The organism is Streptosporangium sp. NPDC002524, assembly GCF_040295985.1.
GTDB lineage: Bacteria > Actinomycetota > Actinomycetes > Streptosporangiales > Streptosporangiaceae > Streptosporangium.
Genome location: NZ_JBEOWK010000004.1, coordinates 398,953 through 479,703, shown reverse-complemented (window position 1 = coordinate 479,703; position 80,751 = coordinate 398,953). Strand labels below are relative to the sequence as shown.

The following is an 80,751-nucleotide window of genomic DNA, read 5'->3' as shown; positions in this document are numbered from 1 at the left end:
GTTTTCCGGGCCGCCAACCCCCCCCCCGGGGCCCTGCCCCCGGCTATTGCACGCCCCCCCCCAACCCTGCCCCGGGTGGGGCACCGGCGTGGGGGGGCCCCCCCGCCCGCCGCCCACGCCGTTCTCGGTGCTCCACCGGGAGGAGGCGGAGAGCGCGGTCAACCTGGCGCTGGGCCGTGTCGAGACCCATCCCTACTTCCGCCGGGCACGTGCGGTACTCGGCGTCGAGGCCGAGGCGGTCGAGTTCGCCCGTGAGCAGATGGCGAGAGAGCTGGACACCGAACGGCATCGAATGGCGCAGCAGGCCGAGGTCACCCGGCTGACGGCCCTGCGGGACACGATGTTGCGGGACAGCTCCATCGCCCGGCTGTGGTGGCTCCAATCGGACCCCAAAAAGCTGATGGAACTGGTGAAACACGGGGATGAGTTCGAGAAGGCCGTCAACCTGATCTCCGGCGACCCCGGCACGCGGCCGAGCATGCCGGGGACGGGGAAGACGTCCGTGGCCGAGCTCGTCGAGCTCTTCCTGGCCGGGCTGGGACCGGAACACCGCCGGCTCCTGATTCACCAGCTGGACAAGGTCTTCCGGAGCTACGAGCGTGAAGAACTGGCGGATCGGCTGGTCGCGACGTCCGGTGACGGTGCCGCGGAGCCGTCGCCGGACAGTGATCACGGAAACGGAAGGTATCTCGGAGGCGTTTCGTAGTCTCGGGCACTGGAGGTTCCGCCAGCCGATGCGCTCGTCCAGGACCACCCGGATCTACGAGGGCAGGCGCATCCAGGGCACACGGGCACGAAAGGCAGCACGAAACGATGAGAACCGGTTAACGCCAAAAGCCGAGCTCGGAATGCCTTCTAGAAGATCACCTCAGGTCGGTCGCCGACCCGGATCAGATCTCGACGTACTGGAACACCACGTCCCATCGTCGGCGGACGAAAGAGACGCACGCGACGGCATTGGGTGATCGACGGCTGGCGGGAATCGAATTCCTATAGGGTATCTGGTCAACCGATCGTGATCTTCGTACCGTTTTCGTGCGTTGAAATGGGGATCGTACGTGCAGAACGCCGATGGCAGGCCAAGCTCGCTGGACGACCTGCTGAACGCGAGTACACCATTCGCCACCACATCCGCCGAGGAGATCGCCAGACGGATGACCGCCGCCGCCACCCGGAACGCCCGGCCGGGCGAGGCGACCGTGGACGAGCAAGGAGACGGGCGCGAGAAGAGCGCCACCGCCCAAGCAGATCTCGGGGCGGAGGCCGGAAGGCGATCCTCGCCCGGTACGGCGCCCGGGGAGCAGGCGCCCCCGTTCAACCCCTTCGAGCTGTTCGAGGGCATGCAGGAGCTCATGACCGAGCTGCAGGGGTTCACCACCACGCTTCAGGGCGCTCTCGACAGCGTGGCCCTCTTCACGGGCAGGGACGGATCGGGCACCGTCGAGGTCACGGTCGGCAACGGCGGACGGCTGGAGAACATGGCGTTCCTCCGGTCGTGGCGAAAGACCCTCACCCCGGAAACCCTGGAGGGCGCGGTCCTGGAGGCGATCTCCAACGCCACTCTCGCCCGGTTCACCTCGCTCGTCTCCGGCGCCGGCCACCCGGCCGCCGGGCCGGCCGCGGCGCCCCCGCCGATGCCGCCCGTCACACCTGTCCCGCCCGCCGATTTCGACGCCGACCAGGCGATCCGTGTCTCCGGCCAGCTCTTCGCCGAGTTCGCCGACAGCATGCGAGCCGTCAACGCCGAGGGGACGCCCGCGGAACCGGCCGGAACCGAGGTGAGGAGCGAGAAGGGCCGGGTGACCCTCACGGTCGCGAACGGGGCGGTCACGGCCGTCGGCATCCACCGGAACTGGCTCAAGGGCGCCGACCAGTCACGCGTCGGAGAGGAGATCCAGACCGCGTTCGAGGCCGCGAACCCGCTCATCGGAACCGGTTCGGTCGCCGCCGACGCCCTCGCCTCGTCACCCGGCATGCGGCGGCTGGCCGAGGTCACCCGGGAGTTCCAGGAACTCGCCAGGCACATCGGATTCTCCCGCTGACGAGACTCCCCCGCTGACGACCGCCGACGACCGCCGACGACCGCCGACGACCGCTGACGAGAGGCGAAGAGCATGAGTGAGCTGGAAGCCCGCCTGGCCGAGATGCGCAAGGACCTCGCGGCCTGGCAGGAGGCCGCCGAGGCCATGAACCAGGCGGCGCGGACCGTCGCCGGCCTCAAGGACCTGCGGACCGCCTTCGGCTATCTGGGCTACAAGGCGGACGCGGACACGACCTACGCGACGTTGAACGACACTCTCAGGAGCCTGGCCGAACAGGCCGACAAGATCTTTCAGGACGTCGAAGACAAGCTCCAGGCGGTCATCTCCGCCTACGAAGGCACCGAGAAGACCAACCAGGAGCTCGTCGACAACATCAAGAAAGGGTGGACCTTCTAACCATGGCCGTAGTCGAGTGGCCCCCGGGCGAGTTCTGGGACCAGCTCCGCGAACTGAACCGGCAGCTCGAACGCCTGAGGCAATGCGTCGACCAGGTCCTGGCCAAGATCCCCGGCTGGCTCTCCGAGGCGGCCAAACCGATCGTCGCCGCCTGGGACAAGATCGTCGAGTTGTCCAAGAAGATATGGAAGGAGCTCGAGGTCTTCTTCGCGGAACCGGGAGACCCCGGCCGCCTGAACGACGCGGGAAAGGTCTTCAACGAAAGCGTCCAGGGTACGGTCAGCGCCCAGGCCGGCAAGTTCACCGAGACCTACATGAAGGTGGACGACAAGTGGAAGGGTGACGCGGCCGAGGCGTACAAGAAGGTCCTCAAGCCCGACGCCCCGCAGACCCTGGCCCTGAAGCAGTACGCCGGCACCGTGCTGGAGGTCGGCAAGGCGCTCAACAACTGCCGCTGGGCGATCATCGGGTTCTGGATCGCGTGCGGTGCCGCGCTCGCCACGCTCATCGGGGCCATCGTCGCGGCCTGCATCGGTGTCGTCAGCATCGCCGGCACGATTCCGGCCCTGCTCTACGGCGCCGGATGCATCGGCGCCTTCCTCGTGGCGGTCGGCGTCGCCGCCGGGATAGCGATCGGCGTCATGTCCGACGCGGCCACCACCTTCCGCATCCAGAACAACGGCAACGACAACCTCCCCGCCGGCAAGTGGCCCCCCTCGGGCGTGGTCGCCTACTGATGCTCCAGCGCCACCCGCCCGACCGCCGGGTAGCCCGCCGCTACGTCGCCCTGTGCTTCGCGCGTTTCCTCGTCACCGGCGCGCTGGCCTCGGTCGTCGTCGTCCTGGGGGTCACCGGGCCGCCGGGCGACGTCGCCCCGCTGTTCGTGGCCGGCGCGGTGACGGCCCTCGGTTCCCTGCTCCTGGTCGTCGCCTCGGGAGCCGCCCTGCTCGACCGGGACTGGGCCGTGCCCGCCCTTCCCGTGCTCGCCTTCGCCGCCTGGACGGTCGGCGTGGCCGCCGCCCTCGGCACCGCCGCCCTCCAGGGCGGCGGAGCCTGGCCGATGTTCTTCCTGGGGCTCCTCCTCCTGCTCGCGGCACGTCCCCCGCTGATGCTCGGGAACTATCTCGCCGGGCTCTGAGCACCGCGAGGGGCGGGGGCCTCCGGACGGCGGACGTAGACCGCGGTCCCCGTCGGGGTCATGTCGTAGAGCGCCTTGGCGTTGTGGAGCGGGACCCGGATGCACCCGTGGGACGCGGGATGCCGCGGCACCCGCTCCGAGCCGTGGAAGCCGATGCCCTCGTTGAAGTAGATGGTGTAGAACTGGTCGCCCAGCGGCCCGCTCGTCCAGCCGGGCGTCCGGAACCAGGCGCGGAAGTCGCCGGTGGGCGTGACGGCGACCCCGCAGTTCCCCTTCTTGCAGTAGTGCTCGCCGTTGCCGGTCGAGATGTGGGAGACCAGCTCGGGCCTGCCGTCCTTCCACGCGGTGAGCAGCTGGCGGCGCAGGTCGATCTCCACCCTCGTGGGCTCCCCGTACGACACCAGCGGCTTGAGTCGCGCCGGGCGGGAGAGCGCCCGCCAGGTGCGCGGGTCGATCTGGTCGGCGGGGGGCAGCCCGTTCGCCTTCTGGAAGGCCCACACGGCCGCGCGCAGCGCGGGGTGGTACTCGTCGCGGGCCTCCCCCGGGCCGAATCCCAGCCGGTCGAGGCGCCGGTGGACCTCCTGGACCTGGGGCCCCCTGTCGCCGGGACGAAGGAGGGGGAACCGCGACAGCGGGGTGTGCTCGGCGCGGGGCGCGGGAGGGCGCCCGGGCGGAAGGGGAACGGGTGTCCCGGAATGCCGCGACGACACGACACCGGTGTTCGCGACACCGAATGGCAGGCACGCGGTGAGCGCGAGGGCCGAGCTCGCGATCAGGAGGCACGTAATGGTTCTCCGCATTTTCTGACGCCTATCCGCTCTCTGGAGAAATCCGCTAGAAGGAATACGAGTACGCGCGATCCTCTATCGCCGCGCGCACCAGGCCGACGGCCTCCTGGGCGCATCCCCAGGAAAAGCTGAAACCGGCTCCGCCGTGCGCGAAGTTGTAGACGACCTTTTCTTCGTCGTCCCACTCAAGACAGACGTTCTCGTTCCGGAACGGCCGCAGCCCCGCCCTTACCGGCTCGTCGGGATCCAGTCTGGCGTGTCTCAGCGCGGGCATGAAGGCCAGGCACCGCTCGTACATCTCCCGTACGGGCCCGTGGTTCTCCAGGTTGATTCCGGTGTCCCACTCGTCCTTTTCCGCCAGCCCGCCGAGAACGAGGAGTCCCGGATTGCGCGGCACGATGAAGACGATGTCCTGCTCGTCCTTGTTCCGCTCGTCGTGGGAGACGCAGTGGGCCTCGCGGATCCGGCGCCCGCGCAGCCCGTCGTTGCGGACCCGTACCAGCGCGCCGCGCAGCGGGTACATGCCGATGCCGCGCAGCCCGGCGGTGCCGAGACCCGCGCAGCAGACGATCACCTCGGCGCCGAAGCGGTCGAGGAGCTCGGCCCTGCGCTCGGCGAGCAGCCCCTCGACCCGGTAGCGCTCGACCCGCACCCCGAGGATCTTGACCTGCCGCATCAGCCACGCCATGTACCGGTCGGTGTCGATCATGGGCGCCATGTGCGAGTACGCGTCGACCACGCCGTAGCCTGGGCTGATGCCGTTGCGCTCGGCGAGCGATCGGTCGCGCACGAAGCCGCGCACCTTCCCGGCGAGCTCCCGCATCTTGTGGAGGTCGTGCGGGCTCTCCTCGACGGGGTGCTTGAAGTAGAAGTTGGACCTCCGCATGGCCACCCCGGGAACCTTCGCGCGGGCGAGCTTCTCGAACATCTCGTACGAGGTGACGCACCAGTCCTTGGAGCGGGCGAGGGAGATCTGGTCGTGGTGGTATCCGCACACCGCCGGGGGCCACTCCCACAGCGCGCCCGCGACGACCGAGACGATGTCGGGCGCGAACCGCTCCGCGACGACGGTGACGCGAAACCCTTCCCTGGCCAGGCACAGCGCGGTGGTCAACCCGCTCACCCCGGCCCCGACGACAAGTATCTTCTCTGAATTCGCGCGCACCTGGGAACGCCTTCTTTCCGGATCCATCCAGCTCGATCACTTTCCGGCGCGACCGGCCGCGGGAGGCCGTCACGACGAACACCGAAACCCTTCCACAGTAAATCGGGACACCGGTGAATCCCGGAATGGCGGCGAACACGACACGGGAGAGGACCGGCCGCGGGCCGATGGGAAACCATTACCCGCCGGGGAAACAATCTGGATCGAACGCGGAAAAGCCGCACTCGACCTGAATCATCCGATGACAAGCCTTTGGCCGCGTGCCCGATTTTCATCACCAATCCACCGATCGACCCGGGCGAATATTGACACCTCCTTAGTCGAGCCCGGGTCCTCGCGGCGGTCCGGCCGGGGTCATGGCGGGGTGAATTGCCTGCTTTGCTCTGCGGACTCGCCTATATGCCCTCGGTGGGATTGTTGAGGGCAGGTATACGGCCGAGTCTCAGTTGTTGTGGAACGTGGTGACTGAACACTGAGCAGTACTGACATATACCGACGCGTGCGTGCCCCCGGCGCTCCGGCGTCCGGGAGGAGGCACGCGCCTCCGTCCGGGCCCGGGCTCTCCCGTCGTCCGCGACGATCGCCACAGAGGGACGACCGCTGTGGAGAGACGACTGCCGTAGAGGGACGCTCCCGGAGGGACGACCGCCGTAGAGGGACGCCCCCCGGAGGGACGACCGCCGGGGAGAGGAGCCCGGCCGCCTCATCCTCATAACGGGAGGAAAAGGATATGACAGCGGTCCCGCGCGCCGACAGGATTGCGTCATGACCGACACCCGCGTTGACCCCGCCTTCATCGCCGACGAGAGCGCCATGCTGCACTCCTGGCTGGACTGGCACCGGGAGACCCTGGCCGTGAAGTGCGCAGGGCTCTCGGACGAGCAGCTTCGCCTGCGTTCCGCCGAGCCGTCCACGCTCTCCCTGCTGGGCCTGGTCCGCCACATGGCCGAGGTGGAGCGCAACTGGTTCCGCAACGTCCTCGGCGGCGAGGGCGCCGCCCCGTTCTACTATTCCGACGACGACCCCGACGGCGACTTCGACACCCTGGAGACGAGCACGGCGGAGCAGGCGTTCGCCCGCTGGCGGGGCGAGGTCGGGCACGCGCGCGAGCTGTCCGCCGGCCTGCCCATGGACACCGTGGGAAAGACGCAACGCCACGGCAGTGACGTCTCGCTGCGCTGGATCCTCGTCCACATGATCGAGGAGTACGCCCGGCACAACGGCCACGCCGACATCATCCGCCAGCGCATCGACGGAGTCACCGGCGAGTAGCGCCGACCGGCGGGACGTGCGTCCTCCCCGGCGCGCACAGACGACATACGCCTCGCACAGACGACATACGCCTCGCACAGACGACGTACGCCTCCAGCAGAGCCGGCACGCGCGGAGACCGGCGGGTCCCGTGGAGGACGGGCCGGCAGCCGGTCAGCCCGGGGCGGAGGTCTCCACGAGTGTCTCGGCGATCACCCTGTCGAGGTTGGCCAGGTTCGCCGGGCGGGCGATGGCGGCCTCGGCGAAACGGTCGAGCAGCCGGGCGAAGACCTCGCGGTCCGGCTCGTCCCAGTCGGCCATCAGGCCGTCCAGGTAGACGCGCCGGTGGCGGACCACCACCTCCAGCACGCGGCGGCCCCGCTCGCTCGGCACGAGCCGGGCCCGCCTGGCGTCCACGGCCGACTCCTCGCGCTCCACGAACCCGGCGCCGGCCGCGTCGTTGACCAGCCTGCTCGCCGTGGAGGGGTCGACGCCCAGCTGCTCGGCGACGGCGCCCACGGTCACCTCGGGCACGTCCAGGCTCAGCTTGTGCACGGCGTGCACGACCATCACGTTCGACATGTGGACCGGCCGCTGCGGCTCCCCGGCCCTGCGCGCGCGCAGTGGCCGCGACCAGATCCGGCGTAACCGGAACAGGGCGACGTCGATCACCGCTCCGGGTGTTCCCTCGTTCACGGCGTCACCTTAACCCCTGCGGGCGTGTGCGCCGCGTGCCCCGGCCCCCGCGACGGCCCGTGCGGGACACCCGGGCAGTAAACGGGAGACGGTCAGCCGGACAGGCGGACCGGGTTGACCAGGTCGGCGTACATCAGCAGGCCCGCCATGATGATCATCAGGAAGGCGATCGCGTAGGTGAGCGGGAGCGCCTTGGCGATGTCGACGTGTCCCGGCGCGGGGCGGCGGGCGACGCGGGCGAAGCCGCGCTTGAGCCCCTCCCACAGGCCGCCCGCGACGTGGCCGCCGTCCAGGGGAAGCAGCGGGATCAGGTTGAACAGGCCGATCGCCAGGTTGAAGCCCGCCAGCAGGTTGATGAAGACGACGATCTTGTTTTCCAGCGGGATCGCGGCGGCGGCGATCTCACCGCCGATGCGGCTGACGCCGATGACGCCGATCGGGCCGTTCCTGTCGCGCTCGTCCCCGGAGAAGGCGGCGTGCCAGACGCCCACCATCTTCTCGGGGAACCTGAGCAGCGAGGCCGCGGTGGCCGAGGTGAGATCCCCCATGTGCGCGGCCACGGCGCCGAAGCTCTGCTGCTCGATGACGATCTTCGGGCTCACCCCGAGGTATCCGACACCCTTTTCGATCTTGCCCGGCTCGTCCAGCGACTCGCGGTCCTGGGCGATGAGGCCGGCGTTGACGGTCATCTCCTGACCGGCCCGCCGGATGCCGATCGCGATCGGGCCCGCGCCGTGGTCGCGGATGGCCCGCGTCGCGGCGTCCCAGCTCGTGGCGGGCTTTCCCGCCACGGACACGATGACGTCTCCCGGCCTCAGCCCCGCCACGCTGGCCGGGCTGGGCTTGTCGGCCGCGGTGCACTCGGGGTTCTTGGCGTAGTCGGCGGCGGTCTTCACGCACTGCGGGATCGAGGCGATCTCGGTCTTCTGGGTGGGGACGCCGAATCCCATGAGCACGACGCCGAACAGGATGAACGCGAGCACGAAGTTCATCGCCGGGCCGCCGGACATGATGATGACCTTCTGCCACCAGGGCTTGCGGTAGAACACCCGGTCCTCGTCGCCCGGCCGGACGTCCTCCAGGGCCACGTCGCGCGCGTTCTCGATCAGGCCCTGCCAGGGGCCCGTGGAGACCGAGCGCACCTTGCCGGGGGCGTCGGTGGGCCGGGGCGGCAGCATGCCGATCATGCGGATGTAGCCGCCGAGCGGGAGCCACTTGATGCCGTACTCGGTGTCGCCCCTGCGGCGCGACCACATCGTCGGGCCGAAGCCGACCATGTACTGGGTGACCTTGACGCCGAACAACTTGGCCGGCACCAGGTGGCCGATCTCGTGCAACCCGATCGAAACCATCAGTCCCACGAGAAAGACGATGACCCCGACCACGGAGAGCCAGCTCACAGGTTCATACCCCCATCGCGGTATCACCGACAATGCCCCATAAGAGGTTAGCCCAAGTATCCGGCCCGCACGCCGCCGCGAGAAGTGACGTTCCCGGCCTCTCTCCCGATCCGGCCGCTTGAAGGTCCTTTGTCAATTGAAAGCACTCCGTTGACATTCAGCTATCGCACGAACACTCTTTGATCAGGGTGAGGACGAGAGAGAGGAGCGTTTTGATCGGGATCCTGGTTGCCGAGCATCTTCCCCTGGTCCGGCGCGGGCTGGTGGCGACGCTGGACAACGAGAGCGACATGAGGGTGGTGGCCGACGTGGCGGCCGGGCAGGATGTGCTTCCCGCCGTCCTGCGGTACGCGCCGAAGACCGCGGTCATCGCTCTCGAACTGCCGGACGTCTGCGGTTTCACCACCTCGATCCGGCTGCACGAGGAGGCCCCCGCCTGCCGGGTCCTCCTGCTGGCGCGCGACCCCAGCCCCGGCCAGGTCCGCCGGGCCTTCGCCGCCCACGCGCTCGGGTTCATGAGCCTGGAGGTCGGCCCCGAGCAGCTGGCCCACGGCGTACGCCAGGTGGCGGCCGGCCGGCGCGCGGTCGACTCCGAGCTCGCGGTGGCGGCCCTGAGGTCGGCGGAGAACCCCCTGACCCGCAGGGAGCTCGACGTGCTCCGGCTCGTCGCGCAGGGCGCGAAGTCCAACGAGATCGCCGACCAGCTGTTCCTCTCCGTGGGAACGGTCCGAAACCACCTGTCGCGGATCATGTGCAAGACCCAGGCGCGCAACCGTCTCGACGCCGTACGCATCGCCGGCGAATCCGGGTGGATCTGAGCCTGCCCGGTTCTCCCCTTCCCCGTCGTCCGTCGTCGTCCGTTCCCGGGAGCCGCAGCCCCGGGAACCGGTCTCAGGGGCGCCAGATGAGGATGAGGGCGCAGTCGTCGTTGTGGCCCGACGACATGGAGGCGACCAGGTTGCGGGCGCCGTCGCGGAACCCCGAGGGCATCAGGCGCTCGGCCTCCCCCAGCAGCCGGTCGAGGCCGGCGTCGATGTCGCGCCCCGGCTGCTCGATCAGGCCGTCGGTGTAGAGCATGAGCGCGTCGCCCTTGCGCAGCATCCCCTGGTCGGCCTCGCAGTGCAGGTCGGGCACGACGCCGAGGACGACCCCCTTGGCCGTGGAGACCCGCCACGTCCCGGTGCCCGACTCGAACTTGACCACCGGGGGGTGGCCGGCGGAGGTGATGACGTACTCGCCCGTCACGAGGTTGAGCCGGAGATGGACCGCCGTGACGAAGCCCTCGGCCTCGCGCTGGCGGTGCAGGTAGGTGTTGCAGGCGGGCAGGAAGTCGTCGACCGAGCCGAGCAGCCCGCCGAAGGTGCCCGACAGCAGCAGCGCCCGGGTGCCCGCGTCGACGCCCTTGCCCGACACGTCGACCAGGGCGAGCTCCAGCGTGTCGCCCTCGCGCATGGAGACCAGGAAGTCGCCGCCGAAGGAGGAGCCCCCGGCCTGCTTGAGGACCACCTTGGAGCCCCACTCCTTGGACAGCGGGGGCAGGTCGCTCTGGCTCTTGAGACGGTCGCGCAACTCCAGCAGCATCGCGTCGCCCCGCAGGCCCTGCACGCCGAGCTTGCCCCGGGTGCGGGCCATCAGCGCGGCCAGCACCGCGGTGAAGACGAAGGTGACCAGCAGGCCGGGACCGATGTGCCCCACCCCGCGCACCACGGCCACGTAGACCAGGGAGAGCGCGACCGCGCACAGCAGCTTGGCGAGACTGTTCAGCCTGAGCTGGAGCCCCGCCACGAGGGTGACCGGGATCATGAGCGCCGGGGAGAACCACTCCATGGACACCCTGGCGGCCAGGCCGCCGATCAGCAGCGTGAGCAGGATCAGGGTGATGAGCAGGTTCCGGTCGCGCGCCAGGGGGCCGCGCCGCAGGAAGCGCACGATGGGCACGAGAAGGGGGACGCGGACCAGGAACGCGCGGAGCGCCGGAGGGAGCAGCGGCACCGGACGGGAACTCATGATGCGCTCGACTGTATCTGGCCGTCCCCCCTTTGGGCAGCCCACTTGACCAACGCCTTGATCATTAAGCAGGGATATTAGATGGCCGGAGCCGTTTGTCCCCTACTACCGTTTGGAAGATGACTCTCAGCCTACGTCCGATCGGCGAAGCCGAATGGTCCGCTTGGAACACCGTGGACGAGGAGGCGTTCGGCTCCGCCACCCCGGAGCACCGGCAGGAGATCTTCAGGCGCAACCTCGAGTTCGACCGCTCGCTCGGCGTGTTCGACGGCGACCTGCTGGTGGGCACCGCCGCGACGTACAGCTTCAGCATGACCGTGCCCGGCGGGCCGATCCCGGTCGGCGGCGTCACCGCGGTCGGCGTGCTGCCCTCGCACCGCCGCCGGGGCATCCTCAACTCGCTGATGACCCGCCAGCTGTCCGACCTCCACGAGCGGGGCGAGGCCGTCGCCGCGCTCTACGCGGCCGAGGCCGCGATCTACGGCCGCTACGGCTACGGCAGGGCCGCCGACTGCCTGGCCTTCCGGATCCCCACGGCAGGCGCGGCCTTCACCCGGCACGCCCCGGCCGACCCCGCCCTGCGGCTGCGCGTCGTCAGGCCCGCGGAGGCCGGGTCCACCTTCGAGAAGATCTACGAGTCGGCGTTCGAGCGGCGCCCGGGGCTGTACGCCCGCACGCCCGCCCGCTGGGAGACGGTGCTGACCGACCGGGAGTCCGACCAGGGCGGCGCCGGTCCGCTGCGCGCCGTGGTCGCCGAGGACGACGGCGGCCCGCGCGGCTACGCCCTCTTCCGGATCAAGGCCTCCTTCGACGACCACGACCTGCCCGCCGGGGAGTTGCGGCTCGTCGAGCTGTTCGGCCTCGACCCCGCCGCCTACGCGCTGCTCTGGCGGCACGTCCTGGACCGCGACCTGGTCTCGCACGTCATCACCCAGGGACGGCCCGCGGACGACCCGCTCATCCACCTGCTCGCCGAGCCGCGCCGGCTCCGCGCGTTCTGGCAGGACGACCTGTGGGTCCGCGTCGTGGACGTCGACCGGGCCCTCACCGCCCGCGCCTACAGCGCGCCGGTGGACGTGGTGATCGAGGTCGAGGACACCGTGTGCCCGTGGAACGCGCGCCGCTGGCGGCTGACGGCCGACACCTCCGGCGCCCGCTGCGCGCCCTCCGGCGACCCCGCCGACCTCACCCTGCCCGTCTCCGTGCTGGGCGCCGCCTACCTGGGCGGGCGTCCGCTGGCGGCGCTGCTGGCTGCGGGGGTGGTACGCGAGTCGCGCGCGGGGGCCCTGCGGGAGCTGTCCACCGCCATGTCGTGGGACCCCGCCCCCTGGGCCGGCCTGGTCTTCTGACGGCTCTCATGGCGAAGGCGACGGCGACGACGGCCGCCGGGGGCTGCCGGGGCGGGCGGGGGCGGGTTATGGTGGCCGGCATGGCACTGCAGAGCTTGCAGATCACCGCGATCACCGCGATGCGGGCGCGAGACGTCTCACGCCCGTCGCGGGAGCAGCAGGAGGCCGCCGACCGCCGCCCCCTGCGCGACGAGGCGCCCCGCAAGGAGCCCGCGCGCAACGGGGCGCGCAAGGAGCCGCCGCGCGGGGAGGCCCCGCCCCGCGAGCGTCCCCGCTAGCGGGCCGCCGGGGGCTACGGCAGCGGCGGGAGCTGGCCGATGGTCTCGTACGAGGTGAGCTGCGCGATCCTGCGGTTGTGCCGCTCGGCCCCGGAGTAGGAGGTGCCGAGGAAGACCTCGACGAACCTGATCGCCTCCTCGGGCTCGTGCATCCGCGAGCCGAGGCTGACGACGTTGGCGTTGTTGTGCTCGCGGGCGAGCCTCGCGGTCTCCTCGCTCCAGGCCAGGGCGGCGCGGACGCCGCGCACCTTGTTGGCCGCGATCTGCTCGCCGTTGCCCGAGCCGCCGATGACGACGCCCAGACTGCCCGGGTCCTCCACGACGCCCTCGGCCGCGCGCAGCACGAACGGCGGGTAGTCGTCCTCCGCGTCGTAGACGAAGGGACCGCAGTCCTCGACCTCGTGGCCGTGCTCCTTCAGCCAGGAGACGACGTGGTTCTTGAGCTCATAGCCGGCATGGTCGGCACCGATGTAGACGCGCACCCGCACAGTTTCGCAGGTGTGCGCGGACGGCTCCACCCGGCCCCCGGCTAGAGTAACAGCCGCAATGCTCACGTAACCCTTACAGAGAGAGCCCCCGCATGCGTGACATCCGAGTGGTCGGTGACCCTGTCCTGCGCACCCCCGCCGAGCCGGTCGTCGACTTCGACCGCGACCTGCGGCGCATGATCGACGAGATGTTCACCGTGATGTACGCCGCGCGGGGCGTCGGCCTCGCCGGTCCGCAGATCGGCGTGTCGAAGCGGATCTTCGTCTACGACTGCAGCAACCGCAAGGGCCACGTGATCAACCCGGAGCTGACCGTGGACGACGACGCCGAGGTCCTCGACGAGGAGGGCTGCCTGTCCGTCCCCGACCGCGGGACCGGCACCCCGATCTACGCCAGGACGCCCCGGGCCGCGGGGGTCACCGTGAGCGGCCTGGACCGGCTGGGGCGGCCGATCCGGATCAGGGCGCGCGGCACGCTGGCGCGCTGCTTCCAGCACGAGACCGACCACCTCGACGGCAGGCTCTACGTGGACAGGCTGGCCAGGGAGGCCGCCAGGAAGGTCCTGCTCCAGGCCCCCTGACCCCCGTGGCCGCCGGACACCACCGGAGCGGCCCTCGGCGCGGGCCGGTAGCGGCGCCGATCCGCCGCGGGACATCACCGGAGCGGGCCTCGGCGCGGGACATCACCGGAGCGGCTGTCGACGCGTGCCGGTGACCGGTGTGGTCCTCAGAGCTGGACGGCCTTGATCTCCAGATACTCCTCGAGCCCGAACTCGCCCAGCTCGCGGCCGAGGCCCGACTGCTTGTAGCCGCCGAAGGGCGCCCGCGGGTTGAAGCGGCCGCCGTTGACCGCCACCTGGCCGGTGCGCAGCCGCCGGGCGACCTCCACCGCGCGCTGCTCGCTGCCCGCCCACACCGCGCCCGCCAGGCCGTACGGCGTGCCGTTGGCGATGGTGACCGCCTCGTCCTCGCCCCGGAGGTAGGGGATGATCGTGAGGACCGGGCCGAAGATCTCCTCCTGCTCGATCACCATCCCCGGCTCCACCCCGGCGAACACGGTGGGCTCGACGTAGAAGCCGCGCCCCAGGGGCCGGTCGGTGCCTCCGGCGACCAGCCGGGCGCCCTCCTCCTGGCCCCGGTTGATGTAGCGGACCACCCGGTCGCGCTGGGCCGCGGACACCAGCGGGCCGAGCCTGGTCCCCTCGTCGAAGGGGTCGCCGACGGTGTATCTCCCCGCGGCCTCGACCGCGAGACGGACGGCCTCGTCGTACCGGTCGCGATGGACGATCATGCGGGTCCATGCCGAACAGGTCTGGCCGGAGTTGACGAAGGCGTTGGCCACCGTCGCCTTGACGGCCGTCTGCAGGTCGGCGTCCGGCAGGATCACGCTGGCGGACTTTCCGCCGAGCTCCAGGGCCACCCGCTTGATCGTCTCGGCCGCGAGCGCGGCCACCCGGCGCCCGGCCCGGGTGGAGCCGGTGAAGGAGACCATGTCCACCTCGGGATGGGCGGCCAGGGCCTCGCCCACCGTCGGGCCGTACCCGCTGACCATGTTGAGGACCCCGGCGGGCAGCCCGACCTCGTCGAAGACGCCGGCGAGCGCGAAGGCCGCCAGCGGCGCCACCTCGCTGGGCTTCAGCACGACCGTGCAGCCCGCGGCGAGCGCGGCGCCCACCTTGCAGACGACCTGGTGGAGCGGGTAGTTCCAGGGCGTGATGGCGGCGACCACCCCGACCGGCTCCCGGAAGACGCGGGAGTTGCCGACCTGCCCGCCCTCGAAGTCGTAGGTCTCGGCCAGCTGGGCGTAGGAGGCCAGCACCCCGGCGGGCATCAGCGTCTGCACCCTCATCGCCAGGCCGTACGGGGCGCCCATGTCCGTGGCGATGATCCTGGCTATCTGGTCGGAGCGCTCCCGTATCAGGTCCGCGGCGGCGGCGAGGATCCTGCCCCGCTCGGCGGGGGCCGTCGCCGACCAGGCGGGGAAGGCGGCGCGCGCGGCGGCCACGGCGGCCTCGACGTCGGCGGGCGCTCCCGCGGGAACCCTGTCGATCAGCTCCTCGGTCGCGGGGTTGACCACGTCGACGCTCTCGCCCGACGCGGACGGCCGCCAGGCTCCGTCCAGATAAAGGTGACGCATGTCTCTCATCCTGGCGTGCGTGCCGTTGTTACGCGAGGGAGAGCCGTGCGCGGCTCCCGTACAACGGTGATCGTTGTACGGGAGCACAGCGGGGCCGGGTCCCCGGCCGCGGTCGCGCGCGGCGGGCGGGGACGACGGCGGGCGGGAACGGGTCAGTCGAAGATCGGCTGACGGGTCCTGGAGCGCTTGAGCTCGAAGAACCCGTCGGTGCCCGCCACCAGGCGAACGCCGTCCCAGAGCTTGCCCGCCTCCTCGCCCTTGGGGGCCGGCGAGATGACCGGGCCGAAGAAGGCGACGCCCTCGACGGAGATCACCGGGGTGCCGACCTCCTGGCCGACCCGGTCGATGCCGTCGTTGTGCGAGGCGCGCACCGCCTCGTCGAACTCCGTCGAGTCCATCGCGTCGGCGAACGCGCGGTCCAGCCCGGCGGCCTCCAGGGCCTCCTCGACGGTCTCGCGGAGCGTGTCGAGCTCCTTGCTCCTGCCCTGGTTGTGGAAACGGGTGCCAAGCTCGGTGTAAAGGCGCCCGACCGTCTCGGAGTCGTACTTCTCCTGCACGGCGGCGACCACCCGGACCGGGCCGATGGCCTTGGCGATCAGTTCGCGGTAGCTCTCCGGGACGTCCTTGTCCTCGTTCAGCACGTTGAGGCTCATGATGTGCCAGCGCGGCTCGATCGACCGCACCTTCTCGACCTCCAGCAACCAGCGGGAGGTCATCCACGCGAACGGGCAGAAGGGATCGAACCAGAGATCGACAGGGGTTCGCTCAGTCATCTTTTTCGGCTTCCTGGTCGTGAGGCTGCTTCGGTAGCGACAACCCGGGCGGTGGAGTTCCCTATTCCACAGGTGGATTAATACCTTGACATGCCTCTTTATTCTCGAATCTGGGTATCAGCCCGCAGGCTGATGCGAAGCGACGGTCCGTGGCCTTACATGGCAGGATTCAGTCACCCCTTTGCAATGGGGCGGGGGGAAGTTGTGAAGAGGGAGCGGTAGTGGCAGGCAATCTGACCCGTGACGAGGCGCGCGAGCGCGCACGGCTGCTCAGCGTGCAGTCCTATGCGGTGGAGCTCGACCTGACCGAGGGTGAGGAGCGCTTCGAGAGCGTCACCACGGTCCGCTTCACCAGCACCCGGCCGGGTGCGGAGACGTTCGTCGATCTGGCCGGCGCCAAGGTGCGCAAGGCCGTGCTCAACGGCGTCGAGCTGGACGTGAGCGGCTACGACGTGGAGACCGGGCGGCTGCCGCTGCCGGGCCTGGCCGAGACCAACGAGCTGCGGGTGGACGCCGACTGCTCCTACAGCCGCACCGGCGAGGGCCTGCACCGCTTCGTCGACCCGGTCGACAAGAGCGTCTACCTGCACAGCCAGTTCGAGACGGCCGACGCGCACCGGATGTACGCGTGCTTCGACCAGCCCGACCTCAAGGCCTCCTTCGAGCTGACCGTGCTCGCGCCGTCCCACTGGGAGGTCGTCTCCAACGCGGCGCCCGACGCGGCCGAGGAGCTGCCCGAGCACCGCGGCAGGCACGGGGCCCTCCAGGCGGCCAAGCGCTGGCACTTCCCGCCCTCCCCGGTGATGTCGACCTACATCACCGCGCTGTGCGCCGGGCCGTACCACAAGGTGACCTCCGAGCACGACGGCATCCCGCTGGGCCTGTACTGCCGGGCCTCGCTCGCCGAGCACCTCGACGCGGACAACCTCTTCGAGGTGACCAGGCAGGGCTTCGACTTCTTCCACAGGGTCTTCGGCGTCCGCTACCCGTTCGGGAAGTACGACCAGCTCTTCGTCCCCGAGTTCAACGCCGGGGCGATGGAGAACGCGGGCTGCGTGACCTTCCTGGAGGACTACGTCTTCCGCTCGCGCGTCACGGACGCGGTGATCGAGCGCCGCGCCGAGACGATCCTGCACGAGATGGCGCACATGTGGTTCGGTGACCTGGTCACCATGCGCTGGTGGGACGACCTGTGGCTGAACGAGTCGTTCGCCACCTACGCCTCGGTGCTCTGCCAGGCCGAGGCCACCCGCTGGGGCCAGGGCGCCTGGACGACCTTCGCCAACGTCGAGAAGGCCTGGGCCTACCGCCAGGACCAGCTGCCCTCCACCCACCCGATCGCCGCCGACATCGTCGACATGCAGGCGGTCGAGGTCAACTTCGACGGGATCACGTACGCCAAGGGCGCCTCGGTCCTCAAGCAGCTCGTCGCCTACGTGGGGCTGGACAACTTCCTGGCCGGGGTCCGCGACTACTTCAACGAGCACGCCTGGGGCAACACCACGCTCGCGGACCTGCTCGGCGCGCTGGAGCGCACCTCGGGCCGCGACCTGTCCTCCTGGTCGAAGGAGTGGCTGGAGACCTCCTGGGTCAACACGCTGCGCCCGTCGTTCACCGTCGACCCCGAGGGCCGTTTCCTGGAGTTCGACGTGCTCCAGGAGGCCCCGGCCGACTACCCGACGCTGCGCTCGCACCGCGTCGCCATCGGCCTGTACTCCCTGCGGGACGGCGAGCTGGTCCGCGTCAAGCGGGTCGAGCTGGACGTCGTGGGCGCGCGCACCGCGGTCTCCGAGCTGGTCGGCGAGGTCCAGCCGGACCTGGTCCTGATCAACGACGACGACCTGACGTACGCCAAGGTCAGGCTCGACGAGCGGTCGCTGCGGACCGTCACCGAGGGCGGCGTCGCGAGGTTCACCGAGTCGCTGCCCCGCGCGCTGTGCTGGTCGGCCGCCTGGGACATGACCCGCGACGCCGAGATGTCCACCCGCGACTACCTCACCCTGGTCGTGTCCAACATCGAGTCGGTCTCGGACATCACGGTCGCCCAGACCGTGCTCCGCCAGGCCCGGCTCGCCGTCCAGCAGTACGCCGACCCCGCCTGGCGCCCCCAGGGCCTGGCCCGCCTGGCCTCCGCGCTGCGCGGCCTGGTCTCCTCGGCCGAGCCCGGCTCCGACCACCAGCTCGCCTACCTGAACGCGCTGTCGGCCGTGGCCACCTCCACCGAGGACCTGGCGTTCCTGAAGGGGCTGCTGGACGGCGAGACGGCGCTCGAGGGCCTCACCGTCGACGCCGACCTGCGCTGGACGCTGACCGGCGCCCTCGTCTCCGGCGGCCTGCTCGGCGAGGAGGACATCGCCCAGGAGCTGCTGCGCGACGCCACCGCGACGGGCGAGCGCTCCGCCGCGCTCTGCCGCGCGGCGATCCCCACGGCCCAGGGCAAGGCGAACGCCTGGGCCGCGATCACCGAGGGCAGGCTGAGCGGCGCGCTGCTCCGCTCGACGCTCGCCGGTTTCATGGACCCGCGCCACCCGGACCTGCTGGAGCCGTACGGGGCGAAGTACTTCGAGGAGGTCAGCAGGATCTGGGCGGACTGGAGCTCCGACAGCGCCCAGAACTTCGCGAACGGCTGCTACCCGGCGCTGAACATCTCCCCCGAGACGGTCGCCGCGACCCAGGACCTCATCTCGTCCACCCAGCCGCCGCACGCCCTCAAGCGCCTGCTGCTCGAAGGGGCCGACAGTATCGGCCGCGCCCTGCGCGCCCAGGCCAAGGACGCCTCGGCGGCCTGAGCCCGGCTCACCTCCGGGAGGCCGGTCCCGGCCGCGAAGAAGCCGGGACCGGCCTCCCGGTCCCGGTACCGCCCTCGGGTGGCCCGGGACGGAACCTTGAGCGGTTTCCGGCAAAACACTGGTAGAAATAGTCATCAAGCGTGGGAAGCGTCCCGCGTCTCGCTTTGCCTAGACAACAGTCCTGCCGTCCGTGGGTCGTGAGAGGGTAATCACGTGGAATCGGCGCGTGACCTGCTCGTCTCGCTGGCCCGCAGATACGCCTTCGGCGATGTCGGAGCCCTCGCCTCGGGCGTCGTGCGGGACGCGGGCGACATCGAGGCGGCGTGCGAGTTCGGCCAGCGGCTGCTCTCGCTCGACGCCGAGGACTTCGCCGCCGAGGCGCGGGCCGTGCCGAGCGACATACGGCGGCGGGCGCGGGCCTGCACGATGCCGCAGACGCCCCGCGAGCAGCCGCGCGGCGCGCTGGAGTCGCTGCGGCCCGCGTACGGGCTGCTGCTGGAGGTCATCGCGGTCAGGTGGCACCGCCGCGAGCTGAGCCCCATGGTCGCCGCCCTCCACATCGCGAGCGAGTACCTCCCGCTGCTCGCCTTCGAACCGGTGCTCGGCAGCGCCGGGGACCCGGCGCGCTGGCCGGAGGGCCTCACCGCGCCGGGCAGCAGGTTCGGGGTGATCGGCGACCGCGACTGCGACCACACGAGGGCCGAGCAGTCGGCCGTGAACCGGACCCTGCGGGTGGCCGGGGAGCCGGCCGAGGGGTGGCGCGCCTACTTCGACCGCCAGCACAGCCAGGTGGCCGGGGCGCTCGCCACCTGCGTCGCCGACTGCCGCAATCCCTGCACCGCGATGGACTGGGTGGAGCCGGGCCTCCGCGACGACCTCGCGCTGCGCTCCCGGGTGGCCCTGGCCTTCGCCGAGACCCCGCTGGTGCGGTTGCGCCACGCGGCCCCGGTGGGCCACGGGTTCGGCGTGCCCTCCCCCGAGGAGGTCACCGAGGCGTGGGAGCGCAGCCGGGCCGTGCTGGCCAAGAACGGGGTGGGCGGCGAGGCCTCCGACGACGACGGTTTCCCGCTGCCGGGGCTGCCCGCCCTGTTCTCCGCGGTCGCGAGCGCCCCGGTGACGCCCTCGACGCTGCTGGCGGACATCAGCACATACCTGGTGAAGCTGCTCCAGCCCTGAGCCCTTTCGGGGCCGGCCCCGAAAGGCTCAGAGGGAACGGCCGACGAGCAGCGACAGCGCGCAGCAGACGACGGCGAACGTCATGAGCAGGACGCTCCGGCGGACGTAGCGCTGCTTGGCGTCCCCGACCGCGTTGAGCCTCCTGATCTCCAGGATGACCAGGTCGACCCTGGCCTCGGGGTCGCGGGCGCCCGTCCTGTACCCCAGGCGGGGGTCCGGCTCCGGGGGCGTGTCGCCGGCGAACCCCCCGGGGTAGAAGCGGCGCCGTTCCAGGGCCCTGCCCGCGAGCCTCGCGGTACGGCGGTGGAGGGCCGCGGCGAGGACGAGGAGCCCCATCAGCCAGAAGAACATGCTCGTCCACCAGAGCCACTCGACCTTGCTGGACAGCTCGCCGGGTCTCCAGTGGCCGTTCAGCAGCCCGACGGCGACGGCGACGGCGGCGGACCCCGTCGTGAACAGCAGGACGGCCGCCGTCTCGTTCTCCCTGCGGACCCTCCGGCGGGCGTCCGCGAGCGTCGCCTGGACGTAGTCGAGGATCATGCCGGGCTCCCGCTCCGCCGTGGACCTCCTGCGGGAATGATCCGGCAGCGTGTCCCGCATGATCCTCAGCACGTGCCGATTATCCGGGAAAATCATCTTCCTTCCGCCCGAACGGGCCGTCAGGAAGATCGTTCACTCAGGCGGGACCTCGGGATCATCTGCGCCGTGACGCCCGGTCCGCGAGCAGCAGGACCCCGGTGACCAGCCCGCCCACCAGGTCGCCCAGGCCGAGCACCGCGGCCATCGACGTCGCGGCCACCCGGCACTCGGCGTCGGGCAGCCACTCCCTGGCCAGCGGGCCCGTGACGATCTCCAGCGCCCTCTCCCGCTGGTCCACGAAGACGAGCACGGCCCTGTCGGCGTCGGTGCCCAGCGCGGCGTGCAGCCGCTCGGAGAAGTGCCGCCGCGGCCCGATCGCCGGTCCGAGGTAGGCGGCGAAACGCAGGCCGGTACTCCGCTCCGCGGTGCGCAGGGCCCCACGGACGTCGTCCCCCTCCGTCGGGGTCAGGGTGAGCATCTCCGCCACCTCGCCTTCACCAGTTGGGGGGCGATCCACCGGCCTACCGGTTCACCAGGCCGCCGACGCCCCGCCGATGTGCCTTCCGGGCTCGGAGGTCTCCGCGAGCGCGACCCAGTCGGCCTCCGGCGCCGGGGGCCCGCCGGGCCGCCGCCCGGTCAGCACGAGGGCGGAGCCGGTGACCCCCCGCTCGCTGCCGGACGGGCCGCCCAGCCAGACCGCGCCCGCCGAGGTGCTCCTCGCGGCCTTGTCGCGCATCCTGGCGGGCATCGTCACGAGCAGGACGATGATCAGGAACAGGCCGCCGGAGACTCCGACGAGAAAGCCGAAGACCTCGATCGCACTGTCCACACCTCAAAAGTAACCCGGCGCCGATCTCCCCGTCGAGGGCTACCGGACGGCGGGTCCGCGCCCGCCCCAGAAACCCCCTCGGGCGGCCTCGATCTGCGACGACACGGAGATCAGCGTGCCCTCGTCACCGAACCTCCCGGCCGGCATCACCCCGATCGGGAGCCCCTCGGCGCTCCAGTGCAGCGAGAGGTTGACCGCGGGCCGGCCGCTGACGTCGTAGACCCGTCACGTAGGCGCCGACCTGGGGGTCGAGGCGGGCGATCCGGTCGAGGTAGTGCTCGGTGATCTCGACGGGTGAGATCTCCCTGCGCAGCACGGCTGCCGCCCGCTCCAGGGCGTTAAGATCATGAATGTGGGCCACGCCCCGCACAGCAGGCGCGGAGCACGCGGTTGTCCAGAGCGAAAAGCTCCTAAGCTACCCGGTTCATAGCCGCGCCAAGCGGGTGACGGCGGTCACAAAAGTATGAGATACGCAATACTAGGCACCCCTGAGGACGTCAGCTACCGTGAGTTACGTGGATTCCGGTCAGGTACCAGAAGACGGTAACAATGCGTCACCGATTTGGGTCAGTGACCGACAGGCCGAGGACCGGCCGACGTCTCGACCCGCCGCGCCAGCGTCTACGTACGCACCTGTCGAGCGCGCCTCGCTGCGCAGCCTGCTCGACCACCCGAAGTACCGCCATCTGCGCCGACGCGTGCTCATCTCGGTCGGCGTGGGCGTGCTCGCGGGTGTCCTGCTGGCCAGCTGGCCGCTGGGCCTCACCGCCGCCGTGGTGGCAGCGATCGTCGACACGGTGCTTCGCGCCCGTTCCAACTCGTCGGTGCCCGCCTGGCGGCGCGCCTCGGTGGCGGAGCGGCGCACGGAGATGCAGCTGAAACGGCTGGAGCGCGGGGGGTACCGCACCCTGCACGCCCGCGCGATCCCCGGCAGCGAGGCCCAGATCGACCACCTGGTCGTGGGTCCCACCGGCGTCTACGCGGTCGACTCCGAGAAGTGGGACAAGCGCCTGCCGGTCCGCGTCCAGTCGCACCGCAAGCTGTTCCACGGCCCGTTCAACCAGAAGCCCCGCCTCGACGAGGCCCGCTGGGAGGCCTCCCAGGCCGGGGAGCTGATCGGCGCCGAGCTGGGCCGCGAGGTCACGATCGTGCCGTCCCTGGCGATCTACGGCCCGGCCATCCCGTGGAAGGTCCTCAACGTCCGCGAGGTCGACGTTTTCGACGGCAGTCGTGTCCGTAAATGGATCACCAAGCGCGAACGCTCACTCACCGACGCCGAGATCGAGAGGATCTTCGAGGCCGCCGAGCAGGTTCTGCCCGCGCGCTATCCGGAGAACTGATTCCGGCCGTCCGGTGAGCCCGTTTTCGCCCGACCGCACCCTCCCTCGCCCCTTCTCCCCCCTCGCCTCCCCCGTCGGGACCGACGGGAGTCCGCCCCGCCCGGCGCCCCGGCCCGGCGACTCCCGTCTCCCCTCCTCTCCGCCCGCGTTCCCTCTTCGGATGATCTTCGCGGGTGCCGCGTGCCCGGCCCTCCCGGGCGGGCGTCGCGACACGCGGCGAGTGAGCGGAGTTTTCCGGTGCGGACGTCACGACACGCGGCGGGTGAGCGGAGCCTTCAAGGGGGCGTCACGACGGGCGGGCCTGCCCGGGGCCTCTCGCGCGGGCGGGCGGCGGGTCGATCGAGGGCCTTCCCTCCCGGGCGGCGCTCGCCCCGGGTTCGCCGGGCGCGGCGACCTTCGGTAGTGTCGGGGAACACCCTGGGCCCGTATCGGGCCCGCCGGCCGCCGCCCCGGTGCCCACCCCGTGCCCCGTCGGCGTCCCGGAACCGCCCCGCGGCCGCCCCGCGACCGTCCTGGCACCGGCGCGACGCCTCGCCGCCCCCGGCTCCGCCCGCGCCCCGCCCGCTCCGTCCCGTACGCCGATCATGCCCGTGCGGCACCGGCGGAACATGTGGTCACGGGCCGGACGTCTCGTGTCGCGGACAGGCGTCTCACGCACCGGGCGGTAGCCGTACCATTTGTAGACACGGTTTCGATGATGGGAGAAGCCTCATGCCCGCCCTCAGGTCTCGTACGGTCACTCACGGCAGGAACATGGCCGGGGCCCGGGCCCTGCTCCGGGCGACGGGGGTGGCCGGTGAGGACTTCGGAAAACCGATCATCGCCGTGGCCAACAGCTTCACCCAGTTCGTCCCCGGGCACGTCCACCTCCGCGAGGTCGGCGACGTCGTCGCCGGCGCGATCCGCGAGGCGGGCGCGATCCCGCGCGAGTTCAACACGATCGCGGTCGACGACGGCATCGCGATGGGCCACGGCGGCATGCTCTACTCGCTGCCCAGCCGGGAGCTGATCGCGGACGCGGTCGAGTACATGGTCAACGCGCACTGCGCCGACGCGCTGATCTGCATCTCCAACTGCGACAAGATCACCCCGGGCATGCTGCTCGCCGCCTTCAGGCTCAACATCCCCACGGTCTTCGTCTCCGGCGGGCCGATGGAGGCGGGCAAGACCCCCAACGGCAAGCTCGACCTGATCGACCCCATGATCGCCGCCGCCGACGACTCCGTCTCCGACGCCCAGCTGCTGGAGATGGAGGAGAACGCCTGCCCGACCTGCGGTTCGTGCAGCGGGATGTTCACCGCCAACTCGATGAACTGCCTCGCCGAGGCCATCGGCCTCGCGCTGCCGGGCAACGGCACGATCCTGGCCACCCACAAGGCGCGCAGGAAGCTGTTCGAGGACGCCGGGCGCCAGCTGGTGGAGATCACCAAGCGCCACTACGAGCAGGACGACGAGACGGTCCTGCCGCGCGCCATCGCGACCAAGGACGCGTTCGAGAACGCCATGGCGCTGGACGTGGCGATGGGCGGCTCGACCAACACGATCCTGCACATCCTGGCCGCGGCCCGCGAGGCCCAGGTCGACTTCGGGCTGAAGGAGATCAACGAGATCTCGCTGCGGGTGCCCTGCCTGTGCAAGGTCGCCCCCGCCACGGCGAAGTACCACGTCGAGGACGTCCACCGGGCGGGCGGCATCCCGGCGATCCTCGGCGAGCTCGACCGGGCGGGCCTGCTCCACCGCGACGCGTACACCGTCAACGGCGGCACCCTGGGCGACTACCTCGACGACTGGGATCCCCAGTCGCCGCGGGTGCTGCCCGAGGCGCTGGAGCTGTGGCACGCGGCCCCCGGCAACGTCCGCACCGTCAAGCCCTTCTCCCAGGGCGCCCGCTGGGAGGAGCTGGACCTCGACCGCGCCGAAGGCTGCGTGCGCGACTCCGAGCACGCCTACACCCGCGACGGCGGCCTGGCCGTCCTGTACGGCAACATCGCCACCGAGGGCTGCATCGTCAAGACCGCCGGGGTCGACGAGTCGATCTGGAGATTCGAGGGCCCGGCCGTGGTCTTCGAGTCGCAGGACGACGCGGTCGAGGGCATCCTCAACAACAGGGTCAAGGCCGGCGACGTCGTGGTGATCCGCTACGAGGGGCCGAAGGGCGGGCCCGGCATGCAGGAGATGCTCTACCCGACCTCGTTCCTCAAGGGCAAGGGGCTGGGCAAGGACTGCGCGCTGGTCACCGACGGCCGCTTCTCCGGCGGCACGAGCGGGCTGTCCATCGGCCACGCCTCCCCCGAGGCGGCCGAGGGCGGCACCATCGCCCTCGTCGAGGACGGCGACCTCGTCGCGATCGACATCCCCGGCCGTTCGATCGAGCTGAAGGTGGCCGAGGACGAGCTGGCCGCCCGCCGCGAGAGGCTGCTGGCCGACCTGGGCGGCTACCGGCCGCGCGACCGCCAGCGCCAGGTGAGCGCCGCCCTCCAGGCGTACGCCGCGCTCACGACCTCCGCCTCGACCGGCGCCTCGCGCGACCTGTCGCAGCTGTCCCGCTGACCTGGGCTTCCTGTCGGGTAGAGATGCCTTACCCGACAGGAAGTTCGAAAAAATGTCGGTGCTGAGACGTATTATCAGGGTATGGCTGATGTCATGAAGCTCACCGCCCCGCTGACGACCGCCGAGATCGCCGCCCTCGCCCTGTCGATGGCGCATCTGGGGTCGGGTCCGCAGGCCAACGCCGCCCGCAGCGGCCTGCGCCACGCCTTCGAGCAGATGGAGCTCGACGACGACATCGTCGCCACCACCCTGGCGACCCTCACCGAGCCGATGTCCGCCCCGACCGCCGACCGAGCCCGGACGATCGCCAACGCCATCACCTCAGGCCTCGTCATCCGCCTTCACTATCAGGACGTCTCCGGGCGGGTCACCGTCCGCGACGTCGACCCGGTGACCTGCATGGTCCACCGCGAATACTGGTATCTCGTCGGGATGTGCCGCCTGCGCGGCGCGATCCGGGCGTTCAGGTTCGACCGGATCATCGCCACCGAGCCCACCTTCGTGCCGGCCCGCCCGCACCGCGCCGAGGGGTTCCTGCCCTTCCAGGGCAAGCGCGCCGCCGCCTGACGATCACCCCGCCGGCCTCGCGAGCCGGCGGGATCCGTCCGGCCTGTCACCCGGCGCCGTGAGCCGGGCCGGGTGGCAGACCTCGGTTGAGAGCCCCTGCTTCGACCGGTTCCGGGCCGGGGCTTGATGGCCGCGCCTAGCCGCAGCAGCCGCCTCCGCAGCACCCGCCGCCACCGCCGCCGGAGGGCTGGGGCGCGGCGGAGCCCGCGGAGCCGCCGGTCACGGCGACCGTGGAGAGCAGCTTGACGGTGTCGTCGTGGCCGTCGGGGCAGAGCGCGGGGTCGCCTGAGCGGGCCATCGGGCGGGAGATCTCGAAGGTGGACCCGCAGGCGCGGCAGCGGAAGTCGTATCGGGGCATGACCCCAAGGTTACCCAGGTTGCCCCGGTCACTCACCGCTCATCGCTCACCGCTCACGCGAAGGTGATGGAGGCGTAGTCGCCGACCGGCCGATAGCCGATCGCCTGATAGATCGCGTTGGCCGTGGGGTTGGACAGGTCGGTGAAGAGCAGCACCTCGGCGGCGCCCTCGGCCCTCACCCTGGCGCTCACCGCGTGCGAGACCGCGGTGCCGTAGCCCTTCCCGCGAGACTCCGGGGGCGTGTAGACCGGGCCGACCCGGGACATCCCGCCGAGGGGCACGGAGGTCCCGGCGAACGCGACGGGCCGCCCGCCCGCCTCCCACACGACCAGCTCCCGCCTGGCGATCCGGCTCGCCACCAACGCGGTCAGGTCGACGGGTGCGACGCCTTCGGCCTCGGCCTGGAACGCCTCGCTCCAGCGGACCAGGAGGTCGAGGTCGGCGGCCTCGGCGACGCGGGAGGCCCCGTCCGCCAGGGGGTCGGGGGAGGTGAGCGCGTCGAGGCGGTAGAGGCGCTCGGCGCGGCGCCCCGCCTCGGGCCGCCACCAGGAGGCGGCGAACGCCTCGGCCAGCGGGAGCGGGCCGCTCACACCGGAGATCGCCCTCTCGGCCTCGATCAGCTGGCTGGCGAGCTCCGGCACGACGCCGGCGGGGATCTCGGGGAGCAGGAGGGCGTGGGGAGGAGTCTGGACGACCGCCGCCACGACCTCGCCGTCGCGCTCCAGCCGCCCCAGCAGCGGGTCGTCGCCCCACAGGCCGTTGCGTACGGCGCGCAGGACCGTGAGGGGGACGGTGTTGCGAACCGGATCCCGCAGCAGCCACGGCTCCGTCACGCCCGTGTACGCCTCGACATCGGAGGTGAAGATCCATGTCATGAGGCGATTGTGCCGATCGTGGATCTTCCGCGCCAGCGGGCGGGGCCTGGCGCGCGGGCGGGGAGCGCGGGGACGAGCCGCTTGGGGCGGGTGGGACAGGGGGGCTTCCGGCCGGAGGTGCGCGAGCGGGGAGCGCGTCGACGATCGGCCTGGTGCGGGCAGGGCAGGGCGGCCGTGGCTGGAGGTGCGCGAGCGTGGGAGGACGAAAATGAGCGACCCGGCGTGGGGGGAGCGTCCGCGGGCCGGAGGTGCGCGGGGACGAGCCGCCTGGGGCGGGTGGGACATGGCAGGACGGCTGTGGCCGTCGCGGACGCCTTCGGGAAGGCGGCCGCGACGGCCCTGTCAGCGGATCCCGGCCCGCGGGCGCGGGTGTCCCGGCCCTAGGCCGCGCTCTCCGCGAGGTAGGGCGCCCACTGGGGGTCACCGACGATGTGCGCGCCGATCAACCGCCAGTGGACGCCGCGTGGCACCACCGGGGCGACGTTGAGCGTCCACCCCAGCTCCTCCAGCATGCGGTCGGCCTTGCGGTGGTTGCACGTCGTGCACGACGCGACGCAGTTCTCCCAGGTGTGGGGGCCGCCTCGCGAGCGCGGGATGACGTGGTCGATGGTCTCGGCCCGCTGTCCGCAGTAGGCGCACCGGTAGTCGTCCCGGCGCATCAGCGCGGTTCGGGTCAGCGGGATCCGCGACCGGTAAGGGATCCGGACATATCGTCGAAGCCTGATCACCGAGGGGACGTCGAGCGTGCGGCTCGCCGAGCGGAACACGGCGCCCCGCCCGTCACGGTGCACGACGTCCGCCTTCTCCCTGAGCACGAGCACGACGGCCCGGTGCAGGGAGAGGGTGGTCAGGGGTTCGTAGGTGGCGTTCAAGAGCAGGACCTGGCGCATCAGCGGGCCTCTCCCGCCGCACGACGCGTCAATCGGGGGGGCACGCCGATGCGTGCCCCGGCTGGCGGCCCCTCCTGGGGCCCGGGCGCTTCCGTCACGAGGACCTCCGCCGGACGGCCCAGCGGATGCTCACCACGGCACCGTCCTTCACCAAGTTTGGCTGCTGCAACGTGGTTCTCGCCACCCATAAATGACTGGAGAGACACCTGATACGTTTTATGCCCGCATTACCAGTTCTTAACTCCTCCCGTCGCAGATCAGATACGCCGCCCGCGCAATGGCCCCGTCCCGCGGCCCGGAGGTCGTAGGGTTCCTGCCATGACGCGACAGCCGTACCCTCCAGCCAGCCGTCTCGAGCTCGTCGAGGAGCTCCACGGTGTGCCTGTTCCCGACCCCTACCGATGGCTTGAGGACCCGGACGACCCGGCGACGAAGGACTGGCTGGTGGGACAGGAGAGGCTGCTGGAGACCGGTTTGGACGCCCTTCCGGGGCGTGAGGCCTTCAAGGCCCGGATCGCGGAGCTGCTCGGTTCGGGGTCGATCGGCGCGCCGACGTGGCGCGGGGAGCGGCGGTTCTTCATGCGGCGCACCCCCGGGCAGGAGCACGCCGTCCTCTACACCGTCGATCCCGGCGGCGCCGAGCGGGCGCTGCTCGACCCGATGACGCTCGACCCGACCGGGCTGACCACCCTCGACTCCTGGCAGCCCGACAAGGAGGGCCGCCTGCTCGCCTACCAGGTCTCGGTGGGCGGCGACGAGGAGTCGAGCCTCTACCTGATGGACGTCGCGTACGGCGACCGGATCGAGGGGCCGATCGACCGCTGCCGCTACTCCCCCGTGGCGTGGCTGCCCGGCGGCGAGGCCTTCTACTACGTGCGCAGGCTGCCCGCCACCGAGGTGCCCGAAGGCGAGGAGCAGTACCACCGCCGGGTCTACCTGCACAAGGTCGGCACCTCCACCGAGGAGGACGTCCTGATCTTCGGTGAGGGCCTGGAGAAGACCAACTACTACGGGGTGGCGGTCTCCCTCGACGGCCGCTGGCTGCAGATCTCCGCCTCCAGGGGTACGGCGCCGCGCAACGACCTGTGGGTGGCCGACCTCCAGGCGTCCTCCCACTCCTCGCCCGACCTGGTCGTCGTCCAGGAGGGCGTCGACGCCCAGAGCGCCCTGCACTTCGGCCGCGACGGCCGCCTGTACGTCTTCACCGACCGGGACGCCCCGCGGGCCCGCGTCTGCGTGACCGACCCGTCCGACCCGCGGTTCGAGAACTGGCGCGACCTGATCCCGCAGGACCCCGAGGCCGTGCTGACGGACTTCGCGATCCTCGACGGTCTCGACCGGCCGATCATGCTCGTCGGCTGGACCCGCCACGCGATCAGCGAGATCTCGGTCCACGACCTGGCCGGCGGCGAGCGCGTCGGCGAGGTGCCGACCCCGGGGCTAGGCACCATCGGCGGCATCAGCGAGCGTCCCGAGGGCGGTCACGAGGCCTGGTTCGGCTACACCGACAACACCAGGCCGCCGAGCATCCAGCGTTACGACGCCCTCACCGGCGAGACGACGCTCTGGGCGGCCTCCCCCGGGGCCATCGAGGTGCCGGCCGTCGACACCGAGCAGGTGACCTACCGCTCGGCCGACGGCAGCGAGGTCCACATGCTGGTGATCTCCCTCCCCGGCGCCGAGGGCCCGCGCCCCACCGTCCTGTACGGCTACGGCGGCTTCGGCATCTCGATGACCCCCGGCTACTCGGCGTCCGTCCTGAGCTGGGTCGAGGCGGGCGGCACGTACGCCATCGCCCAGCTGCGCGGCGGCGGCGAGCAGGGCGAGGAGTGGCACCGGGCCGGGATGCTCTCCCACAAGCAGAACGTCTTCGACGACCTGCACGCGGCGGCCGAGCACCTGATCGCCACCGGTGTGACCACGTCCTCGCAGCTGGCCATCTCCGGCGGCTCCAACGGCGGCCTGCTGGTCGGCGCGGCCCTGACCCAGCGCCCCGAGCTGTACGCCGCGGTGGTCTGCTCGGCGCCGCTGCTCGACATGGTCCGCTACGAGCTGTTCGGCCTGGGCGCGACGTGGAACGTCGAATACGGCTCCGCCGAGAAGCCCGACGAGTTCGCCTGGCTGCACGCCTACTCCCCTTACCACCACGTGCGGGAGGGCGTCTCCTACCCGGCGACGCTGTTCACCGTCTTCCAGTCCGACACCCGGGTGCACCCGCTGCACGCCTGGAAGATGTGCGCGGCCCTGCAGCACGCCCAGGCCTCGGAGCGGCCGATCCTGCTCCGCAACGAGGCGGAGGCCGGTCACGGGGCCCGCGCGGTGAGCAAGACCGTCGAGCTCGCCTCCGACCAGCTCACCTTCCTCGCCTACCACACGGGTCTCACCTCCTAGGGCGTACGGCTTTCCCGGTGGCGGGCCGGCGTTGTGAGACGGGGACGGCCATCGTGTGATCCTTCCGGGCCTGCGAGCGCGACGCGCAGGCTCGGAGAAGGGAGCGATGGCCGTACGGACGGGTGGACCTCGCGGCCGGTCGGTGAAGTGTCGGTGGCGGCGGCTAGGGTCGGGGCGTGGACGACGCGGCGGCCGAGGGCCTGACCTTCACGGAGAGCGAGGCGGGGGCCTTCCTGCGTCCGTACGTCACGCATCTGTCGGCCTACACCGAGCGTCGCGCCGCTCCCACGCCCCGGCGGCAGTCGCCGTTCGCCGGGGTCGTCATGATCTTCGGGTTCGGCGAGCCGCTCACGCTGAGCGGCCCCGCGGGGGTCCGGCGGCTGGCCTCGTTCGCCGGTGGCCTGCACGACACCTACGTCGACACCACCACGGCCGGGGTCGCCGAGGGGGTGCAGGTCAACCTCACGCCGCTCGGGGCGAGACGGCTGCTCGGGATGCCCCTGCGGGAGCTGACCAACCGGATGGTCTCGCTGGAGGAGGTGCTCGGGGGCTGGGCCACGACCACGGCCGAGCGGATGGCGGAGGCCCCCGGCAGGGCCGCCAGGATCGCCCTGCTGGACGAGGCGCTCAGCGGGCGCATCGGCGAGGCGCCGGGGGCGGACCGCCGCGTCGCCTGGGCGTGGAGCCGCCTGGTCTCCACCCACGGCACGGTGTCCGTGGCCTCGATCGCCGCCGAGCTGGGGTGGAGCCACCGGCACCTGGTCTCCCGCTTCCACGACCAGATCGGGCTGGCGCCGAAGGTCGCGGCCAGGGTGTTGCGCTTCGAGCACGCCACCGGCCGCCTGAGGTCCGGCATGTCCCTGGCCGACACCGCCGCCACCTGCGGTTACTACGACCAGGCCCACATGAACCGCGATTTCAGGGCCATGGCCGGGGCCACTCCCCGCGAGCTGGTGCCGCCTTCGCTCGCCCTCGGGTGACCGGGTCAGATTTGTCCAAGCCCGGCCGCTCCCGCCGGTGACACCGTGGTGGTCACCACACAGGAGGAGCGAACATGCGAACGGTGTATCCACTGGTCTTCTACCGCGACGCGGGCAAGGCCGTCGACTGGCTGGTCGAGGCGTTCGGCTTCGAGGTTCACGAACTCGTCACGGACCCGGGCGGGGGCGTCCGTCACGGAGAGCTGATCGTCGGCACCGGAATGATCATGACCGGCATGGGCGAGCCGGGCGGGCCGGGGATCTACGTCGTCGTGGACGATACCGACGCCCACCACGCCAGAGCCGTCGCGGCCGGGGCGGAGATCACCAGTGAGCCGGCCGACAAGGACTACGGCTCGCGGGAATACGCCTGCAAGGACCCGGAGGGCAACGACTGGTACTTCGGCACGTACCAGCCCTGACCCGGCGATCCTCGCGTGCCGGTTCCAACACAGCGGTCCCGGAGGGGTGGCTCCGGAGCGACGGTTCCGGCATGACGGGTCCTGGAGCGGCGGTTCCGGGACGGGGGTTCCGGGACGGTGGCTTTGTGTTGATCTGAGGGGATGTGCCGGTCTAAGGGGGACCGAGGGTGTCGCGGGCCGCGGCGACGGCGGCCTGGCCGAAGCTGATGCCGCCGTCGTTCGGGGGGACGGCCCGGTGGGTCAGGACCCGGAGGCCCCGGAGCCGGAGGGCGGCGACGAGGCCCTCCAGCAGCAGCCGGTTCTGGAAGACCCCGCCCGACAGGGCGACCGTGCCAAGGCCGGTGTCCTCGCGGAGCCGCGCGCACACCCGGGCGGTGGCGGCGGCGAGCCCGTTGTGGAAGCGGGCCGAGACGAGCGCCGGAACCGCCCCGGCGCGCGTGTCCTCGACGACCGCCCGGACGAGGTCGGCGGACCGGATCGTCACGAGTGGCCCCTCGTCGACGATCCCGGCCGGGTAGGCGCCCCGCTCCGCGGGGTCGGCGCACTGTTCCAGGGCGATCGCGGCCTGTCCCTCGTACGTGACGGTGTCGCGGAGGCCGAGGATCGCCGCTACCGCGTCGAACAGGCGCCCGGCGCTGGAGGTGAGGGGGGAGTTCGTCCCGGTCTCGGCCACCGCGACCACCTCGTCCCAGCGCGAGCCGTGGCGGGCCCTGACCGGCAGGTTCGGGGGGAGCGTGTCACCGTACGCCGCGCGCAGGTGCGCGGCCGCCATCCGCCAGGGCTGCCTGATCGCCGCGGTGCCACCGGGCATCGGCACCGGCGCGAGGCGCCCGGCGCGGGTGAATCCGACGAGGTCGGCCACCAGGAACTCGCCGCCCCAGATGGTGCCGTCGGTGCCGTAGCCGAGGCCGTCGAAGGCCACCCCGATGACCGGGCCGGTCTCGCGGTTGTCGGCCAGGCAGGAGGCGATGTGCGCGTGGTGGTGCTGGACCCCGGTCAGCTCCACCGATCCCGGCGCCTCCAGGTCGAGGGCGTACTTGGTGGACAGGTACTCGGGGTGGAGGTCATGGGCGACCAGCGCCGGGGTGATGCCGAGCAGGCGCCCGAGGTGCTCGATCCCCTCGGTGAAGGAGCGCAGCGTCTCGTAGTTCTCCAGGTCGCCGATGTGGTGGGAGACGAAGGCGTACCCCCTCCTCGCGAGGCAGAACGTGCTCTTCAGCTCGGCGCCGCAGGCGAGCACGGCCCGCCGGGCGGGCGGTGAGAGCGGCAGGGGCTCCGGGGCGTACCCCCGGGATCTGCGCAGCGGCACCGTCCTCCCCCGCGTGACGAGGAGCACGGAGTCGTCGGCGCGGACGTGGATCGGCCGGTCGTGGGTGAGGAAGGCGTCCGCGACCCCGGCGAGCCGGGAGAGCGCGTCGGCGTCGCGGTGGGCGATGGGCTCGTCGGAGAGGTTCCCGCTGGTGAGCACGTACGGGCGGGCGAGTTCGGCGGCGAGCAGGTGGTGGATCGGGGTGTACGGCAGCATGAGGCCGAGGCGGCGGTCGCCCGGCGCGACGGCTCCGGCCACCGCGGCTCCGGGGCGGCGGGGCAGCAGCACGATCGGGCGCTGGGGGCCGGTGAGCAGCCGCTCGCCCTCGGCGTCCAGCTCGCACAGCGCCCGCGCGGCGCTCAGGTCGGGGACCATCACCGCGAACGGCCTGTCCTCGCGGTGCTTGCGGGAGCGGAGGGTCCGGACGGCCTCCTCGTCGGTGGCGTCGACCGCCAGGTGATACCCGCCGAGCCCCTTGACGGCCAGGACCCCGCCCGCCCGCAACACCTCCACCGCGGCCGCGATCGGATCGCCGCCGCCGGCCGGACCGGCACCGGGACGGGCGGCGTACGAGCCGTCGCCGTCCCGGGCGCGAGGACCGGGGCCATGGAGATGCGAGCCGTCCCTGGTACGGAGGTCGGGGTGGTGGGCGTGCGAGCCGTCGCCGTCCCGGGTGCTAAGGGTGGGGCCGGCGCCGGGACGGGCGGCGGCCGGGCCGTGAGCGGGCGGGCCCTCGCCGCGAAGGCCGCCGTCCAGGAGGCGGAGGACCGGGCCGCAGGCCGGGCAGCAGATCGGCTGGGCGTGGAACCTGCGGTCCGACGGGTCGAGATACTCCCTCTCGCACTCCCCGCACATGGCGAACCCGGCCATCGTGGTGGCGGGCCGGTCGTAGGGGACGTCCCGGATGATGGTGAACCTCGGCCCGCAGCCGGTGCAGGTGACGAAGGGGTGGCGGTGGCGCCGGTCGGCGGGGTCGAACAGTTCGGCCAGGCAGTCATCACATGTCGCGACATCTGGTGAGACGAAGGTGAAGCGCCGGGCCCCTCCCCGGCTGGCCTCGATGCGGAACCCCCGGTCCCCGCACGCCGGTATCGCGGTGGCCGTCACCCGGTGGATCGCCGCCAGCGGCGGGGCCTGGTCCCGCAGGTCCTTCTGGAAGCGCGCGACGTCGCCGGGCTCCCCCTCGGCCTCGATGAACACGCCCCGGTCGTCGTTGCCCACCCACCCGGACAGCCCCAGGTCCCGCGCCAGGGAGTGGACGTGGGGGCGGAATCCCACTCCCTGCACGATTCCCTCGACCCTGATCCTGACCCGGACCCGTGCCCGTGCGCGTCCCGTGCCCATCCCGCCATCCTTCCCGCGACCGGCGGGAACGCCCCGGGGGCACGCATGATCTGGACGGGAAGGTTACGTCAATGATCAGAGCTTTGCCGTTGGTTGTCGAGCCGGGGGTGTCGGGCCTGAAACGGCCAATCGTAATGTGGCGGCTACCGTGAAAAATACGGAGCGTCGACATGCCTGGCACACCGAGTACGCGAACAACGCCTCTTCCGCCACCGGCCGTCATACCGGTCACGGAGGCGGCGGTCATCGCGGCCTTCGCACGGCGGGACCACGCCGGACGCGCCCTCGCGGGTGACGTGGAAGGCATCGCGCGTGCCGCCCGGGCCATGGCCACCGGGTTCCGCCTCGGCGGCAAGCTGATCGTGTTCGGCGGCGCGGGCACGGACGCCGCGCACATCGCGGTCGAGTTCATGCACCCGGTCATCGTGGGCAAGAGGGCACTCCCGGCGGTGGCGCTGAGCAACGGCGCCCCGACTGCGGGCCGGCCGGACGACGAGACGGGCGGCGGGAACGGGGACGACGAGACCTTCCGTGAAGGCGAGGGCTTCCAGGGAGGCAGGAGTTCCCCGGGAGGTGGGAACCTCCGGAAAGACCGCGGCTTCCAGGGAGACGGGGACCTCCTGAGAGGCGCGGCCTTCCAGGAAGGCGAGGGCTCCCGGGAAAACGGGCGCTCTCCGGAGGGCGAGGGTTCTCCGAAGGGCGGTGCCGAGGTCTTCGCCCACCAGGTGCGTCACTGGGCGGACGCCGCCGACACGGCCCTGGGGATCTCCCGTGACGGCCGGTGCCCGAGCGTCCTGCGAGGGCTGGAGGCCGCCGGAGAACTGGGCCTGCTGACCATCGCCCTGACCGGCCGTGCCTCGGTCGGCCATACCTTGACCGGCCACACCTCGGCCGACCGCACCTCGGCCAGCCACGCCTCGGTCGACCACACCTACGCCGGTCGCCTCCCCGCCGATCACGTCCTGGTCGCCGCGTCCGACGATCCCGCCGTGGTCAAGGAGGTCCACGTCACCGCCTACCACCTGCTGTGGGAGCTGGTCCACGTCTTCCTCGACCGGCTCGGCCCGGCCGGGAGAGGGGTGGACCGGTGAACGGCCCCGAGGACTGCACCGGCGGTGTCTGCGTCACCTGCTCCGACCAGGCGCTGCCGATGAGCGTGGTCAGGCTGCTGGAGGGCGAGCTGGCGATCGTCGACGCGGGCGGGGTCCTCGAAGAGGTGAGCGTGGCGCTGGTCGACCCGGCGGTGGGCGACACCGTCCTCGTCCACGCCAGGGAGGCCATCGCCGTGATCGCGCACCGGAGCGACAACGAAGACGACAGCGACGCCGACGCCGACAGCAACAGCGACAACGACAGCAGGAAGGACGGCGATGAGCAGGCTCGATAGAACACCCGCCGAGGCCGTGCGCGGCCTGTACCCCTTCCTGTACGACGACCACGACGAGTACACAGACCAGGGCACCGGCCAGACCACCGACCGGACCACCGACCGGACCACCGGCCGGACTACCGGCCGGGCCGCGCCCGGGACGGCGGAGGCGGAGGTGGAGGCCGAGGCCGTCCGATCGGCTAAGGAGAAGACCGGCGAGATCGTACGGCTGCGCGGGCGGATCGGCACCGAGTCCGCGGCGGAGGTGGCGGCCTGCGCCGAGGAGATGGCCGCGCGGTTCGCCGCGGGCGGGCGGCTGTTCAGCTTCGGCAACGGCGGGAGCAGCACCGACGCCCAGGAGATGGCCACCGCCTTCCTGCAACCATGCGACGGCCCTGCCCTGCCCGCCCTCTGCCTGACCGGCGACGTCGCCGTGGTCACCGCGCTCTCCAACGACGTCGGCTTCGAGGTGGTCTTCGCCAGGCAGCTCGCGGCGCTGGGCCGTCCGGGGGACATCGCCGTCGGCCTGTCCACGAGCGGCGGGTCGGCCAACGTCGTCCGGGCGTTCGAGGAGGCGGCCCGGCGGGGCATGCTCACCGTCGGGCTGGCCGGGGGCGGGGGCGGCAGGCTGGCCGAGCTGTCCGAGCGGGGCGTCCTGCACCACCTGTTCGTCGTCCCCTCCTCCTCGGTCCACCGGATCCAGGAGGCGCAGACCACCCTCTACCACGTCCTCCGGGAACTCACCCGGCACGCGCTCGGACCGGCGCCGACACCGCGGGCGCACAGCCCCGGGTGAGGGAGGGCATCCGCGCAGGTCCTCCCCCTTCACGTTCCGCAGACATCCACGAGGAGTGGGAGGCGTCATGACAGCGCCGACGGACGCAGCGAGCGGCGGATCCCGGGAGCGGGAGGAACCCGTCGTCCACATACTGTGGATCAACGCCGGGCTGAGCTGCGACGGCGACTCCGTCGCGCTCACCGCGGCGACCCAGCCGAGCATCGAGGACATCGTGCTCGGCGCGCTCCCCGGGCTTCCCAAGGTGGCCGTGCACTGGCCGCTGATCGACTTCGAGTCCGGGCCGATGCAGGGCGGGGACGTCTTCATCGAGTGGTTCTTCAAGGCCAAGCGCGGCGAGCTGGACCCGTTCGTGCTGGTCGTCGAGGGCTCGATCCCGAACGAGAGGATCAAGCAGGAGGGCTACTGGTCCGGGTTCGGCAACAACCCCGAGACCGGACAGCCCATGACGACCAGCGAGTGGCTGGACCTGCTCGCGCCCAAGGCGACCGCGATCGTGTGCGCGGGCACCTGCTCGGCGTACGGGGGCATCCACGCGATGGCGGGGAACCCGACCGGGGCCATGGGCGTCGCCGACTATCTGGGCCGGGACTGGAGGTCCAAGGCGGGGCTGCCGATCGTCAACGTGCCGGGCTGCCCGGTGCAGCCGGACAACCTCTCCGAGACGCTCCTCTACCTGCTCTACCAGGTCGCCGGGCAGGCGCCGATGATCCCGCTGGACGAGGAGCTGCGCCCGACGTGGCTGTTCACCCAGACCGTGCACGAGGGGTGCGACCGGGCGGGCTACTACGAGCAGGGCCAGTTCGCCACCGAGTACGGCTCCCCGAAGTGCCTGGTCAAGATCGGCTGCTGGGGGCCGGTCGTCCGGTGCAACGTCCCCAAGCGCGGCTGGATGAACGGCATCGGCGGCTGCCCGAACGTCGGCGGCATCTGCATCGCCTGCACGATGCCGGGCTTCCCCGACAAGTTCATGCCCTTCATGGACGAGCCGCCCGGCGCCCACGTCTCCTCGGCGGTGAGCGGCGCGTACGGGACCGTCGTCCGCGCGCTGCGCGGCATCACCCTGCGGACCGTCGACAAGGAACCGAAGTGGCGCCACAAGGGGCGCGAGCTGCTGACCGGCTACAAGGCGCCCTGGAGCTGACATGACGACCTCGGAGCACAACCCCGACCTCGTGGAGATGGCCTGGGACCCCATCACCAGGATCGTCGGGAGCCTCGGCCTCTACTGCAAGATCGACTTCAAGAACCGGCAGGTCGCCGAGTGCTACAGCACCTCGTCGATCTTCCGCGGCTACAGCGTCTTCATGAAGGGCAAGGACCCGCGCGACGCCCACTTCATCACCAGCCGCATCTGCGGGATCTGCGGCGACAACCACGCGACCTGCTCGGTCTACGCGCAGAACATGGCGTACGGGGTGCGGCCCCCGGCCCTGGGCGAGTGGATCCTCAACCTCGGCGAGGCCGCCGAGTACATGTTCGACCACAACCTCTACCAGGAGAACCTGGTGGGGGTCGACTACTGCGAGAAGATGGTCCGCGAGACCAACCCCGGGGTGCTGGCGATGGCCGAGCGCACCGAGGCGCCGCACGCGGGCGACCACGGCTACCGGACCATCGCCGACATCATGCGCTCGCTGAACCCGCTGGAGGGCGAGTTCTACCGCGAGGCGCTGGCGGTGAGCCGCCTCACCCGCGAGATGTTCTGCCTGATGGAGGGCAGGCACGTCCACCCCTCGACGCTCTACCCGGGCGGGGTGGGCACGGTCGCGACGGTGCAGCTGTTCACCGACTACCTGACCCGGCTGATGCGCTACGTCGAGTTCATGAAGCGGGTCGTGCCCATGCACGACGACCTGTTCGACTTCTTCTACCAGGCGCTGCCCGGCTACGAGGAGGTCGGCCGCAGGCGGGTGCTGCTCGGCTGCTGGGGGAGCTTCCAGGACCCCGAGCACTGCGACTTCACCTACCGGAACATGAGCGCCTGGGGCCGGGAGATGTTCGTCACGCCGGGCGTGATCGTCGACGGCGGGCTGGTCACCGACGACCTGGTCGACATCAACCTCGGCATCCGGATCCTGCTGGGCAGCTCCTACTACGACGACTGGCAGGACCAGGAGCCGTTCGTCACCCACGATCCGCTGGGCAACCCGGTCGACATCCGGCACCCGTGGAACCAGCACACCATCCCGCACCCGCAGAAACGCGACTTCGGCGGCAGGTACAGCTGGGTCATGTCGCCCCGCTGGTTCGACGGGGAGGACGCGCTCGCGCTCGACACCGGCGGCGGGCCCATCGCCAGGCTCTGGTCGACGGCGCTGTCCGGCAGGGTCGACATCGGCTACGTCGAGTCCACCGGCCACAGCGTGCGGATCAACCTGCCGAAGACGGCGCTGAGGCCGGAGAAGACGTTCGAGTGGAAGATTCCCGAGTTCAAGGGGCAGCCGCTGTCCAACGCCCTGGAGCGCAACCGGGCCCGCACCTACTTCCAGGCCTACGCGGCGGCGTGCGCGCTCTACTTCGTCGAGCGGGGCCTGGCCGAGGTCCGGGCGGGCCGCACCCAGACCTGGGAGCCGTTCACGGTCCCCGACGAGGCGATCGGCTGCGGCTTCACCGAGGCCGTGCGGGGCGTGCTCTCCCACCACATGGTGATCAGGAACGGGAAGATCGCCAACTACCACCCGTACCCGCCGACGCCCTGGAACGCCAGCGTCCGCGACGTGCACGGCACCCCGGGGCCGTACGAGGACGCGGTGCAGAACACGCCCATCTTCGAGGAGAACCCGCCCGCGGACTTCAAGGGCATCGACATCATGCGCGCCGTGCGGAGCTTCGACCCGTGCCTGCCGTGCGGGGTGCACATGTACCTCGGCGGTGGCGAGGAGCTGCGCAGGGTGCACACCCCCCACGCCTTCGGCACCACGTGAGCCGACCGTTTCCCGGCACCGGAAGGGGGACCCGGGCAGATGCCGCAAGCCCATGACGTCCGGGCGACGGGCGATCGCGTCGAGGCGCTGATCGCCGACCTCGGCGCGCTGAGCGACGCCGTGACGCGCGCCAAGGCCGAGGACCTCGTACGGGCCCTCCTCGATCTGTACGGCGCCGGTCTGGAGCGCGTCATCGAGATCGTCGTCGAGGCCGAGGCCGCCGAGGTGCTGGGCCGCATGGCCGGTGACCCGCTCGTGTCCGGGCTGCTGGTCCTGCACGACCTGCACCCGCTGACCACGGCCGAACGCGTCCGCGACGCGCTGGACGCCGTACGCCCCCACCTGGGGTCGCACGAGGGCGGCGTGGAGCTGCTCGGGGTGGGCGAGGACGGGATCGTGCGGCTCCGCCTGGAGGGGGCCTGCCACGGCTGCCCGTCCTCGGCGCTCACCGTGACCGACGCCATCGAACGGGCCATCGCCCAGGCGGCGCCCGAGGTGTCGGGCGTGGAGGTCGAGGGGGTCGAAGGGGTCGAGGGGGTGAGCGGCGGGCGGCCGGGGGTGCTGCAGATCCAGCGCCGCCCGCCCGGCCCGTGCCCGGTGCCCGGACAGACACCGGTTCCGGGCGCGGGATTGGCCTCGGGACCGGCCGCAGGATCGGCTGCGGGATCGGCCACGGCTCCGGTCTCGGTCTCGGGATCGAACCCGGCTCCGGCTCCGGCTCCGGTTTCGGGACCGGGATCGGGGCCCGCGCGGGAGCAGGAGCGGGTGTCGTGAGGGCCACCGGGTTGCGCAGGTTCCGCGAGCCGCCCCGGGCGGGCCGGTCCGGCGAGTCGCGGGTGACGCTCTGCGAGGTGTGCGCGGCCCCCGCGGGCGAGGACCACGGCCACGTCGTGAACGTCGAGAGACGGCGGCTGCTGTGCGCCTGCCGGGCCTGCCACCTGCTGTTCACCGGCGACACGTCAGACCGGGCACGCTACCGGGCCGTCCCGCGACGCTACCTGCACGACCCGCGTTTCCTGCTGGACGCGGCCGACTGGGACGAGATGCGGATCCCGGTCCGCACGGCCTTCTTCCTCCGCGACTCCGCGACGGATCGGACCGTGGCGTTCTACCCGAGCCCGGCCGGGGCCACCGAGTCGCCGCTGCCGCCGGAGACGTGGGAACGCGTTCTGGCGGCCAACCCGGCGATGGCCGGTGTCCGGCCCGACGTGGAGGCGCTCCTGGTGGACCGCCGCCCCGACGGCGGCTTCGCCTGCCACCTGGTCCCGATCGACGCCTGCTACGAGCTGGTCGGCCTGATCCGGCTGCACTGGAAGGGCTTCGACGGCGGCCGGGAGGCGCGGGAGGCCGTCGAGGGGTTCTTCGCCGGGCTGCGCGAGCGCAGCCGGACCGTAACGCCCGTCCGGGACGGCGAGGACCGTGGCAGCCAGCCGCCCGCCCCGGACGGCAAGAGCCGTGACAACCAGACCGCACCGCCCATCCGAGACGGCGAGGACCGTGACAACCAGACCGCACCGCCCGTCCGAGACGGCAAGAACCGTGACAGCCAGGCCGTAACGCCCGTCCCGGACGGCGAGGACCGTGACAGCCGCACCGTACCGCCCGGCCCGGGGGGTGACGACGGTGGATGAGCTCGCGTTCGGCTGTGTGGGCGTGCGGGCGGAGGCGTACGCGGCCTTCCCGACGCTGGTCTTCCGGCTGCGCGTCACCGACCCCTCCCCCGAGGGGGTGCACACCGTCGCGCTGCGCTGCCAGATCCGGGTGGAACCCCAGCTGCGGCGCTACGAGGACACCGAGGCGGAGCTGCTCGGCGACCTGTTCGGGGACCCGGCCCGATGGGGCGACACGCTGAGACCGCTGCGGTTCGCCGACGTCTCCGTCATGGTCCCGGCGTTCACCGGAAACACCGAGATCGACGTACCGGTGCCGTGCGGCTACGACCTGGAGGTCTCGGCGGGCCGGTACTTCGCCGCCCTGGACGACGGCGAGATCCCGATGCTCATGCTCTTCAGCGGCACGGTGTTCGCCAGGGCGCCGGGCGGCTTCTCGGTGAGCCAGGTGCCCTGGCACCGCGAGGCCCGCTGCCGGCTGCCGGTGGCGGTGTGGCGGGAGCTGATGGACCGATACTTCCCGGACTCGGGCTGGCTGCGGCTGCGCCGCGACACGCTGCGGGAACTCAGCGGGTTCAAGTCCGGGCACGCCCTGGCGACCTGGGACGAGACCCTGGAACTACTGCTCAAGGAGACCCGGCGATGAGCGTTCCGATGGACATCGCGCGACGGGTGGCGGACGCGGTGCTCTACGAGGGCTACCTCCTCTACCCCTACCGCGCCTCGTCGGCCAAGAACCAGGTGCGCTGGCAGTTCGGGGTGCTCGTACCGCCGGGGTTCACCGCGACCGCCGAGCATCCGGCCAGTGTGACCGAGTGCCTCCTGGAAGGGGCCACGTACGCCGTCGCGCACCTGAACCTGCGTTTCCTGCACGTCAGGACGCGCGGCGTCGAGCGCGCCGAGGACGACGGCTACTGGCCGGTCCAGCAGCTGCGGAACGGCCACCGGACCTACCTCACCTTCGACGAGGCGACCGAGCGGGAGGCGGAGGTGACCCTCCCCGTCGCCGGCCTGCTCGGCGCCCCCGAGCGGGTGATCGAGGTACGGATCCCCGGGGACCGCGTGGTCGAGCCGATCGTGGCGCCGTCCGGGGAGGTGATAGGGCGCCTCGTCTCCGAGCACCTGCCGCTGCGCGCCGCGCTCCGGGTCTCCGCCGAGCTGCTGCCCGGACCGTACGGCCTGGTCAAGCTGCGCGCCCGGGTGGAGAACACCGACGACTGGCAACCGCTGGGCGCGCCGCGCGAGCAGGCACTGCGGCACTCGCTGGTCTCGGCGCACCTGATCATCGCGGTGACCGCCGGGGCCTTCGTCTCCCTGCTCGACCCGCCGGAATGGGCGCGGCCCGCCGTGCAGACCTGCCGCAACGAGCACACCTGGCCGGTGCTCGTGGGCGAGCCCGGCCACCGGGACGTCGTGCTCTCCTCGCCGATCATCCTCTACGACCACCCGGACGTCGCGCCGGAGAGCCCCGGCCCCCTGTTCGACTCCACGGAGATCGACGAGATGCTCCACCTGCGCACGCTCACCCTCACCGACGAGGAGACCCTGGAGGCGAGGGAGACCGACCCCCGGGTGGCCGAGCTCATCGACATGGTCGGCAGCATGCCGCCCGAGCTGCTGGAACGGCTCCACGGCGCGATCCGCTCGGTGGAGGCGGCCGGTGACCGGTCTCCTCCCGTCCCCCCGGAGACCGGAGACCCGCCGAACCGGGAGGAGGCACCCGTGCCCTGGTGGGATCCGGCCGATGACACCGGGGTCTCCCCGGAGACCGACAGCGTGACGGTCGCCGGGGTGGCCGTATCCAGGGGCAGCAGGGTGCGGCTGGTGCCCGGCTGGCGGCGCGCCGACGCCCACGACATGTTCCTGACCGGCCGGACCGCTCGCGTCGAGGCCGTCCTCCTCGACCTCGACGGCGCCTGCCACCTGGCCGTCACCCTCGACGACGACCCGGGTGCCGACCTGCGCCGCTCGCACGGCCGCTTCCTCTACTTCGCCCCCGACGAGGTCGAGCCGCTCACGGACGGCTCGCCGGATCCCGCCCCCGACGGGCCGACCGGGCACGAACCGGCATCGGAATCGGCTCCGGGACCGGAATCGGCGGGGAAACCGGCTCCGGAGAGGTCGGCCTCCGAGGGATCGGCCGGAGGCCCGCGCCACGACCGCCCGCTCGGCGGCGACGGCGGCGGGGAGGTGGGCGCGTGAGGATCCTGGTGGCCGGGGTGGGGAACGTCTTCCTCGGCGACGACGGCTTCGGGGTCGCGGTGGTCAGGCACCTGGCCGGAGCCGACCTGCCCGGCGGGGTCGAGGTGCGCGACTTCGGCATCCGGGGCATCCACCTGGCGTACGAGCTGACCGGCGGGGGTTACGACACCGCGATCCTGGTCGACGCGGTCTCCCGCGACGGCCCGCCCGGCACCCTGTACGTCCTCGAACCGTCGGCGGGCGCCGCGCCGGGGTCCTTCGTCGACGCGCACGCGATGACGCCCGAGAGCGTGCTCTCGCTGGCGGGCACGCTCGGCGGCCAGACCGGCCGCGTCCTGCTCGTCGGCTGCCAGCCCGCCGACACCTCGCCGGGCATGGAGCTCAGCGCGCCGGTCGCGGACGCCGTCGGCGTCGCGGCGGACCTGGTCACCGAGCTCGCGGGACAACAGGTCGCGACGGCCGTCGCCGTCGCGGGTCACGAGGAGGAACGGACATGCTGAGACGCCTGCTGGCCGGGGCCGTGCTGGCGGGGGTGGCCGTACTGGTCTACCAGTCGCTCCCCGACATCAAGCGCTATCTGAGGATGCGGAACATGTAGCGGGCCCACCCCGGAGAGCCGGGGACGCGCGCCCCGGCGGACCAGGGACCACTCCCGGACGGATCACCTCCGATGACGGCCCGCCGGAACGACAAAAACCCCTCAACGCGCACCAATGCGAAGCGACGCGAACCAACACGAAGAGAGAGAACGATCATGCATGAATTCGGGATCGCCGAGGCGATCCTCATCGCGGTGGAGAGACGCGCGGACGGCAGACGGGTGCGGCGGGCGCGAGTCCACGCGGGCGCCCTGCTCCGCGTCACGGAACCGGGGATCAACCAGGCGTTCTCCTCGATCTCCGAAGGGTCCGTGGCCGAGGACGCCCACGTGGAGCTGGTCATCGTCCCCGTGCGGATGACCTGCCGCTCCTGCGGGAGCACGTCCACCTCCGTCGAGCCCTTCGCCGTCTGCGCGGGATGCGGCGACACCGATATCGACACCGAGGGCGGCGACGACCTCCTCCTCGAATCCATCCAGATGGCGGAGGCCTCTCATGTGCCTGGGCATTCCCGGCGAGATCGTGGAAATCCTGTCGGATCATCCTGACCTGGCCATGGTCGACGTCTGCGGCGTGAAGCGCGCGATCAACATCGGCCTGCTCGAAGGGCAACTCGTCGTGCCCGGGGACTGGATCCTCATCCACGTCGGGTTCGCGATGTCGAAGATCGACGAGGTGGAGGCCAGGGCCGCGCTCGACTTCCTCGAGAGCATCGGCCAGGCGTACGAGGACGAGATCGCGGCCCTCCGGGAATCCACGATCGGAGAGGGGTGAGGGCCGATGCGTTTCGTCGACGAGTACCGCGACGCCGAGAAGGCCCGGACGCTCGCCGCGCGGATCGCCGCGCTGTGCGAGCCCGGCCGCGACTACAAGTTCATGGAGGTGTGCGGCGGGCACACCCACACGATCTACAAGCACGGCCTGGAGGACTACCTGCCCGAGGCCGTCACCCTGGTGCACGGTCCCGGCTGCCCGGTCTGCGTCATCCCCATGGGACGGGTGGACGACGCCATCCACATCGCCGAGCAGCCGGACGTGATCATGACGTCGTTCGGCGACATGATGCGGGTGCCCGGCGGGAACGGCTCGTTCCTCGACGCCAAGGCGCGGGGAGCCGACATCCGGATGGTGTACTCCCCGCTGGACGCCCTGAAGATCGCCCGGAAGAACCCCGGCAGGCGGGTGGTCTTCATGGCCATCGGGTTCGAGACCACCGCGCCCTCGACGGCGATGACGGTCCTGCGCGCCGAGGCCGAGGGGATCGGGAACTTCTCGGTCTTCTGCAACCACGTGACGATCATCCCCGCCATCAAGGCGATCCTGGACTCCCCCGACCTGCGCCTGGACGGGTTCATCGGGCCGGGCCACGTCTCCACCGTGATCGGCTGCCGGCCGTACGGGTTCGTCGCGCGCGCCTACGGCAGGCCCCTGGTGGTGGCCGGTTTCGAGCCGCTGGACGTGCTGCACACGGTCTACCGCATCCTCGTACAGCTGTCCGAGGGCCGTTCCGAGGTGGAGAACCAGTACGCCCGGGTGGTCCCGTGGGACGGCAACCCCAAGGCCCTGCGCGTCATCGGCCAGGTGATGGAGCTGCGGCCGTACTTCGAGTGGCGGGGGCTGGGCTTCATCTCGCAGTCGGCGCTCAGGCTCACGGAGCGGTACGCCGCCTTCGACGCCGAACGGATCTTCCGGATTCCGGGCGGGCGGGTGGCCGACCCGAAGGCGTGCCAGTGCGGCGAGGTGCTCAAGGGAGTGCTCAAGCCCTGGGAGTGCAAGGTGTTCGGCACCGCGTGCACCCCGGAGACACCGATCGGCACGTGCATGGTGTCGTCCGAGGGCGCCTGCGCGGCCTACTACGACTTCGGCCGCTTCTCGCGCGAGCGCGTCAAGGAGGCGACCCGGAGGTGAGCGACGGGAGAGACGGCACCGGCCGGGGCGGGGACCACGGCGTACGCGAGATGGACCCTCCGAGATCACCCGGTGTCGAGCCGCAGGCAGCGGACCCGAAAGACCTGAGAAACATGAGGGAAAGGGAGCGCGACCGGGAGCGGCAGGTGCTGGACCGGATCGAGCGGGTGCGGCGGCGCGGGGCGCGCGTGCGGGAGGACCGCGTCACCCTGGCGCACGGCGCGGGCGGCAAGGCCACGCACACCCTGATCGAGGCGGTGTTCCTGGAGTCGTTCCGCAACCCGATGCTGGAGCTCCTGGAGGACGGCGCGGTCGCCGACGGGCTCGCCTTCACCACCGACGCGTTCGTGGTCACGCCGCTGTTCTTCCCGGGCGGCGACATCGGCGACCTCGCGGTCAACGGCACCGTCAACGACCTGGCCATGTGCGGGGCCCGCCCTCGTTACCTCTCGGCCGGATTCATCCTCGAAGAGGGCTTCCCCGTCGCCGACCTGCGGCGCGTCGCCGCCTCGATGGCCGAGGCCGCGCGGGCGGCGGGCGTGTGGATCGTCACCGGCGACACCAAGGTCGTGGAGCGGGGCAAGGCGGACGGCTGTTACGTCACCACCTCCGGCATCGGGACGCTCGACCGGCCCGTCCGCCTGAGCGCGGCCTCCGCGCGGCCGGGAGACGCGGTCATCGTGTCGGGGCCGATCGGCGAACACGGGATCACCGTCATGCTCGCCCGGGGGGAACTCGACATCGAGGCCGACCTCCGCTCCGACACCGCTCCGCTCAACACCCTCGTCGACGCGCTGCTGGACGCCTGCGGCGGCGGCACGGACGGCACCGGCACCGGCACCGGCAGTGGCGGCAACGGCGGCGGCGCGGTGCGCTGTCTGCGCGACGCGACCCGGGGCGGGGTGGCGACGGTCGTCAACGAGATAGCGGAGGCCTCGCGGGTCGCCGTCATCCTCGACGAGGACGCGGTGCCGGTCCGTCCCGCCGTACGGGGGGCGTGCGAGCTGCTGGGGATCGACCCGCTCTACGTCGCCTGCGAGGGGCGGATGGTCGCGGTGGTGGCCGGGGACTCCGCCGACGCGGCGCTGGCCGCCCTCCGCTCCCACCCGCTCGGCTCCGAGGCGGCGATCATCGGGCGGATCAACGACGACCCGCCGGGACTGGTCCTGCTCAGGACCTCCTTCGGCGGCACCCGCATCGTCGACCTGCTGGTCGGCGACCCGCTACCGAGAATCTGCTGAGTGACCGGCGAATCCAGGGGGACCGGACATGAACGACAAACGCGAACCCGGCCGCAAGGGCCGGAGCGGCAGGGGCGGCCGCGGCGAGACGGCGAGGCAGGGCCGCTCCCGCGACGCGGGCCACGCGAGCGAGGAGGTCGTACGGTCGGGCAACCTGGCCTTCGGCCCCCCTCCGGAAGGCAAGGGGCCGCCCCGCGTGATATCCGACGCGGAGCGCGGGGGCGTCTCCGCCACCGACACCGAGGCCCGGTCCCCGCTGGGCGTCGGCACCAGCGAGAACCGCGGCGCCGAGAAGACCGCCTCCCGGAAGAAGGAGCGGGGCCGCGAGAAGGTCGGCACCGACGAGAGGGGGCGCCCCTACGGCGTCTCCCGCCCCGAGGACGCCACCGGCGTCAGCCCGCGGAAACCCGCCCGGCGCCCAGGCTGACCGGCCGGGCTGGTCGGTTGGGCTGACCGCCCAGGCTCGGCCGGGCTGACCGCCCAGAGCTGAACGTTCAGGCTGATCGGCCGGGCTGACCACCCAGGCTGACCGTCCAGGCCGGTCGGCCGGGCTGACCGTCCAGGCTCGGCCGGGCTGATCAGCCGCGCTAGCGGGGGAAGACGATCGTCTTGTGGCCGTCGAGCAGGACGCGCTGCTGGGTGTGCCAGCGGACGGCCCGCGCCAGGGCCTGGCACTCGACGTCGCGGCCGATGGCGGCGAGGTCCTCCGCGGAGTGGGTGTGGTTGACCCGGGCGACCTCCTGCTCGATGATCGGGCCCTCGTCGAGGTCGGCGGTCACGTAGTGGGCGGTCGCGCCGATCAGCTTCACGCCGCGGGAGTGTGCCTGGTGGTAGGGCTTGGCGCCCTTGAACGACGGCAGGAACGAGTGGTGAATGTTGATCACGTTGCCCGCGAGCTTCACGCAGAGGTCCTCCGACAGCACCTGCATGTAGCGGGCGAGCACCACCAGATCGGCCCGGTAGTGGTCGACCAGCGTCAGGATCTCCTGCTCCTGCCTGGGCTTGGTCTCGGAGGTGACCGGCAGGTGGTGATAGTCGATGCCGTACGACTGGGTCAGCGGCCGCAGGTCCGGGTGGTTGGAGACGACCGCGACGATCTCGATGTCGAGCAGGCCCGAGCGCATCCGGTAGAGGAGATCGTTCAGGCAGTGGCCGAACTTACTGACCATCACCAGCACGCGCGGCTTGACCGAGACGTCCCGCAGCTTGAAGTCCATCCCGAACTCGGGGGCGAGCGCGGCGAAGGCCTCGCGCAGCTTCCCGTCGGGCAGCGTGGAGGCGAACTGCACCCGCATGAAGAACCGCTCGGACACGACGTCCCCGAACTGCTGGCTCTCGATGATGTTGCATCCCCGCCCGGCCAGGAGACCGGAGACCGCGGCCACCACGCCGGGACGGTCCGGGCAGGACAGCGTCAACACAAACTCGGCCCTGGAACTCATGCCTTCACCCTTGAGCTTGAGAGGTCGGATCGTACGGTGCTTCCACCTGACGTGGGCAGAGTACAGCGAATCCCCACGCCACACCCGGCGGTCCGGCACGTGGCGGGCCAGGAGACGCCATGGCCGCCGGAAGCCCGCGACCGGCGGGTGGTAGCGTCCCTGGCCTATGGACGACCCTCAGCCGAACGCCAGGCCCGCGGCCCGGGTGATCTGTGTGGACGGGTCCGGCCGGGTGCTGCTCATGCACTGGCGCGACCCCTCCGGCGGCCGGGGCCTGTGGGAGCCGCCGGGCGGCGGGATCGACCCGGGCGAGACCCCCCTCGACGCCGCGCGGCGCGAGCTCACCGAGGAGACGGGCCTGCCGGGCGAGGCGGTACTGGACCGGTGGGTGCCGGTGCGCCGGGACTTCCACTGGATCGGCGTCCACTACGTCAAGACCGAGCGGTTCTATCTCGCCAGGTTCGAAGGCACCCCCGAGGTGGGCGCGGGGGCGTTCACCGCCGAGGAGAACATCACCTACCTGGGGTACGGCTGGTTCTCACCGGCGGAGATGGCCGATCTCCCCGACTTCCTGGAGCCCCCGGACCTGCCGGAGGTCGTCTCCCGGATCGTCCGCCTGGGGTGACCCGGCCGGGACCGAGGACGCGGCCAAGAGCGGGGACACACTCAAGAGCGGGGACGCGGCCGGGACCGAGGACGCCATCGGGGCCGAGGACAAGACCGAGACCGAGGACGCGATCGGGGCCGAGGACGAGACCGGGGCCGAATGCGCAGGGGCGGCCGAATGCGCAGGGCGTGAAAAGCCCGCGCGGTCCCCGATCCGCGAGATCGAGGACCGCCTGCCGTCAGAGGCCGATTCTCCCGGCCGGAAAGAATCTCATCCCTTGTGGATGGCGCTGGCGACGCCACCGAGCCTGGACACGCCGGTTTTGTGGACAATGATCTTTTTCATCGCACTCACCAGATGAATAGCGGTAGGTACGAAGAACAATTTTTCGCACATTTCCGGAATAAGCAACACTTAGCAGTAAAGCTATCTAAATTTCAGATCATTTAGTTAAAGAGGACATAGCGGCTACCAGGTCTTTTTCTCCGTAAATCACCACACATCCCCCTCGCTCTTCCCGGCGAATCTCGCGCCACCCGAACTTGCGATAGAGCTCCATCGCCGCGAGCTGATTCAGGGTGGTGTCACCGCGAAGGCGTGCGTAACCGAGCTCCAGGGCCCGCGCCTCCAGGGCGAGGACCATCTGGGCGCCGAAACCGCGACGCTGGAACTCCGGGTGGACTCGCATGCGGCACATCTCGGCGGTCTGGTCGTCGACGCGGCGGAGACCGCCCATCGTGGCGACGCGCCCGTCGGGCATCTCCCCCACGAGGAACTCACCCCGGTCGGCGAGGTAGATCTCGTGGATCCTCGGGAAGTCGTCCTCGTAGTAGACGCCGTCTCCCGGCGCGAGACCGACCTGGGCGAGGCATATCTGGTGGAGCGCCCAGACGGCGTCGAGGTCGGACCAGCGATAACGCCGAAGCCTCGGCTTCAACTGCCACTCCTGTCGGCCACCGGATCCTCCGTCGACGCGCTGCGGCTGCGCAGCGATTCCATGTAGGTCTTGAGCTTGGGATGGCCGGGTGCCTTCCCCTCGACCTGTTTGCCCACCTCGTGGGCGCGCTGCATGAGGATGTCGGGCCGGCAGGCCTCGTCGAGACCCGAGACCGTACGCTGGGCGATCTCCAGCGCCTCGTCCACGTCACCCTCAAGGATCTTGCACTGGGCCCGGTCGAACCTGATGAAGGTCGGGTCGAGCCAGTCGGTCGGACCGTACTTGGTGAGCGCCTGTTCCAGGATGAGGTCGGCCTCCATCGCCTGCCCGAGCTTGACCAGCGCGTCTCCCTGGTGGAAGTAGAGCTGGCGCTCGGTGTAGCCGAAGGTCGAGTCGTCCTGGTCCGCGGCGGTCATCTGGGAGAAGGCCGCCCTCGCCCTCGACAGCGCCCGTTTCGCCTGGTCCACCACGTCCTTCTTGCCCGAGCCCGACATCATCGCGAGCGCGCGGGCCTCGACCACCGGGGCCATCGCCTGGGCCGCGCAGGGCGTCTGCCCGGCCAGGTCACGGCTCTTCCTGGCGAGGTTGAGCGCCTCGCGCGGATCGCCGTAGTAGAGCGGGACCAGGGACTCCCTGGCGATGACCCACGCCCTCAGCGCCCGGTCGCCGGTCTCGTCCGCCGCGGTCCTGCCGGTCCTGAAGAAGGACCGGGCGAGCCGGTGGTCACCGAGGTTGACCATGATCATGCCGGTCAGACCGGCGAGCTGCGCCGCCATGCGGCAGAGTCGTTCCTGCAGGTCGACCGGCTGGCGCCGCTCCATGGCCTTGCGCACCGCGGCGAACTCGAGCATCACGTCGCACAGCAGCCTGAGCGGGGCGGTGTTCGCGTACTGGCGGCCGAGGCCGACCGTGGATTCCTCCCATTGGTCGAGCATCGCGGGCGAGACGGTGGCCGAGACCAGCGTGTCGTCCATCCTCCTGCGCATGCTCTCCACCGATCCGAGCACCTGCCCGTCCAGCGCGATGGCACTGCCGCCCAGGAGTTGTAAAAGCGTCCTCCGTAGCACGTTCTCGTCCTCCTCACCCCCGTCCGCGGAATACTCGAGGCCGATCGGCTGGATCAGCAGCTCACGCGGACCAGGGGACGTGTCGGGTCTTCCATCCTGGAGATCACCCCGGACGACACCGGGCATCTTGTGGCCGTGGCCGCAGATGCACGGGCCGTCGTACCCGAGGGAGGCGGGTTCGACCCGGTAGGCGGAGCACAGGTAGTGCAGGTATTCGGGACCGGGCCGCTTCAGCCCGCTCTCGTACGCGGACAGGAGCGTCTCGCCGATGCCGGGGGCCGCCTTGCCGTCGCGCTCGAACAGCGCCCGTATCTGCTCGATGACGTCCGCGAGAGCGACGCCGTGCGCGAGGCGGTGACCTTTAATGCGAGTGGTCCCGAATTGCGAACTGCACTTTTCGTAGATTTCCTCGGCTATCTGCGCCGAGGACTTCCCGGCGGCCAGGCCACGGGCCCGGACCTGCCTCGCTAACTCTGTCTCCCTGTGCTGCCTGCCGGACATACCGGCCCCTCTCTCGTGGCCAGCCGGGCTGGCTGGCACACTGGTCCCGACCGGTCCTCTCTCCCTTGACTCAGTGTGATCTTTCCGTCGCACTGCGCCTACCGAGAATGATGGACCACGTTTGACTCATCCGGAACACGCTAATAAAGCCGCTGGCTAAGAATCGTCCCCCGAGGGACTGTTTCTTTCAACCTACTTGGCACATCGCCCACCCTGAACTGGGTTTTCCCCGAATTGACCCGTAGGGCCACCGTGAGTCATCTTTGGCGAGCAGCACCGTAAGCGTGATCGGACGAACACGATTCGGTGCCGGCAAGCCGAGACCACGAGGAGGGACGAGGTGGGTGAGGACGATTTCCGGCACCTTGAGCGGCTGGTGACGGAGCTTGACTGCCGCGGGCTGCACGCCCGCGTGGTGCGGACCCACTCGGGCCGCGCGTTCGTGCGCGTGATCAATCCGAAGGCGACCAGCCTGGCGGAGAACGTCACCTGCCGCGCGCAGGCCGCCGCCCCCAGCCATCGGGATTGGTACTACTGGTGGTCCTGGGGTGAACGAATGCACACGGCGGAGGACCCCGCCGGTGCCGCGACCAAGGTCGCACGCGTACTCGCCGCGGTAGGAGAGTGAGGTGAGCGGCACACCGGGCCTTCACCCGCCCGGTGTGCCGCGCCTGCCGCGGCTCGGCGGAGCCGGCGGGGTGACCGGTGCGGAGCGTCCTCGGACGCTGGGCACCCCGCCGGCTCCGAATCGACCGGCCGACACGCGCGAACTCCCACCTGCGGAAACGGCGGGAACGCCGGAAAGAGCGGCCGGAACGCGAAGGCTCTCGCGAGCCGGAACCCACGAACTGCTGTAAAGCACAGGCTGCCGTCCGGTCTCTCGTCCGGGCGGTGACCGGAGGGATCCCTTTCGGGAACGGTACGGGACACGCTTCCGGGTGCGTGTCCCGTCCGGGTCGTCCCGTCACCGGGGCATCCGGGTCCGCCCCCGCGGCCCTAGACCAGGATGTCCCCGTCTTCCCCGGCGTGATGTGACGGAGGCCGGTTCGATCGGCAATATGGATGGGTCGCACGACTCATCCGGTCCGCCGGTCGAACCGATCCGAGAGGGATCCACTCCGTGTTCCTGCTTTCCCCCACGCCCACCCCCACCCCCAGCGCCACCCCGACCTCAGGTCCGGGAGTCGTCGTCGACAACCTTCTCGACATGAGCGCTGGCTTAACACAGGGGTGCGGGAACGGCGGTGGGGTAATCTGCGACTTCGTGAAGATGCTCGTGCCCGCGGCCGTCGACTGGGTGGCCCCCGTGATCGCGGGGCTGATCGCCATCACGCTGGTCGTGGTCATCGCGCTGATCCTGCGCAACGTGGCGCACCGGCTGATCGGCCGGGTGGTGCGCCGGGCGTCCACCGAGCGCGCGTCCCTGGCGGGGCGGCTGCGCGGCAGGGAGACGGTCACCCCCGAGGGCCTCGACGCGATCGTGGCCGAGCGGCGCAGGCAGCGGGCCGAGACCATCGGCTCGGTGCTCAGGCACATCGCCTCGATCATCATCATGGGCACCGCCGTGCTGACCGTCCTCGAACGCCTCTCCGTCCCCATCGCCCCCCTGCTGACCAGCGTCGGCATCCTGGGCGTGGCGATCGGCTTCGGCGCCCAGGAGCTCGTCAAGGACTTCATCGCCGGCATGTTCATGCTCCTGGAGGACCAGTACGGCGTGGGCGACGTGATCGACGCGGGCGCGGCGATCGGCACCGTGGAGGCGGTCACCCTGCGCATCACCCGCCTGCGCGACGCCGACGGCCGGGTCTGGTACATCCGCAACGGCACGATCACCCGGGTCGGCAACGAGTCGCAGGGCTGGTCGCGCGCCACGGTCGACGTGCCGGTGGCGTACGCCTCCGAGATCCCGGTGGTCCGCGACCTGCTCAAGGAGGTCGCCGACGAGATGTGGAACGAGCCCGCCTTCCGCGACTCGATCATCGTCGAGGAGCCGCAGGTCTGGGGCATCGAGCAGATCTCCGACACGGCCATCATCTTCCGGGTCAGCGCCAAGACCATCCCCTCCCGGCAGGCGGAGGTCGCCCGGGAGCTGCGCCTTCGGATCAAGTCCGCCCTCGACCGGGCCGACATCACGATCGCCGCCTGACGTCAATTAGGCTGGAGCCGTGTCCGCTACCCCCGAGGAATCCGAGTCCTTCTACGACGCCGTCGGCGGCGAGGAAGCCTTCAGGCGTCTGGTGCACCACTTCTACCAGGGAGTGGCGGCCGACCCGATCCTCCTGCCGCTGTACCCCGAGGACGACCTCGAAGGCGCCGAGGAGCGGCTCCGCCTGTTCCTTATCCAATACTGGGGTGGTCCCAACACCTACAGCACGCAGCGGGGCCACCCCCGGCTGCGGATGCGGCACAACCCGTTCGTCATCCGCTCGGCCGAGCGCGACGCCTGGCTCCGGCGGATGCACGACGCGGTGGTCTCCCTGGAGCTCCCCGACGACCTGGAGAAGCGTCTCTGGGACTATCTCGTGTACGCGGCGCACAGCATGGTCAACGCCCCCGACGCGTGAGCCGGCCTTCGATCGGCACGTGAGTCCCGGCCCGGTCAGGGTCCCCGGCGCGCAGGTCACCGCGTGACCACGGTCCCCGGCACCACCGGGTGACCGGGGATCACGACGCGCGGACCGGCGCGTGTCGACGCCCCCGGCGCACGAACCCCGCACGGCCGGGGGCCGCGACGCATAAACACCACCGAGCGGGGGCAACCCATGCACATGGAAACCCCCTGGTGGCGTGACGCCGTCGTCTACGAGATCTACGTTCGCAGCTTCGCCGACGCCTCCGGAGACGGCGTCGGCGACCTGCCCGGCATCAGGCAGCGCCTGCCGTACCTCGCCGAACTCGGCGTGGACGCGATCTGGCTGACCCCCTTCTACCGCTCTCCCATGGCCGACGGCGGCTACGACGTCGCCGACTACCGCGACGTCGACCCGCTCTTCGGCACGCTCGCCGACTTCGACGAGCTCGTCTCCGAGGCGCACCGGCTCGGGCTTCGGGTGATCGTCGACATCGTCCCGAACCACAGCTCCTCCGCCCACGAGTGGTTCCAGGCCGCGCTGCGGGGCGAGGGACGCGACCGCTACGTCTTCCGCGACGGCGGGGACCTGCCGCCCAACAACTGGCAGTCGACCTTCAGCGGCCCGGCCTGGAGCAAGACGCCCGACGGGCAGTGGTATCTCCACCTCTTCGCCCCCGAGCAGCCCGACTTCAACTGGCGCAACCCCGAGGTGCACTCCGAATTCCTGGACGTGCTGCGCTTCTGGCTCGACCGGGGGGTGGACGGGTTCAGGATCGACGTGGCGATGGGCCTGTACAAGGCCGAGGGGCTGCCGGACACCCCGCCGGAGGGCCAGGCCTTCAAGGCCGAGTCGCCGATCTGGGGGCGGCCGGAGGTGCACGAGGTCTACCGCGAGTGGCGCAAGGTGCTCGACTCCTACGAGGGCGAGCGGATGGCGATCGGCGAGGTCTGGACCGACTCCGCCGAGGATCTCGCGCTGTACGTCCGCCCCGACGAGCTGCACCAGAGCTTCAACTTCGCCTGGCTGGAGGCGCCCTGGTCCGGGCCCGCGTTCAAGAAGATCATCGATGACACGCTGGCCGCCGTGACCGCTCCGACCTGGGTGCTTTCCAACCACGACGTGATCCGCCACGTGACCCGGTACGGCGGCGGCCTGCCCAACTCCACGACGGGCCTCTCCCGGGCCCGTGCGGCCCTGCTCGCGATGCTCGCCCTGCCGGGCTCGGCATATCTCTACCAGGGGGAGGAACTAGGCCTCCCCGAGGTGAAGGATCTTCCCCCGGAGGCCCGTCAGGACCCCATCTTCGCCCGTTCCAAGGGAGAGCTGCCCGGCCGCGACGGCTGCCGGGTCCCCCTCCCCTGGTCCGGCGTGGCCGAGCCCTACGGCTTCTCGCCCGAGGGGACACGCCCCTGGCTGCCCCAGCCGGTCGAGTGGGTCGTGCTCTCCGCCGAGCGCCAGGCGAACGACCCGGGCTCGACGCTGAGCTTCTACCAGGAGGCCCTGCGCGCCCGCCGCGAGCTGCGCGGCACGCTGCCCGACGAGATCACCTGGCTGGACGCCCCCGAGGACGCCCTCATCTTCAGCCGGGGTGCCCTGACCTGCGTCATCAACTGCGGTTCCGAGCCGGTGCAACTGCCGCCGCACGAGCGCGTCCTGATCGGCAGCGCCCCGGTGGACGGTCACCTGCTCCTGCCGGACACCGCGGCCTGGCTGTACACCCCCGACGCCTGAGGTTCCCGGTGCGGCCGCCCTTTTAAGGGCGGCCGCACCGGACAGGCGAACACGACCCGGCCACCGCTCCCCGGTCCCGGTCCCGGTCCCGTTGCCGGCCCCGGTCTCAGGCGTCGGCGAACCTGCTCAGATAGGCGAGCTCGTCCCGGTCGAACCGTCGCGGGGCGGCCCTCGCCACGTCGTAGGCCACGAGCACCGAGCGGGCCTTGACGAAGATCTCCTCATCGTCACGGATCTCGTACGCGAGGGTGAACCGCACCGGCCGGATCTCCGTCACCCACGACTCCACCCGGACCGGATCGGGACGGAAGGTGAGGGGACGCAGGTAGTCGACCTCGTGCCGGGCGATCACGAGCCCCTTGAACGGCTCGGTGCCCTCGCGGTGGGGGTCGACATGGAACAGCGCCAGCCGCGCGTCCTCCAGGTAGTCGAGAAACCGCACGTTGTTGACGTGTCCCAGCGAGTCGATGTCGGCGAACCTGACGGCCCTGGGGAACACATGCCGGTGACCACGGCCGACGCCGTCCGCGATTCTCTGTCCAAACACACCCAGAACCGTAGCGAGCCCCCGGCGCCCGCCGCACGGCGGGGCATCGGGGGCTCGTCAGGGAACGCGCCGGTCACTCCCGGCCGGGACCGCGCCCGTCGCGGGCGGGCCCGGACCGGAGACCTGTCCGTTCCCGGTCTCCGGGACCGGGATCAGTCGCGGGTGAGCTTGCGGTAGGTGACGCGGTGCGGCCGGGCCGCGTCGGCACCCAGGCGCTCGATTTTGTTCTTCTCGTAGTCGGCGTAGTTGCCCTCGAACCAGAACCAGTTGGAGCCCTCTTCCCAGGCGAGGATGTGGGTCGCGATGCGGTCGAGGAACCACCGGTCGTGCGAGGTGATGACCGCGCAGCCCGGGAACTCCAGCAGCGCGTTCTCCAGGCTGGAGAGCGTCTCGGTGTCGAGGTCGTTGGTGGGCTCGTCGAGCAGCAGCACGTTGCCACCCTGCTTGAGGGTGAGCGCCAGGTTGAGCCGGTTGCGCTCTCCGCCGGACAGGATGCCCGCCTTCTTCTGCTGGTCCGGGCCCTTGAACCCGAACGCGGCGATGTAGGCGCGGGACGGCATCTCGACCTGGCCGACCTTGATGTAGTCGAGCCCGTCGGAGACGACCTCCCAGACGTTCTTCTTCGGGTCGATCCCGCCCCGGCTCTGGTCGGCGTAGGAGAGCTTGACGGTGTCGCCGATGACGATCTCACCGCCGTCGGGCGTCTCGCTGCCGGTGATCATGCGGAACAGGGTCGTCTTTCCGACACCGTTCGGGCCGATGATGCCGACGATGCCGTTACGCGGGAGGTCGAAGGAGAGGCCCTCCATCAGGACCCGCTCCTCGAAGCCCTTGGTGAGCTTCTCGGACCGGATGACCGTGGTCCCCAGGCGCGGGCCCGGCGGGATCTGGATCTCCTCGAAGTCGAGCTTGCGGTGCTTGTCGGCCTCGGCGGCCATCTCCTCGTAGCGCTCCAGACGCGCCCGGCTCTTGGTCTGGCGGGCCCTGGCGTTGGAGCGGACCCACACCAGCTCCTCCTCCAGGCGCTTCTTGCGCTTGGCGTCCTTCTGGCCCTCGAGCTTGAGCCGCGCCGCCTTGGCCTCCAGGTAGGTGGAGTAATTGCCCTCGTAGGGGTGGCAGCGGCCCCGGTCGAGCTCCAGGATCCAGTTGGCCACATTGTCCAGGAAGTAGCGGTCGTGGGTGACGGCCAGGACGGTGCCCGGGTATTTCTCCAGGTGCGACTCGAGCCACTGGACACTCTCGGCGTCGAGGTGGTTGGTGGGCTCGTCGAGCAGCAGCAGGTCGGGCTGCTCCAGGAGCAGCTTGCAGAGGGCGACCCGGCGGCGCTCGCCACCGGAGAGCTGGGTGACCTCGGACTCCGGCGGGGGGCAGCGGAGGGCGTCCATCGCCTGCTCCAGCTGGCTGTCGAGATCCCAGCCGTTGCGGTGGTCGAGGGCGTCCTGGAGCTTGCCCATCTCGTTGAGGAGCTCGTCGCTGTAGTCGGTGGCCATCAGCTCGGCGATCTCGTTGAAGCGGTCGAGCATCGCCTTGGTCTCGGCGACACCCTCTTCGACGTTGCCGAGGACGGTCTTGGATTCGTTGAGGGGGGGCTCCTGCTGGAGCATGCCGACGGTGAAGCCGGGCATGAGCCGGGCGTCGCCGTTGGACGGCTGCTCCAGGCCCGCCATCATCTTCAGCAGCGTCGACTTTCCGGTGCCGTTGGGGCCCAGGACACCGATCTTGGCGCCCGGCAGGAACGACAGCGTCACGTCGTCGAGGACGACCTTGTCGCCGTGCGCCTTGCGCACGCGCTGCAGTGTGTAGATGTACTCCGGCATGCCTTTAGTTTAGGGCCTGGGGAGTTCAGCTATGGGCGACCCGGGACAGGGCTTGGGAGTTGGGCGGGAGTTCAGCCGGGAGCGGCCTCGGATCCCGGCCTGCGGGCCGGGGGCACGACGGTGGCGGGCAGGCAGATCTGGTCGCGGCCGAGCTCCTTCGCACGGTAAAGAGCGAGGTCGGCCGCGGCGAGCAGCTCGATCAGGTCGTCTCCGTGCACACTCATGATCGCGACACCGACCGAGATGGTCACGGTGATCATGTTCTCGTCGGCGGGGACCGCCATCCGCCCCACCCGGGAGCGCAGCCGCTCGGCGACCCTGCGGGCCTCGGTCACGTCGGCCCTGGGCAGCAGGACGACGAACTCCTCGCCGCCGAACCGGCCCACCACGTCGTAGTCGCGCAGCTGGCTGCGGATGGTGTCGGCCACCCCGACGAGCACCTGGTCGCCTATCAGGTGGCCGTAGGTGTCGTTGACCCTCTTGAAATGGTCGATGTCGACGATCAGCAGCGCGAGCGTCTCCCCCGTGCGGCGCGCCCTGACGATCTCGGTGTCGGCCTCTCTTTGCCAGGCCGCGGCGTTCAGCAGGCCTGTCTTGAGGTCGGTGCGGGCCGCCGCCTGGAGCTGGGCGTGCAGCAGGCTGCGCTGCAGCAGCACCACCGGGGGCAGCGCCAGGACGAGCAGGGCCAGGTTGAGCCCGCAGGTGATGGAGACGAGGACGCCGAGACAGAGCTCGACGACGTCGAGGAGCAGGTTCTCCCGGTTCCAAAGGACCTCCCGCCAGCGGCTGTCGGGGTCGGCGGTGTGCGCGGCGACGGCGATCAGCGCGGTGTTGATCACCGTGAACAGGACCGCGCAGCCGACGGCCACGAGGATCGGCCCTCCCTCGCCCCTGGTCAGCGCGTTCAGGTCGCCGACCACGGCGTGGAAGAGCAGGGAGGCCGCGCATCCGGCCAGGCCGATCGCCGCGGAGCTGACGACCCGCCGGTAGACCACCGTCGCGCGCACCCGCTTCTGCAGCAGGAACTGGAGCGGGATGGGCGCCAGGAGCGCGTAGAGGGGCGGGAGGAGCAGTGCGGCGGGCAGCCACCAGGCGGAGAGCAGATCACGGTAGACGCCCGCGGGCATGCCGAGTCTCCGGGTGGCCTCGATGCACACGGCTCCGCACGCCATCAGCGCGGTGAAGGTCAGCACATCGGACCAGTGGAAAACACCGGATATCGAGAAGAACACGATCGCGGCGAGATCCAGCGCTACTATCCCGCAGAGGTAGCCGACCAGCGGGCGACGCTGCCCCAGCAGGGGCCACCGATCGACCAAGGGTGTCATGCCGTCGCGCGGTTTGACCGACGTGTGACTGGGAGCCGCCATGTCGTCCCCCTCTCCGACTAACGATGTGTAACACAATAGTTGCGGAGTGTGCGACGCGCGATGGTAACCGCTACCTTTGACAGAGTGAGTCAGCCCACCGGCTGACCCACGTCTTGGAAACCGCTCGCTCGCGAGCGGGCCGTGTGGGAAAGGAGCAAGCCATGCTGCGGGGCGTGACCTGGACCTAACAGGTGTCTCGGCATCTGACACGGGCAAGACCATCGGCCGGTTTCTCGGCGTCACCGCGCTGTCGCGGCGAGACACCGACCGCGTCCGGCCGATGCCCCCTCACTCAGCCCGCACCAGGCCCCTCTCCACGAGGCCCCTGCTCCGTCAGACGCTCTCCCCCACCTCCCCCACGCGAAAACCCCCATCTCCCGCCTCCCCAACCCCTCGTTTCCCCTCTTCACCTCTCGTCTCCTCTTTTCACTCCTCGTTTCTCGCCTCTCTCCGCCCCCCTTCGCCCCCGCTCCCCTCTACACCCCTCGTTCCCCCTCCTCGCCCCTCCTTCGCCCCCGTTCCCCTCTTCGCCCTCGCTCCCCTCCTTCGTTCTCCCCCTGCCCCTGTCTTGCCTCTCTGCGACCCCTCCGCTTCATCTCGCCCCCTTCCAGCCCGCTTCGCCTCTCGCCTGCCTCTTGGGCCCTGCGGCTTCTTCCCTCGACCTGTCTCGCCTTTCTCCTGGGCCTTCGTGTCATCCTTCGGCCCGTGGTCACCTGCCCTCGCTCAGCTCCCTGCCTGTGACCGGCCCCCTCCGCCCGGATTGGCACTTCCTCCGCTCGAACCGGCATCACCTTCGCTCGAACCGGTACCGCCTCCGCCTGAACGGCAGCGCCCTAGCGCGAGCCGGCATCCTCTGTCTGACCCGGCATCACCCCCGCCCGAACCCTTTCCGTGCCGGCGGTCCGGCCCCGAACGCCGGTCCACTGGAAGGCCCGCGACCCGGACCTCCCAGTGGAGGGCGGCTCAGGCCGCCAGGCTCTCCCGCGTCGGCCAGGGCGTCTCATCGCTCGCATCCGGCTGGATCCTCATCGCGTCCGGCACGCTTCCGGCCGTCTCCGCCCCCGTGCCCGAGCTTCTCGCCCCCACCGCGTCGTGGCGCCTCGTCGTGCTCCTCCCCGCCCTTCCCCGCCTCGCCGTGGTCTCCCCCTCCACCGGCTCCTTCCCGGCAGGCCGGCGGTCCTGTCCGGCGGGCTCGCGATCCGGCCCGCGCAGCGGCACCTCGGCGGCCTCCCCGGGGGTGGGGGCTTCTCCGGAATCGGCCGCCTCTCGGGGATCGACGGTGTCCCGGAGGTCGACGGTGTCCCGGAGGTCGATGATGTCTCCGAGATGAGTGATGCCCCGGGGGTGGACGGTGTCCCCGAGCGTCACACCGTCTTCGGTGACCTCACCATTTGGCGTGATCTCTGTCTCGCGCGGCGCGGACGTCTCGTCGCCGGGGCTGGTCCTCAGGTCGTCAGGGCCGGTCCTCGGGTCGTCGAGGCCGGTCCTCAGCGGGGACAGGGCGCCGGTGGCCCCGGCGGCGACCGGGGCGCCACCGCTCATCGCCCAGTCGGAGGTCTCCCGGTCGAGCTCGCTCCGCTCCGCGCTGCCGAGAGCCGCGACCGGCCCGCCGCGCTGCGGCTTGGTAAAGCTCCCGAGCCCCCAGCGCAGGTCGTGACCGAGCGAGTTGGCCTCCACCTCGGGCATGAACCGGCGCTCTCCCTCGTGGGCGAACTCGCGGATCCGCAGCCGTCCCTGGACCACGACCGGCTGGCCCAGGTGGACCGACTGCGCGACGTTGTCGGCCAGCCCGCGAAAGCAGCGGACGCCGAAGTAGGTCGTCTCGCCGTTGCGCCACTGCTGGTTCTCGCGATCGAAGTAACGGCTCGTTGAAGCGATCTTGAGCGAGGTCACCCGGGAACCGTCGGGGAAGGTGTGTTGGCGCGGCGGGGCCGCGACGTTACCGGTCAGCGTGACGTGGATGTCGTTCATCGTGCCTCCCATGAGAGCCGGCCGAGTGCCGGCGGCATGGAAGACACGATGGCCCGGCCCGCCCCCAGCACGGATTACCGAATCGTGCTCTGTGGATAAGCCCGGGGCACACGCGAGAACTGTGGACAACCTGGCCTCGCTCACTCCGAGTGAGGAGGATCGGCTTCGCTACCCACTGAACGAGAAGGATCGGCCTCGCTCATCTCCGGACAGGGTCTTGCTCGTCCCCGGACAAGGCCTCGCTCACCCCCCCGGCAAGGAGGATGAGCCTCACCCATTTCGAACCCGTTCCGCCCCGTTCCGGACAAGGAGGACCGGTCTCCCCCTGAACGGAGAGAAGGAAGCAGATCAGCCCCGCAGGCCCCGCATGGCCGAGTAGAACTCGTTATAGCGGGTCAGCTCCCGCTCCACCGGCTCGATCACCATGCTCTCGGCGACCCCGGCGACCCTGCGGCGCATCTCGCGTTCCAGCGCGTCACGCTCGTTGCCCGCGCCGAGCACGACGAAGTTGCGGCTGGCCATCGCGGTGAGCAGGCCGAGCCCCAGCACGGAGAAGATCATCAATCCGACCCACGGCAGCGAGGCGGCGTCGCCGAACACCTCCAGCCCCTCCGGCGGGCTCCCCGCGCCGAACACGCCGTAGGTGAGGGCCATACCGACCCAGGCCAGGCCCGCGACGAAGAGCAGGACCAGGAAGTACTGCCAGACCAGGAGCAACCGCCACCAGCCCGGAACCCTGTCCAGCCGCGGCGCGACCTCCGACAGCTCCTCGGAGAGCACCTCCGGCAACTGCGAGGAGCGGGAACGCGCGGCGTCCCTGATCCCGTTCTGCCACGCCTCGTGCATGCCCGAGCTCAGGCCGTCGGTGAGCGCCTGGACGGCGGTGTCCACCTCGGCCGGCTGCGCGCTCACCGAGCCACCGGTCAGGCCGTGGATCTCGTCCCGCAGATCGCCCAGACGCAGGTTGCTCAGCGGGTCGGGGCGGAGTCTGGCGGCCCAGCGGGTGTAGGGCCAGCCGACCCACTCGCCGGACCTCACGGCGTACACGTTCTCCATCGCCTCGCCCACCGCGGGGACGCCGACCGCGTCGCAGAGGGCGTCGGTGAGGCCGATCCTGCGGGCGTCGTCGATGGAGGAGGGCGGGGCGGACGCGCCGTCGACGGGCATGATCTTCGCGAGGCGGAGCGTCAGCCGGCCGAGGTCAGCCTCCAGCCGCTGGGTCGCGGCCCTGCGCTTGGAAACGGTCTCGGCGAGGACGCCCTTGAGGTTGTCGACGCCCCTGCCCGTGATCGCCGAGGTGGTGACGATCACGGGGTGTTCGACCCCCTCGCGGCGGAGCAGGCCGTCCAGGTCCGCGACGCACTCGGCCAGTTCCTCCTGGTCGAGCCGGTCGGCCTGGTTGAGCACGAAGATCGTCACCGCCTCGTGCCCGGCCAGGTCGGTCACGTAGCGCCGGTGCGTGGAGGCGTCGGCGTACTTCTGCGGGTCGAGCACCCACACGACGAGGTCGGCGACCTGGATCAGCCGGTCGGCCTCGGTGTCGGTCAGCGCCCGGATGGAGTCGTGGTCGGGCAGGTCGAGCAGGATCAGCCCGTGGAGCTGGCTCTCGCCCCGGTCCAGGGCGCTGGCCCGCGCGAAACGGTGCCGCCACTGGATCTGCAGCCAGTCGAGCAGCGGACCCGCGCCGTCCAGGCCCCAGACGCAGGCGTGCGTACGGGCCGTGGTCGGGCGGCGTACCCCCGTCGGCGACAGTTCCAGGCCGGAGATCGAGTTGAACAGCGTCGACTTGCCGCTGCCCGTACCCCCGGCGAGCGCGACCACGGTGTGGTCGGAGGAGAGCTTGAGCCGGTCACCGGCGCGCAGCAGCAGCTGACCCGAGTCGGCGAGGAGCTTGGGCTCGACCTTGCCCGGCCCCAGCTCCACGATCCGGGCCAGCGCGGCGAGCCGGCTGCCGAGACCCTGGCCTGACTGGGCGGTGCCAACACTCATCGGGCGACCTCAAGGTTGTACGTTGCCTGGTAAAGGCGGGTGGCGGCGGATTCGTCAGGGATGCCCGCACTGTCGAGAGCCTGGGTGTAACGCGCCATCTCGTCGTCGAAGAGCATGCCGATCCGGGCTCGGAGATCGCTCCGAGCCTTCACGCCGATGTTGCGCAGCGACTCCGCGCCGAGCAGCGCGTGCACCAGCCGCTGCGGCAGCGCGCCGGTGCCGTTCTGCGCGTCCGAGGAGCCGTAACCGAGCAGCCCGATGGTGAGGATCAGCGACAGGGACTCGACGTCGAACGAGATCACCCTGGCCACCGACCGCTTGGTCACCCCCTCGGTGCGTATCAGCTCGATGATGTGCTCCTGCCAGGCCGCGATGGTCCGGCCGGTCCTGCGCAGGAGCTCGTCGGACGCGCGGCCGAGACCGGGTACCGACGCCAGGGCCTCCTGCGCGCCCGGACGGTTCAGCCAGCGCGAGGAGGTCTCCTCCGCCGCCCGGTGCGCCGCCGAGACGACCACCGACTCCAGTCCCGCCCGCAGCGCGGACCTCAGGCCGCTGAGCCGCTCGGGCGCCTGCTGGTTCGCCTTGCCGCCGAAGCGGCTCGGCCTGCGCAGGTGGAGGGTACGCATGAGGTCGCCGGACCCGGCGAAGTCCTGCCAGCGGGCGAGCACCTCGCCCCGGAGCAGCGAACCGTCGCCGGTGCTCTTGTCGATCTCGGCCAGCGCGCGGACATAGGCGCCGTCCACGTCACCCCGGAGGTCCCTCCGGAAGGCGACCTGGATCTCCAGTTGCTTGGCCAGCGCGGGGACACGGGTGCGGAAGCTGTTCAGCACCCCGTCCAGGGTCGCCCGTACGGCCTGCGCGCGGCGCCTGTCGTCGACCGACAGCTCGGTCAGCCAGAGACGCAGCTCGCTCACCTCGTGATCGGGGAGCATCCCGTCGGTGACCTTGCTCTCGTTGATGACGAACCGGTCGACCTCGCCGAGACCGTACTCGGTGAGCATCCTGACGAAGTGCTTGCTGATCACTTCCTGGGACCTGGGCGGGACCCGGGAGAGCACGATGGCCAGCCGGGCCCCGCGCTCCTTGGCCAGGCGGAGCAGCCGCCAGGCCGGAGCGTCGGCGTACCGGGCCGCGGTGGTGACGAAGATCCACAGATCGGCCGCGTCGAGCATGCGGTGGGCGATCTCGTGGTGCTCCTCGACGACCGAGTCGATGTCCGGGGTGTCGAGCAGGGCCACGCCGGGAGGGAGGCGCTCGGTGGAGACGAGCACGAGCCCTCCGGAGGCGCCCTCGGGATCGGGCTCGCTGAGCCGCCGGAGGCTGCCGAGCAGCTCACCCTCGGCGAACCACTCGTGGTCGTCGGGGTGGCAGGCCAGCACCGGCGTTCCGGTCGTCGGACGGCGTACGCCGGTCGCGCTGACCTTGGCGTTGGCCAGGGTGTTGAGGAGCGTGGACTTGCCCGCGCCGGTGGAGCCCGCGACCACGACGAGCGCGGGCGCGGTGCTGGTGTGGACGCGAGGGATCACGTAGTCGTCGAGCTGGGCCAGGATCTCGCTCTGGACCCTCCTGGCCTCGTCCGCGCCGGGGAGGTCCAGGCCGAAGCTGAGGTCGGTGACACCGGTGCGAACGGCGGTGAGCGCGCTGCTCAGCGCCTCGGAGACGGCCTCGGGAAGCGGGGTCTCCCGCGTCCGGCCGCCCTGCGCCTCCGCGCCGCTCTCGCTCCGGCCTTCCTCGCCCTCGTTCTCGTCCTTGTCCTCGTTCTCGGTCTCCGCGTCGCCGTCGGCGGTCCCGGTCTCGGTCCCGTCCTGGGCTACGGCACCGGCCTCGTCGTCGCTCTCGTCCGCGTCCTCGCTCCGGCCGCCCGTCGTCTCGGCGTCACTCGCGGGGGTGCCGACGGTGGTGTCGACATCCGCGGTATCGGCATCACGCCGGACCTCATCGCCGCTCCCGGTGGGGCCGGTGCCGGGCCGAGGTCCCTCGCCGGGCTCGGCAGCCTGCGGGGCCCTGTCACCGGTCTCGGTGCGATTGGTCTCGGTGCCATCGGGCTCGGTGCCATCGGGCTCGGTGCCATCGGGCTCGGCGACGGGGCGAGTTCTGTCATCGTCGTCGATCTCGGCGGGCTCGCCCTCGTCCTGGGACGCGAGATCGTCACGGCCGTCGCTCCGGACACCGTCGGTGCTCTCGGCGGCAGTCTGGGGAGCGTCATCGGCCCGCGAGGTGTCGGCGGTCTCGCCATCCGCGCGGGACTCATCGTCTGCCGGGGTCTGCTCATCCTCGACGTGGTCGGCGTCAGGCGTCCTGCCGTCACTCTCCACGCCACCCCTGGAGCCGTCGCGAGGCTCCTCCGGGGTCGTGCTGAGGATGACGACGACCTCGTCCCGTTCCGCGTCCTGCTCGGACCGCTCCCGCTCCTCAACGGTCCTGCTCGCCGCGCGAAGGGGCGGAGCGTCCTCGGCGCGGGACCGCTCGTCCTCGCCGCCGGGCGCGCCGCTCCCGGGCCGAGGGGGAGGAACATCGTCGGCCGTACGGGAGGCACCGGCGCCTTCCCCCGCGGGATCCGGGGCTTCCCAGGAAGCGGGACTCGGAACCTCCCGCCCGGCGCCGCCGGGCGGGGGTGTGACGGGGCCACCTGTACGGGGACTCGGGGGGACGGGAGCACCCGGGCGGAAAATCGCGCCGGGAGCGGTGTCGGCGACGTCCCCGGCTCGGGGAGCGCTCGGCGGGACAGGGGCGCCTGGGCGGAAAACGGCGCCGGGGGCGGCGGGAGCGGCGGGGGGCGTCGTGGCGGGGCCGGGAGCGCGAGGAACGCTCGGCGGGACGGGAGCACCCGGGCGGAAGAGCGCGCCGGGAGCGGTGTCCTCGCGAGAGGGACCCGAGGGACCAGGAGCGCCCTGCCCTCGGGGAACGCCGGGAGAGGTGGTGGGGCCGCCCCCACGGGGCGCGCCCGGTGAGGCCGGAGCGCCCGGCGAGGCCGGGACGCCTCGGGGGGTGGGAGCACCGGGACCGGGGACGGCGCCGGGCGAGCCGGGAATGGCCCCGCGAGAGGCATGCGGATGGCCGGGGACGCCCTGACCGGGAGCCGCACCGGGGCCGCCCCCGCGAGAACCGGGAGCGCCTCCCCGGGGAGCACCGGGAGCGCCGGAGGAAGGCGTGGCGGGGCCGGAGGCGCGAGGAACACTCGGCGGGACGGGGGCACCCGGACGGGAAGCGCTCGGAGAGGCGGGAGAACCGTGACCGGGAGCCGCGACGGGGCCGCCCCCGCGAGAAGCGGGAGCCCCCTGGCCGAAAGCCGCGCCCGGACTCCCCCCACGAGAGCCGGGGGCGCCCTGACCGGGAGCCGGACCCGGACTTCCCCCAGGGGAACCGGGAGCCCTCTGACCGGGAGCCGGATTCCCCCCACGGGAACCGGGAACGGCGCTCTGACCGGGAGCCTGGCTCCCCCCACGGGAGCCGGGAGTGCCCTGGGGGCCAGCGGACGGGGTCGCGGCGGGGCCACCCCGGGAGGGGCCCGCCGGACGGCCGCCCTGGACACGCGGGGCGGCGGGGTTGGCAGCCGCCTCACGGGAGGTGGTGATGGCTTCGATCTTGGCCTGGGCAGCGGCGGCTGCGGCGCGGAAGGCCGCCATCGCCTCCTCGGAGGCGGGCGGGGAGGCGGGATCGCTCGCCCCGGCCTGGGGCGCGGAACCAGCGGGACCGGCAGAACCAGCAGGACCGGCGGGACCGGCAGAACCGGTGGCAGCAGCGGGACCACCCGTCCGGCCCGGCCCTGCGGGGCCCGTCGTCCGGCCCGGGGGTGTGGCCGCCGTCCGGCCCGGGGGCGTGGCGGGACCGGGTACGCCACCCTGGGCCGCGGGACCCGCCACCCAGCCCCGAGGCGCGGCGGGACCGCCGGTCGCTCCGGGAGGGGCCGTCCCCGGCTGAGGCCCGGGGGACTGGCCGCGCGCGCGGATGGAGGCCGCGTCGTCGTCGGCGCGGATGGCGCCGAAGGTCACTGTTTGCTCGCCGGGGGATTCCTTGTCATCCGACGAGGTGTCGTCGGGTGGCTCCTGGGGGGTGCCGGCAAGGCGAGGGTCTCGGCCACCACCGGAATGAGGGGGCCTGTTGGACGCCGATTTCACGGTACTCGCTCCGCTCGAACCATCTCGACCTCCTGGCCGACCTTCACGACATCGCCGACGATCACGATCGCAGGTGGCCGAATCCCAGCCGCGCTCACGCGCTCCGCCACGGTGGATAGCGTGGCGTAAAGAGCGCGTTGGGTCGGAAGGGTACCGTCCTGTACCACCATTACGGGAGTTTCCGGCGAACGTCCGTCATGGATCAGCGTTTCGGCGATCGCTCCGATCCGTTCGACCGCCATCATAAGCACCAGCGTGCCGCCGGATCTGGCCAAATTGGGCCAGTCGACGGTGGATCTCTCGTCGCCCGGCGGAACATGTACGGAGATCACGTGGAATTCCTGGCTCACGCCGCGGTGGGTCACGGGCACGTTGGCCGCGGCGGGCACCGCGACCGGGCTGGTGATGCCGGGAACCACGATGACCGGGATGCCCTCGCGGGCGCAGGCGAGCATCTCCTCGCCGCCCCGGCCGAAGACGAACGGGTCGCCTCCCTTGAGCCGGACCACGAACTTCCCCTGCTTGGCGTGCTCGACCAGCAGCTCGTTGATCCTCTCCTGGGCCATGTAGCGGCCGTAGGGGATCTTCGCGGCGTCGATCAGCTCGACGTCCGGGGAGAGCTCGTCGAGCAGGGCCTGCGGGGCGAGGCGGTCGGCGACGACCACGTCGGCCTGGGCCAGCAGCTGCCGTCCGCGTACCGTGATCAGGCCGGGGTCGCCGGGCCCGCCGCCGACCAGGGCGACGCCCACCGGCTTGGTGCGGTTGCGCCGGGCGTCGACCGTGCCGTCCCTGAGGGCGCCGACGACGGCGTCCCTGATCCCGGCGGCGCGGCGGGGGTCGCCGCCCGCGGTGATCGCCACGCTGATCTCGTCCACCTTGCCGCTGGCCGGGGTCCAGGCCGCCGAGGCGTCCTTGTCGTCGGCGCGTACGCACCAGATCCGCTTGGCCTCGGCCTCCGCGGCCACCGCGGCGTTCACCGCGCGGTCGTTCGTGCAGGCCTGCACGAGCCAGGCCCCGTCGACGTCGCCGACCTGGTAGCGCCTGGCCTCCCAGGTCACCCGGCCGGTCGCGATGAGGTCGTCGAGGGCGTGGGTGACGCTCGTCGAGACGATGGTGACCAGGGCGCCCGCGTCGAGCAGCGCCGGTACCCGCCGCTGGGCGACGCGCCCTCCACCCACGACGAGCACTCGCCGCCCGGAGAGGCGCAAGCCAAGCAGGTAGGGCGACATGGCGACAGATCTCCCGTTCGCGAGGAATTGTGAAGCATGGCGTGCTAAGAGGTAAACCTACCGGCTAACGGCTCCCTCTTCGCTGCTCCCGTGTTAACAGCAGTCAAGGAAGGGCTGACCGCTGTCGACCTGCGGGCTTAAGACTTCCGTAGATCAGGCTTCCTTGTCTGTCACACCGGCGGAATCGAAGGTCGCGACCTCGTGCATCACCCTGACGGCCGCGCAGACGAGAGGGTGGGCGAGCAGGCCGCCGGTGCCCTCGCCGAGCCGGAGTTCCAGCTCGACCAGGGGGCGCAGCCCGAGGTGCTCCAGGGCGACCGCGTGGCCGGGCTCGGCCGAGCGGTGTCCCGCCACGCAGTGGTCGACGACATCGGGGGCGAGCGCCGCCGCCGCGAGCGCCGCGGCCCCCGCGATGACACCGTCCAGGATGACCGGTACGCGAAGAGCCGCACCGGCGAGGACGAACCCGGCGATCGCCGCGTGCTCCAGACCGCCGACCGCGGCCAGCGTCTCCAAAGCGGACACTCCGGACGCCGGGGCTGACACCCCGGACGCCGAGGCGGGAGCGGAAGAAGCCGGGGCGGGAACCGCGGAGGCCGGGTCGGGAACCGTGGAGGCGCCGTCCTGCTCGCGCTCCAGGCCGTTCACCCGGAGGGCCTCGCGGACCACCTCGACCTTGCGCGCCAGGGTCTCGTCGTCGACACCGGTGCCCCTGCCGGTCACGACGGCAGCGTCGTGACCGGTGAACGCGCAGATCAGCGCGGCCGAGGCGGTGGTGTTGGCGATGCCCATGTCCCCGGTGACCAGGCAGCGGGCGCCCCCCTCGACGAGGTCGCGGGCCACGGCCATCCCGGCCTCCAGCGCCGCGACCGCCTGCTCGGGGGTCATCGCCGATCCCCGGGACAGGTCGGCCGTGCCGTACGCGACCTTGCTGATCGTCAGGCCGGGCGCGGGGCCCAGGTCGGCGGCCACCCCGACGTCGACGACCGTCACCGAGGCGCCGACCTGGGCGGCGAAGGCGTTGGCCACCGCACCGCCCGCGAGGAAGTTGCCGACCATCTGCAGGGTGACCTCCCGCGGCCACGGGGTCACACCCCTGGCGTGGACCCCGTGGTCCGCGGCGAAGATCGCCAGAGCCGCGGGAACCGGGAGCGGGGGCGGGCTGACCCCCGCGGCCCCCGCGAGCCGTACCGCCACGTCCTCCAGGGCGCCCAGCGCGCCGCGGGGCTTGGTCAGGCGGTCCTGGTGGGCGCGGGCCTCGGCGACGGCCGCCGGATCGGCGGGCCGGATCGCTGCGATGGTCTCCTCAAGGATGGTCATGTGATCAGTCTCCCCCGGAAACGGCTTTTCGGGAAAAGAACTGGAAGGCCGCATATGGGACGTACGTGACTCTTGGCGGCACCGGAGGAGAACGTGGCCGGAAGGCCGCACATGCCCGTACGTGATCGTGGAAGGCGCCGGAGGGGCCGGGGGAACCGCGGGGGGATCACCAGGCGATGCCGCTGAGCGCCTCCTCGTAGCGCTCGATGACCACGTCGGCCAGGCCCTCGCAGTCACCGATGACGTCGGCGCAGCGGACGTCCAGGTTCGAGTGGCCGGCGGCGTAGGCCATGGCCTGCGCCCAGACGCGGTCGAGCAGGCCACCGGCGAACAACAGGTAGGGAACGACGATCACGCGCTTGGCGCCGAGGCGGCGGCAGCGCTCGATGCCACCGGGTACGCCCGGCGGGGTGAGGGAGACGAAGGCCGTCTCCACGGTCATGTACTCGTGGGCGTGGGTCTCCCAGAAGAGGCGGGAGACCCGGTGCACGTCGGCGTTCGTCTCGGGACTGGTGGAGCCGTCGCCGACCAGGACCACCGCGGTCTCGCCGATCTCGATGTGCTCGGGCTCGTCGTCGAACACCCCGGCGGCGGCAGGGACCAGCCGGAGGCTGGCGACCTCGGCGGCCGCGTCGGCCAGACGCTCGGCGAGCAGCGCGAGGATGCGGGGGTCGGATCCCAGGGGGCGGCCGTAGTCGCAGGTCAGCATGGGGTGCCTCTCCTGCTCACGGGCCATCGCGGCGGGGATGTCGGCACCGAGCCACACGTCGCCGGTGAGGCTCATCGGCTGGGCCACCATCCGGTGGTGCCCGCGCGCGACCAGCGAGGCGACGGAGTCGCTGAGACGCGGTCTGGCCCTGGCGATGTAGCCGCCGGAGACCTCCACGGCCGTCTGGTCCAGGCGGCAGCGAAGTCGATGGACGAACCTACCGAATTCAGCAGATCCATTGTCGTCGTGCGAGCCCTGCCCGATGAGCAGCAGCGGCGGTTTCATGGAAACAGGACTCCAATGACCTTGACCTGGGGTTACGCAGTGGCGACTCGCGACAATATCCGATAACGGCACTACATGGACAGGTAACGGATCGGTAAATTCTGTCTTTTCTCTCATGGGTATGACGGAAGACGGGAATCCGGCCGACGACGGCGGACGCGCCTCCTTCACCGGGCGCGTCGTCCGGGTCACACTCCGTGGCACGTGGCCGGGCTCGATCACACGCCCTGGCACGGTAGCCGGGCTCGCGGGAGACGTCCAGCACGGCCACGCCGGTGTCCTACGTCCTGCGCGCCTCGTCCTGCCCGCTCCCCCCTTCCGACCAGGGACGACTCACAGCGCGACGCCCGTGAGATGAAAATCCGGCGTGTATCAGGACAGGTCCTCCCTCAACAGCCCGAACACCACGATGTCTCGCGGGCCGTCCTCCCCCAGCTCGGCGGCGCGCAGCATGCCCTCCCTGACGAAACCGGCCTTCTCCGCGACCCGGAGGGAGGGCGTGTTGGCCAGGTCGGCGCGGAGCTCGATCCTGCGCATCTCGGTCGTCTCGAACACCCAGCGCGTCACGCCGAGCAGGGCCTCGGTGGCGTAGCCCCGGTCCCGGTGCAGCGGGTGCACGCCGTACCCGACCTCGGTGGTCCCGGCGCCCCAGAGGGTTTTGAATAGGCTGATCGCCCCCACGACCAGTCCCTCGGTCTCCATGGCCAGGTGTACGCCCTGACCGGAGCGGCGCAGCTCGTGCGCACCGTGGGAGAGCCACTGGGAGACGCCCGACGGGTGACCGGGCGCGCCGGGCGGCAGGAACCTGGCACGCGCCTTGATCACCGAGCGGACGCGGGCGGTGTCACCGGAGTGGAAGGGCCGGATCACGAGCCGGCCGGTCAGGATCGGCGGATCGGGTGCGAACGCGGTCACGCGCCCTCCTTGCGGGGGAAGCGGGAAGCCTGGAAGCGGGGAAGCCGGGGAAGCGGGAAGGCCAGAGAGTGGGAAAGCCGGGGAGGGGGAAAGCCGGGAAGGCCGGAAATGTGTGGCCTCAACCTCATCCCAGCGACCCCGCCCGCGCAAGCCCGGATCTCGCCTCATCCCGGGCGGGTACGGCTGGAGAACCGCGTCCGGCGGAGGCCCGTGGCCGGTCTTCCATGCTCGGCCGGTCTCCCCACACGGCTGGTTTCCCGCACCCGACCGCTCGTCCGCGCTCGGCCGCTTTCCACACTTGGCCGGTCTCCCGCGTCCGGCCGGTTTCCGCATCCGGCTCGTCTTCCACATCTGACCGGTTTTCCGCGTCCGGCTGATCTTTCACAACCGGCCGGTTTTTCCGCGTCCGGCCGGTCTTCCGCGTCGGGAGGAGCGGAACCGCGTCGCCGGGCTCAGCCTGAGCTCTGCGGACGACGATGACGGCTGAACTCAGGCCGGATCCGAGCCGAGCCCAAGCCGGACCTGGCTTGGGCTCGGCTCGGGCTCGGCTTGGGCTCGGCGGACGATGACGACGGCCGGGCTCAAGCCGTCCCAGGCCGAGCTCAACGTGGGCTCGACCTGGGATCAACCTGGGCTCAGCGGACGATGATGACTTCCAACGTGCGCGGGCCGTGCACGCCCTCCACCCTGTTCAGCTCGATGTCGCTGGTCGCGGAGGGGCCGCTGATCCAGGTCAGCGGCCTGGAGGGGTCGAGCCTGCCGACGGCCTCGGGGACGCCGGTCACGATCTGCCCGGCCCGTACGACGCAGAGGTGGTAGTCGGGGACCAGGGTCAGCGCCCGCCGTCCCTGCCCGGGTCCGGCGTCCAGCACGATGGTTCCGGTCTCCGCGATGGCGACCGCGCACCCGGTGACGACCCCGTCCACGCCGTCCAGCTCGGCCGCGCTCAGCGGGGGGTCGTCGGTGACCGGGCCGTCCGGCGCCCACTCCGGGGGCAGGCCGTCCGGGACGACCAGCCGGGTGGCGCCCCGGCGGGCCAGCGCCGCCGCGATCGTCGCGGCCACCTCGGCCTCCTCGACCACGTGCACGACGGCCCGGTAGTCGGCCACGCGCTCGGCGAGCAACTCCACCGTGCCCTCCGGATCGGCCGGCGGTGACGTGCGGTAGGCCCGGGTGATCTCGACCTCGGGTGCTCCGGCCACGGCGGAACGGATCCTCGACAGGATCCGCTCCTTGCTGCTCGCGCCGAAGACGCCGCCCCTGCTGGAGACGCCACCCGCACCTGATACACCGCCCGTACTGGAGACGTCACCCGTACTGGAGACGTCACCCGTACTGGAGACGCCGCCCGCACCGGTGGAGGCAGCCGCACCGGACGGGCGTCCGGGGCCGGGCGCGGGGGTGGACGCTCCGGCGGTCATCGGGCACCTCCGTCGGTACGGTTCCACCAGTCGCGGAAGGACTCGGCGGGGATGTCGGGAATGTCGCGGGTGTCGGTCCAGGCCGACAGCGGCCCCGGCAGGCGCCCGGGGACGAACCTGCGCAGGCGCCCGCCGAGCCGCTGGGCGCGTGCCAGCCGCGAGGGACGGTTGAACACCCACCCGGCGGCGCGCATGCCCATGCGCTCGACACGCGCGTGGCGCACCTTGCCGCGCAGGTGGACCAGGACCTCGGGAATGTCGATCGCGACCGGGCAGGCGTCGAAGCAGGCGCCGCAGAGGGTCGAGGCGTACGGCAGCGAGGCGTCCAGCTCCGAGGCGGTCCCGCGCAGCTGCGGGGTGAGGATCGCGCCGATCGGGCCCGGGTAGACCGAGCCGTACGCGTGGCCTCCGGCGCGCTCGTAGACCGGGCAGACGTTGAGGCAGGCGGAGCAGCGGATGCAGCGCAGCGCCTGGCGTCCGACCTCGTCGGCCAGCACGTTCGTGCGGCCGTTGTCGAGCAGCACCAGGTGGAACTCCTGGCCCTCGACCGCGCCCGTCCACGTGGACGTGTAGGGGTTCATCCGCTCGCCGGTGGAGCTCCTGGGCAGCAGCTGGAGGAATACCTCCAGGTCCCGCCAGCTCGGCAGCAGCTTCTCGATGCCGACCACGCTGATCAGCGTCTCGGGCAGGGTGAGGCACATACGCCCGTTGCCCTCGGACTCCAGCACCACCAGCGTGCCGGTCTCGGCGATCATGAAGTTGGCGCCGGAGATCGCGACCTTGGTCGACAGGAAGCGCTCGCGCAGGTGCAGCCTGGCGGCCTCGGCGAGGGCGCGGGGCTCGTCGGTCAGGTCCTCGGGCGCCGCGCGGCCCCAGTCGCCCATCTTGTCCTGGAAGATCTCGCGGATCTCCGAGCGGTTGCGGTGGATCGCCGGGACCAGGATGTGCGAGGGCCAGTCGTCCCCGAGCTGGACGATCAGCTCGGCCAGGTCGGTCTCGTACGCCGTGATGCCCTCCTCCAGGAGGGCCTCGTTGAGGCCGATCTCCTGGGTGGCCATCGACTTGACCTTGACCACGCTGGTCTCGCCGGTGGCCTTGACCAGGTCGGCGACGATCCTGTTGGCCTCCTCGGCGTCGGCCGCCCAGTGGACGTGGCCGCCCGCCGCGGTGACGGCCTCCTCCATCTGGAGGAGGTAGCGCTCCAGGTCGCGCAGGGTGTAGTTCTTGATCTCCTTGCCCGCCTGGCGGAGCTCGGCCCAGTCGGGCAGCTCGGCGACCACGGAGGCCCGCTTGCCGCGGATCGTGTGGGTGGCCTTGCGGAGGTTGTATCTGAGCTGTGAGTCCTGCACGGCCGCCGTGGCGTTCGCCGGGAAGGCGGGCATGCCCAGGAACGTGCCGCTCACCGGCGGGCCGTCCTCTCGCGAGTCCTCTCGGCACCGGCCCTGTCAGCACCGGCCCTGTCGGCACCGGCCCTCTCGTCGACGCCTCTCCCGTCGACGGCGCTCTCACCGATGGCCTCAAAGGTCCTCTCGGCGACGGCCGGGGCGCTCATCGGGTGGCCTCCGTCGTGGCGAGGATCTCGGCGAGATGCATGATCCGCACGCCGGTGCGCTGGCGCTTCAGGGTGCCGCCGATGTGCATCAGGCAGGAGTTGTCGGCGGCGCACAGCACCTCGGCGCCGGTGGTCGCGACGTTGTGCACCTTGTCGGCGCACATGGCCGCGGAGATCGCCGGGTTCTTCACCGCGAAGGTGCCGCCGAAGCCGCAGCACTCGTCGGCCCCGGGGAGCGGGACCAGCTCCAGCCCCCTGACCTGCTCCAGCAGCCGGGTGGGCCGGTCACCCACCCGGAGGATGCGCATCGAGTGGCAGGTCGGGTGGTAGGTCACCCGGTGCGGGAAGTAGGCGCCGACGTCGGTGACGCCGAGGACGTCGACGAGGAACTCGGAGAGGTCGTAGACCTTGGGCACCATCTCGGCCACCTCGGCGGCGAAGGAACCGGGCGCGTCCCCCGTCGCGGCGGCCTCGACGGTCCCCGCGGTCAGGCCCCCGGGGGTCCCGGGAGTCCCTGACCCGGCCATGACGGGGGCGGACGCGCGGGTGGCTGAGGTATGCGGGGTGGACGTGCGGGCGAGCCTCGGGTACTGCTCGCGGACCATCGCGGCGCACGATCCCGACGGCGCGACGACCGCGTCGTACCCGGCGAAGACGTCCACGAAGTGCCGCGCGAGCCGCCTGCCCTCCTCGGGGTATCCCGTGTTGACGTGCATCTGGCCGCAGCAGGTCTGCGCCCGGGGGAACTCGACGTCACATCCGAGGCGGCGCAGCAGCGTGACGACCGCCCGCCCGGTGCCGGGAAACAGTGTGTCGTTCACGCAGGTGATGAAGAGGGCGACGCGCACGGCACTCCTTCCTTTCAATGGTCAGACCACAGTATGGTCTGACCACATTCCCCCACAAGAGGAGGCCCTCTTGAGCGGTTGGCAGCCTGTCCGGCGCACCCGGGCGTTCGAGGACGTGATCGCCCAGATCGAGCGGCGCATCGCGGGTGACGGGCTCCGGGTCGGCGACCGCCTGCCCGGCGAACGGCAGCTCGCCGAGCAGCTGCGGGTGAGCCGGTCGTCGGTACGCGAGGCGATGCGGGTGCTGGAGACCCTGGGGGTGGTGTCGTCGCAGGTCGGACGGGGTCCGGACGCGGGGGCCTTCCTCATCTCCAGGCCCGCCGAGGCCCTGAGCGACCTGCTGAGGCTCCACCTCGGCCTGTCGAACCTGTCACTGGAGGAGGTCGTCGACGCCCGGCTGATGATCGAGAAGTGGTCGGCCGCGCACGCCGCCGCCCACGGGGCCGACCTGTCGGCCCTCACCGCCGCGCTGGAGCGCATGGAGGCCACGACGACGGCCGAGGAGTTCGTCGAGCACGACACGGCCTTCCACGTGGCCATCGCCGAGGCCTCGGGCAACAGGCTGACCACCGCCATGATGCTCTCCCTGCGCGACTCGCTCCGCCGCTACGCGGTCGAGGCGGTCGGGCGCCTCGGCGGCACGGCCGGGCTCATGGACGACCACCGCCGGATCCACCGGGCCATCGCCACCGGGGACGCGGCGGGTGCCTCGGCCGCCGTCGAGGACCACCTGCGGCGGGCCTACCCCGGCATCTCACGTGCCCCACGGGCTGAGGACGATGAGGGGCTTGAAGGGCAGCAGGGGCGGTCTGACCGAGTCGGCTGAGCGGCAGGTGGCGCCCGAGCAGGAGACCAGGGCGTCGAGCTGCCGGTTGAACTCGGCGATCACGGAAAGCGGGGTCTCCGCGGCGAGGTTGCGGAGCTGGTAGGGATCCCTGACGAGGTCGTAGATCTGGTACTCGCCGGTGGAGTAGCGGACGAAGGTGTGCTGGGCGGTCCGCATCCCCTGGTACGCCGGGACCGGGGTCTGGCGGGCCGAGCCCGGACTGGTCGGGCGGTAGAACTCCAGCAGCACGTTCTGGCGCCACGAGGGCGGCGTCTCGCCGCGCAGCAGCGGCAGCAGGGAGCGGCCCTCGGCGAAGGCGGGAAGCGCGGCCCCGGCGAGCTGGGCGAACGTCGGGGCGAGGTCGATGCTCGCGGCCATGTCCCCGACGACGCGGCCCGCCTGTACGCCGGGTCCCCTGACCAGCAGCGGCACCTTGATCGCCTCGTCGAAGGGCGTGGTCTTGCCCTGGGCGAGCCGGTGCTGGCCCAGGTGGAACCCGTTATCGGAAGCGAAAAAGATATACGTTTCATCCAGCTTGCCGGAGGCCCTGAGAGATTCGACGAGGGCGCCCACCATGTCGTCCACGCCGAGCATCGCCCGGAGCCGGTCCCGGTAGTGCCGGTCGATCCTGCGGACCTTCGAGGCGTCGAGGAGCGGGAGCGATCTGAGCCAGAGCGGCTCGGCGCTGACGTCGGCCTGGTTGAAGGACGGGGTGCGCGGGGCCACCACCCCGGCGAAGGCGGCGTGGTGCCGGGGGGCGTAGTTGGCCGGGTTGTGCGGGGCGACCGGGGCGAGGTAGAGGAAGAACGGGTCCTGGCTGGGCTGGGAGACGAACGCCCCCGCCTTGGCGCTGAGCACGTCGGTCAGATAGTCCTGCGGCGTGAAGCCGTAGTCGCGCAGCATGCCGTTCTCGTTGAGCGTGTAGCCGTACTCGTCGTACAGCCTGCGGACCGGCACGTCCCACTCGTCCCAGCCCTGAGGCACGTGGGTGGCGGAGGTGGTGCCGCCTGGGTAGTGGTTGAGGTATTTGCCCATCAGCCCGGTGCGATATCCGGCCGATTTCATCCATGTCGCGATATTGGAGCGTTCCAGGCCTGATGTGTAGTACTTGGTGAAACCTCCCTCGGGCGCGGTGTTGGTGTACACGCCGTGGCTGTGCACGTACTGGCACCGCATGATCGACGCGCGCGAGGGGCAGCACCAGGAGTTGGGCACGAAGAACCTGTCGAAACTGGTTCCCCCCCGGGCGAGCAGGTTCCAGATGTTGGGAAATTTCTGCAGATCGCCCGCGTCAAGATCGTCGACGAGGATCAGGACGACGTTGGGCCGCCCCGCCGCGTGTGCCACGGCCGGGATCGTTCCCATCGCGGCCAGGGCGAGGAGCGACATCAGGGAGAGGAGTTTGCGAGCGGCGTTGAGCACAAGTGCACGCTTCCCGGGAGACCGAATTTCGACACCTCACACTCGACCGACCAATGTAGAACGTGTTCTAATTGCGGGGCCTGTCCGGCGTCACGTCGCGAGGAGACCCCCGTGAGCACCGACCTGAAGCTCGGCCTGAACCTCGGCTACTGGCAGCGGAACGCCGACGACGCCACCGAACTCGTCCAGACCGCGGAACGGCTGGGCTACGAGTCCGTGTGGACCGCGGAAGCCTACGGTAGCGACGCCTTCACCCCTCTGGCCTGGTACGGCGCGCGGACGTCTCGCATCAAACTGGGCACGTCCGTGGTGCAGATCTCCGCGAGAACCCCGGCGGCGACCGCGATGACCGCGATGACGCTCGATCATCTCACCGGCGGGCGGCTGCTGCTCGGCATCGGCGCGTCGGGGCCCCAGGTCGTCGAGGGCTGGTACGGGACGCCGTTCCCCAAGCCGCTCGCCCGCACCCGCGAGTACGTCGAGATCATGCGCAAGGTGTGGCGCCGCGAGGAGCCGGTGACGAGCGACGGCGAGCACTATCCCCTCCCCTACCCGGGAGGCGCGAACCTCGGCAAGCCGCTGAAGCTGATCACCCGCCCGCTCCGCGCCGAGATCCCCCTCTACCTCGGCGCGGAGGGCCCGAAGAACGTCGCGCTCGCCGCCGAGATCGCCGACGGCTGGCTGCCGCTGTTCGTGTTCCCCGAGAAGATCGAGCGGATGTACGGCCCCTCGCTCGCCGGGGCCGATCCCGGCTTCGACATCGCCGCGATGGTGATGACCGTGATCACCGACGACGTCCGGGCGGCGCTGGACGGGGTGAAGATGATGCTGACCCTCTACATCGGCGGCATGGGGGCCAAGAGCCGCAACTTCCACGCCGACATCGTCGGCAGGATGGGCTACGCCGAGGCCGCCGAGGAGATCCAGGCCCTCTACCTGGCCGGACGCAGGGAAGAGGCGTTCAACGCGATCCCCGACGAGCTGGCCGACGGCATCTCCCTGGTCGGCCCGGCGGGCCGCATCCGCGAGCGCCTGCAGCTGTGGCGCGACAGCCCGGTGAGCAACCTCCTGGTCATGGGACCCCGCGACGAGGCCTCCCTGAAGACCGTCAGGGACCTGGTCCTGGGCTGACCCGCCCCGGGCGGCGCCGCTCCCGCCGGTGTCCTCGCGCGAGGACCGCCCGGCCCTCCCGCCGGTTTCCCGGCACGGCCGAGCGGGCGTTCACCCGCGGACGCCGACCTTCCCGACCCAGCCGGAGTCCTCGTACGCGACCCTGAGGCCCTCGCGGAGGGGGATGTGCACGGAACGGCCGCCGGTGCGGGGCCTCTCGTCCGGGCCCGTGTAGGCGAAGGCCAGCAGGCGCGACCCCGACTCGTCGACGACCAGGGTGCGGTGGCCGTCGGCCGTGGTGACGGCGGAGCCGGTGCGCCCGAGCGGGTCAAGGATGCCCTTCTCCAGGACGATCCCGGGCTGGGCCGCGAGGACGCGCAGCGTCGCGGCACGCGTGGCCGGGCTCGCGGGTGAGGCGAGCAGGTAGCGCGCGGCGTCGAAGACGAAGCCCGGGAATGGCCCGTCCCGGTGCGCCGAGCGGAGCCACCGTTCCAGCTCCCCCGCGTCGCCGGGCAGGTCCCGCACCTCGTCCAGGGTCAGCGTCTCGCTCCCGACCCGCCACCTCAGCGAGAGCCGGGAGAAGTCCCTGGTACGCGGCCCCGGCCACAGCGCCGGTGACCCCTTCGCCCTCCACGCCTCCCTGGCGGCCTCAGTGGCGAAGGTGATGTCCACCTTCTGGTCGGACGCGATCCGCCCGGCCCGGCCGTCGTACCAGGACTCGTCGGTGTGGGCGGCGGTCACCCCGGAATCGACGGGTTCGAAGGTCCTGGTGCGCTCGAACCAGTACCGGCCTTGCGGGAGGGGCTCGCGCGCCGCCGTCTCCGCGCCCGCCAGCAGGAACGACCGGGCGTCGAGCGTGACCACCGGCGTGCCGGGCGTCGCGGCCGGGAGGGAGCCGGAGGTCTCGGAGGGCTGCGCCCGGGTCTCGGAGGGCCGTACCGGAGAGGTACCCGGGTCTGGGTCCGGGGCGGGGTCCGGGGCCGCGCCCGGGGAGGTGCCCGGGGCGGGGTCGGGGGAGGTGCCGGAGGTGGCGGCCGAGGCCGGGTCCTGGGAGGCGATCGCCGCGGTGCGGCCCCCGCCCGGCCCCCGCAGCCCGACCGTCCCCGTCATGACGGCGGGCACCGTCACCGCGGCGGCCAGCCCGACGAGGGCGCCGGTCAGCGCGATCCCGGGGGTGAGACGGAGGCGGGGAAGGGGGCGGGACAGAGGATCGGGCAGGGGGTGGGGCAGGCGGCGGGAGGCGTCGCGGGGAAAACGGGAGAACACGGGATCGGCCCCTTGACCGGACGTGTGACCGGACCCGTGACCGGACGCGTGATCCGATACGTGATCGGGCACGCGGTCAGGCACGTCACTGGCCCCATGGCCGGACGCGTGGCCGGACGCGTGGCCGGACGCGTGATCCGATACGTGATCGGGCACGCGGTCAGGCACGTCACTGGCCCCATGGCCGGACGCGTGGCCGGACGCGTGGCCGGACGCGTG

At 71.3% G+C, this 80,751-nt stretch carries 74 protein-coding genes; 41 read left to right on the top strand and 33 right to left on the bottom strand.

The window, feature by feature from the left end; translation table 11 throughout:
* Positions 1-88: 88 nt before the first annotated feature.
* The 5 genes from ABT053_RS09260 to ABT053_RS09240 all read left to right on the top strand — a co-directional run bounded on the left by ABT053_RS09260 (position 89) and on the right by ABT053_RS09240 (position 3,576).
* Positions 89-706, top strand: a complete 618-nt coding sequence (locus ABT053_RS09260) for a hypothetical protein (RefSeq protein ID WP_350968399.1) — start codon at positions 89-91, stop codon at positions 704-706.
* A 352-nt stretch (positions 707-1,058) separates the two neighbouring features.
* Entirely contained in the window at positions 1,059-2,042 is a 984-nt protein-coding gene (locus tag ABT053_RS09255) for a hypothetical protein (RefSeq protein ID WP_350968398.1), read from the top strand.
* A 72-nt stretch (positions 2,043-2,114) separates the two neighbouring features.
* Positions 2,115-2,438 carry a hypothetical protein gene (locus ABT053_RS09250; protein WP_350968397.1) on the top strand — a complete coding sequence of 108 codons (324 nt, stop codon included), beginning with the start codon at positions 2,115-2,117 and terminating at the stop codon, positions 2,436-2,438.
* A 2-nt stretch (positions 2,439-2,440) separates the two neighbouring features.
* Entirely contained in the window at positions 2,441-3,175 is a 735-nt protein-coding gene (locus ABT053_RS09245) for a hypothetical protein (protein WP_350968396.1), read from the top strand.
* Entirely contained in the window at positions 3,175-3,576 is a 402-nt protein-coding gene (locus ABT053_RS09240) for a hypothetical protein (protein WP_350968395.1), read from the top strand. The genes ABT053_RS09245 and ABT053_RS09240 overlap by 1 nt, the downstream gene beginning before the upstream one ends.
* Here ABT053_RS09240 and ABT053_RS09235 read toward each other — a convergent pair.
* Entirely contained in the window at positions 3,558-4,376 is an 819-nt protein-coding gene (locus tag ABT053_RS09235) for a L,D-transpeptidase family protein (RefSeq protein ID WP_350968393.1), read from the bottom strand. The two genes, ABT053_RS09240 and ABT053_RS09235, sit on opposite strands and share 19 nt — an antisense overlap.
* Positions 4,377-4,410: 34 nt before the next feature.
* Positions 4,411-5,529 carry an FAD-dependent oxidoreductase gene (locus ABT053_RS09230; RefSeq protein WP_350968392.1) on the bottom strand — a complete coding sequence of 373 codons (1,119 nt, stop codon included), beginning with the start codon at positions 5,527-5,529 and terminating at the stop codon, positions 4,411-4,413.
* Positions 5,530-6,294: 765 nt separating this feature from the next.
* Here ABT053_RS09230 and ABT053_RS09225 point away from each other — a divergent pair.
* The gene (locus ABT053_RS09225; RefSeq protein ID WP_350968391.1) at positions 6,295-6,801 is read left to right on the top strand and encodes a DinB family protein; all 507 of its coding nucleotides are present in this window, start codon (positions 6,295-6,297) and stop codon (positions 6,799-6,801) included.
* Positions 6,802-6,954: 153 nt separating this feature from the next.
* On the opposite strand, the gene ABT053_RS09220 is transcribed toward ABT053_RS09225, so the two are convergent.
* Together ABT053_RS09220 and ABT053_RS09215 are read right to left on the bottom strand one after the other, a co-directional pair.
* Positions 6,955-7,476, bottom strand: a complete 522-nt coding sequence (locus tag ABT053_RS09220; RefSeq protein WP_350968390.1) for a MarR family winged helix-turn-helix transcriptional regulator — start codon at positions 7,474-7,476, stop codon at positions 6,955-6,957.
* A 92-nt stretch (positions 7,477-7,568) separates the two neighbouring features.
* Positions 7,569-8,828: a M50 family metallopeptidase gene (locus ABT053_RS09215; RefSeq protein ID WP_502991715.1), complete on the bottom strand. Its 1,260-nt coding sequence runs from the start codon at positions 8,826-8,828 to the stop codon at positions 7,569-7,571.
* A gap of 260 nt (positions 8,829-9,088) precedes the next feature.
* Between ABT053_RS09215 and ABT053_RS09210 the strand changes: the two genes are divergently transcribed.
* Positions 9,089-9,694: a LuxR C-terminal-related transcriptional regulator gene (locus ABT053_RS09210; RefSeq protein ID WP_350968388.1), complete on the top strand. Its 606-nt coding sequence runs from the start codon at positions 9,089-9,091 to the stop codon at positions 9,692-9,694.
* 73 nt (positions 9,695-9,767) lie between these two features.
* On the opposite strand, the gene ABT053_RS09205 is transcribed toward ABT053_RS09210, so the two are convergent.
* Positions 9,768-10,883 (bottom strand): PP2C family protein-serine/threonine phosphatase, encoded by a 1,116-nt coding sequence (locus ABT053_RS09205; RefSeq protein WP_350968387.1) that lies wholly within the window; start codon positions 10,881-10,883, stop codon positions 9,768-9,770.
* A gap of 119 nt (positions 10,884-11,002) precedes the next feature.
* Between ABT053_RS09205 and ABT053_RS09200 the strand changes: the two genes are divergently transcribed.
* Both ABT053_RS09200 and ABT053_RS09195 read left to right on the top strand, forming a co-directional pair.
* Positions 11,003-12,232 (top strand): GNAT family N-acetyltransferase, encoded by a 1,230-nt coding sequence (locus tag ABT053_RS09200; RefSeq protein WP_350968386.1) that lies wholly within the window; start codon positions 11,003-11,005, stop codon positions 12,230-12,232.
* A gap of 80 nt (positions 12,233-12,312) precedes the next feature.
* Entirely contained in the window at positions 12,313-12,510 is a 198-nt protein-coding gene (locus ABT053_RS09195; protein WP_350968385.1) for a hypothetical protein, read from the top strand.
* A gap of 14 nt (positions 12,511-12,524) precedes the next feature.
* On the opposite strand, the gene ABT053_RS09190 is transcribed toward ABT053_RS09195, so the two are convergent.
* Entirely contained in the window at positions 12,525-12,992 is a 468-nt protein-coding gene (locus ABT053_RS09190; RefSeq protein WP_350968384.1) for a ribose-5-phosphate isomerase, read from the bottom strand.
* Positions 12,993-13,090: 98 nt separating this feature from the next.
* On the opposite strand from ABT053_RS09190, the gene def reads away from it, so the two are divergent.
* Positions 13,091-13,579 carry a peptide deformylase gene (gene def / locus ABT053_RS09185; protein ID WP_350968383.1) on the top strand — a complete coding sequence of 163 codons (489 nt, stop codon included), beginning with the start codon at positions 13,091-13,093 and terminating at the stop codon, positions 13,577-13,579.
* 146 nt (positions 13,580-13,725) lie between these two features.
* Here def and ABT053_RS09180 read toward each other — a convergent pair whose 3' ends face one another.
* Together ABT053_RS09180 and ABT053_RS09175 are read right to left on the bottom strand one after the other, a co-directional pair.
* On the bottom strand, positions 13,726-15,135 hold the full coding sequence (locus ABT053_RS09180; RefSeq protein WP_350968382.1) for an aldehyde dehydrogenase family protein: 1,410 nt from the start codon (positions 15,133-15,135) through the stop codon (positions 13,726-13,728).
* Positions 15,136-15,287: 152 nt separating this feature from the next.
* The gene (locus ABT053_RS09175) at positions 15,288-15,908 is read right to left on the bottom strand and encodes a mycothiol-dependent nitroreductase Rv2466c family protein (RefSeq protein WP_350968381.1); all 621 of its coding nucleotides are present in this window, start codon (positions 15,906-15,908) and stop codon (positions 15,288-15,290) included.
* Positions 15,909-16,129: 221 nt separating this feature from the next.
* On the opposite strand from ABT053_RS09175, the gene pepN reads away from it, so the two are divergent.
* Positions 16,130-18,697 carry an aminopeptidase N gene (pepN, locus tag ABT053_RS09170; protein WP_350968380.1) on the top strand — a complete coding sequence of 856 codons (2,568 nt, stop codon included), beginning with the start codon at positions 16,130-16,132 and terminating at the stop codon, positions 18,695-18,697.
* 213 nt (positions 18,698-18,910) lie between these two features.
* Complete coding sequence (locus tag ABT053_RS09165) at positions 18,911-19,873, top strand: hypothetical protein (protein ID WP_350968378.1); 963 nt, start codon at positions 18,911-18,913, stop codon at positions 19,871-19,873.
* Positions 19,874-19,900: 27 nt separating this feature from the next.
* Here the strand turns inward: ABT053_RS09165 and ABT053_RS09160 are convergent, their stop codons facing one another.
* From ABT053_RS09160 to ABT053_RS09150, 3 genes are all read right to left on the bottom strand, one after another.
* Entirely contained in the window at positions 19,901-20,485 is a 585-nt protein-coding gene (locus tag ABT053_RS09160; protein ID WP_350968377.1) for a Pycsar system effector family protein, read from the bottom strand.
* Positions 20,486-20,567: 82 nt separating this feature from the next.
* Entirely contained in the window at positions 20,568-20,930 is a 363-nt protein-coding gene (locus ABT053_RS09155; RefSeq protein WP_350968376.1) for a TPM domain-containing protein, read from the bottom strand.
* Positions 20,931-20,981: 51 nt separating this feature from the next.
* Positions 20,982-21,281: a hypothetical protein gene (locus ABT053_RS09150; RefSeq protein ID WP_350968375.1), complete on the bottom strand. Its 300-nt coding sequence runs from the start codon at positions 21,279-21,281 to the stop codon at positions 20,982-20,984.
* Between the two features lie 698 nt (positions 21,282-21,979).
* Here ABT053_RS09150 and ABT053_RS09145 point away from each other — a divergent pair.
* The 3 genes from ABT053_RS09145 to ABT053_RS09135 all read left to right on the top strand — a co-directional run bounded on the left by ABT053_RS09145 (position 21,980) and on the right by ABT053_RS09135 (position 25,738).
* The gene (locus ABT053_RS09145) at positions 21,980-22,621 is read left to right on the top strand and encodes a nuclease-related domain-containing protein (RefSeq protein WP_350968374.1); all 642 of its coding nucleotides are present in this window, start codon (positions 21,980-21,982) and stop codon (positions 22,619-22,621) included.
* 711 nt (positions 22,622-23,332) lie between these two features.
* A complete protein-coding gene (ilvD, locus tag ABT053_RS09140; protein ID WP_350968373.1) occupies positions 23,333-25,171 on the top strand; it encodes a dihydroxy-acid dehydratase in 1,839 nt (612 codons plus the stop codon).
* Between the two features lie 81 nt (positions 25,172-25,252).
* Entirely contained in the window at positions 25,253-25,738 is a 486-nt protein-coding gene (locus ABT053_RS09135; RefSeq protein ID WP_350968372.1) for a helix-turn-helix transcriptional regulator, read from the top strand.
* A gap of 136 nt (positions 25,739-25,874) precedes the next feature.
* Here ABT053_RS09135 and ABT053_RS09130 read toward each other — a convergent pair whose 3' ends face one another.
* The 3 genes from ABT053_RS09130 to ABT053_RS09120 all read right to left on the bottom strand — a co-directional run bounded on the left by ABT053_RS09130 (position 25,875) and on the right by ABT053_RS09120 (position 27,861).
* Positions 25,875-26,096: an FmdB family zinc ribbon protein gene (locus ABT053_RS09130; RefSeq protein ID WP_350968371.1), complete on the bottom strand. Its 222-nt coding sequence runs from the start codon at positions 26,094-26,096 to the stop codon at positions 25,875-25,877.
* A 53-nt stretch (positions 26,097-26,149) separates the two neighbouring features.
* Complete coding sequence (locus ABT053_RS09125) at positions 26,150-26,971, bottom strand: GNAT family N-acetyltransferase (RefSeq protein ID WP_350968370.1); 822 nt, start codon at positions 26,969-26,971, stop codon at positions 26,150-26,152.
* A gap of 380 nt (positions 26,972-27,351) precedes the next feature.
* Positions 27,352-27,861, bottom strand: coding sequence for an HNH endonuclease (locus tag ABT053_RS09120; RefSeq protein ID WP_329084484.1), 510 nt, complete (start codon positions 27,859-27,861; stop codon positions 27,352-27,354).
* Between the two features lie 318 nt (positions 27,862-28,179).
* On the opposite strand from ABT053_RS09120, the gene ABT053_RS09115 reads away from it, so the two are divergent.
* The 3 genes from ABT053_RS09115 (at position 28,180) to ABT053_RS09105 (ending at position 31,654) form a co-directional block, all read left to right on the top strand.
* Positions 28,180-30,252 carry a prolyl oligopeptidase family serine peptidase gene (locus ABT053_RS09115; RefSeq protein WP_350968369.1) on the top strand — a complete coding sequence of 691 codons (2,073 nt, stop codon included), beginning with the start codon at positions 28,180-28,182 and terminating at the stop codon, positions 30,250-30,252.
* Positions 30,253-30,428: 176 nt separating this feature from the next.
* Complete coding sequence (locus ABT053_RS09110; RefSeq protein ID WP_350968368.1) at positions 30,429-31,232, top strand: helix-turn-helix domain-containing protein; 804 nt, start codon at positions 30,429-30,431, stop codon at positions 31,230-31,232.
* A gap of 74 nt (positions 31,233-31,306) precedes the next feature.
* Complete coding sequence (locus ABT053_RS09105; protein WP_350968367.1) at positions 31,307-31,654, top strand: VOC family protein; 348 nt, start codon at positions 31,307-31,309, stop codon at positions 31,652-31,654.
* A gap of 151 nt (positions 31,655-31,805) precedes the next feature.
* Here the strand turns inward: ABT053_RS09105 and hypF are convergent, their stop codons facing one another.
* Entirely contained in the window at positions 31,806-34,307 is a 2,502-nt protein-coding gene (gene hypF / locus ABT053_RS09100; RefSeq protein WP_350968366.1) for a carbamoyltransferase HypF, read from the bottom strand.
* 296 nt (positions 34,308-34,603) lie between these two features.
* Here hypF and ABT053_RS09095 point away from each other — a divergent pair, with 296 nt between their 5' ends.
* The 16 genes from ABT053_RS09095 (at position 34,604) to ABT053_RS09025 (ending at position 47,386) form a co-directional block, all read left to right on the top strand.
* A complete protein-coding gene (locus tag ABT053_RS09095) occupies positions 34,604-35,398 on the top strand; it encodes a hypothetical protein (RefSeq protein ID WP_350968365.1) in 795 nt (264 codons plus the stop codon).
* Positions 35,395-35,694, top strand: coding sequence for a HypC/HybG/HupF family hydrogenase formation chaperone (locus ABT053_RS09090; protein WP_350968363.1), 300 nt, complete (start codon positions 35,395-35,397; stop codon positions 35,692-35,694). The genes ABT053_RS09095 and ABT053_RS09090 overlap by 4 nt, the downstream gene beginning before the upstream one ends.
* Positions 35,678-36,472, top strand: a complete 795-nt coding sequence (locus tag ABT053_RS09085) for a D-sedoheptulose-7-phosphate isomerase (protein WP_350968362.1) — start codon at positions 35,678-35,680, stop codon at positions 36,470-36,472. Before ABT053_RS09090 ends, ABT053_RS09085 begins: the two co-directional genes overlap by 17 nt.
* Positions 36,473-36,539: 67 nt before the next feature.
* Positions 36,540-37,616 (top strand): NADH-quinone oxidoreductase subunit B family protein, encoded by a 1,077-nt coding sequence (locus ABT053_RS09080; RefSeq protein WP_350968361.1) that lies wholly within the window; start codon positions 36,540-36,542, stop codon positions 37,614-37,616.
* Position 37,617: 1 nt separating this feature from the next.
* Complete coding sequence (locus ABT053_RS09075) at positions 37,618-39,399, top strand: nickel-dependent hydrogenase large subunit (protein WP_350968360.1); 1,782 nt, start codon at positions 37,618-37,620, stop codon at positions 39,397-39,399.
* Positions 39,400-39,438: 39 nt separating this feature from the next.
* On the top strand, positions 39,439-40,173 hold the full coding sequence (locus ABT053_RS09070) for a NifU family protein (RefSeq protein WP_350968359.1): 735 nt from the start codon (positions 39,439-39,441) through the stop codon (positions 40,171-40,173).
* Positions 40,170-41,030 carry a DUF5947 family protein gene (locus tag ABT053_RS09065; RefSeq protein ID WP_350968358.1) on the top strand — a complete coding sequence of 287 codons (861 nt, stop codon included), beginning with the start codon at positions 40,170-40,172 and terminating at the stop codon, positions 41,028-41,030. The genes ABT053_RS09070 and ABT053_RS09065 overlap by 4 nt, the downstream gene beginning before the upstream one ends.
* Complete coding sequence (locus ABT053_RS09060) at positions 41,023-41,655, top strand: DUF6084 family protein (protein ID WP_350968357.1); 633 nt, start codon at positions 41,023-41,025, stop codon at positions 41,653-41,655. The genes ABT053_RS09065 and ABT053_RS09060 overlap by 8 nt, the downstream gene beginning before the upstream one ends.
* Positions 41,652-43,211, top strand: a complete 1,560-nt coding sequence (locus ABT053_RS09055; RefSeq protein WP_350968356.1) for a hypothetical protein — start codon at positions 41,652-41,654, stop codon at positions 43,209-43,211. Before ABT053_RS09060 ends, ABT053_RS09055 begins: the two co-directional genes overlap by 4 nt.
* Positions 43,208-43,711 (top strand): hydrogenase maturation protease, encoded by a 504-nt coding sequence (locus tag ABT053_RS09050; RefSeq protein WP_350968355.1) that lies wholly within the window; start codon positions 43,208-43,210, stop codon positions 43,709-43,711. Before ABT053_RS09055 ends, ABT053_RS09050 begins: the two co-directional genes overlap by 4 nt.
* Positions 43,705-43,809, top strand: coding sequence for a DUF6893 family small protein (locus tag ABT053_RS43440; protein ID WP_502991712.1), 105 nt, complete (start codon positions 43,705-43,707; stop codon positions 43,807-43,809). The genes ABT053_RS09050 and ABT053_RS43440 overlap by 7 nt, the downstream gene beginning before the upstream one ends.
* 156 nt (positions 43,810-43,965) lie before the next feature.
* On the top strand, positions 43,966-44,358 hold the full coding sequence (locus ABT053_RS09045; RefSeq protein ID WP_350968354.1) for a hydrogenase maturation nickel metallochaperone HypA/HybF: 393 nt from the start codon (positions 43,966-43,968) through the stop codon (positions 44,356-44,358).
* Positions 44,333-44,584: a HypC/HybG/HupF family hydrogenase formation chaperone gene (locus ABT053_RS09040; RefSeq protein WP_350968353.1), complete on the top strand. Its 252-nt coding sequence runs from the start codon at positions 44,333-44,335 to the stop codon at positions 44,582-44,584. Before ABT053_RS09045 ends, ABT053_RS09040 begins: the two co-directional genes overlap by 26 nt.
* A 6-nt stretch (positions 44,585-44,590) precedes the next feature.
* Positions 44,591-45,718, top strand: coding sequence for a hydrogenase formation protein HypD (hypD, locus tag ABT053_RS09035; RefSeq protein ID WP_350968352.1), 1,128 nt, complete (start codon positions 44,591-44,593; stop codon positions 45,716-45,718).
* Positions 45,715-46,959, top strand: a complete 1,245-nt coding sequence (hypE, locus tag ABT053_RS09030) for a hydrogenase expression/formation protein HypE (protein WP_350968351.1) — start codon at positions 45,715-45,717, stop codon at positions 46,957-46,959. The genes hypD and hypE overlap by 4 nt, the downstream gene beginning before the upstream one ends.
* A gap of 28 nt (positions 46,960-46,987) precedes the next feature.
* Positions 46,988-47,386 carry a hypothetical protein gene (locus tag ABT053_RS09025; protein ID WP_350968350.1) on the top strand — a complete coding sequence of 133 codons (399 nt, stop codon included), beginning with the start codon at positions 46,988-46,990 and terminating at the stop codon, positions 47,384-47,386.
* Between the two features lie 160 nt (positions 47,387-47,546).
* Here the strand turns inward: ABT053_RS09025 and purU are convergent, their stop codons facing one another.
* Complete coding sequence (purU, locus tag ABT053_RS09020; RefSeq protein WP_350968349.1) at positions 47,547-48,401, bottom strand: formyltetrahydrofolate deformylase; 855 nt, start codon at positions 48,399-48,401, stop codon at positions 47,547-47,549.
* A 166-nt stretch (positions 48,402-48,567) separates the two neighbouring features.
* Between purU and ABT053_RS09015 the strand changes: the two genes are divergently transcribed.
* Positions 48,568-49,026, top strand: coding sequence for an NUDIX hydrolase (locus ABT053_RS09015; RefSeq protein ID WP_350968348.1), 459 nt, complete (start codon positions 48,568-48,570; stop codon positions 49,024-49,026).
* Positions 49,027-49,450: 424 nt separating this feature from the next.
* Here ABT053_RS09015 and ABT053_RS09010 read toward each other — a convergent pair whose 3' ends face one another.
* Both ABT053_RS09010 and ABT053_RS09005 read right to left on the bottom strand, forming a co-directional pair.
* Entirely contained in the window at positions 49,451-49,945 is a 495-nt protein-coding gene (locus tag ABT053_RS09010; RefSeq protein WP_350968347.1) for a GNAT family N-acetyltransferase, read from the bottom strand.
* Positions 49,942-51,513 carry an NsdA family TPR-like regulatory protein gene (locus tag ABT053_RS09005; protein ID WP_350968346.1) on the bottom strand — a complete coding sequence of 524 codons (1,572 nt, stop codon included), beginning with the start codon at positions 51,511-51,513 and terminating at the stop codon, positions 49,942-49,944. The genes ABT053_RS09010 and ABT053_RS09005 overlap by 4 nt, the downstream gene beginning before the upstream one ends.
* A 340-nt stretch (positions 51,514-51,853) precedes the next feature.
* Between ABT053_RS09005 and ABT053_RS09000 the strand changes: the two genes are divergently transcribed.
* The 4 genes from ABT053_RS09000 (at position 51,854) to ABT053_RS08985 (ending at position 55,817) form a co-directional block, all read left to right on the top strand.
* Positions 51,854-52,141, top strand: coding sequence for a hypothetical protein (locus ABT053_RS09000; RefSeq protein WP_350968345.1), 288 nt, complete (start codon positions 51,854-51,856; stop codon positions 52,139-52,141).
* 642 nt (positions 52,142-52,783) lie between these two features.
* A complete protein-coding gene (locus ABT053_RS08995; protein ID WP_350968408.1) occupies positions 52,784-53,659 on the top strand; it encodes a mechanosensitive ion channel family protein in 876 nt (291 codons plus the stop codon).
* A 19-nt stretch (positions 53,660-53,678) separates the two neighbouring features.
* A complete protein-coding gene (locus tag ABT053_RS08990; protein ID WP_350968344.1) occupies positions 53,679-54,077 on the top strand; it encodes a globin in 399 nt (132 codons plus the stop codon).
* 204 nt (positions 54,078-54,281) lie between these two features.
* Positions 54,282-55,817, top strand: coding sequence for a glycoside hydrolase family 13 protein (locus ABT053_RS08985; RefSeq protein ID WP_350968343.1), 1,536 nt, complete (start codon positions 54,282-54,284; stop codon positions 55,815-55,817).
* Positions 55,818-55,923: 106 nt separating this feature from the next.
* Here the strand turns inward: ABT053_RS08985 and ABT053_RS08980 are convergent, their stop codons facing one another.
* The 13 genes from ABT053_RS08980 to ABT053_RS08920 form a co-directional block, all read right to left on the bottom strand.
* Positions 55,924-56,364 carry an acyl-CoA thioesterase gene (locus ABT053_RS08980; protein ID WP_350968342.1) on the bottom strand — a complete coding sequence of 147 codons (441 nt, stop codon included), beginning with the start codon at positions 56,362-56,364 and terminating at the stop codon, positions 55,924-55,926.
* A gap of 152 nt (positions 56,365-56,516) precedes the next feature.
* Entirely contained in the window at positions 56,517-58,181 is a 1,665-nt protein-coding gene (ettA, locus tag ABT053_RS08975; RefSeq protein ID WP_350968341.1) for an energy-dependent translational throttle protein EttA, read from the bottom strand.
* A 71-nt stretch (positions 58,182-58,252) separates the two neighbouring features.
* On the bottom strand, positions 58,253-59,509 hold the full coding sequence (locus ABT053_RS08970; RefSeq protein WP_350968340.1) for a GGDEF domain-containing protein: 1,257 nt from the start codon (positions 59,507-59,509) through the stop codon (positions 58,253-58,255).
* Positions 59,510-60,514: 1,005 nt separating this feature from the next.
* A complete protein-coding gene (locus ABT053_RS08965) occupies positions 60,515-61,522 on the bottom strand; it encodes a single-stranded DNA-binding protein (protein ID WP_350968339.1) in 1,008 nt (335 codons plus the stop codon).
* Between the two features lie 348 nt (positions 61,523-61,870).
* On the bottom strand, positions 61,871-63,511 hold the full coding sequence (locus ABT053_RS08960; protein WP_350968338.1) for a GTP-binding protein: 1,641 nt from the start codon (positions 63,509-63,511) through the stop codon (positions 61,871-61,873).
* Positions 63,508-65,826, bottom strand: a complete 2,319-nt coding sequence (locus ABT053_RS08955; protein WP_350968337.1) for a dynamin family protein — start codon at positions 65,824-65,826, stop codon at positions 63,508-63,510. Before ABT053_RS08955 ends, ABT053_RS08960 begins: the two co-directional genes overlap by 4 nt.
* 1,799 nt (positions 65,827-67,625) lie before the next feature.
* Complete coding sequence (gene cobA / locus ABT053_RS08950) at positions 67,626-68,858, bottom strand: uroporphyrinogen-III C-methyltransferase (RefSeq protein WP_350968336.1); 1,233 nt, start codon at positions 68,856-68,858, stop codon at positions 67,626-67,628.
* A gap of 153 nt (positions 68,859-69,011) precedes the next feature.
* A complete protein-coding gene (locus ABT053_RS08945; protein WP_350968335.1) occupies positions 69,012-70,178 on the bottom strand; it encodes a nicotinate-nucleotide--dimethylbenzimidazole phosphoribosyltransferase in 1,167 nt (388 codons plus the stop codon).
* Positions 70,179-70,344: 166 nt separating this feature from the next.
* Positions 70,345-71,172 carry a sirohydrochlorin chelatase gene (locus ABT053_RS08940; protein WP_350968334.1) on the bottom strand — a complete coding sequence of 276 codons (828 nt, stop codon included), beginning with the start codon at positions 71,170-71,172 and terminating at the stop codon, positions 70,345-70,347.
* A 372-nt stretch (positions 71,173-71,544) separates the two neighbouring features.
* Positions 71,545-72,087: a GNAT family N-acetyltransferase gene (locus ABT053_RS08935; protein ID WP_350968333.1), complete on the bottom strand. Its 543-nt coding sequence runs from the start codon at positions 72,085-72,087 to the stop codon at positions 71,545-71,547.
* Positions 72,088-72,722: 635 nt separating this feature from the next.
* Positions 72,723-73,508, bottom strand: coding sequence for a LutC/YkgG family protein (locus tag ABT053_RS08930; protein WP_502991711.1), 786 nt, complete (start codon positions 73,506-73,508; stop codon positions 72,723-72,725).
* On the bottom strand, positions 73,505-74,911 hold the full coding sequence (locus ABT053_RS08925) for a lactate utilization protein B (protein ID WP_350968332.1): 1,407 nt from the start codon (positions 74,909-74,911) through the stop codon (positions 73,505-73,507). Before ABT053_RS08925 ends, ABT053_RS08930 begins: the two co-directional genes overlap by 4 nt.
* A 145-nt stretch (positions 74,912-75,056) precedes the next feature.
* Positions 75,057-75,908 carry a (Fe-S)-binding protein gene (locus ABT053_RS08920; RefSeq protein WP_350968331.1) on the bottom strand — a complete coding sequence of 284 codons (852 nt, stop codon included), beginning with the start codon at positions 75,906-75,908 and terminating at the stop codon, positions 75,057-75,059.
* 70 nt (positions 75,909-75,978) lie between these two features.
* On the opposite strand from ABT053_RS08920, the gene ABT053_RS08915 reads away from it, so the two are divergent.
* A complete protein-coding gene (locus ABT053_RS08915) occupies positions 75,979-76,734 on the top strand; it encodes a FadR/GntR family transcriptional regulator (RefSeq protein WP_350968330.1) in 756 nt (251 codons plus the stop codon).
* On the opposite strand, the gene ABT053_RS08910 is transcribed toward ABT053_RS08915, so the two are convergent.
* Entirely contained in the window at positions 76,663-78,156 is a 1,494-nt protein-coding gene (locus ABT053_RS08910) for a sulfatase family protein (RefSeq protein WP_350968329.1), read from the bottom strand. The genes ABT053_RS08915 and ABT053_RS08910 overlap by 72 nt on opposite strands.
* A 111-nt stretch (positions 78,157-78,267) precedes the next feature.
* On the opposite strand from ABT053_RS08910, the gene ABT053_RS08905 reads away from it, so the two are divergent.
* Positions 78,268-79,287 (top strand): LLM class F420-dependent oxidoreductase, encoded by a 1,020-nt coding sequence (locus ABT053_RS08905; protein ID WP_350968328.1) that lies wholly within the window; start codon positions 78,268-78,270, stop codon positions 79,285-79,287.
* Positions 79,288-79,377: 90 nt separating this feature from the next.
* Here the strand turns inward: ABT053_RS08905 and ABT053_RS08900 are convergent, their stop codons facing one another.
* Positions 79,378-80,532 (bottom strand): hypothetical protein, encoded by a 1,155-nt coding sequence (locus ABT053_RS08900; RefSeq protein WP_350968327.1) that lies wholly within the window; start codon positions 80,530-80,532, stop codon positions 79,378-79,380.
* Positions 80,533-80,751: the final 219 nt, after the last annotated feature.

Coding starts and splice junctions, on each gene's coding strand:
- ABT053_RS09225 (WP_350968391.1), top strand. CDS start 6,295: ATGACCGACACCCGCGTTGACCCCGCCTTCATCGCCGACGAGAGCGCC.
- ABT053_RS09245 (WP_350968396.1), top strand. CDS start 2,441: ATGGCCGTAGTCGAGTGGCCCCCGGGCGAGTTCTGGGACCAGCTCCGC.
- ABT053_RS09080 (WP_350968361.1), top strand. CDS start 36,540: ATGACAGCGCCGACGGACGCAGCGAGCGGCGGATCCCGGGAGCGGGAG.
- ABT053_RS09105 (WP_350968367.1), top strand. CDS start 31,307: ATGCGAACGGTGTATCCACTGGTCTTCTACCGCGACGCGGGCAAGGCC.
- ABT053_RS09180 (WP_350968382.1), bottom strand. CDS start 15,135: ATGCGTCACCTTTATCTGGACGGAGCCTGGCGGCCGTCCGCGTCGGGC.
- ABT053_RS08960 (WP_350968338.1), bottom strand. CDS start 63,511: ATGAGTGTTGGCACCGCCCAGTCAGGCCAGGGTCTCGGCAGCCGGCTC.
- ABT053_RS09025 (WP_350968350.1), top strand. CDS start 46,988: ATGAACGACAAACGCGAACCCGGCCGCAAGGGCCGGAGCGGCAGGGGC.
- ABT053_RS09250 (WP_350968397.1), top strand. CDS start 2,115: ATGAGTGAGCTGGAAGCCCGCCTGGCCGAGATGCGCAAGGACCTCGCG.
- ABT053_RS09235 (WP_350968393.1), bottom strand. CDS start 4,376: ATGCGGAGAACCATTACGTGCCTCCTGATCGCGAGCTCGGCCCTCGCG.
- ABT053_RS08945 (WP_350968335.1), bottom strand. CDS start 70,178: ATGACCATCCTTGAGGAGACCATCGCAGCGATCCGGCCCGCCGATCCG.
- ABT053_RS09125 (WP_350968370.1), bottom strand. CDS start 26,971: ATGACATGGATCTTCACCTCCGATGTCGAGGCGTACACGGGCGTGACG.
- ABT053_RS09205 (WP_350968387.1), bottom strand. CDS start 10,883: ATGAGTTCCCGTCCGGTGCCGCTGCTCCCTCCGGCGCTCCGCGCGTTC.
- ABT053_RS09075 (WP_350968360.1), top strand. CDS start 37,618: ATGACGACCTCGGAGCACAACCCCGACCTCGTGGAGATGGCCTGGGAC.
- ABT053_RS09015 (WP_350968348.1), top strand. CDS start 48,568: ATGGACGACCCTCAGCCGAACGCCAGGCCCGCGGCCCGGGTGATCTGT.
- ABT053_RS09130 (WP_350968371.1), bottom strand. CDS start 26,096: ATGCCCCGATACGACTTCCGCTGCCGCGCCTGCGGGTCCACCTTCGAG.
- ABT053_RS09240 (WP_350968395.1), top strand. CDS start 3,175: ATGCTCCAGCGCCACCCGCCCGACCGCCGGGTAGCCCGCCGCTACGTC.
- ABT053_RS09215 (WP_502991715.1), bottom strand. CDS start 8,828: ATGGTTTCGATCGGGTTGCACGAGATCGGCCACCTGGTGCCGGCCAAG.
- ABT053_RS08965 (WP_350968339.1), bottom strand. CDS start 61,522: ATGAACGACATCCACGTCACGCTGACCGGTAACGTCGCGGCCCCGCCG.
- ABT053_RS43440 (WP_502991712.1), top strand. CDS start 43,705: ATGCTGAGACGCCTGCTGGCCGGGGCCGTGCTGGCGGGGGTGGCCGTA.
- ABT053_RS09175 (WP_350968381.1), bottom strand. CDS start 15,908: ATGACTGAGCGAACCCCTGTCGATCTCTGGTTCGATCCCTTCTGCCCG.
- ABT053_RS08940 (WP_350968334.1), bottom strand. CDS start 71,172: ATGAAACCGCCGCTGCTGCTCATCGGGCAGGGCTCGCACGACGACAAT.
- ABT053_RS08970 (WP_350968340.1), bottom strand. CDS start 59,509: ATGACACCCTTGGTCGATCGGTGGCCCCTGCTGGGGCAGCGTCGCCCG.
- ABT053_RS09085 (WP_350968362.1), top strand. CDS start 35,678: ATGAGCAGGCTCGATAGAACACCCGCCGAGGCCGTGCGCGGCCTGTAC.
- ABT053_RS09155 (WP_350968376.1), bottom strand. CDS start 20,930: ATGCTCACCCTGACCCCGACGGAGGGGGACGACGTCCGTGGGGCCCTG.
- ABT053_RS09200 (WP_350968386.1), top strand. CDS start 11,003: ATGACTCTCAGCCTACGTCCGATCGGCGAAGCCGAATGGTCCGCTTGG.
- ettA (WP_350968341.1), bottom strand. CDS start 58,181: ATGCCGGAGTACATCTACACACTGCAGCGCGTGCGCAAGGCGCACGGC.
- hypD (WP_350968352.1), top strand. CDS start 44,591: ATGCGTTTCGTCGACGAGTACCGCGACGCCGAGAAGGCCCGGACGCTC.
- def (WP_350968383.1), top strand. CDS start 13,091: ATGCGTGACATCCGAGTGGTCGGTGACCCTGTCCTGCGCACCCCCGCC.
- ABT053_RS08930 (WP_502991711.1), bottom strand. CDS start 73,508: ATGACCGCCGGAGCGTCCACCCCCGCGCCCGGCCCCGGACGCCCGTCC.
- ABT053_RS09055 (WP_350968356.1), top strand. CDS start 41,652: ATGAGCGTTCCGATGGACATCGCGCGACGGGTGGCGGACGCGGTGCTC.
- hypF (WP_350968366.1), bottom strand. CDS start 34,307: ATGGGCACGGGACGCGCACGGGCACGGGTCCGGGTCAGGATCAGGGTC.
- ilvD (WP_350968373.1), top strand. CDS start 23,333: ATGCCCGCCCTCAGGTCTCGTACGGTCACTCACGGCAGGAACATGGCC.
- purU (WP_350968349.1), bottom strand. CDS start 48,401: ATGAGTTCCAGGGCCGAGTTTGTGTTGACGCTGTCCTGCCCGGACCGT.
- ABT053_RS09070 (WP_350968359.1), top strand. CDS start 39,439: ATGCCGCAAGCCCATGACGTCCGGGCGACGGGCGATCGCGTCGAGGCG.
- ABT053_RS09115 (WP_350968369.1), top strand. CDS start 28,180: ATGACGCGACAGCCGTACCCTCCAGCCAGCCGTCTCGAGCTCGTCGAG.
- ABT053_RS09045 (WP_350968354.1), top strand. CDS start 43,966: ATGCATGAATTCGGGATCGCCGAGGCGATCCTCATCGCGGTGGAGAGA.
- ABT053_RS09005 (WP_350968346.1), bottom strand. CDS start 51,513: ATGTCCGGCAGGCAGCACAGGGAGACAGAGTTAGCGAGGCAGGTCCGG.
- ABT053_RS08985 (WP_350968343.1), top strand. CDS start 54,282: ATGGAAACCCCCTGGTGGCGTGACGCCGTCGTCTACGAGATCTACGTT.
- ABT053_RS08995 (WP_350968408.1), top strand. CDS start 52,784: ATGCTCGTGCCCGCGGCCGTCGACTGGGTGGCCCCCGTGATCGCGGGG.
- ABT053_RS09135 (WP_350968372.1), top strand. CDS start 25,253: ATGGCTGATGTCATGAAGCTCACCGCCCCGCTGACGACCGCCGAGATC.
- ABT053_RS09195 (WP_350968385.1), top strand. CDS start 12,313: ATGGCACTGCAGAGCTTGCAGATCACCGCGATCACCGCGATGCGGGCG.
- cobA (WP_350968336.1), bottom strand. CDS start 68,858: ATGTCGCCCTACCTGCTTGGCTTGCGCCTCTCCGGGCGGCGAGTGCTC.
- ABT053_RS09120 (WP_329084484.1), bottom strand. CDS start 27,861: ATGCGCCAGGTCCTGCTCTTGAACGCCACCTACGAACCCCTGACCACC.